The organism is Arthrobacter sp. BI5 (genome assembly GCF_056680065.1).
The window spans coordinates 2332833-2440833 of the sequence record NZ_CM155264.1 but is presented as its reverse complement, the minus strand read 5'-3'; the positions used below and the strand labels follow the sequence as shown (position 1 = coordinate 2440833).

Below are 108001 nucleotides of genomic sequence, written 5' to 3'. Positions count from 1 at the left end.
CATAGCAACGCCAAATGACAGATGGCGGCAATGTTCTTCAGGAACATTGCCGCCATCTGTCATTTCGGCGTGCAGGGCCCGGGAAGGCCCCCGGAACTAGACGCTGCGGATCGCGATGACGGCGTTGTGGCCGCCGAAGCCGAACGAGTTGCTCAGTGCCACGATGCTGCCGCCGGGCAGTGCACGCTCGGAGGTGACGACGTCGAGCGGGATCTCCGGATCCTGGTTCTCGAGGTTGATCGTCACCGGAGCCTTGCGGTCGTGCACCGCCAGCACGGTGAGTACGGCTTCCACCGCACCTGAGGCGCCCAGCAGGTGGCCCATCTGCGACTTGGTGGCGGAGACGGCCACGTCGTCCACGTGCTTGCCGAGGGCGGACTTGAGGGCGGCGTACTCGGGCTTGTCGCCCACCGGGGTGGAGGTGGCGTGCGCGTTGACGTGCACCACGTCCTCGGCCTGGATCCGGCCGTCGAACATGGCCGCCTTCAGCGCACGGGTGGCGCCGAGGCCCTCCGGGTCCGGGGCGGTGATGTGGTAGGCGTCGGCGGTCACCGAGGTGCCGGCGAGTTCGGCGTAGATCCGGGCGCCGCGGGCGAGGGCGTGCTCCTCGGCCTCAAGGACCAGGGCGCCGGCGCCTTCACCCATGACGAAGCCGTCACGGTCGCGGTCGTACGGGCGCGAGGCGTGCTCGGGATCGTCGTTGCGGCGGGACAGCGCCTGCATCGACGCGAACGCGGCGATCGGCATCGGGTGGATGGCGGCTTCCGCGCCGCCGCAGACGACGACGTCGGCCTTGCCGGAGCGGATCAGGTCCAGGCCCATGTGCACGGCTTCGGTGCCGGACGCGCAGGCGGAGACCGGGGTGTGGGCGCCGGCGCGGGCGCCGAGGTCCAGGCTGACCGCCGCGGCCGGGCCGTTGGGCATCAGCATCGGCACGGTCATGGGCAGGACGCGGCGGGGGCCCTTTTCGCGCAGGGTGTCCCAGGCGTCCAGGAGGGTCCAGACGCCGCCGATGCCGGTGGCGAAGGCCACGGCGAGGCGGTCGTGGTCGATCTCGGTGATGCCGGCGTCGGCCCAGGCCTCACGGGAGGCGACCACGGCGAACTGCGTGGAGGGGTCCATGCGCTTAGCCTCGACCCGGCTCAGGACCTCGGTGGCGGGGGTGGAGGCGCGGGCCGCGAAGTGCACCGGCAGCTCGTACTTGGCCACCCAGTCGTCCTCGAGCGTGTGCGCGCCGGAGACGCCCTTCAGCGCGTTCTTCCACATCGTGGGGACATCGCCGCCGATGGGTGTGGTGGCACCCAGACCGGTAATGACTACTTTGCGTGCCATGGGATCACTCTCTGTCGGTGCGCCTGCCGTATCCGGAACCTGGTGAAGGCGGCCGGGGCCTGCGTAGGGAAAACTCGGTGGTCATGAAAACTTAGGGGTCAAGCGGTGGTGTTCCGGTCCGGGACGCCGATGAAGCGTCCCGGACCGGACACCGGGGCGGCCGTTGCCGGCCGGGCCAGGTGCAGGCGGAAGATTAGGCCTGCGCGTTGGCGATGAAGCTGACGGCGTCGCCGACGGTCTTGAGGTTCTTGACCTCTTCGTCCGGGATGCGCACGCCGAACTTTTCCTCGGCGTTGACCACGATGGTCATCATGGAGATGGAGTCGATGTCCAGGTCCTCGGTGAAGGACTTGTCCAGCTCGACAGCCTCGGGGGCCAGGCCGGTCTCTTCGTTGACGATTTCAGCCAGGCCGGCCAGGATCTCTTCGTTGCTAGCCATTGATGGCTCCTTTTCTTGTTGTTGCCGTCGGCGTCCGGGGGTTGTTCCGGGCTCCTCTGGCGAAATGATTCAAACCGAGGGTTCGGCTTGGTGTGGGATTCAGTGCCGTCGGGGGTACCGACGACTCAGGAAGTGCGGTGGCCGCCTACGGAAGCACAATCACCTGGGCGCCGAAGACAAGTCCGGCCCCGAACCCGATCTGCAGGGCCAGTCCGCCGCTCAGCTCAGGATTTTCCTGCAGCAAGCGGTGGGTGGCGAGGGGGATGGAGGCTGCCGAGGTGTTGCCTGCTTCGGCGATATCCCGGGCGACCTTGACGGTCTCCGGAAGTTTGAGCTTCTTGGCCATCTCGTCGATGATCCGCATGTTGGCCTGGTGCGGGATGAACGCCGCAAGGTCCTCGGCGCGGATGCCCGCGGCATCGAGGGCCTGCTGGGCCACCTTGGCCATTTCCCAGACCGCCCAGCGGAAGACCGTCTGGCCGTCCTGGCGCAGCGTGGGCCACAAGGCCGCTTCCGTCACCGCGGCCTCGCCCTCGCTGAGGGCGGTGCCGTGCTTGCCGGCGGCTTCGAAGTCGCGGACGTCCAGCATCGAGTGGGTCATGCCGATGGCGTCCCATTTGCTGCCGTCCGATCCCCACACCGACGGGCCGATGCCCGGAGTGTCGGAAGGTCCGACTACGACGGCGCCCGCACCGTCGCCGAGCAGGAAGGAGATGGTGCGCTCGGTGTTGTCGATGACGTCGGAGAGCTTCTCCGCGCCGACCACGAGCACGTACTTGGCCGCGCCGGAGCGGACCAAGGCGTCGGCCTGGGCGATGCCGTAGCAGTAGCCGGCGCAGGCGGCGGAGATGTCGAACGCCGGCGCCGGGGTGGCGCCGAGGCGGTCGGCCAGGCTTGCCGCGGCGGAGGGCGTCGCGTAGGGGTGGGTCACGGTGGACACGATCACGGCGCCCAGCTCGGACGCGTCAATGCCGGCCTTCTGCAGGGCCTCGCGGGACGCACCCTCGGCCATGTCGATGACGCTGACGTCGGCCGGGGCCCGGTGCCGGGTGATGATGCCGGTGCGCTGCCGGATCCACTCGTCCGAGGAATCGATCCACTGGCAGACGTCCTCATTGGTGACGATGACGCTGGGCCGGTAGGCGCCGACGCCCATCACGCGGGTGTTTTCCTGCAGGGGAGCCTGCTTCAGAGTAGGAGCGCTCATTCCCCTCCCTCCAGTTCTGCGAATAGGGCCAAGGCGGCGGAAAGGTCATCCGGGGTCTTGACGGTGACGGTCTTCACTCCGGGCATGCCGCGTTTGGCCAGGCCGGCCAGCGTCCCGGCCGGGGCCAGTTCGATCACGCCGGTCACACCGCGCTTCACCATGGTCTCCATGCACAGATCCCAGCGGACCGGGCGGGAGACCTGGGCGATCAGGCTGTCGACGGCGGCCGCGCCGTCGGTGACCTCGGCGCCGTCGAAGTTGGAAAGCAGCGGAACCTGCGGGTTGCGCGGGTGCAGCGAGGGCCTGAGGGCCTGCAGCGCGGCGACGGCGGGGGACATGTGCGAGGTGTGGAACGCGCCGGCGACCTTCAGCGGGATCACGCGGGCCTTGGCCGGCGGATTGTCGGCGAGGGCCTTGAGCTGTTCCAGGGTGCCCGCGGCCACGGTCTGGCCGGCGCCGTTGACGTTAGCCGGGGTGAGCCCGCAGGCCTCGATCGCGGCCAGGACCTCGGCGGGATCCCCGCCGACGACGGCGCTCATGCCGGTGGGGGTGGCCGCGGCGGCGGCGGCCATGCCGTTGGCGCGTTCGCGCACGAAGGTCATGGCTTCGGTCTCGGTCAGGACGCCGGCCAGGGCCGAGGCGGTGATTTCGCCGACCGAGTGTCCGGCGAGGATCACCGGGAGGGTGCCCAGTTCGACGTCGAACAGGGACTTCGCGGCCACCAGTCCGGCGGCGACAATCAAGGGCTGCGCGACGGCGGTGTCCTTGATGGTCTCCTCATCGGAGGTGGTTCCGTGGGCGGTGAGGTCGATACCTGCTATTTCGCTAAGGGAGGCCAGGTGGCCTGCGACGGGTGGCAGTTCCAGCCAGGGGGCCAGAAAACCAGGGGTCTGGGAGCCCTGTCCAGGGCAAACGATTGCAAGCACGTATCCAGCTTTCCAAATTGCCGCGTGATTCATCGGTACTTTCATGCACCAAGCTCACTGGGTCAGATTGTAGGAAGTCTACAACGGGTCAGGAGTTGTTACGGGACGGCTGGCGTTCCGGAGCGGGCCTGGGCGGGGCTGAAAGCCGGCCCACCACAAGCGCTGCCTGGAGCACAAACGCCTCGCGGGGGATCAGCGGATCCCAACCCGTGACGTCGCAAACGCGCTTGAGCCGGTACCGGACGGTGTTGGCGTGGACGAAGAGTTCGCGGGCCGTCGCCTCGAGCGAATGGCCAAGTTCAAGGTAGGTCCCGAGCGTCTCGACCAGGCCGTTGGACGCCGCGACCAGGGGCCGGTAGATGTTCTTCACCAGCGAGCGGCGGGCCGCGTCGTCACCGGAGATCACCCGTTCGGGCAGCAGGTCGTCGGCCGCCACGGGACGCGGCGCGGAGGGCCAGGCCCGGGCGGCGGTCAGGCCGGCGAACGCGGACTGCGCGGAGCTGCTGGCCTCGAGCAGCGAGCCGGCCTCGGCGCCGTAGACCACCGGGCCGGGGGCGAAAAGTTCACTGAGCTTCTGGCAGGCCGTTTCGCGGTCCTGCACGCCGCCCAGGATCAGGATCAGCCGGTCGCCCTGGATGCCCACGAGGGCGTCTTCGGCGAACCGCCCGGCGGTGCGGCGCAGTTCGCTGACGTAGCTGGCGCTGGGTTCGGACGGGGAGTTTCCCACCATCACGGTGAAGCGTTCCTGGGCTTTCCAGCCCAGCGCGGCGATCCGGGATCGCAGCGCGTCGGTGTTTTCGCCGCGCAGGATCGCGTCGACAATCAGCGCCTCCAGCCGGGTGTCCCAGGACCCGCGGGTCTCCGCAGCACGGGCGTAGACGTCGGCCGCGGCGAAGGCCACCTCGCGGGAGTAGCGCAGCACGGCCTCGCGCAGGGCGGCCTGGTCCGCTTCGGGCGCGATGATCGGCACCTGGTCTTCGACCACTTCAACGACGATCCGGATCAGCTGCAGCGCTTTTTGCAGGCTGATCGAGCGGGTGAGTTCGGTCGGGGCGGTGCCGAAGACATCGGAGAGGATCCACGAGGGCGAGCTGGGCCGCTCGAACCAGGTGACGAAGGCGGCGATGCCGTTCTGCGCCACCATGCCCAGGGCGGAGCGCTCGTCGGAGTTCAGCCGGCTGTACCAGGGCAGCGACTTTTCCAGCTGGCGCAGCGTGGTGGTGGACAGCTGGCCCACGCTGGCGCGGAGCTTTTTCAGCGTCTCGGCCTTCTCCGGGTTGAGCGCCCGCACGGACGGTTTGCGTTTTGCGGGAGTGGTGGTGGGCTCTGCCATGCATCGAGCATACGGTGCGGGCCGTCCAAGCTCCATTTGTGCAAAGGCTACAAGTCGCTTTGGGCTGCATCACAGCCGCGGCGGGCGCGCCGGGCCCCCGCCTGGAGCCGGGCTGCCTGGTTAAACGCCCGACGGCGGCCCCCACCTAGGTGGGAACCGCCGTCGGGCGCTGCTGTGCGCTGCTGCTACCGGCGCTCGGTCAGGACTCGCCGCCTGCGTTGCCGGTGGTGCCGGCGTTGACGTTGAGCAGGCGGTACTTCTCGATCGCCTGGGCCGGGGCCTGGGCGTCGACCTCGCCGCGGCGGGCCAGCATCTGCAGCGAACGGACCACGATCGAGTGGATGTCGTTCTTGAAGAAGCGGCGCGCGGCGGCGCGGGTGTCCGAGAAGCCGAAACCGTCAGCACCGAGCGAGGCGAACTCGTTCGGGACGAACTGCCGGATCTGGTCAGGAACGGCCTTCATGTAGTCCGAGACCGCCACGATCGGTCCGGTGGCGCCTGCGAGCTGTTCGGTAACGAACGGGACGCGGGCGGGCTGGCCCGGGTTGAGGAAGGCGTCTTCCTCGGCGGCCATGGCATCGCGGCGCAGCTCGGTCCAGGAGGTCACGGACCAGACATCGGCGGAAACGCCCCAGTCCTCGGCGAGGATCCGCTGGGCCTCAAGGGCCCAGGGGACGGACACGCCGGAGGCCAGGATCTGCGTCCGCGGGCCGTCGATCTTGGCCGGTGCCAGCAGGTAGATGCCCTTGATGATGCCCTCGGTGTCGAGCTCGGCCGGTGCCGGGGGCTGGACGATCGGCTCGTTGTAAACCGTGATGTAGTACATCAGGTTCCGGGCCGGGTCGTTGTCTGCGGGGCCGGGACCGTACATCCGGTTCAGGCCGTCGCGCATGATGACACCGATCTCGTAACCGTAGGCCGGGTCGTAGGTGACGACGGCCGGGTTGGTCGAGGCGAGGATCGGGGAGTGGCCGTCAGCGTGCTGCAGGCCCTCGCCGGTCAGCGTGGTCCGTCCGGCGGTGGCGCCGATGATGAACCCGCGGGTCATCTGGTCCGCGGCGGCCCAGAAGGAGTCGCCGGTGCGCTGGAATCCGAACATCGAGTAGAAGACGTAGATCGGGATCAGCGGTTCGCCGTGCGTGGCGTAGGAGGTGCCCGCCGCGGTGAAGGCCGCGACCGAACCGGCCTCGTTGATGCCCGCGTGCACGATCTGGCCGGCAATGGATTCCTTGTAGGCCAGGACGAGGTCGCGGTCCACGGACAGGTAGTTCTGGCCGTTCGGGTTGTAGATCTTCGCCGTCGGGAAGAACGCGTCCATACCGAAGGTGCGTGCCTCATCGGGGATGATCGGCACGATCCGGGAGCCGAAGTCCTTGTCCCGCATCAGGTCCTTGAGCAGCCGGACGAACGCCATGGTGGTGGCGGCCTGCTGCTTGCCGGAGCCGCGGTTGGCGACCTCGTACGCCTTGTCGCCCGGGAGGGTGACGTCGGTGTGCTTGGAGCGGCGTTCGGGGACGAACCCGCCGAGGGCGCGGCGGCGCTCCATCAGGTACTGGATCTCCGGGGCGTCAGCGCCGGGGTGGTAGTACGGCGGCTGGTACGGGTCCGCTTCGAGCTGCTCGTCCGTGATCGGGATGCGCAGGTGGTCGCGGAAGGCCTTCAGGTCCGCCAGCGTGAGCTTCTTCATCTGGTGGGTCGCGTTGCGGCCCTCGAAGTGGGTGCCCAGGCCGTAGCCCTTGACCGTGTGGGCCAGGATGACCGTGGGTTTGCCCTTGAACTCGGTGGCGGCCTTGTATGCGGCGTAGACCTTGTTGTAGTCGTGGCCGCCGCGCTTGAGGTTCCAGATCTCCTGGTCCGTCATGTCCGCGACCATGTCCTTGGTCTGCGGGGTCTTGCCGAAGAAGTGCTCGCGGACGAATCCGCCGGATTCGGCCTTGTAGGTCTGGTAGTCGCCGTCGACGGTCTCGTTCATGATCTTCACGAGCGAGCCGTCTTCGTCCTTGGCGAGCAGGTTGTCCCACTCGCGGCCCCAGACCACCTTGATGACGTTCCAGCCGGCGCCGCGGAAGAACGCTTCGAGCTCCTGCATGATCTTGCCGTTGCCGCGGACCGGGCCGTCGAGGCGCTGCAGGTTGCAGTTGATGACGAAGTTGAGGTTGTCCAGCTTGTCGTTCGCGGCGAGCTGGAGCAGGCCGCGGGATTCCGGCTCGTCCATTTCGCCGTCACCCAGGAATGCCCAGACCTGCTGGTCGGAGGTGTCCTTGATGCCGCGGTTGTGCAGGTAGCGGTTCGACTGCGCCTGGTAGATGGCGTTCATCGGGCCGATGCCCATCGAGACGGTGGGGAACTCCCAGAACTCCGGCATCAGCCGCGGGTGCGGGTAGCTGGAGAGGGCGTGGCCCTCCTTGGACTTCTCCTGGCGGAAGCCGTCCAGGTCCTCCTCGGTCAGCCGGCCTTCCATGAAGGCGCGGGCGTACATGCCGGGGGAGGCGTGGCCCTGGAAGAAGACCTGGTCGCCGCCGCCGGGGTGGTCCTTGCCGCGGAAGAAGTGGTTGAAGCCGACCTCGTAGAGGGTCGCCGCGCCGGCGTAGGTGGAGATGTGTCCGCCGACGCCGATTTCGGGCCGCTGGGAGCGGTGCACCATTACGGCGGCGTTCCAGCGCAGCCATGCGCGGTACTTGCGTTCGATCTCTTCATCGCCCGGGAACGGCGCTTCCTGGTCCACCGGGATGGTGTTGACGTAGTCCGTGGTGGTCACCATCGGTACGCCCACGCTCTGTGCACCGGCCCGCTGGAGCAGGCTGCGCATGATGTACTGGGCACGCTCGGTGCCCTGTTCCTGAATCAGTGTGTCCAGGGACTCCAGCCATTCGGCGGTCTCTTCCGGATCACGATCAGGCAGCTGGTTAGTCAACCCGCTGAGGATATGGGAGGTATCTTCTCCTGCAGCCACGTCCAACCTCTCTTTGAGCGCATTCATCGGCACCCTCAGCTCCGGCAGGGTAACTGCCTGGCGTGAACGCGACGTGTGCGACATATCGGTAACAGCAGCCCGGTCCTGTACGCCGGGCTAGGTCCAATCACAACCATGCCCGCCTGTATCAGCGGGCGGATGTCCGCGCAGGCATAGTCGTCATCAGCCACTCTAGCCGTGTGAGTCCGCGGATGCGTAGCCGCCGCATGGGGCCGCCGCCGTATTTCACGGGCATACTGGTTCTGTGACGTGGAGCCCCTCCGGGGTCCCCGGAACGGCCGGTGTGACGCAGAATATGGCGGATCGCGGGGTCCGCAGCTTGAAGCAAAGGCTCAAAGGGTGTTGGCTTGTAGTAATGGAAATCACTAGCACCACCAGGCAGTACACCGGCGGATGCAAACAGCAGACGCATGAACAGCATAGGAGTAACACGTGAGCGAGGCCGACGCCGCCACTTCGGTAAATGTGGCGGAAAAATTGGGTTTCAAAAATGGAGATCTGATTCAGGAATTCGGTTACGACGACGACGTCGACTTCGACTTGCGTGACGACATCGAGGACCTCACCGGCTCGGAACTTTTCGATGAGGACGACCACGAGGTAGTAGACGCCGCCATTCTCTGGTGGCGCGACGGCGACGGCGACCTCGTGGACACCCTCGTCGACTCGCTCACCTCCCTGACTGAGGGCGGGGTGGTCTGGGTGCTGACCCCGAAGAACGGCCGGGACGGCTACGTGTCCCCGTCGGATATCCAGGACGCCGCCCCCACCGCCGGACTGCACTGCACGACATCCGCGGGTGTGTCCCGCGACTGGAGCGCCACCCGGCTGGTCACGCGGAAGAACAAGTGACCCAAGCGGGCGTGGAAACGCTGTCGTTGCCGGCCGCCGTGCCCGCCGTCGGCCAGGCCGCCCCCGACTTTGAGCTCGCCAACCAGTTTGGCGAGCCGGTCCGGCTTTCTGAACTGCGCGGCCGCAATGTGGTCCTCGTGTTCTTCCCGTTTGCGTTCTCCGGTATCTGCACTGGTGAGCTCTGCGAAATCCGCGACAACCTTGCGCTCTTCGAGGACGCCGACGCCGCCGTGCTGGGCATCTCGGTGGACAGCAAGTTCGCGCAGCGCGCCTACGCGAAGAAGGAAGGCTACTCCTTCGACCTCCTGGCGGACTTCTGGCCGCACGGCGCGGTGGCCCAGCGGTACGGCGTTTTCGATCCGGACAGCGGCATGGCCAAACGCGGCACCTTTATCATCGACGCGCACGGAACGGTCCGCTACGTCGTGGTGAACCCCCGCGGACAGGCCCGGGATTTCACCGAGTACCGCGCCGCGCTGGCGGGTCTCGCAGGGAACTGACGGGGGAGACGGCGTGAGGCAGCGGCGGCCCGGGGTAGGCATGACTGGTTTTGCCAGCCTGCCGCCGGTCCCTGCCGCCGAACCGGCGCGCAGCGACCTCGAGGTCCTGCGGGACATCCACAGCGTGCTCGCGGGGGAGCCGTTTGCGCTGCTCACCGGCGCAGGTCTCAGCACGGACTCGGGCATCCCGGACTACCGTGGCCCCGGCTCGGCCCCGAGGGCGCCGATGACCTACCAGGAATTCATCGGCGAACCCGAAAACCGGCGGCGCTACTGGGCCCGGAACCACATCGGCTGGTCGCATCTGCGCCGGGCCGACCCCAATGACGGCCACGCGGCCGCGGCCCGGCTGGAACACCGCGGGCTCCTCACCGGCCTGATCACGCAGAACGTCGACCGCCTGCACGAGGACGCCGGAAGCGTGAACGTGGTGGATCTGCACGGCCGGTTCGACCAGGTGGTCTGCCTGGCCTGCCAGCGCCGCTACAGCCGTTCGCTGCTGGCCGGTGTGCTGGAGGAACTCAACCCCGGCTTCCTGACGGAAGCACTCGCGGCCGGCGTGGTGGAAATGGCGCCCGACGCCGACGCGACCGTGGAGGACTCGGACCTGATCGCAGGCTTCGTCGTCGCGAATTGTCCCGCCTGCGGCGGCACCCTGAAACCGGACTTCGTCTATTTTGGCGAAAACGTCCCCAAGGACCGGGTGGAACGCTCCTACGCGATGGTCGATGCCGCCGCGGCCCTGCTGGTGGCGGGGTCCTCCCTGACCGTGATGAGCGGACTGCGCTTTGTCCGGCACGCAGCCAAGCAAGGCAAGCCCGTGGTCATCATCAACCGGGGACAGACCCGCGGCGACGACCTGGCCACGATCAAGCTGGAGGCCGGCGTCAGTGAATCGCTGACCTGGCTCGCCGCGGAACTCCCGGGCCTCTGACGCCCGCAGGCGGGGCTGCCGCCGATTGGCGTTTCCGCCGCCGTTTCCGGTAGAGTCATTGTTCGTTGGTTGACGCACTGAAGTGCGGAAACAACCCCTTGGGTCTTTAGCTCAGCTGGTAGAGCGCCACGTTTACACCGTGGATGTCATCGGTTCGATCCCGGTAGGACCCACCCATCAAAACCCCGTCGCGGCAGGCCTCAACGCCGGCTGTGACGGGGTTTTTTGCTGCGCCTTGCTAAGGCCTCACGGCCGCCCAGAATGTCGGTGCCCGTCCGTACAGTTCCGGGCATGGAACATGTGATGGTGAAGACCGGCCCGGACGGGCACCCCCTGGCGGTGGTCCGCGGTGGCCGCGAATGGGTGGTCGGCGCGGAGCCGGTGCGCTGGTTTGAACGGGTGAGCTGGTGGGAGGCCGAGCGCCGGATGCCCAAGGGCCTGAGCCGGGTCGACGTCGAGGTGTGGCAGGTCCAAGCCCGGCTGGGCCGGAACCCCGGATCGGCCCTGACCACCATGGAAATCATCCGGGACGGCCTGGGCGGGGGCTGGCGGCTCCGGGAAGCAGTGGCGGACGCCGCGTGAAGACCACATGGAAAAGCCTGCTGGCAATGGAAAAGCCTTCCACCGCGACTATTGGGGGATGCCGCGGTGGAAGGCTTGTAAGAAATATACCGTGAATGCGTCCAAATGTGAAACGCCTAGCGGTTGAATTTGGCCATCGTCGGGACTAAATCGGGGGATGGCCGCCGGCGCGGCAGCCCTAGTGGCGCTGGACCGGAACGAAGACGCGTGGCTGGTCTTTCCAGCTGGGTTCCATGTCGGCGATCGTCTCGCGCATGATCTTGTTGGAGGCCTCGCGGGCGGCCGCGCCGTTGCCGGCCGCAATTGCCTCCGCCACGTCCACGTGCCACTGCAGCGCGGAGGCGCGCGGATGGTCCGGCATCAGGCCGTGCACCGTGCGTCCGGTCAGGGTCTCGGCCACTTGGCCCACCATGTTGGCGAACATCTCGTTGCCCGAGCCGGCCAGCAGCAGGGAATGGAAGCGGATGTCCAGGTCCAGGAACCGCGGCACGTCGCCGGCCACGCCGGCCTCCCGCATGGCGTGCGAGATTTCCACGAGTTCGCCGCGGAGCTCGTCCGGGGCGTTGCCGGCGGCCAGTTCGGCCGCCACCGGTTCCACCGCCGTGCGCAGCTCGGCCAGGGATCGCAGCTGGGCGCCGCGGCCTTCGCCGGCCAGGCGCCAGCGGATCACGAGCGGGTCGAAGGGGTTCCAGCGGCTGGCAGGCAGCACCCGGATGCCGACGCGTTTGATAGTCTCCACCAGCCCCAGGGACTGCAGGACGCGGACCGCCTCGCGGACCACCGAGCGGGAGACTTTCAGCTCGTCCTCGAGGTGCTCGGCCAGCATGACGTGGCCTGCGGGGAGGTCGCCGGCGACGATGCGGGCTCCCAGATGCTCGATGGCGCGGTGATGGAGGCTGGTCGACATAGTCGTAAGCATAGTGGCGCCAACCGGGATCCCCGCGGCTGCCAGCACAGTGGCCGGCGAAAATCATAGACTGTTTGTGACGCGCCGTATTCCTTCACGTGGGCGCTGCTTTCCGGCAGGCCGCGGAAATACATATGGTTTATTGACAGCCACTGATCCCAAGAAGCGTGTTCCGCAGCAAGTGCGGAACGAATTGCACTCGATGCACAGAATGAATTGGAGTTTTGATGTCAGCACACATCGGTGTCACCGGCCTCGCGGTGATGGGGGCCAACCTGGCCCGGAACCTGGCCCGTAACGGCTTCACCGTTGCCCTGCACAACCGGTCCGTGGAGAAAACCGACGCGCTCCTCGAAAAGCACGGCCAGGACGGCGACTTCGTCCGCACGGAGACGCTGCAGGAACTCGTTGACTCGCTGGAGAAGCCGCGCCGCGTGCTGATCATGGTCAAGGCCGGCAAGCCGGTGGACTCCGTGATTGAGCAGCTCGAACCGCTGCTGGAGCCCGGCGACATCATCATCGACGCCGGCAACTCGCACTACGAGGACACCCGCCGCCGCGAAGCCGCCCTCGCCAAAAAGGACCTGCACTTCGTCGGCATCGGCGTCTCCGGCGGCGAGGAAGGGGCCCTCAACGGCCCCTCGATCATGCCCGGCGGTTCCAAGGAGTCCTACAAGGCACTCGGCCCGCTGCTGGAAAAGATCGCCGCGCACGTCGACGGCCAGCCCTGCTGTGCCTGGATCGGCACCGACGGCGCCGGCCACTTCGTCAAGATGGTGCACAACGGCATCGAATACGCCGACATGCAGGTCATCGGCGAGGCCTTCGACCTGCTGCGCTCCGGCGCCGGCATCGAGCCGGCCGAGCAGTCCAAAATCTTCGCCGAATGGAACAAGGGCGAGCTGGCCTCCTTCCTGATCGAGATCTCCGCCGAGGTCCTCGGCCACGTTGACGCCAAAACCGGCAAGCCGTTTGTCGACGTCGTCGTGGATGCCGCCGGCCAGAAGGGCACCGGCCGCTGGACGGTCATCTCCGCCCTCGAACTGGGTTCCCCGACCTCGGGCATCGCCGAATCAGTGTTCGCGCGGGCGCTGTCCTCCCAGGCGGAGCAGCGCAAGCTGGCCCAGGAGCTGCTCACCGGTGGCGAGGCCGCCGTCGAGGTCCCCGAAACCTTTGTCGAGGACGTCCGGCAGGCGCTGTACGCGTCCAAGCTGGTCTCCTACGCGCAGGGCCTGGACATGCTCACCTCCGCCGCCAAGGAATACGGCTGGGACCTCAAGCTGGACGAGATCGCTTCCCTGTGGCGTGGCGGCTGCATCATCCGCGCCGAACTGCTCAAGGAAATCACCAAGGCCTACGCCGCGGAGGAGAAGCCGGCCAACCTGCTGTTCGCCCCGGCCTTCACCAAGGCGATCGCCGAAGTCCTCCCGGCCTGGCGCCGCGTGGTGGCCACCGCCGTGCAGCTCGGCATCCCGGTGCCCGTGTTCTCCTCCTCGCTGGCCTACTACGACGGACTGCGCCGCAAGCGCCTGCCGGCCGCCGTGATCCAGGGCCAGCGTGACCTCTTCGGTGCGCACACCTACGGCCGCGTCGACACTGAGGGCACCTTCCACACCCTCTGGGGCGAGGACAAGTCCGAAATCGCCGCGGTGGACACGCACTAGTCCCGCCCGGTTAAGCGACAGCGGCCGGCGCCCCCGCTTTGGGGGCGCCGGCCGCTGTCTTATAACTGCGTGCCTTAGATCCGGTATTCGATCAGGTACTCGGCCGGGTCGACGGCGGGCTTGGTCTCGCGCTGGGCGTCGCGGTGCCGCCAGGTGGCCGGCACGCCGGTCAGGATCGACTCGGCCGGGGCGTCCTTGACCACGACGGCGTTGGCGCCGATGGCGCTGTCCCGGCCGATGGTAATGGGGCCCAGGACCTTGGCGCCGGCGCCGATGACCACACGGTCCTCGATGGTGGGGTGCCGCTTGATCTTGGCGAGCGAACGGCCGCCCAGCGTGACGCCGTGGTAGATCATGACGTCCTCGCCGATCTCGGCGGTCTCGCCGATCACCACGCCCATGCCGTGGTCAATGAAGAAGCGGCGGCCGATCGTGGCGCCGGGGTGGATCTCGATGCCGGTCAGGAAACGGGCCAGCTGGGAGATCAGCCGCGCCGGAAAGCGCAGCGAGGGGTTCTGCCACAGCCGGTGCGTCAGGCGGTGCGCCCAGATCGCGTGCAGGCCGGAGTAGGCAAAGAAGTTTTCGAAAGAACCCCGCGCCGCCGGGTCGTGGGACCGGGCGGCGTCGAGGTCTTCCTTCAGCCTTGCGAAGAAGCTCACAAAGACCTTTCTACGAAATTGTGGCGGGCCGGAATCAGCCGCGGATGTCGTCGTACAGCACGGTGGAGATGTAGCGCTCCCCGAAGTCGCAGACGATGGCAACAATCAGCTTACCGGCGTTCTCCGGCCGCTTGGCGAGCTCCAGGGCCGCCCAGACGATCGCGCCGGAGGAGATGCCGCCGAGAATGCCTTCCTTCACGCCGAGATCGCGTGCCACGCGGACCGAGTCCTCCAGAGTAGCGTCGAGGACCTCGTCGTAGACGTTGGTGTCCAGGATCTCCGGCACGAAGTTGGCGCCGAGGCCCTGGATCTTGTGCGGGCCGGCGTTGCCGCCGTTGAGGATGGCGGAGTCCTTGGGCTCGACGGCGACGATCTGCACGTCGGGCTTGCGCTCCTTGAGGACCTGGCCGACGCCGGTGACGGTTCCGCCGGTGCCGACGCCGGCGACGAAGATGTCCACCTTCCCGTCGGTGTCGGTCCAGATTTCCTCGGCCGTGGTCCGGCGGTGCACCTCGGGGTTGGCCTCGTTGGCGAACTGCTGGGCCCAGATGGAATTCTCCGTGTTGGCGACGATCTCCTGGGCCTTCTCCACGGCGCCGCGCATGCCCTCGGATCCGGGGGTCAGCACGATTTCTGCACCGTAGGCGCGGAGCATTACGCGGCGTTCCGTGGACATGGTCTCCGGCATGGTGAGGATGACCTTGTAACCGCGGGCGGCGCCGACCATGGCCAGTGCGATGCCGGTGTTGCCCGAGGTTCCCTCGACGATGGTACCGCCGGGCTTGAGCGCACCGGACTTCTCCGCGGCATCGATGATGGCCACGCCGATCCGGTCCTTGACGCTGTTGGCCGGATTGTAGAACTCCAGCTTGACCGCCACCGTGGCGTCCAGGCCTTCGCTCAGCCGGTTGAGGCGGACCAGCGGCGTGCCGCCGACCAGCTGGGTAACATCGTCATAGATCCGTGCCATGGGTATATGTGCCTATCTGTGAAGAGGGAATTCTAAGGTCAGCCTAACGATGGCGCTCAGGGCCTAGCTAAGCATTAAGCCATGCAGAGTAATATTTCCTGGCCTTCGCCAGCTTCGGGTTGATGATCACCTGGCAGTAGCCCTGTTCGGGGTATTTCGCGTAGTAGTCCTGGTGGAAATCCTCGGCCACGTGGAAGACCGGCAGCCGGCTCACCTCCGTGACGATCGGCTGCGCCCACAACTCCTGGTTCCGGTCGATCGCTTCCTCGAAGAGCATCTTTTCTTCGGTGGTCTCGTAGAACATCGAAGAGCGGTACTGGGTGCCGACGTCGTAGCCCTGGCGGTTCAGCGTGGTGGGATCGTGCAGGGCGAAGAACATGTCCAGGATGACTTCGGCCGGGATTACCTCCTCGTCGAACGTCACCGCCACCACCTCGGCGTGCCCGGTGGTCCCGGAGCACACGGAGTAGTAGTCGGGGTTGCGGTCATGGCCGCCGGTGTAGCCCGAAACGACCGAGCTGACACCTTTGGTCTTCTGGTAGACGGCGTCGAGGCACCAAAAGCAGCCCCCGCCGAGGACGAAAGTTCTCATGTCCTGTTCAATGGACGAACGCCCCGGATCATTCCCGAACCCGGGATTCAACGCGCATCCGGGACTCCCGGCACGGTGGCCGGGCTCGCGGATAGGGTAAAAATAAGGGTATGGAAGCTGAGAACACCGACGTTTCAGGACAGCCCGCCGAAGCTGCAGGCCCCGGCAAAGCCGCCACGCTCGGCATGATCCTGCTGGCCGTCGAGGAACTCTGGCCCGAATCGCTGGCGGAGGAGTGGGACGAGGTGGGCCTCGTGGCGGGGCACCCGTCCGCCGAGGTGAACAGGATCCTCTTCGCCGTAGACCCCACCCTCGAAGTCATCGAGGAAGCCGTCGACTGGGGCGCCCAACTGCTCATCACCCACCACCCCCTGCTGCTGAAGGGCGTCACCTCCGTCGCGGCCAACACCCCCAAGGGCAAGGCCGTGCACCGGCTGATCGAGTCCGGGACCGCCCTACTGACGGTCCACACCAACGGTGATTCCGCCGTCGGCGGCGTTTCCGATGTGCTGGCCGACGCGCTGGGCCTGCAGGACGTGGTGCCGCTGACGCCGGCCGCGAACGGCCTTCCGGAGGAGGGCATCGGCCGGGTCGGCGACCTCGCCGACGTTCAGACGCTGGGTGACTTCGCCGCGCGCGTATTCGGCATCCTGCCCTCCGTTGCCGGCGGTGTCCGGGTGTCCGGCGACCGGGACGGCTTGGTGCGCCGGGTGGCGCTGTGCGGCGGCGCCGGAGATTCCCTCTTCAACGAGGTCCGCGCGAGCAACGCCGACGTCTACCTCACCGCGGACCTGCGCCACCATCCGGCGTCGGAGGCGCGCGAGGCCGCCGTCAATGACCGGCCCTACCTGATCGACGTCTCGCACTTCGCCAGCGAGTGGTTGTGGCTGCCGGCGGCCGCCGAGGCCCTGGGGAATGTGCTGACCGACCAGGGGCACGACATCGAGATCCGGGTCAGCAGCACCAACAGCGACCCCTGGGACTTCATTCTGACTCCGGGCTAAGCCTCGCGTGCGAGGGGCCCCGGGTGAGCGTAGCGAGGCCGGGGAGCACGCTAGGCGCTAGAGTCTAGGGAGCGCCGGTAGGGCGCCCGGCCTCGGCCGGTAAGTGAACAAGCGGAGGAAATAGTGGCCAAGGCAGCACCGGCGGAACAGTTGAAGTTGCTCGAATTGCAGGGACTCGATGCCAGGCTCAAGTCCCTGTCCAACCGCCGCCGCAGCCTTGAAAGCGATTCCCGGATCACCGACCTGGAGGCTGCCCTCAGCGTCGCCAACGGCGAACTGGGTGCCGCGAAGGTGGCGGTGCACGACGCCGAGCTCGAACTCAAACGCGCCGAGGCCGACGTCGAGCAGGTCGCCTCCAGGATCGAACGCGACGAGGCAAAGCTCAACAGCGGCACCGGTCTGTCCAAGGACCTCGTGGCCCTGCAGCGTGACATCGCGTCCCTGAACAAGCGCCGTTCGGACCTGGAGGACGTGGAGCTCGAGGTGCTGGAACGGCTGGACTCGCTGCGCCTGCGCCAGGCCACGCAGCAGCAGATCGTTGATGACATCCAGGGCTCCTTCGGCACCATCCGCGCCGAACTGGACGAGCAGCTGGCCGAAGTGGCCGCCGAGATGACCGTGGTGCGCGGCCAGCGTGCCGAGTTCGCCGAGGGACTGGACGCGGGCATGCTCGCCGTTTACGAGAAGACGCTTGCCAAGCGCGGCGTCGGCGCGGCCCGGCTCTTCCACGGCACCTCCGAGGGTTCCGGGATGCAGCTGAGCCCCGGCGACCTCGCCGAGATCAAGGCCGCCGCCGAGGACGACATCGTCTTTTGCCCCGACTCCGGCTGCATCCTGGTCCGCTCCGCCGAGTGGGCCTAGCCAGCCGGACTGCCAGCTAGCTGGGCAGGAGGAGGTTGAGGGTGTGCGGCTTCCGCGCCGTGCCCTCGACCAGCTCCGCGGCCCACTTCTCCGCGGCGGCCTGCCGTAGCTGCGCCGGGGTCTGCGGGGCCTTGCCGCGCCGGGTCAGCAGGTGCCGGGCCAGCTCGCCGCGGGTGTGCTTGGCGAAGTGGCTCACCACCTTGCGGACCCCGTTGACCTCGGTGAAGACGTTCACGGCCACGGTCTGTTCCGGCGGCGGGGCCCACGCCGCGGCGTAGGTGCTGGAGCGGCAATCAACCAGCAGTTCGCCTGCCGTTTCGGCAGCCAGGGCCTCTGTTAATTGCGGTTTCCAGAAGGAGGCCAGCCGTCCGACGTCGGGCAGGGCCGTACCCATCGACAACCGGTACGCCGGCACCCGGTCCGCGAACCGGATTGCACCCCAGAGCGCGGAGATCACCAGCACGGACGCGTCGGCCTTCTTTCGCTGGGCCGGAGTCAGTGAACGGTAGTCCAGGGCGTCGTACAGCACGCCGGAATACACCTGATGGGCGGGCGCGGCGGGCTCGGCGTGCAGGCGGGTGTTCCGGTCGACGTCGGACTTCAGCGAGGCTCCGACGCCGAGCAGCGCCAGGGCATCCTCGTGGGCGCTGACGGTGCCGAGCGCCTCGAGGACCTTCGCGCGGTAGGCGTTGAGGCCGGGAAAGCTCAGCGACGCCGGGTCGACGGCGTCGCCGCGGGTCGCGGGGGTTTTGCCTTCGGAGGGCGGCAGCAGAATCAGCACCGTACGATCCTACCGGCGGGCCGCGGGCGTTCCGGCCGGCCGGAGTGCCGTGGTGCCGGTCTACGCGGCCTGGATGGGTGCCGGTGGTGCCACCGGGGCCGGGTTTGCCGCCGGACGCGCGGACTCGACCGCAGCGGCCTTGGTTTCACGGGCCAGGAAGGCGGACAGCTCGCCGATGGTACTCATCAGCGGCGCCGGGAAGACGACGGTCGAGTTCTTGTCCACCGCAATCTCCACCAGGGACTGCAGGTTCCGCAGCTGCAGGGCCAGCGGGTGGGCCATCATCGTGTCCGACGCCTCGCCGAGCGCCGCGGCGGCGATCGCCTCACCCTCGGCGGCGATGATCTTGGCCCGCTTTTCCCGCTCCGCCTCGGCCTGCCGAGCCATGGCCCGCTTCATGCTCTCCGGCAACTGGATGTCTTTGAGCTCCACGAGGGTGACCTCGACGCCCCACTCCAGTGTGAGGGCGTCGAGGATTTCGCGGATATCGCTGTTGATGTGTTCCGTCTCGGATAGCGTCTGGTCCAGGCTGTGCCGGCCGACAACTTTCCGGAGAGTGGTCTGCGCGATCTGGTTGATCGCGGCGGCCACGTTCTCGATCGCCACGACCGACTTCACGGCGTCGATCACCCGGTAGTAGGCCACGGCGGAGATGTCCACACTGACGTTGTCCTGGGTGATGATGCCCTGCGACTGGATCGGCATGGTCACGATCCGCAGGCTGACCAGCTGCAGTCTGTCGATCACCGGGATGATGAAGCGCAGGCCGGGCATCCGGACGCCGATCACCCGGCCCAGGCGGAACAACACACCCTGCTCGTACTGGCGGACAATCCGGATCGACATGCGGGCCACGATCAGGAGCGCGGCCGCGACGATCAGCCAAATAACGACGGCGGTAAAATCCATCCGAATCGCTTCCTTGCATGGCGGGGTTACTGTTTTCATTCTCCCACCGACGCGGTAAAAAGGCGCCCGTGCCCCGGCTGCCGGGGGAGACCGTAGAATGAACAGCGGATGGGTTGACCAGGCGGCCGCGCGTCACGCAAGTGGCTCGAGGAACGTCCGGGCTCCGCAGGGCAGGGTGGTGGGTAACGCCCACTCGGGGTAACCCGCAGGCCAGTGCCACAGAGAATAGACCGCCTGGCCCAGGGCCGTGTCCGCACGGCTCGGGGAGCAGGTAAGGGTGAAACGGCGGTGTAAGAGACCACCAGCTTCCCGGGTGACCGGGAAGGCTAGGTAAACCCCACCCGGAGCAAGGCCAGACAGGACACGTTTGAGGGCTGCCCGCCCGAGTGTCCGGGTAGGCCGCTGGAGGGCGTCGGCAACGGCGTCCGTAGATGGATGGCCGCTACTCCCGCGCCGGTAACAGCGCGGGAACACAGAACCCGGCGTATCGGTCAACCCATCCACTTACCTGGCCGATATTCGCCGGTTTTCCGGGGCAAAACTGGCGATTTTGCGGATAATTCAGCTTGCCTCTCGGGCCTATTAGATGGCACTTAATCGCGTTGTGGCGGACCCTTTTGCCCATCGATTGCCCATGATAATCGCTATGCCGGGAGGACCCCGGGCAGCCGGTCACCCCACCGGACATGGCGCAGGTTTTCGGGGCAACGGTGGTACTCCCAGATGTCCCATTCGGAGTCGTTGACGCGGCGGACGTTGCCGGCGGGGACCCAAGCCCAGTGCGGCCGCCGGTCGTCGTCCTCCCAGGACGCGAGGATGTGGGACGGGTTCCACCGCTCGGCGCGGGCGTGGACGTCGATCGTCCCGCCGCCGGCCAGCGCGACCGTGGCGAGGATCTTCGGGTACTTGCCGTACTCCCACGATTTGGTCTCCTCGAGGTGACCTGGGTCCGGGAGAAGGTACTCGTAACTGGTCCCGTCGAGGGTGAACGATGCCATGCCGACATCGTAGCCGGACGAAGAAAAGCGCCCCACCCGGTGAAGGGTGGGGCGCTTCTGCTATGTCTTGTCGGGTGCCAGCCAGGGCAGGTAGGCCCGGGTCCACTCGATCACTCCGGGTATGGCCATGATGCGGGCCAGGACGCCGGCCAGCGCGGTGATGCCAGCCGCAGCGGCCAGCAACCAGAGTCGCAGCCCATCCGGGAGTACCTGGCCGAAGCCGTTGACAATCTCCTGGATGATGAGCGGCACGATGATGAGCAAGCCGGGGAACGCTGCCAGCGCGGTCTGCAGCGCGGTGCGCATCGCCGCCCGGTTCGGGTTCGCCGCCTGTGTGGTGGTTGCGAGGTGATCGGCCATGTTATTTGCCTCCGATGGTGATGGTGCCGGAGAGGTCGAGGTTGGCGAGGGCCTTCGTCGCGCCTGCTTCCGCCGCCGCGGTTACGGCGTCCAGGTCGATGCCCGGGCCGCCGGCCTTGATGACGGCGCTGAGTGCCGCCTGCAGCCCGGCGATCTGCGCGGCCGTGCTCTGCGCGGCACGGGTGCCCTTGGCAATGAAGTCCCGGATGCCTTCCTGCCCGCCCGTGACATTGATCGGGGCGGTCTGTTCCGCGGCTTTCTGCGCGGCACGGGTCCCCTTCGCGATGAAATCCCGGATGCTGGCCGGGCCCGCGTCCGTGGTGATGTCCTTGGTGCGGTCCAGCAGGATCGCCAGCTTCTTGTTGATGTCGTCAATTTCGGCCACGGTAAGTTCTCCTTCGGTAATGGTGCCCTGCGCTGCGATAGCGCCCCCGGTTCGCGGCCGGATGATTGCGATGAGCCCCTGCCTTGGCAGGTGTTGGATGGTGGTCGGCCCGGTGGTCCACTGCGGGTAAGGGTTTCCGTCCTGGGCCGCGGTACTGTTCTGCGACACGCAAAGCACTTGGGCGCCGAAGTCCTGCACGCCGATGGCGACATGGGTCTTCGGGTAGTACCAGTAGCTATCGCCCCAAACCAACGTGTCACCGCCCTGCACGGTCGCGGATGGTGGCAGCTTCTCGTAGGCCGTGGCGATCGCCGGCGTCTGCGGGAAGGCATCGGCCATGTTGCCGGCCCAGCCGGGCCAGCGCCCCTCGCCGCCGGTGTTGATGACTGGCAGGCCGAGGTACTTGGCCCAGTTGGCGTGCAGGTCCCAGCACTGAGCGCCGTAGCCCTGTTCCCGGGGCTCCCAGTCCTCGTTGATATATTTGCCCTGAACCTGCGGGATCCAGTCGCTCAGGCGGGCCTCTAACGTCGGCATGTTGCGCTCCTAGAGTTCAAGTTCGTGGTCGGCGTCGGCCGGTTCCCCGCCGAGCTTGTAGATCTGGCCGCGGAGCCGCTGCGCGTACCGCCGCCACAGGGGTACCTGCTTGGCGTCTTTCTTCCATGAGTCACGCTCTTCCTGGACCTGGTCGAGGAGGCCCATGAGCAGGGTGATCTGCGCCGATTCCTTTTGACTCCGGCGCGCCAGGAAACTGGTGGACAGGCCGGCGGCGATGCCGCCGGCGACGGTCACGACGGTCTTGAGTAGCTCGGCGCTTTCAGGCGTCATCCCCAGGCTCTCCTTCGTGGGTCAGCACCTTCTTCCGAAGAGCCTCAATGTTCACGGGCGGCGCGTTGATCAGCCGGGCCACACCCAGGCAGGCCACGAGCAGCGCGACGTAGATGACCGCTTGCAGGATGAAGATGGTCAGCAGGCGCGGGTTGCTGGTGGTGGCCGCGGCACTGCCGTAGGAGATGGTCCACACGGCGAGCAGCCCGGCGAATAGGGTCATGGACTTCGATTGGTCCTGACGGAAGGCGCCGAGCAGCAGCAGCACCGCGGAGGCATACCAGGCCAGGCCCCACCATTGCAGCGGTATGAACCCGTCCAGACCGGCGAGCCCGGCCGGCGGCGGAGGGATCACAGCCACCGGACTGTTGAACGCCACCCCGAACACCAGCGACACGAGGCTGAACCCGAGCAGCGTCACGCCACGGGCGCCGTTGACTCTCGGGCGGCTCATGCGGAGGGCTCCTGGTTATTAAGCCAAAGCTTGTGCAGCCTTTTGCGGATATCGAGTTGCCAGCGACGGAGCAGGGCTTCGAGCAAGGTCGTGCCTCCTAGGGCGAGTGTTGGATATGCATGTGGACCCCGGACGTGCAGTTCGGGCCACGGGTTTTTTGGGCAACAAAAAAGCACCCGGTGAGGGGTGCTGAGATGTTTGGGCGCGTGTCTAGACGCTGGCTGGGACTTCGGGTGCCCGCACCAGGAATCGCTCAATGGTTTGCGACACCACGAGGTCGGGCCGCACCTGGGCTACGTAATCGATGTCGACCGTGTTGGCCCACACAAAGTGGTACTCACTGAATAGACGAGCGAACCACCAGCCGATCTTCGCCGGCTGATCCACGCCACTTCCGAAGAACGAGTTTCCGAAGACTACGACCGTCTTGTGAATGGGCGCTGTTTTGTTCGTCCACGTAAAGCGCGACCCGACGAAGTTCGCTGGAACGTGTTTGTAAGTCAGCTCAATGCTGGGTTCGCCGAGCGTCCCTGGCGCCGGTGTGCGGTGCCTGTCCCATATAGGGATGTCGAAGAACTTGTTGGCTAGATCGCCATCGTGGTAAGCCTCGCCGGTCAGCTTCACCCCATCAAGGAGCGAAGCGTCACATCCTGGCAGCAGCTTCAGCGTGGCCCTAGCAATGGACAACGCCCCGGCCGGCGAGCAATGCGTGTCGTTCCGTTGCCAGCCGCTGATTCGACTGGACCACCCGTCGAACAACTCCAAGCCGTTCAGGTAGTACTCCGCCCCACTCATGAGTTGGTTGATGCGTGCAAAAAGCGGGGTGGGCCCCTGGACGGGGAAAGGCGCTAGGTGACGAAGCGCGGTTAGTTTCTCGGGGATGATTACCTGAACGAAGGGCATGCCCATGTCTTTCAACCTGGAATGGGTGCTTTGAAAACCGGAAACCCATTGCCGTGCAGTTGCTTCCAGCGCAGCCACCCCGGAGGCGTCTTTGGGCCGCTTGTACTGGTCGCGCAGGGCGTTGTTGCCTCCGGTGAGGAAGAGGTGCCCGTCACGCCCAATTTCGGCAACATCGTCACTGGACCTCAGCCCCACAGGGAATGCGATATAAGAAAGGTCGCCCTCTTGCGCCGTTTTTCTGACCTGATCAATGTTATGGGACAGACTTCGTTCTTTGACTTGGAGTGCATTCAGTATGGCTTCCCGAGCCTGAGGGATTCTGGTCACCGAGTCTTTTGCGAACTCTGCGATGAGATGGATCTGCGCCCCAGGAGTCAAGGTAATTGTGGACACGGCGCCGTCCACGGTGGCCGTGACCCACTGGGTCTCCATGATGGTGGCTTTGCCATCCAATGGTTCGTCCAATGTGAGCGTGAACGCCTTATTGGCGATCCGGCGTCCGGATCGAACGTCCGGACGTTCCGGGCCGAACACCGCGGTCCCAGTTTCTTCCCCATGTCGGTTCAGCTGGAGCCGTGGCTCTTTGTCGTGTTCCCCCAGCTGGACCCAGCCCTTAATCGTGAGCTTGTCCGGAGAGATGGACTCGACGTAACCCTGCAGCATTTTCTCCTCTTCACTGTTTAGGCCTGATTCTTCCACAGGGGAATCGCCGGGTTGTTCCCTGCTAAAATGCAGGGCATGTCTGTTGTGAATTTCATCCGGCTTGAAGAAGTCGAACCGCTCATCAGGGCGAAATGGGCGGCAAAGCAGCCGTTCTCCCTAGTCCGCATCGGTGACGGTGAGCTGTCTGTCCTCGGCTATCCGAAGACTTCGCCGGAGCGCATGAAACATGTTCTGTGCCGGGCGATGGCTGACAGGGTCTATGCGGATAACGAGATGCGTTCGATCAGAGCCGGCATGGTCCAGGCCATAAACTCCGCCGACTTGGTTGGTATGCACGATTCGTATGAGTCGAATGACCTCTGCCTGGTTTATGAGGACACCATCGAGCACGCCGGGCTGGAGTGGATGACGGCATGCCATCAGGCCGTGCACATTTACTTGCAGAGCGCCGGCGTTCTTGACCGCCTCCTGCGGGTGGCGCAACGGGTGACGCTTATCTCCGGGCGTGACACCCTCGCCCAGTTCAAGGATGCTTACCCCCATATCAAAGCGAACCAGCGCCTAATACCGGTCGAACGGCAGTACCGGGTTGAGGGCGACGACATGAGCGAACAGCACTACCCGGACGCTTACGAGCGGATCATGGAATCGATCGCTCCGGAGGGCCCGTGCCACCTTTACCTTGTCGGCGCCGGGCTGCTCGGCAAGGAATACTGCTCAGTCATCAAGGCCCGCGGCGGGTTCGCCCTCGACATCGGCAGCATCTTCGACTACTGGGCGAACGTCCCCACCAGGGAGGGGAAGCGCGCCATTGTTGACGGTAAAGCCGCCCTCGCCGGGGAGTCCCGTTGGCCGGCCATTTTCCTTGGCGCCGAACCGGACCCGGCTGGGCTCGCCAAGACCCCGCACCGGGGCATGTTGCGTCCCCTGGAAATCACGGCACGGCCATGAAAGGACAACCCATGATCGACACAACGGTCCTCCGCGAAATCGCCGAGGAGGCAACACAGGGCGCTTGGGTGTGGCGCGAACCGTCACCATCCCCACAGTGGGGTGACCGCGGCCCGGACCTTACCGGCGAGGGCGACCGGCTCATCCTCAGCGCGGTTGGCGGCGATGACGGGGCGAACCTTTACGTTGACGCAAAGGACGCCGAATACATCACCGCCGCCAACCCGCAAACCATCCTCGCGCTTCTGGACGAAATCGACAGGCTCCGGGGCTAGGAGTTCTGCCGCACGTCCCACGTTGACGTGTCGGCATTGCGGTACACCTTGATCGCCACATCATCGAACTCGTTGCCGGTCAGCGTCACGCCCGTTGATGCCGCGTCAGTGAGTGTGGCGCGCATACCCTGGATGCCGGCGTAGAAGCCGCGTATCGCGTTGCCTGCGACGGCGATGGTGTTTGCGCTGGCAAGGCGGATGCCAACGGTGCCGCCTCGCCCGCCCGCAGAGCCGGTCCCGATGACCGTGTTACCGGACACCGCGCCAGTCTTGGCGCGCAGAAGGTATATCCCGTATTGGTCCGTCGCCCCGGTTTCGACGTAGTTGCCGGTCACGGCGAACTTCTCCGTCGATTCGACCCTGATGCCGGACCCCGGGGTGACGCCCTGGATGATGTTGCCGGTGATCGTCCCGCCGTACATGGTGGTGACGTCGTGTTTGCGGAAGAAGATCCCGTGCCCGTTGGTGACGCCCTCGATGTCGTTGCCCGTCACTCCGGTTGAGTCGCCGGAGATGTGGATGCCGTGGTTACGGGGGGCTTTCACATGGTTGCCGACTGCGGTTACGTGCCGGTTCGCGTCACTGTACCCGGCGATCCCGTCCCCTCCCGTGTCTTTCGTCTGGTTGTTCGTGAAAGACGCATGAGTAGCTGAGCCCATGATGCCCAGCCCGGCCTCTCCAGTGTCGTGCACATAGTTTTTGTCGTGGATGATGTGTGCTGCGGTGGTCCCGTTGATGGTCGCGCCAACCCGGCCAGTGTCGTGGATGTGGCACTTCTCGACCGTGACCCGCAGCGCGCCGTCCAGACCTGTGATGCCGTCCTGCGCTACGTGGTGGACGTACATCCTGGAGATGAGCAGGTCGGCGGCGGAGTATTCGATGCCCATGTTCGCAGTCGTCTGCGCGGCTTTGTTGCCGTCCAGCTCGAAGTCCAGAGCCGAAGCCCCGGCATTGTTGAGCTTGAGTATGGCGGCGAACACGCCGCCGAGCTGGACGAGCTTCCCCGGCCCGGTGACGGTGACGCCGGCTGGCACGGAGACGCTGGAGACGATGAAGGTTCCGCCGGCCAGCGAGCAGCGGCGGAACGGGGACGACGCAGCCGCATTCAAGGCGTTCTGCACTGCGGTCGTATCGTTCGCCCCGCCCCCAGCCGCGCCGTAGTCAAACGGTGTTGGGATGTCGAAGATCAATGGATCAAACCCCGATCAGAGTGTCAGGCCAGGAGCGGTCGGTGATCGTGGTAACAGAGCCGTACACCGTGTCCGTGTCAACGACGCCGTAGATGGAGACGCCGCCGTTGCGGTTCATCGCAATGCGCCCCACGTTCGGGCCATTCGACTTCGCCAAAACAGCGGACACGTCGTTGTAGAACCCGGTCCGGTAGTAGGAGAACAACGGGTCGGAAGCCTGCCCGGAGCCCGCGATGATCGTGATGCCGCCCGGTCCGAGCCCGGTGGCGACCTTCACCGCGTTCAACGAAATCTGCACAGTCTGACCCGAACGGATCAGCTCAACTGTGCCAGACACTATGTTGTTGCACAGCGATGTGATGTTGCGGACCAGGGTGTTGCCGAGTTCCGTGGACACCGCCGTCGTGCCGTAGGTGCCGTCGGCGTTCTTCTCGTAAGCGGAGACGGTCAGTTTCTTCGTGGAAACCTTGGCGGACGGGTTAGACCCCAAGTTCTTGAGGGACGCTTCGGTGACGAGGCGCTGCGATGCTGATGCGGCCATGCTGGGCTCCTTAGTAGGTCAGGTAGGGGACGCCGTCGGTGTCGGTGTTCACAGCCGGCCAGGGGTCTTCGGCGTAGTAGGGGTTGCCGTCCGTGTCCGGGAAGACCCGGAGCGTCGCCCCTGTCGTGGTGTAGTACGGTGTTCCGTCCGTGTCCAAGGCGACGACTTTCGGGCCGATTGATTGGCGGATCGCTTCGGCCTGCGCCGCAGCGTCAGCAGCGGCCCACGCGGAACGGTTGCTCGTGTCCTTAGTATCGGCGTAGGACTTTGCCGCCGATTCCGCCCGGCTGCCTTCGCTCGTGAGAGCGTTGTTCGTCGCAACCGCCAAAGCGTTGAGCTGTTTCCGCAGGTTGTCGCCGGAGGGGGACCGGACAAGGTCGCCAGTGCCGAGGATTGGCAGGGACAGGGTGGTGTAACTCTCTGCCATGTTTATGCAGCCTCCGCTGGTTGGTTGTTGAACGCCTCATGCGTGAGCGTCGTGGGTGACAGCAGGTTCCACTGGTCGTAGGTGAGTTGCCCGCCGGCGGCGTTGAACTGCTCATACGTCGTGAACGTGGATGCCGCGGAGATGACGCGGACGTTAAGCGTCTGTGTGAACGAGTCCCCGGCACTGTTCCGCACGCCCGTGATGAGCGCGTTGATCGTCACGCCCATCAGGTCCGGGGACGAGATCGTGATGACGTCGCCGAGCTGCCGGCGCGGATCGAAACCTACCCGCATCGACTCGATTGTGGGGGACGGTGTCGTGACCATGCCGGCGATGTAGTCCGCCTGGTTAGTCTGCGCGACAGTGTCCACCGAGCGGGCACTCCAGAACCCGGCGTCGTGCTCCAGCTCAGGGAACCCATACGGGCCAGTTATGGAGGAGGTCACGAAAGCGTCCGTGAAAGTCACCTTTCCCCGGCCCCGAAGGATCGGGTAGCTCATCCCACGGAACCGCTGCGGGTAATTCGCCGCATCATCCGGCACGGCGAGGACATAAGACTTCCCCGCCGGCAGGGTCGACGTGTTGACCTGGAACTTGCGGGTGCGGTAGTCAACCGTTGACAGCGACCACGTACCGTACCCGCCGGTGTCGCCCGTCCACGTCCCGTTGGTCGCTTCGAGGTAGCCGCTCGCCCATGACCCGCGGCCCTGGTTGAACGCGGTGATCCCCTCGGCGGTACCGACGCCGAAGTGGTCGATCTCGGCCCATGCCTCATCCGTCACCGCCTCGGCGAAGAGGACTTTTTCCTGGTTCGATTCCATCGTTTCGCCGGACCCCTGCCACAGCGTGACGTTGGAGTAGCGGGACTTGTTCGAGGCGGGCAGCTTGTATTTGACCCGTACCTTGGACCGCACACCGAGGCGATTGTCCTTCCACGACAGCGCGTAGATGTCGTCCAGTGTCGTGACCGTTTGAACCGGCGTCTGACCGCGGAGAACATCGGAGCCGATGAACCGGAGCTGCCCGGCCTCGTTGAACCACATCGCCGACAGGGACGCCTTGGAAATCTCCGTTAGCACGTCGATAGCTGGCTTGTTCACATATGCCGGGAGTGCGTCCATCACGCCGACGAACAACCCAGTGTTCTGGAAGTACGACGCGACCGGTAAGAGTGCCTGGAACTCCTGCCCGGCAGGCGGGGTGGAGACCTGCATCCCGCCAACACGGGCGTTGGGGTCGGCGGTCGCGGTGATGCTGGAGAGGTTGGACCCTCCCGGTACTGCGAGGCTGCCTGACGCTGTTGCGCCGCTCGAGGTCTTCAGCGTCCACACGCCGGCCTTGACCAGCAGGGTGACGACCGTTGAAGCGGCACCGATGTTCAGCGACACCGCGTCTACGCCGTTGAGCCGCCCGATGGCTGTCCCGTTGCCGGGGATGGAGAGCTGCACTTTTACCGTGCCGTAGAAGGCGTTCAGGGTGAAACTTCCGGCGTGCGCGGCATCCACCTTTGCCGTGAGCTGGATCGAGGAACTGTTCGACGGGAACGTGTAGTAGGGCGTGTAGGTCGTGTCGAAATCAGACTGGCACTTACCCCACGACGAATCCCAGTTCGACGGGCCCAGCTTCGGCAAGCCACTGTAGGCAACCGAAGACGTGACCGTGCCGACCTCCGGCCAGAGCGACTGCTGCCCCGGGACAGACATCACACAGCCGGGCTCGGCCGGCGGGGTGGCGTAGAAGCCGCACGCCCGGCACGCCCGGTCCACCGCGTAACCCGCGGACATGCCGACACCCATCATCGCCCCGCCCTCAGACTTGGGCGGGTGCAGCCAGAACACCGTCTCGTGGGACACAGCCCGGTTGAGATAATCGGTGTAGTCCACGATCGTGGTCGCCGGCAGCCCACCCAATTCGCCGTCGTTGCCGTCAACGACCCCGACGAACTGCGGCCACTCAGTGACACCGTCCGAGACGTAAATGATGACCCGGTCGCCCTGCCCCGGCAGCCACCCGGTGGACGGGTTCCACGGGTTGATGGCGTGTTCGGTGATGTCGTCGCCTTCGGCCCACACAATGGAGCCGGTGGCCTGCTGCAACCCGGACGACGCCACGACCTGCGTGGGCATGTCTCCGGTCAGTTCCCGTGTGATTTCCCACGACTTATGTGCCCGCTCAGCGCCGGCGACAGTTATGCGGGAAGTGAGCTGCTGCACATCACCGGTAACCAAAGAACCGCCCTGCATGGCTACCCCACTTCTGTAATAGTGAAACTCGCATCCGAATAGCGCCCGTAAGAAGGTTCGCGGAGTGCGAGAACTAGCTTCCGGTCAAGCCCAGAGATGACTGCTTTGGGGCAGCCCTGACCGTCTGACCACTCGAACAGGGCGTCGGTCCATGTCAGTGCCGGGCGTGCGCCCTGGGAGGTGCTCAGTGCGTTGACGTAGGCGACAGCAGCGTTAGACGGTGCGGTCGCCGTGACCGAGATCCGCTTAGCCACACCAGCGACACCCAACGCGGAAGACTCAGACGTTGAGATGAGCCCACCGGCCGCGTCCTCCCAACGGATCTGCACCTTCGCCCCAGCACCCACCAGGTACGCCGACCCGGTGACCTTCTGCAACGGGAGAACAGGGGCGCCCTGACCACCGAACCGGAACGTCGTCGAAGGCGTCGGGTTCAGGAAGGAACGCCCCGCCCAACCATCAGCCCCAAGACTCAACGGCCCACCAGCAATCACACCAGCCGTGTACAACGTGGACGGGTCACACAACGACTGCTCCGGTGTCAGCATGTTCGTCACCGGGGCGTCAGCAGAAACCCACACAAACGGCCCACGCCCCCACTCGCCAGACGCGAACGCCGCCAATGCTCCGATGTCGGCTGGTGTCGCGGTGGAGACTTGCACGCTCCACTGACGCCGGGACAGCACCTTCGCCTGAGCTTTGACCCGGCCCTCGAGTGTCCGCTCGAACGTGAAGGTGCTGTCCCGGGACAGCACTTGCCCGGCAGGGCATTTGAGTGCGACCATCCGGCCCGGGATCCCGAGATATGCGCTCATTATTTCCTCTCGGTGAACTGCTTTGCACTGCTCACGGCTGCCGCGAATTCCCTTTGGCCAATGCGGAGGGATGTGTGGATTGGGGCTGCCGCGGCCGCCGCAACGACAGCGGAGGCTAGCGCCTCGTAATCGAGAGTCGGCTGGGTGGCCGCCCGTGCCGCCGCTTGTGCTGGCCCGCTCATGTAAGCGTCGCCACCCCGCCCCACAGAACCGCCACCGGCGAGGCCCTGAAAGTTACCTGCCCGGACCTTGGCCCGGAACTGGTAGACGGCCTGCTGCCCGCCCATCAGATCGACTTCCGGAGCGGTGAGGACGTGCTCACCTTTAGCCCCGAAGAACAGCTGGCTGTCCACACCCTTCGGCCCCGGTGCCATGTCCAGGTCGCCACCCCCGGCCCTACCAGGGATGAAGCCCGGGGCGTAAACCCCGGCCCCCTGCCCGGCTGAGCCGTTGGAAATTCCCGTCGGAGGCAACCCAACAAGGCGCTCAAACGTTGTCCGGTAGGTATCGATCGTGACTACAACCTGCTTCGGGATGCCGTTGATCGCGCCCGTGGTCTGCTCCGCCATGGCCTTGGCCTGCGAAGACATCCACGATGTGATGCTGACGCCCTTGGGCACGTGGAGGATGTCGCGGGCGAGGTTCTTGGCCGCGTCCCCGGTGATGTTGAGCTGCCCAGCACCGGCGATCAGCTTGTTATAGGTGTCGGTAAGGTTTCCCTGCAGCTTCTCCTGGCTGTCCCCATTGGCGGCGTTTGCCTTTACAACGTTGAACCCGGCGCTGGCGATACCGTCCAGAACCGCCTGGTTTGCTCGGCCCTGCTCGGTGTTGATGTCCATCGTGGTGCCGTTCTTGGCGATGGACTCACCGACTGCATCGATCGCGGCCTGGTAGTTGCGTGCCGCGTCCCTGGCGGACAGGTTGATCAGCCCGGCGTTGAGCAGGGCGTCGGTGAACTTGGCAAGGTCGGTTACGGTGCCGTCGGCGCTCACCCCGATCTCGTCGAGGGCGTCGGCGACGTCCTTTGCCAGCGCCGCAGCGGGGCCGCTCGCGTCGCCCGCGGCTTTGATCCCGGCCGCAGCTTTATCGCCGCCAGCCCCTGCTGCGTTGGCGTCGGCTTCGGCCTGTTTCAGGGCGTCCGCGTAGGAGGGGAACTTCTCCAGCAGCTGGTCGATGGTGATGTCCTGGTCGGCAGCTGCTTTCTGGATTTTGGCGAAGCCCTCTGCCGCACCGTCGGCGTTTCCGCTGCTGACCATTTCGGCTAGGCCGTCGTCCAGCCGCTTCCACTGGTCGTTCAATATCTGGGAAGACCCCTTGACCCCGGTCATGCCGTGGACAAGGCCCTCGGCCCAGTCATTGAAGGCCTGCCCGCCGTCCTTCTGGAACGTGCGTTTCAGTGCACTGTCCAAGTCGTCCACTGAGCTGATCAGGTCGCCGCCGCTTTTGTCCTGGAACAGTCCGTCGAGGGCCTTCGACGCCGCCGGGCCGGTCTTTGCCGTTTCCTGCAGGGCGAGGTTGACTTTGCCCATGCCGGTGTCGATTTTGGACATGTAGTCCGCTTCGGCCCACTTGGCGAGCACCGACGTGACCGCTACGAGTCCGCCCGCCACAGCGCCGGCTTTGGCGATCTTGTTGAAGGTTCCGGGGATCCGGCTGCCGGCCCGGTCGAGGTCGCGGAAAGCAGTGCGGGCGTCGTTGATTTTGGGCAGGAGCGTCAGCATCCCGCCGCCGACGAGGGCAGCCACGCCGATGACGCCACCGAGGGTGGTGATGACGCCCTGCACCGGCTGAGGTAGGCTCCCGAAGGTCTGGGCGAGCCCGGACACCGACTCGGCCACCCCCTGGATAACGGGTAGGAGGACCGCCCCGGCGTCGATGGCCGCATCCTTGATGTTGTTCCACGCGATCTTGACCTTGGAGTCGGTCGTCTCGTACCGCTTGGTCGCCTCTGCGAGCAGGGCGGTGTTCTCGTTCCACGACTTGGAGCCGAGGGCGAGCGAGTCGGAGAGCAGGTCGCCGGAGGCGGCGAGGGCCAGCATGACCTGGGTTTCCTCGGTGCCCTTGATGCCCATGTCCTTCATGAGAGCGACGACGTTACCGCCCTCGTTCTTCACCCGGTTCAGGCCCTTGTCAACCATGTCGAGAGCCTGCACCGGAGACTCACCGTAAGCCTTGGCGAACTCCTGCGCGGAAAGCCCCGCGGTCTTGGCGAAGGCTTCCAGCTTCGGCCCGCCGTCCTTAACGGCCGCGTACATTTTCAGCAGGACACGCGTGGTAACGCCGCCGCCGAGCTCGGCTTTGACGCCCATCGATGCGAGCGTGTTGGACAGGGCCAGCACGTCGGTCTCGCTGGCCCCCACCGTGGCCGCGGCACCGGCGATGCGCTGCGCCATGGAAAGGATGTCCTTCTCAGTGGAGGCGCCGTTGTTGCCCAGGGCCACGAGGGTGGCACCAAACCGGCTGATACCCTCGGAGCCGTCCCGCGCCATGGTGCCCATGACGTTGCTGATCTGGGCGATGTTAGTGGCGGCCTCGTCGGCGGTCAGGTTGGTGCTCACGCCGAGGTCGATCATGGTTTTCGTGAATCCGAGAATGTCTTCCCGGGCGACACCGAGCTGCCCGGCGGCCTCGGCCACGCCGGCGATTTCCTCATGGGTCAGGGGCAGGGTCTTGGCCAGCCCGCGGAGGCCGTGCTCCAGTTCGTTGAGCTGCTCCGGGGTGCCGTTGACGGTTTTGGTCACGCCCGCCCACGCGGACTCCCAGTCCATGGCGGCTTTGGCGCTGGCGCCCAGCCCGGCGACGGTCAACGTGCCGAAGGTCAGCATCGTCTTTCCGGCGGTTTCCATGGCCTTCTGGTTGGCTTCCGTCGAGCGGCGTGCCTGCACAACCTGCCGGGCTACGTCGTCCGTTGCCCGGCCAGCCCGGCCCATACCGGCCACGTAGCTGGCGACTTCGGCCTCGAGGCGGACGATCACTGAGCGCGTGGACATGGAGCCTCCTGGGGGCCTAGCGGGGGTGGGTGGGAGGCAGGGGCTTCGAGCCTGGCCGCGTGTACTTGGAGTACACCTTCTCGCCGGGAGCCGGCACGTACTGGTCCGTGCCGGTGCCCTGGACGGCACGATCCCGGGCGGCGCAGGAGTGGCACTGGGTTTTGTGGGCGTCGTACCAGCCGTCGTTGTCCGGGTGGTGCGCCAGAGCCATCGGTTGCCCGCAGCCGCAAAGCCCGTCCTCGTACACGGTCAAAGCGAGTGACAGGACGTAGTCGCGCTCCGTCCAGTCGCCCCGGTTACGGGTAAACCAGTGCGACGGGGGTTTCCCCGCCGCCCTGGCGGTGCGGAGGACCTGGACTACTCCGGGCCAGTCTCCGTGCCAGAGCGCCCGCGCAAAAAATCCGCGTCCACACTCGGCATCGCGTTCTGTGCGATCTGCCGGGCCGCGAGGATCTGACTGACCTGGGTGTCGCCGATGGCGTTCCGGATGGCCTTGACCTTGTCCGAGGAGAGCTTCACCGGGCTGCGTTCCCCGCCGGCAGGCTTCACAGCGACGACGGCCGCGGCCAGGAGGTCGAAACCGAACTCGGCGTTCGCGTCATTCGGGGGCAGGTCTTTCGTGCGCTCCTCAGTCGCGGCCCGCTGAGCCTTCAACTCGTCAGCGGTGAGCGCCCGGACGTACACGGTGAGCGCGGACTGCGAGAACGTCTCCAGCAGCCCCATGTACTCCTGCTCCAGCGGGGTGAGGGCGGCGTCGGATGCGCTCCGTTCCGCGCCAGCGGCGCGGGCTTCCAGCTCGATGCGGCGCTTCAGGTCGCTGAGCTCCGCGATGACGTCCGGGCGCTTGTAGACGGTGACGGATTCCTCCGGCAGGGAAGCGTCCTGCAACCAGCCTTCGACGTCGAAGGCGGCCGGATCCTGAGTGATGGTTTCAGTCATGGGAGGCTCCTATAGTCCGTGGTTTTCGGGGGCGGAGATCATGGGGAGGGTGACAAGGTGCCTTTGCCAGCCGATGAGTTCACCGGTTTCGTCATGGACGGGAATCTTGAAGCCGTCCGCGCTCCGGACGTACTCGACGAAGGTGATCCGGCCATCCTCGACGAGAGCCTCCTGCGCCGCAGGTATGCCGTTCGGGTCGATGTCATTTGCTTCGAGCCACCCCACGATCTGCGGATCGGGGAGTTGCGGGGTGTCGAGGTTGATGCGACGAGACATAGGGGTTCAGGCTCCTAAGTTGGGGTTGGTTCAGTCTCGGGGGTGGTGAGGGTGGCGGGGCGGAGCCTGAGAACGCCCCGCCACCCGGTTCACTACGCGGCCGCTGGCACCGGCACGTTGGAGATCATGTTCTGCGGCAGGAACTCGATCCGGCGTTTGATGTTGCCGTCGTTGTTCACCCGCATCGGGGCGTCCGAAACCACCTCGCCGCCGAGGTCGATGACATCGGTCGCGGCCCAGTCCTCCGTGGAGTCCTTGTCGGACTCCCGCATGTAGATCCAGACCGTGGTGCCCTTGGTCTGCACTGCCTGGTAGCCGACGTCCGCGCCGGTCAGGTCCGCGCCGCCGCCGTCCGGCAGGAACTCACGCAGGAACGTGAGCGCCGTGTCGTAGTTGGAAGCACCCAGCGCCATGGAGTTGCCCTTGGTGCAGGCGGGCTTCTCGTTAAACCGGTCGCTGGCAGTGTTGGTCCAGTTCGCGTCCGAGTCGAGCACGGCGCACGAAATGTCGTGTCCTGCGTTGAGCTCGGTAGCGGTGGGGATGTTGTCGGCCGCGGCCGGAGCCTCGGTCAGTAGGGTGAACTTCTTCTTGCCGTCCGCTGCGACTTTCATCCGCGGGCCTCCTTCTTGGTCTCCGGCTTGGCCGGTTCAGTAACGGTGGTGGTGGCCGGAGTGGCCGGTTCCCGGACCTTCTTGGAGGGCGGGAGCGTGTACCCGAATACGGGATTCTCGAGGTAGTGCTTGGGGACCCGGCGTTTCTTCTTGTCCGGACCGACCGCGGTGACGAAGCCGTCATCTGCCATGGGTGTCTCCTAGTTGGTGATCAGCCGCCACTGCCGGGGCAGCATGAAGCGGGACGGGGTGGTCTGGGTGTCGAGGACCGGGGCTTGCTGGTTGAAGCCGTCCGGGTTGCGGCGCACCCGGCCTGTGCCGACGGGTAGGTTTACGAGGGCGGCGGCCACGGCCTTGTCGACTGCCCGGCAAATGCCCGGGGTCGCCCCGACTGCGGTGGTCTGGAAGTCCCAGATGAGGGAGTCACCGGCTTGGCGCCCGTCGGCGGGCAGTTCGCTGGGTTCGTCGCCGGTCCCGGCCCACAGCACGACGTACGGGTCGATGAACCCGCCAGTTTCAGGGACCTTCACCGGGACGAAGCCGTCGTACTCGGTGATCCCCGGCACCGCCTTGAGGGCTGCGATGACGGCGGCCGCGAACTGTTCGACGTCAGCCATTCAGGCCCTCCAAACCGATCTGCTGCATTGCCTGCTCAAAAGCTGGGGCGTGAAGGTCCGCGGCCGGGCCCATATACGGCTGCGGGGCCATGCGGGAGGTCCCGAGCTCGACGTAGGCGCCATAGTTTGCTGTCGGACCGATCTCGATGGCCAGCGTCCCGGAGCGGCCCACGGAGCGGGCGTCACTGTGCCCGATGGAGCCCTTCAAGTTGCCGGTGTCCACCGGGACCTTGTTCTTAGCGGTGCGCTCAATGTCGTAGGCCGTCTTCCGGACCACGATCTGCGCCCTTGCGCCTGTGGTCCTCGCTGCCCGTGCGATGTCCGCGGACAGGCGCCTCAGCTGTTCCTCGCCGCTCATGACGGGTTCTGCTGGGTCATGTTGTCCGTGCAGACCAGGTCGACCTCCCACAGCAGGGAACCGAACAGCACCTGCTGCAGGCGGAATTCGCGGCCGGCTACCCGGATAAGATCGCCGCGCTCCCCGGTTTGGAGGACGGGGACGCCAATCTTGGTGGTGAGCATGTATTGGCGCTCCCGGGTAGGTTGCTCCCCGGGGGTGCCGCCGCCTTCACGGTTGAGCTGCTGCACCCGGAACAGGGCCTCGTGGATGAGGGTTTCGCCGGTCCAGCCGTCCGGTTTCGGGTACGGGGGCGGGCCAGCCGTGATGCGGTGGATGGTGCCTGGCGCGGTCATGGTCGCCTCAGCTGTGGGCTGGTGGTGCCCGGCCCAGCCGTCAGGGATGACCTTGGTGTTGGGGAGGCCTACCACCGGTACTCAGCGCCTTCCGGTTTGAACGGATCCGTGAACGGCACGACCTCGAAGAAAGACCCGGCCGCGGCGTCCTCGTCATCGGCCTCCACCTTGTACGTGGCCGCGAGGTTGCGGAGCTCGGCGGCGACCGCGGGGCCGTCGGTGGACAGATCCTGGGTTCGGATCTTCTTGCCCAGCAGCACCTCTGAGGTGGCGATGGTGATCAGTGCCCGGTACGTGGCCCGGTTCACAGACCCGCCGTACTGTGCCAGCCACGCTCCCAGCTGCTCGTCAGTGAACAGGGGCGGGTCGCTCAGGTCGGTGATGTTGAGGCGGACGATTTCGACGTCGGTGAGTTCGGCCATGGTCCGCCTCCTGTGTGAAGTTATGGGGTGGTGCCGGGGTGGGGTTGATTTGCCCTATTTGTCACCCCGGCACCACTGAGTGCGGTGGTTAGCCGCCGTTGGACGCGTACACGCCCGTGGTGAAGCCCTTGTCGATGCCGAAGAAGTTCCGGCCACGGAACCAGATGGTGTCGTCGTTGAACGACCCCTCTTCGATGGAGACAGGGCCGCCGCCGACGTTGTCGCCCTGGTCGCGCTTCACGCGGATGTCGACGTTGCCGTCGTGACCCTCGAGGCCGGTGTCGATGATCGAGGGCAGGGTGGAGTCCTTGCCCTGGATCAGCGCCCATGCCTTGCCCTGATTCGCACCCAGCTCCTTGCCAACGCGGCGGGACACGAGCAGGGTAACGATGCCGCGGAACGGGTTGGCAATCTCGGTCTTGGTGACCTTGGAGCCGTTGGTCACTTCCATGACGATCTTGTCCGCGTTCAGGATGCGGTTCGCTTCCGACTGCAGCCCGGGGCCGACCATGAGGACGAGGTTGGACGTGTCCACCAGGTCGCCTCGGTGGTCTTCGCGGGTGGCGAGGTCCTTGAGGGCGGCGTCCAGCGACTCCGGGGTCAGTGCCACGTTCGCGACCGTGCCGAAGAACGCGGGGTCCCAGGCGCCGGCCTCGACCAGCAGCTGGGCGACGGCGCTGTTCTTCGCCTTGACCGCACCCGAACCCAGCAGAGTGGGGAAGTTCGCCAAGTCGGAGAACACCCGCCGCATGCGCAGCTCGAAGGTCAGGCCGTAGGACTTGCCGTACTTCGCGGTGCCGTGATCGAGATCGGTCTCGTTCAGGGTGCCGCCCTTGTACTCCTCGCCCTGCCGGACCCGCTCGAACTCGTCACCGGACCACAGGTCGATGAGCTTGTGGCGTTCGAAGTCTGGCGCCGTGGTGTGCGTGAGCACGGGGGAGAACTCATCGACGGCCGCCTTCTGCGCGGCGACAGCCTTCTTAGTGAAGGCCGCACCCAGCAGAACGGGGAAGTCGGACGTGGAGAACGCTTCCGCGACCTCGGCCTGGGCGAGGGGGCCGCCGGAGCGGCCCTGCCCGAAGAACTTGGCGGCCTCAAAGACCCGCTCATCGCGGGTCGGGGCTTTCCGCCACCCCTTGTTTTCGAAAAGGTCCATTGTCATTCTCCTTACGCCAGGGCGGCGGTGTTGGTGATCTTGCCGAACGGTGCGACCTCGACGACACCGGATCCGGTTGCCTTGGAGGCGTTGGCGACACCGAACGGGTAATTGCCCGTGGCGGTGGCGGTGAGGGTGTTGTCACCCTTGATGTAGACGATCCCGGCCTCGGCGACGGCACCGGAGACGGTGACGTCGTAGGAGCCGTCCAGCCAGACGGTCACCTTCTCGCCGGCTGCGGCCTTGGTCTGGGCGACGCCGACGTACTGGCCGATCTTCACCGGGGAGCCGGATTCGATCGCCTTGTCAGCGGTCAGAGCGATGTGGCGGTTGTGCGTGTAGCGCTGGTTCTTTGCCATGCTGGTCGGCCCCCTTAGAGCGCGTTGACGACGTCGTCGTCAGAGATGGTCTTGGACTCGGCCGCGGGTTCGCCGAGGCCGCGGACGGAGCCGGCGCCGTTGGCGACCTGCAGTTCCGCGATGGACTCGGCTACGTCGGTGGCGAGAGCTTCGGCGTTGAGGACACCGTTCTCCTTCACCGGGTAGCCGTTGGAGAGACGCGCAGCGGTCTTGGGCGCGCTGATGCCGGCAGCGGTGAACGCGGCTTCGACGACGGCGGCGGCGGCCGCGTCGTTGGCTTCGGTGAGGCCAGCTTCGGCGCGGGTGGCGCGGTCGTTGGCGGTGGATACTTCTGCTTCCAGCGCGGTGGTCCGGCTGGACTTTTCGACGAGGTCAGCGTGAACGCGTTCCTCGATCTGAATGGTGGCCACGATTGGCTCCTTTTCATTCTCGGTAACCCCAGCCGGAGCGGATGGGGAATCTTGGGCGGCTTCGGCCGCGGGGGGAGTTACGGGCTCGTAGCTGGTGACGCGCCGGACCTCGATCAGGTCTCCGGTGAGCTCCGCGACAGCGCCTGTGATGGTGTAGGCCTGCTGCCAGGTCCTGGACGTGTCCGCGGATTCCTGCTCGAACCAGACGTTCGTGTCGTCGTAGTCGAGGACCCACACCCACACGCCGTCGTCCTGGTAGGCGTCCCGGACTGCGGTGTTGATCGCTGCCCGGGTTTCGTTGGCGGTCGCTTCCTCGACCCTGCCCGCGATGGATTCGAGGACCTTCTCGACTTTCCCGCCCCGGCCGGCGACGGTGACGAAGTCGACCCGGTTCAGTGCGTCGGGGTAGAGCTTCTCGATGATGGTGCCTTTGCGGCCCTCGGCCTCGCCGATGGTGACGTCGGCGCCGGCGGCGATGGAGGTGCCGATGTAGTCGGCGAACTCGGTGATCACGTCCCGGTACTGGGAGCCGAGCATCGCCTCAGCGACCAGGCGCTCCCCGTCCCACACGGCGTCCTCGGTGAGGACCGCGGCGAGGGTTTTCACGGAACCGGCAGGCTGTTCCCGCCGTTCGGTGCTGGACATGTGGTCGATGTGCATCTGGGTGCCCTTGGCGAACACCTTGTCCGCAGCGGCCTGCTCCAGCAGGGCGGGGGAGTAGTAGCCGGACGACCCCCAGCCTGGGGTGATGAGCTGGATGAGCAGCCGACCGGGGCCGGGTGCGGTGCTGAGCGTCCCTGCTTCGTGAATGAGCTTGGCCATTGACAGCCTCCTAGAATGGGTGTGTGGGCCTTGATGACCGGAACGAGAGTGCGGGCGTGCCTGGGGAGTGCCCCGGGCACGAGTGGAAGGCCATCGTCATCCACCTGAGGGCGACCGGGGGGAGCCTTGAGGCGTCGTGTAAGTGGTGCGGGGCAGTGGACTACACCCCGTCTATGAGCGACGGAACTTAGGCGGCTTTCGCGAGGAGGTCCTTCACGGGGGTGACCACGTGCGAGTCTCGCCACCCGTCGTTCTTTTTCACCGTCGTCAGGTCAGCCCACGTGACTTGCCCGGATTGCAGCAGTTCGAGGCGCCGGGCGCCCATGATGTCCCGCTGCGTTTCCGGAGTGAGCTCGTTGAAGACGGCCTGCGCGTCCTTCGTCGCCGACGCTGGTTCCTCGATGTCGAACCCGAGGTCCTTCCACGATTTCGTGACCGTGACGCGGGCGCAGCGGCCGTTCTGGTGGTCGTTGGGGCCGTCCTCGTCGAGCGGGTGCCGGGTGCCGTGTTTCGCCCAACACGACGGGCAGGTCCGTGCGCCCAGGTCGGCGTGCCATTCCCACTCCAGCAGGATGTCCTTGTTCGCCTGCTCCGAAGCTTTGGTGGCGGCCCGGTGCGCGTCAAGGGTCTCGGTGCGGGAGATTGTGAGCGCACGGGTGAGGCCGCCGTTGAACCTACCCTCGGCCTGTTTGAGGATCCGGGCGGCGGTGCGGTTGGGGTTGTCGCCGACGGCGATGCCGCGGATCAGTTCCCGCTTCATTACACGTTCCACGTCGGCCGGTAGTGGCCGGGTTGAGGAGTGGATCTGCTTCGTGGCCCGGTCGACGATCGCGGCCAACGCGTCCGGGGACATCCGGGTGAACGAGACGCCCGTCCCGGTATTCGGCGGCAGCTGCGAGCTGATCAGTGCAGCATGCCCGTCGAGCGCGTCGAGGACAGCCTGCCCGACGTCGTTGCTGATGGTCGAGTCCGTGGTTTTCGCCAGTTCGTCGAGCATCACCCGGGCCTGCTGCAGAGCGTCCCGGAGCCGGATATTCTTCGCCACCGTAGCCCGGGAGACCTTCCCGTCGACGGCGCCCGCGAGGAGCTCGACCAGGGCGACACGGAAGTCCGCCTCGAGGACGTCCCATGCCTCCACCCACGCCTTGGTGAGGGCGAAGGTCTGGGCGTCCGTCATGCGGGCCAGATCGGCGCGGAGGCGGTCAACAATGCGGAGAGTCTCAGCAGTGACCGCCATCCGTGCCTCCTAGCTACTTCTCACAGATCGGACAGACCTCGGAGAGGGTGTCGAACGAGCTCCGAAACAAGCGGCAGCCGCCACTCTTTGGGTTGTGCGGGGGAAGCCCTAGCAACCAGCGGATCATTTCAGTGCCGCCGCGGGGTCTTGGCCGTTGCGGAACGCCTGTGACGCAACATCTCCGGCCGTGGTGTCGGTGATGATGAGGTTCCCGTCGGCGTCGGTGATCTTGTCGATCAGCTCGTCCACGTCCCGGATCCGCAACGCCTGCAGGGCGAGCTTGATCAGGGGCAGCTTCGGCATGTCGGGGATGCCCTCGGCGGCGACGATCGCGTCGATGAGGACCTTCACGTCGACCTCGTCCAGGGACGGCCAGGCGACCTCGATGGTCGCGGCGGCCGGGTCCTTGAATTCGACCGTGAGCCGGTCATCGTCCCGCACCGCGGTGCCGAGCCGGCGGAGCGGGCCCTGCGGGGCGATGACGGCCTGTTCGATGGCATACCCGATGGAATCCCGCAACACCTCGGTGTGGAGTTCCTGCCGGGCCTGCATGATCAGCCGGGTAGGGAGGTCCAGGGTTTCGGCCGTGGCACGGGCCCCGGTCTGCCCGGGGTCGGCGAGGATGATCGTCACGGGCACGCCCATCGCCGACGCTGCCATGGTGGCCAGCGGCCGGGACGACTCAGAATCTATGGTGGCCCCCGACTTCGGGACCGCCTCCAGCTTCTGATCATCCGACATGCTCACCGTGGACCCTGCCGGCATCCCGCCAAGGGACTGGATCTGCGCCCGCTTGGCCTGCGCGGCGCCGGTAGACTTCGACGACGTCGTGAACGCGATCTTCGCGAGGGCTTTCATCAGAAGCGCCCAGTCTTCGAGGAAGCCTTTGTGGGAGAGCGCCCAGGGGATTGCAGCGTAGGAGTCGCCGATGCCGAACTTCCACCCGTTCCCGGCGTTGACCCTCACGTGCCGGACCGGGGCGTCCCAAATAACTGGGACGCCGTCGATGCGGATGGTCTTCATGCGCGGCTGGTACTTCAGCGCCGGGTAGTAGGCGCGCATCTGGACGTCTTTGCCGTCCGTGCCGACCTCCACCCATTGGCGCAGGTAAAACCACGGGGTGGCCTTGTCGCCCGGGGCGGTAACGACGTCTTGTACCTCGTCGAACGGGATGGACCGCACCTTCACCCGTCCCGTGAGGGGGTTGGTGAAGTGGGCGAGGAAGAAATTGCCCTCATCGAACAGGCAACCCTCGTACTGCTGCCGCGCCTGCGCCCCGTAGAACGCCTCCCGGTTGCCCTCATCATCGGTGAAGGCTTGCAGGACGTCGTTCACGTCCTGGTCGCGGGCGCTGATCGTGACGCCCTGCCCCCACACGTACGCGTGGCGGATTTCCCGGCCCCGCTTGATGATCGGGTTCGCGATGCCGAAGATCCGCCCCATCTCGGCGGCCTTATTCAGGCCTTCACGGGTGAACTCCTGCGCGTACTGCTCGGAGAGCCGCATCCAGCCCGCGTTTTCGCGGGACAGTTCCAGCTGCGCGAGGGATTCCTCAAGCCGGTACTGCAGGGTCGCGACCTGGCCTTCGTAGACCTTCATCTCGGATGTGGTGGCGGCTTCTTGCAGGCCGAGCAGCTGGCGGAACATGCCCACGGCGGCCTCCTAGACCGGGCTGATGGACCAGCCCTGTTCGTTGTATTCGTCGTACACATCGGGTTCGACGTGGTTTCCCTCGTTCAGGATGGGCAGCAGCAGGATCCGGTTGATGCCCTGCGACATGGCGTCCACCGTGTCGTCGTGGGCGCCGTTCGGGAACGCCTTCGCCTCTTCGACGAGCTCTTCCACGTTCGGGAGCAGCTCCGGGGTCGGCAGGATGATGTTGCCGGCGTGCGCGAGCGGGGACACGGCGGAGGCGCGGGCGTACTTGCTGCCCTCCGGTTCGATCGGGATCAGACCTACCAGCTGGGACTGCAGCGAGTTGATCGCCGCCGGCCCGTTGGCCTTGTCCTCCAAGAACTTCGCGATCGCCTGCGGCCACTTCGCAGAGAGCGCCTTGATCGCGGCGAGGGAGGCGTTGAAGTTCATCCGCGCCCGCACCTGGTCGAGCAGGTACGCGGTGGCCCCGACCCGGAGCCACACCTGCCCGACAACGAAGTCGGAGGTGGGCTTGTCCTTGAACGTAAGGTCCCACGACTGCACCAGCTCGTGATCCTCCCGGCCGATACCGGGGACGTGCATGACGCCGTTGCCCTGATCAACCCAGAGAGGCTCCGTGTAGCGCCGCCACTCTTTGGGGAACACGTTGCCCGTTTCCGGGTTGGGTGAGCCTTGGTAGAGGGCCGAGAAGTCGCGTGGCCCGGCTTGGACCCGGATCTGCTCCCATTCCTCGTCGGTGCGCCCGATGTGGCCTGTGAGTTCGTTCTTCCGGGCGGACTTCATCCACTCGCCGGGTTCACGGCCGAGCGGGTCCGTTTCGCCCTGCTCCGGGTCGTGGTTCGCCTGGGCGGGAATGTTGATGACCCGCCACCGGGCCTTGTCCGGCTGGGACAGGAGGTAGCCGGCGAGGTCGTCGACGTGCCAGCGGGTGAGGATCAGGATTACGGGGGCGCCGGGGGCGAGGCGGGTGGAGCCGACGGAGCGCCAGAAGTTCTTGGCCTGCTCACGGAACGTGGGGGACTCGGCCTGGTCACGGTTGGAGACCGGGTCGTCGATGAAGAGGATGTCGGCGGGTTTACCGGTCAGGCCGCCGCGGAGACCAACAGCTTTGACGCCGCCCTTGTGCCCGTCGAGACGCCAACCCGATACGGCACCGTTGTCGGGTGCGATGCGCAGGCCGAGGTCGAGGGTGCCGTCCTGACCGGAGTTGTCCGTGATGAACTTGCGGATGTCCCGCCCGAACTCCTGCGCCAGCGACGCCGCGTAGGACACGACGGCGATGCGGCGCTCCGGGTTGCGTGTCAGGAACCACAGCGGCCCGACCTTCGTGACCCGGGTGCTTTTCCCCTCCTGCGGGGGCATAGAGATGATTAGGCGGTTGATCCGGCCGGCCTCAACGTCCACGAGTGCCTGGTCGATCAGGTCAAGGGCCGGGGTTTGGACCGTGGCAGGGTCGATCGCTTTCGCCAGCGCCCCGGGGGTCGGGTAGGTTTCCGCAGGCTCGAACATGCGGGCAGCAGCTTCCCACATGTCCACAGTCACGGCATCCTCCAAGCGGCATATCTGGGCCCTAGCGGCTAGACCGCTAGGCTCGGGGTAAGACGTCACAGGCAGTGTGGCGCAAACGAGAGAGGACTGGACCTTATGGAAGAACCAACGAAGATCTACGAGGGTTTCATCACGAAGGATTCGACGCCGCTGGCATTCGGCATCGCCAAAGAAATCGACGAATCGACTCAGCGTCTCAACGACAGCCAGGAACAGCTGACGCCGGAGGCGCTCATCCGTCACTTGGAGGCGAACAACAAGCTCGTCCTTCATGGCCTGGCTCGCCTTGAGCTCGCTGTGAACATGCACGCGGGAGAGGCGTTCACTGGGCGCGATGCTCTTGGGTCCATGACCGTCGACAATTAGTCGTCCGCCGGTGGCTCGAGCGTAGATCTCGAGCCACCGGCGTGGAACCGAGAGCTGTAGTCCAATGAAAGTAGTTGATCTGCCAGTGCTTGCCGCTGGTGTGATCAGTTCCCGGTTTGGTGCCGGCCTTGAGGCTTCGTGCTGCTGCCACACGTCGTGGCTCGAAGCAGGCCGAGACAGGTTGAAAGAATGGCGGCCCGCCGCGGCCGGGTCTCACGCAGCAGCGGCGGGCACTATTCAGTTGTTGTCTGCGGCTTTGGGCAGGACCGTCCATTGCAGGCGCCAGAAAGGTTACGCCCGGCCGGCCTTCACCGTGTGTACGCGTTCAGTGTTGACCCGTACCGCATGACAAAGCCCGCCACAGCTGGGGGAGTGGCGGGCTCTGCACTGCTCGCATCTCAAGGACACGTATCGCAGTATGAGTTCAACCTACGTGACAAGTCCACGCATTGCAAGCGCCTACGCGGCGAGTTCAACTTGTTTTTTGTTCGAAGGGTTGCCGTAGGCTGAGACCTGCATCCTGGCCCACAGGTTCCGGACCTTCCGCACCTGGTAGGTGGGGCGCCCCTTCGTGTTGGTCCCGATCGGGGTGAGCTTCCCGCGGCGCACCCATTGCCGGATCCGCGCTTGGGGGAGCGCTTCACCGGTGGCCGGGTCTGAGATCATGCGGGACAGCTCGGAGGGGGTGCCGTGGTGGATGCCTGCGGCACTGATCGCCCGGCACCGCCATTCGGTCACATCCCACTCCGACCTGCACTTCTGGCAGCGGGCCAAGGGCCGGCCGGGGGCGGTGAACACGGCAACCCCGCACTCGGCCCCATCAGTTTCGGTGGGGCACATTCCGGCGAACACGCGTTCCGCGCCCCTGTCGGTGGCCCGCCGGGCCGAGTTCATGGCGTCCCTGAGCTCGTGCAAGAGGTCACCGGCCCAGTCCCGCCGCCGGATCTGCTTGACCTGGTTCAGTAGGCGCTCCGCGACCCGGGGCGGGGTGAAATGTGGGCTGACAACGGCGAGCTGCTCCGCCCAGCCGCGCAGGACGGCGGCGAGCTGGTCCCCGTCTTCGATGGCGTCGAAGTTACAGGGCGCTGCCGGGGCGGAGTGGCCGCTGGACCCGATCGATGCGGCCCCTTTGTCTAGGCGGGCCGCCGTGACCATGAGGTTCGCCCACACGTCCCGCACGTCTCGGAGGAGGGTTTCGAGCCGGGTGGTGCAGTTGTGGCAGAGGGTTACCCCTTGCGCGCTGGTTGGGTGTTCCCCGCCCGTGCACTTCACCTGTTCGATCACTTAGTTCCCCCTCCGAGACCCGTGCTTTCCACTCGCTATTCTAGCAAGTTCTACGCGTTTCCGGTGGCAAGGGCACGCAGTTCACGGGGGACGATTACGGGCACCAGCTGCTGCTGCTCGGGGGACAGCCCGAGGGCGCCGAGGATCCTCCGGATCACGTCCGCCACGAGCAGGCCCTGGGATTCGGCGAGCTTGACCTTCCGTTCCTCAATACCTGCCCTAAGCGCGAGGGCGCACACCTTGGCGAGGTGGTCACGTTCCTTGAGGTACAGCTCGTACCAGACGGAGGGTCCGGCTTTCTCGGTGACGGTGTCCACAGGCCCTTGCGGTCCGATCCCGCTGTCCGTCTGGGTGCGGCCCCACACGAGGTCTTCGGCCTCAAGCTCCTGTACCTTGTCGCGGAGCCAGGCAACGTGCCCGGCGGTCCAGTGGATCTCATCGAGCAGGGCCTTGCCCGGGTCGACGTCGATGGGCAGGCCAAGGGTGCGGACAGCTTTGGCCATGGTCTCCCGGGCGGCAGCCTCAGCGACCCGCCTCTCGGCCGCTGCCTTCACCTGCGGTGCTTTGCCGCCGTGCCGCCAGCACCTCCTCGCAGCCTCCGCCGGGGCGTTGGAGCATGTCTTGCCCGCCTGCTTACCTCGGAGCTTCGCCCCGCACTTTTCAGGCATAAACGCGGTCCTCTCCGGGGAATGGGAGCTTGTCATAGATTCTTTTGCCCACCCAGCAATGGATAGCGCGGCTCCACGGTGGTTTCACAGGGTCCAGTGCATTCATCGTATGCCGCAGCAAGCGGAGAACGGGCTCAAACTTATCCGTGCCCGGCCGCTCTGGATCATTAATAACCATGGCGAGCAGCTCGGCCGCGAATTGCGCTTTCAGGGCCAGTTCAATGTACTTCGGCTTCAGGCCGGAGTTGTTCAGGGCGACAGCAGCATCGAAGTTGTCAGCGAGGTCCATGAACTTCGATTCATGGCGTTGGAACCCGAACATGTCTTTCAACCGGAACCGCTTCATGGCAGTCGTATCTAGCTCGAAGTACATGGCTCGGAGGCTGTTGACAGCGTCCGACGCTACACGCGACCGCTCTAGGAGCGTCTGTTTCCTGGCTTCCAGCGCAGGGGCGAAGAAGTACTGCGAGACGACTGACGTGAATCCTGCGGCCAGCAGGGTTCCCGCGACAGTGAACATTGTCGGTGTGTAGTCGACGGCGGGGGCTGGTGGTTGCTCGGCTACCGCCATCAGGACTTCTAGTAACATGCCCCTATCCTGTCAGATCCAGGATTAGCTGATAGTCGACTCTCAGCCGTTTCCGGTTTGGGGTGGCCGGTGCAGCAGCATTTGCGGGCGCCGCCGGTTTCGGTGTGCGTGATGGCCTGGCACTTCTGTTCGCCGTGCCAGTGCCCACAGTGGTGGCAGTGCCACGTCACCGAACCTCCATCCACCTGTTTCGGAGTTCCGCTGCTTGCCTACCGTGCGCCCTGAGTGCGGCACGGGTTCTTTCCTCCGCCATCCGGTGGCGGATGTTGAGGGCTTCCCGGTCGAAGGCTTTGAGCGAGTCCCACGCCCGCCACCCGGCCTGCTCGCCCCCTTCGAGGTAGTCGACCTGGTCCGGTGTCATCCGGTCCCGTGCGAGTAGGTGCCGGGCGGCGAGGATACCGAACCGGATACGCTGCGCCCGGTACGCGTTCACCCTTCACCCCGCACAGCAGCGGAACGGGCACGGAGCCAGGTTTCGGTGTGGCGTTCGGCTTCGTTGTAACCCGAGTCCTGTTCGGATGAGTAGTAGCCAGTGGCGGTGCATCCCGGCAGTTCCAGCTCGTCGGCGGCTTCCCTGAGTGCTTTCGCCGCGGCTTCCTTGACCGGCCCGAACCCCGCAGCTTCCAGCTCGTCCGCCAAGTCATTCGCGTCGCCGGTGAATGCCAGTACATCGCCGTACTCATTGGTGCTGATGGTGTCCATGATTGCTGCGAGCACTTCCGCCATCCCGCTCATGCCGCCCCCTCCGTTGCGGTGAGCGCGGCAATGGTCGGGCACGGCCACTTGACAGAGTGCATCGAGTACGGCGCCACGGTACATTCAGCGCACTTTCCGGAGTCCTCGTGCAGCACATGCAACTCCCGTACCCGTTCGATCTGGGCCTGCTGGGACCGGACCACGGCGAGAAGGGCAGGGACATCCGTACGGGCTGCGGCAATGAATTCACCATCCCGCTTGTCCACGTCGAAAGACACCGCCCGCTTCTGATCTCCGGGTGCATCAACCCAATGTGGCGCGGCCTGCTGGTTCATCAGGAATTTGCCGTTTGGACCCCACACGACACAGTCGCCGCGCACCTCCGAGTCGGCTGTCCACGGGCCAGGGCTGGCGGCGTCTGCCCGTGCCTGGATGGCGTCGAGGTCTGGTTCCCCGTCCCCGCCGGCCAGGCTGATCAGGTGCTCGTCGTAGCTGCTCATGCGCGGGCCTCCGAGTCTGCGGCCGCCGCGTAGCACTCGCGGCACATGGTCACGCCGCCGGAGCAGATGGCCTCGTCGTGCTCTTCGAGGATGGTGCCGTGGTCGGACTCATCAAGGATTCCTTGAAGCGCTGCGATTAGGCTGGGCAGGTATTCGAACCGGACAGCTACCGCCCCTTCGAATCCGGCAGCCTCGCTCTTGACCGATACCACGGCGCCGAGGTTTCCGGCATCCACGCTCAGCGTGTCCCCGTCGTTGTCAGTGTGGGTGAATCGGGTCTCGCTCATTGTGTTCCTTCCTGGTGGGCGGTCAGCCCGGGGGTTGCCCGGTACGCGGCCCGGCCTTCTTCGAGGTGGCAGACGGCCGGGAGCGGTTCCCTCATGCAGCAGTGCCCGGCGTGAAGGGTTGCCGGTCCGGTCCAGCACTGGCAAAGCCCCTGGTCTGCCTCTCGTTTGCGGTCGTGGATGGCGGCGACGAGTGCCCGGCCTTCCGGGTCCTCCAACTGCGCGGCGGTCACGAGGCGGCCGTTTCCGGTGCTGGAGGGAGAGCGCCGAGGACGTCGTTCATGTTGATGAGTGCCTGGGCTGGGCACTCGGTGTTGTTGCACCGGACCAGGCGCCAGTCCGCGAACGTCATCCGCGGGTTCGGGCGGCCGCGCTTGTCGGCCTTCACCTTCGTGTCCGTCCAGATCCACTCGTGGAAGTCCCATTCGTCCTCAGTGTTGACGGCATGGTCGAAGCTGACGACGACCCGGACCTCGGGGCGAGTGACCTGCAGCCCGCTCATGCCCTGACCCGCCATGCGTGGTGCCGGCCGGGGACGAGTTGCTCGCCGAAGAGGCAGGCGATGCGGCGGCGGAACGTCCAACGCGCCGCCCTCACGGGTGCACCGGTGAGGCTATGAGGGTGACGGCGATGATGAAGACGGGTGTGAACGCGGCGAGGAAGTCCCACCGGGTGTACCGGTCCCGGGCGCTCACGCCGCACCTCCCTCGTGCAGGACCGCGGCGGGCAACTCGACATGGCAGGCGTTCCCATGCCGGTCTACCCATTCGAGGCACTGGATCGATGTTTCCTCCAGCGTCAGCCGCTCGGCTTGATCCACGATGCATGTCCCCTCGGGCAGCGCGTCGAGTTCTTCGGCGGTGGTGATCGTGCGGGGCTTCGAGTAGCCGGCGGCGATGATCGCGTCGGCGGCGCGGGGCGCGGTCTTGCCTAGGATCAACGTCGTCAGTTCGTCGCGGGCGCTCATGCGACACCGCCGAGCTTCACTGCCGCGTACTCGGCCTCCAGAGCGGCGAGCCGTTCCCGGGCTTCCTGCGCCTCGGACGCGGCCTGTGCGGCGTCAGCGTCGGCGCGTTCGGACGCGACCCTCGCGAGGCGGACCTGCCGGTACAGTTTCGCCGCCTCCAGTTCGGGGACTGGCGGCCGGGTGGTTTCTGGTGTGGTGGTCATGGGTTTCCTTTTCGTGGACCGGGGGAGTTGCAGCTCCGCATTGCCGGGATGGTTTGTACTTGCAAGCCTAACAAGTTCAACTTGTTTCCGCAACGACTAGGAGTCGATGTGGTCGCGGTTTCCGTTCAGGATCGCAACGAACTCGCCCAGGGTCATCGTCACCCACTGGTCCTCCGGCCGGCCCTTCCCGTGACGCTTGTGCACCACCACCCCGGCCAGGGCGTCGTCGTTCCCGCGCTCCGTCTCGGTCTCGGCCGCCCACGTGCCCAGCAGCGTCTTCGCCGTGTTCTTGCACTCGATCACCACGCGGCGGCCAAGATGCCGGAGCCCGGCGATGTCGCCGCGGTCCTTCGACCCGTTCTTCGTCCTCCGTTCGATCCGGTCATCAACATGCTTGTTCAGGTAGCCGGCCGTCAACGTCTCGAACGTCGCGCCCTTCTGGCGGTGGTACTTGGTCATCGTTCCTGCTTTCGTAGTTCGGTACTTGTGAGCGTAACGCGCTGTACGCGTTCCTGGGGGCCTAGCAACGGTTCCCGCGTCCAACCACCCCAGACCGGCCATGCGGACGTGTCCAGCCCGGCGCCGCAGCCCGTTGGCGGGCAACCGAACGAAACGCCTCCAAATCCTGTTTCGTCCGCTCCACCCACGCCCACGCATCAGCCCGCTGCAACGCAGCCGCCACACGATCCTGGCCACCCGAAGATCGCACCCGATCCGACCACGCCTCGTACACGTCGAGCGCCTCCTGGTAGCGGTTCTTGAGGGTCTGCTCTGTGTGGTGTGTGGCTGCCCCTACGGGGAGGGTCTGCGTGTTCATCGTTTCTGGCTTTCTTCGTCGAGGATCTTGGTGAGGACGTTCTTGGCTGTGGGGGTCATTTCGTCGGGGTAGAGGAGTTTGATTGCTGCTTCGATGCGTTTGGCGAAGTCGGTCATGATGCTTGCTCCGTTTCGGTGTGGTGTTTGCCGAGAAGTGTCTCGGGCCGGAGTCCCGCTTTGATGTCTGCCCAGCAGCAGCGGCAGTTGTGGGCTTGGAACGTTGGGTGGTCTTCGCAGGGTGGCCCGGGTGGCTGGTGTGCGGGCGTTTCGCCTACTGGGTGGTCCCAGTGCCGGCCTGGCTGGTAGATGACCGCGGGGGTGTCTGCTACGGGGGTGCCGTCGGGCTTGGTGCGGGTTGCTGCGTGGACGGCTGCGATGGTGAGGCGTTCGAACGTTGCGGGGTGGTCTTTGTTCCGGCCCATGAGGGTGACCATGGACGGGATTCCCCATTCGGGCCGGAGTTGGTGGAGGATCCCTGCGAGGGCCTCGGCCTGGGGTTTGGTGATGGGTTCGGAGTCAGTCAAGTGTTCACGTCCTTCCCGCGTCACTTAGGTGACGATTGACTGATTTCTTTCTTCAACTGGTGATTAGAAACAGTGGTGAGTGTTGTCTCTTAGGTGAGTAAGAGTGGTTAGTGGTTAATGGTGCTAATCCGGTGCTAAAGGTTTGCTATGGCAGGTGCTTTAGCAGGTGCTAACCGGTTCGGGAGGCTCGGCAGTACTCGCAACTGATGTCGAAGATGCCCTTTTTCTCGTGGTGCCTGGTGTGCGCCCCGATGGCCCCGGCCGTGGATTTCTTCGCCTTGTGCAGCTCGATCTCGACCTTTGACTTCTGGTGCACGAGGTAGTCGTGCATGTAGTAGACGCCGCCGGTTTTGGTGGGCTCTACCCAGCCGTTGAGGAGCTCATCGGCAACCTTCTTCCCTTGGGCGTGGAGGACGGCGTGTTCGATGAGCCCGTCCGTTTGGAACTCGTTGCACGTGCCCCACAGCTCGAGCAGGTAGAGCTTGGCTTTGTCCGAGAGGCGCCGGAATTTTGGGTGCCGGAACAGCTCGTTCGTGACCGTGATGTACGGCCGTTTGTCCTTGTCAGCCTTCTCCACAATGGTCCTTTCTGGTGGTGCCGGAACCAGCCACGCCTGTTCTGCAACAAGCACGACTGGTTCCTAAGGGCATGGCTAAACGGCGGCCTTGAGTGTCGTTTCTTCCATGGTGGCCAGGTCGAACAGGGTTGGCATGTCCTGTTTGCGTTCTTCGGCTTCGAGGTATTTGACGGAGTCGAGGAAGTACCCGGGGTTGAGTTCGCTGGAGCGGCCCTTGCGTCCGAGTTTCAGGGCCCGGAGCGGGACGGTTCCGAGGCCACCGAAGGGGTCGAACACCTCGTCTTCGGGGTTGGTGTACCGCTCGATGAGCCGGTCGACGATGTCGAACTGGAGAGGGCAGACGTGCATCTGGACGTTGCGGCGTTTCTGCTCCCCGTTGAGGGTGAGCATCCGGTTCACGTCGTGCCAGACGTCGGGCGCCCAGGATCCGGGCATGAGGGACATGAACGTGGCGGGGAGCGCGCCCTTGCCCTGCAGTGTCTCGCCGATCTTCACGTGGGTTTCGTAGTCGTAGACCTCGGTGAGTGTCTGCTCGGTGAACAGCCTGGACCGCTGTTCGACGGGCAGGCCTGCGAGCTCGTCCGGGGTGAGGTGACGGTTGCCGCTGGAGCGCCAGTTCGCGTGGGCGTCGACCTGCCAGCGGGCCAGCGAGTAGTCGTCCTTGTCCTTGGTGACACGGTCGTCGGCGTAGCCCTTGGACCGGTCGGTCTGGGGTTTGTGGAAGAGCAGGATGTATTCGGGGGAGCCGACGCCCATCTTGGTCCCGTCCTTCCGCATCTCGGTGTAGCCGAGGCGGTAGGTCTGGTTGTTTTCGCGGACGACGTCGGTGACGACGGTGATCATGCCCATGTAGTCGAAGCCGTGCTTGACGCCGTGGAAGAGCGCCTCGGCGTGGAACGGGGAGACGGTGGGGATGCCGGCGCCGGTGACGTTGCCGAAGTTGATGCGGTCTTTGACGTGGCAGGCGTAGATCCGGCCAGGCTTGAGGACCTTCAGCAGCTGCGGGGTGAGGAAGTCCATCTGCGCCCAGAAGTGGTCGTTGTCGTCGGTGTGTCCGAAGTCGCTGTAGTCCGGCGTGTACTCGTAGTGGTTTGAGAAGGGGATGGACGTGACGATCATGTCGACACTGTTCTCGGTCATGTGGTGCGTGGTTTCGTCCACGCAGTCGTTGTTGGCCAGGGTCCAGCCCTCCCCGGAGGCTTCGATGCGTTCGACGCCCATGGTCCGGGTGAGTGCTTCGGTGATGGAGTTCCGGGAGAGTCCGTACTGCTTGATGATGTCGGTCATGGTGGAGGTCAGCTCTCTGTGTTGCGCCCATTTGTCTTTGAGGGCGGTGACGACTTCGCCTTCGGATTCGGCGTGGATGAGGTGTACGGTGCAGGGGCGGGTCTGGCCGAAGCGTTGGATGCGGTGGCATGCCTGGATGGTGTCGTTGAATTTGTAGGTGACGCCGGCGAAGACGGCGACGTTGGCCTGCTGCAGGTTCAGGCCTTGGCCGAGCATCACGGGCTTCCCGATGAGCGCGTAGGTTTCCTTGTCCCGCCACTGGTCGAGGCGCCGTTCGGCTTCGTCGGTGTCGAGGGAGCCGTGGACGCTGGAGTAGCTGATGTTGGCCGCTTTGAGGGCTGCCTCGATGGCGTCCTGTTCGGCGTTCAGGTCGCACCAGAGGATGATCTGGCCGTCGTCCATCGCATGGTGTGCGACGACCATTTCCATGAGCTTCCCGATCCGGGCCGGGAGGCTGTCACGCTTCTCCTTCGCCACGCCCTGCAGGTCCTTGGCGCCGCCACGGAACAGCCGGGCCTGCCCGTCCCGATCGACCCCGGCCGTGGAGTGGTCCACGGGGACCTCGACCCAGTCGATGGCCAGGGGCGGCAGGTCGTAGCCATCGTCGGAGTAGCCGAGGTCGGAAGGCTTCTGGAGGAAGATCGACCAGCTGTTCAGCCACATGAAGAACTCGTCCCGCTTGTGGGGATACAGGGTGAGGTTGTTTGCCTGGGTGGAGTCCCGCTGGAACCACCGGGTGAGCGCCTGGCCGGTGTCCATGACGCCGAGGAACCCTGCGTAGTGGATGAGCTCCTTGTACCGGTTGGGGGACGGGGTTGCCGTGGCGACGAACCGGTAGGCAACGTCGGCGAAGAGGCTGAGGAACGACTGGTAGGTCTTGGAGCCAAAGCTGCGGAGGACCCCGGCTTCGTCGAGGCTGACCGCGATGAACTCGTTGACGTCGAGTTTGCCGTCGCGGACGGTCTCGTAGTTGGTGATGTAGATGCCGTCGCCGTCGAGGTCTTCTGCCCGGCGGATGAATCGCACGTCAATGTCGAGCTTGCGGCCGTCGCGGATGAACTCGCCGCGGACCCCGAGGGGCGCGACGATCAGCGCCCGGCCGCCGGCGTGCGCCAGGGTGAGCCGCAGCGTCTCCAACTGCATGATGGACTTGCCCATGCCGAACGCGGCGAAGATCGCCCGCCGCCCGCCCTCGACCGCCCAGCGGACGATGTCGCGCTGGTGGTCCTTCAGGATGGGGTTAACGGCCGTCGCCTCCACAGGCTGGCCGTAGTCACGCTCGAAGTCGGCCTTCGCCTTCAGGAACTCGGTGTACTCGCTCACGAGGCCACCAGCGTTTCCGCCATGCAGGCCACCAGGTCGCGGGCGGCCGGGGGTGTGACGGCGTTGCCCGCCATCTTCACTTGCTCGCGCTTGTTGCCCAGCATGATGTACTCCTTCGGGAAGGCCATGCCCGCCTTGATCTCATGGGGTTCGAGCATCCGGAACTCGCAGTCGTCGATGTCGGGGACTTTCCATTCCGCCAGGCCGTGGTGCAGGCCGTTCGCGGCGAACGTGTCGAGCGGCTGCCCGACGTCCTTGGGCGCGTTGGTCCCGCGCAGGGTGGTGATCATCGCGAACCGGTCAACGGTCGTTATGGAACGCATCGGATCATTGGTCGTAGCCGAGTTGTGAGTCCCGTAGTAGGGGACCAGGATGCCCGTTTCGTTTCGGGTGGTCTGGGTGCGCATCGCTGTATCCACGGTCTGCGCTTCCTTACCAACGCGGCCCTCGACCGGCACCAGAAGTCCCTTGCTGGCTGAACCATGCAGGGTCCGGACCGGTTCGGTCGTCGGCCAGATCCGGAAGTAGTCCCCGCCCTTTCCCGATGCCGAGTCGTAGGTGTTGCCTGCCGCTTCGAGGTGCATGGGGTGGCGTCCGTACTTCTTCAGCCCGGCCTCGATCCTGGCCATGGTCTTGGGCGCCAGCGGCCTCTTGCGGTCCCCGATGCGTTCGCCGCGAAGTGACCAGTCGATCGCGTGTGAGGCCGGCAGCCAGCCCGGCTCGACTATGGCGTTGCGGCATGACGCTTTCGGGCATTTGTAGACGTACTGGGCCCGGTAGCGGCCCCACTGCTCGGCCTTCTTGAAGACCTGCAGGGCGTCCACGATCTCGTCGCAGCTCGAGCAGTACGCCTTGGGCCGGAAGTACTTCTCGACCTCGGGCGCCTTGTTGCCTTTGAGCCAGAAGAGCACGTACATGCGGTCCCGGGACTGGGGTGCGGGGAGGCCGCCGTGCTGGGCGTGCATGCTGTTGAGGTACTGGACCTTGTGCTCGTAGCCGAGGGATTTCATGGCCATCAGCCAGGCGTCGAACATGACCCATTTGGCGGCGTCCACGACGTTCTCGGTGATGATGGCCCGGTATTTGTGGACCTCGGCGAAGCGGGGGACGTCCCACATGGTGGCGCGGGACCGGTCGGCGGCCTCGTCGGGGAGGGAGTCGCCGAACAGGTCCGGCTGGTTGGTGATCCGCTTCCGGCCCTTGGCCACGGAGTGGTTGGTGCATTCGGGGGAGGCCCAGAGGATGTCGGAGTGCCCGATGTAGCGTGGGTCGGTCTCTTTGATGTCAGCCTGGACGTGGATGGTGTCCGGGTGGTTGGCGTTGTGGGACTCGAGGGCCTTGTCCCAGTGGTTGAGGGCGGTCTTCACGGTGATCCCGGGGAGCGACGTCGCTCCGGTTGAGGATCCGCCGGCGCCGCAGAACATGTCGGTCATGGTGAGGCTCAAGGCGTACTCCTGAATTCGTCGGTGAGCAGGTTGCAGGGTTCGTAAACGCAGCTGGCCCAGAGACTTAGGCCGTGCGCGTGGTCGTGCCAGTCGGAGAGTCGGCGGAGGTTTTCCGCTGTGTCGTCGTAGTCCGGATCGGCGCCCGCCTGCGGAGCTGCGGGGCAGTCGTCCTCGTGGTGGTAGCCGTTCTCCTCGAGGACGCTGGAATCGATGTCGACGTCGACGGTGAGAGTTTGGTAGAACGGGCGCCGCGTCTTGGGTACCTCCGCCTCGGCGCTCATACGGGGAGCCTGACGGGCATGAGGAGGTGGCGGAGGCCGTCGTGACCGGTTACGAGGGCGGGTTTGGCCAGGTTCACTTGGAAGCCGAGCACGACCTCGGCGGCCGGGGTGACGGCGAGGGACCATGCCAGGTAGGCAGGGTTGAAGGCGACTTTGACGTCGTCGCCGGAAATGATGCACTGGACGGTCTCTTCGCCTTGCGCGTCCTCGCCGGTTCCGGCGTCAAGTACAAGCGCCCCTTCCTTGGTGGTGAGCCGCACCGGGGTGTTGCGTTCGGCGACGAGGGAGACCCGGCCGAGGACGTCGGCGAGGGCGTCCCGGCCTATTGTGATCTCGGTGGCCGTCCGGTCGGGGAAAAGAGTCTTGATCTTGGGGTAGTCACCGTCGAGCATGATCGCGGTTGTGGCCCGATTGCCGGTGCGGATGCCGACGAGGTTGCCGTCGGCGAGGAGAGACGCTTCACCGGCGAGGGTTTTGATGACGTCGGCGAGCCAGGAACCGCGCACCAAGAGTTCGATGTCGTCGCCGGCAGGCTGCCAGGGGACGGTGACTTCGGCGAGACGGTACCGGTCGGTGGTGCGCATGGTGAGCTGATCGCCTTCGGAGACGATCTGCACGCCCATGAGCACGGGAACCGAGTCGTCACCGGAGGCGGCGCCGATGACCTGGCCGACGGCCGCGGCGAACACGTCACCGTCGATCTTGCCCGCAACAGGCGGGAGATCCGGCATAGGCGGGAACTCTGAGACCGGCATGGCGGCCATCGTGAACACCGCAGATCCAGCGGTGAGGGTGGCGCGGCGTTCGTCCACGGTGACGGTGACGGTTTTGCGGCCGAACTTGCGGATGATGTCCGTGAACATGCGGCCCTGCAGCAGGACGGTGCCTGGTTCGGTGACGTCGGCGGCGACTTGGGTGCGGGCCGACTTCTCGTAGTCGAAGCCGCTGATGCGGAGGCCGCCCTGCTGCGCCTCAATTAGGAGGCCGGAGAGGACGGGGACGGGTGGGCGGGCGCTGATGCCCTTGGATGCGTACGCTGCGGCGTCTGCGAGGGCATCCGCGGTGAGGGTGAACTTCATGGTGTGGTGGCTTTCTCTAGTCGGAGCAGCGGCACTCGGCCGTCTGCGGGTTGATGACTCCGTTGCAGGACGGGCAACGTTCCTGGCGGCTCATGCGGCGTCTGCCCGGTGGGTGATGTGGTCGCGGATCATGTCCGGCTGCAGCCCGGACCAGACGACGTCACCGTCGATGGTTGAGGCGACGACGGTGGGCATTTCACGGCGGTTCAGTTTCTCGGTCACGTAGCGGTAGGCCGCCGGGTCCTCTTCGACGTTGACCGCGGTGTAGACGATGCCTTCCCGGTCGAGGATCAGCTTTGTTCGGTCGCATTGCCGGCAGTCGTTCTTCGTGTAGACGACAACGGCTACACCGTCGCGTGCCTGGATCCTTGCGGTGAGGTCGGGGGTAGTCACTGGTTCTCCTAGTTGGACTGGTAGCGGACGCCTGCGACTGGTTTCCCAGGGCAGGCGTCCGCACACGGTTTGTTGGTGGTTAGAAGGGTGGTTCGGTGTCGGGGCCGTTGCCCCAGCCGCCGGCGCTGGCACCTGGCGTTGCCCACGGGTCGTCCTGCGCCGCTGGCTGGCCACCGCCCCAGTTGCCGCCCGAAGCCTGGCCCCCGCCGTTGCCGCCGGAGCGCTGGGTGCGGTTCACCTTGGCGTTCGCGTACCGGAGGCTGGGCCCGATTTCGTCGACCTCGAGTTCGATGACGGTCCGCTTCTCGCCCTCCTTGGTTTCGTAGGACCGGGACTTCAGCCGGCCGGAGACTATGACGCGCATGCCCTTCGTGAGGGACTCGGCCACGTTCTCCGCGGCTTCCTTCCAGACGGAGGCCCGGAGGAAGAGGGTTTCTCCGTCCTTCCACTCGTTGGACTGCCGGTCGAAGGTCCGCGGGGTCGATGCGATCGTGAAGTTCGCCACCGGGGATCCGGACGGAGTGAAACGCAGTTCGGGGTCGTTGGTCAGGTTGCCGATCACAGTGATCGTTGTTTCGCCCGCCATAGTTATCGCTGTCCTTTGTGCTTGGTGAATACCGCCCGGTCCGGGAGCTTCCCGTGGGTCGCCTCGATGGCATCCCGGCATGCTTCGGAGGCAGCGAAGGCTGCCTTCTCGGCCTCGGCGCCTTCGAACGCCGGGTTTCCGCCGAACCAGTCACGCCGGTATTCGGCGACCGTTCCGTCCTCGAGCTTCACCCGAACTGTGACCATGCCCGCCATCTACTTGGCGTCCGATCCGGCGAACCAGGCCGCGTCAGCTTCGGTCTGCTCACCTTCATCTACCAGCTCACCGGTCAGCGTGTCGGCTGCGGGCTCCGTTGCTGCTTCCGGGTGGTGCTGGCGCGGAGAGGTAACGGGCGCCGGCTTCGGGGCCTGCTTAGCAGGCTCGTTGGCCACGTCACGGACGGCGCGGACCTGCTCGCGGATGTACTCAGCCGACGTCGGCACCCACTTGGCCAAGTCATGGGCGGCGGTCTTCAAGATCATCGCCGCCTCATCGGAGGTCCACGGGGAGAACGATTTTCCAGCCGTCGCGGACGCCTTCTTTGCCCGGTCAATGCGTTCCTGGTTGACGATGACGACCTTCGAAACGGCGCCGTCCTTCATGATGGCGTAGGCGTAGGAGCCGATGATCTTGCCGCGGTCGCCGCCGAACCAGTCGACGTCGTGGACGGGCTTGGTCATCGTGCCGGGGTTCCACTCGAAGCGGTCCTTCTCGTAGACGTTCTCAACGATCACGGAGGACACGGCGCCGGCCCGGTACATAAGCTCCACTTCGCCCTGGTAGCCGACAACGCCGAGGATCTTCCCGCCCTTCGGAGTGATGTAGTACTCATCCGTTCCCGGCATGAGGCCGAGCTGGGCGGCCTGTGAGAGGGCGACGATGAGAGAGCCCGGGTCGTTGTTCGCGCACTTGAGGACTTCATCGTTCTTCCGGAGAGCGGACAAGGCGGAGGTCAGCCAGCCGACGCCCTTGTCCTGCAGGTGGGAGGGGAGGGCCGCGAGGAGCTCACCCTTGTAGGCGCCGATGTTCTGGCGTGCGACTTCGATGGCGTTCATTTGCTGGTTCATTCTGCTGCGCTTTCTTCCGGGACTGATGGGAGGTTTTTGGATGCGACGAGGTACGGGGTGCCTCCGCCGCGGGACTGACGGGTGAAGAGCTTTTTGCCGTTCCAGGTGACGGATCGCGCCTCGCCGGCGATGTCGGCGATGTAGGACTTGGCGCCCTGCTCGACCAGTTCGGCCGATTTGCGGTCGGCGTTCGCCTGTAGGAAACGGATAGCGTCGACGTCTTCGAGCTCGAACTCTTCGTCTTCGATTCCGGGGTTGAGCTGCTTCACGGCCTCGTAGGTTGCGGCGTGGCCATCGAGGGGATCGAGGCTGGGGCGCCGGCCTTCTTCGAGGGAGGCCATGAACTCGGTGACTTCGCCAAGCATGACTTTCACGTAGTTGGCGTCGTACTCGACCACGTATTCGGCGAATTCGAGGTACGACTTGATGACCGCGAGCCTGACCAGGCGTAGCCCGGTGGTGAACATCTGCCACTGAGCTTGGTCGTAGTAGCCGGGTGGCACCTGGTCGGTGCCGGGTTCGCCCCAGTCGCCGTCCAGCGTCGAGGACTTGGCCTCGAATAGCTCGATGCCGTCCGGGGTGTGCACGATGCCGTCAGGGGTGGAAGCGGCCCATGGGATGTCCGGGTGCACCCACATGCCGGTCTGAGTGACCTGCCATTCCGGGTGCTGGTCTCGGAACCATGCCCGTACGGCGGGCTCAAGGTAGTGGCCGCGCCGGGTGACATCCGTGTCCTGCTCACGCGGGATCTGGCCGGCCATCTTGAGCCACAGGGATAGGTAGGAGTCGTAGGTGGAGTGCTTCATGATGGCGCTGACCTTGCTGGCCGTCATGTAGGTCATCCACTCAGCGGATCCCGGCGCGACTGCGGGGAGGGATGGGTCTGTGAATGCGATCGTCATCGTTCGTCCTTCCAGTGGTCGGTGTCGGTGCAGTTGCAGTCGGTGCAGGTGTGTTCACCGCAGGTCGGGCAGATCGCCTGGCCCCGGCAGTAGCAGTCCGTCATGACAGGTCCTCTCCGCAGACCGCGCAAGTCGTGGCGCCCTTGTCGTAGACGTCTGCGGGGTGCTCGCAGCCGGTCACAGTCCGGCCAGCTTCCCGGCTACGAGGACGGTTCCCGGGAGAACCAGGAACGCGATCAGGCCGGCGGCGATGTCGCGGACCCATTCGCCGCGGGCGGTGAGGTGGATGCGTTTGCAGATCATGACTGGGCCTTCTTTGCTTCCGCGTGGTCGGTGGCGTTCTGGCCGGAGATGATGCAGATCTGCGCGAGCGTCTGCGCCTGGGTGAGCTCGCCGCGGAAGTGCCGGTCGAGGACAGCGTTGATCGCCGTCATGGCGTCGTGGTCGTTCATGCTGCGAGCTCGAACCGGGTGCGGAAGCTGGAGACGACGTCGTTGATGGCGGCGGCCAGCTCTGATTCGAAGTACTCGGTCAGGGAGGCGGTGTTGTCGACGGTGCCGGCGGCGTTGACTTCGAGCAGGTCGTGCGTGCCGTTTTCAACTCGGGCTAGGTCATCCAGCCAGTTGAAAGCGTTTTCAACGTCAGACGGAAGGACAAAGATTTCCAGTGCCCCGGTGAGGCGGCAGGCGAGGCGTTCGGCGTCCTGGTCGGCGTTGGCGTGGGTTTCCCAGTAGCCGGCGATCATGTTGCGGGCGACGGCGGTGGCCTGTTCTTTGGTAAACTGGTACTCGTTCATCGAATGATCCTTTTCGTGGTTCGGTGGGCGTGAGGTCCGTGGGTTGCAGCCTGCGGACCTCTTTTTGTTGATGGGATGACTCTATCTGCTACTTGCGACGAAAACAAGTGTCACTTGTTTTCATGCCGCGTTCAGCGGCGGCTTATCCCTCAGCTGGTACGCCCACTGCGCGGACGAGCCCAGAACCGCGGCCACCTCCGGTGCTGTGCAGCCGGAATCAAAGGCGGCACGGACTGCTTCACGCTTCCGGTCCTGCGCCGCAGCGGCGGCGGACTCAGCCTCAACAGCCGCCCCATGAGCGGCGGCAACGACACTCAACGCTTCATCCTTTTTCACTGGTTACTCCTCGTTGCCTGGTAGTAGTCGATGGCTTTGGGCGGGATCCGCCACGGGCTTGTCTTGCCCCCGGTCTTGTACGCCCCGCGGAGCGCCTGCGTCTGGCAGTGACGCTTGATCGTCTGCACTGGCTCGGCGAGCATCTCCGAGACCTCCTGCAGCGTGAAGGCTCGGCGGGGGAGTGTGCTGGTGCTAGGCGCCGGCATCCGGGACTCCTCTCCATGCGTGGAGGAAGCCGCCGTGCCGGGACTTCCGCTGACTCGACGAGTAGTCGGCCTTCGCGATCAGGCCCCGCTTCTTCGCGGCCTGAAACAAGCCGCCCCACTGATTGTGGTGTGCAGGTTCCTTCACGCCGCGCTCCCGGAGGGTATCGGCGTTGAACGTTACCCCGGACTTTGCCAGGGCGGTGAGTTCCTGCAGCGCGATTGCCCGCCAGTTCTCTTCCAGAACGGCTGCTTGCGTCATGAGAGTTCCATTTCTGTGGGTTTGGTCAGGGGCCAGCCCATGGTCGTTTCCAGCTCGAGTAGTGCGTTGTGGAGCTCGTCGGCCGTGACCATTGCGCAGGCGTTGCCTTCGATGAGGTCGCGGAGGTTCTGCGTTGGCGAGGTGACGGCGGTGAGTGTGGAGGTGTTGGCCATGGGCTTCCTGTTCTGTGGGTTAGGCGTGGACGAGTTGGCGTTTGGAGCCTGCCGCGTTTGTCATTCGGGGCACGCGTGTTTCCTCATGCCTGGTGAAGAGCTCGTCGACGTCGCGGCGGAGCCATTTGGAGATTTGTGTGGCCAGGTCCTCGGAGCAGCGGGTCATGGTCCCGGTTTCGAGTGCGGAGATTGCCGCCTGGGTGCATTTGCACAGGGACGCGAGCTGGCGCTGTGAGTAGCCTTCTCGTTCGCGTCGCTTCTTGAGCGTGGCCGTGCTGATTGGCTTCATGTTGACCTCCCCCCGGAGTCGTGTTCTGGGGCGCCGTAGCGGGCAGCGCCTTGTGGGTGTTCCTTGATACGTGTACATCTTTCATCCTTTCCGAAGTGTTGACAAGTGAAGCGTGCCGCATTCACCACTTACTTGTCAACAACACGCGCTTGTTTCCCTGCAATTACGGCGATGTACGGGCTTTACTTGTATTTGGAAAAGTTTTGATCGTTGGCACAAGTAGTACAACTGGTATGAGGATGAAGCCCATGGACAGCACACCCAAGACGTTGACGGAAATCGCCCAGGCGGCATCCGACAACAACGGAGGCGCTAGGGGGCGTCAGCTGGGCCGTATAGCAGAACGAAAAGGTCTCACACTGTCCTACACGACAGTCGACAAGATCATTGCCGGCACGTACACATCACGTCCGAGCCGCAAGACCTTGGAGGCACTCGCTCAACTATCAGGAGTACCAGTGGCACAGGTTTACGAGGCAGCCCAGCAAGTCCCGCCACAAGCACGACTTGCCGACCAGTTGCCGCCCGACGTCGATTCCCTCACGCCCGACCAGCGCAAAGTGATCATCGACATAGCCCGAGTCTTCCTCAAAGAGAACCGAACCATCCACCGGCTCGAAACCGAGCTCGCTGGCGCCCAGGCAACCCAGGACGACTACCGTCTGGCCGCCCGCGAAGCAGACACCGAGATCGGCCACGATCAACTTCCAGAAGAAAGCTGAACACCATGCAAGAAGGCAAGGCTCTGCAAAGCCTCATCAAGAACCTCCGAGGCGACCGGAACAACGTCGAACTCTCACGTGACTGCGGTGGTATCCCCACCCAGTCGCGACTGCAGCAGATCTCCACATCCCCGATCAAGCTCTTCCCGGATCCGGACACGATCCTGGGGCTGGCCCGCGGCCTCAACGTCACCGTCGGCGAGGTCGTCGGCGCCTGCGCCAAAGACCTCGGCCTGAACATGGGCGGCCCCGACGAATCCGCTCTCGTCCTGGCCGGCGCCCGGGACCTGCCTGATTCCTCGCAGAACCTTCTGGTGGCCATGTCCCGTGAACTGCAGTCCGCGTACCGGGCGAAGGCCTCGCACTAAAAACTGTCGGACACCTCTTGTAGGTTCTTGCCCTATGGGGTTCGAACTGAAGGCGGAGGAGATGGGCGTCCGCATCGTGTACGGATACCCGCCCCACGGGTGGTGGGGGAGCTACAACCCTGACCGGCACCGCATCACACTCAGGCCGGACCTCGGCCACATCCAGCTGCGTTCCACCGCATGGCACGAGCTCGGCCACGCCCACTTCCGGCACGTCGGGTGCACGCCACGCCAAGAACGTCAGGCCCGCATGTGGGCCGCCCGGCACCTGATCCGGCCGCGCCCATTCGTCGAGGCCGCACGCATCACGGACGACCTGATCTCGATCGCCCACCGCCTCAACGTGATGCCCGACGACGTCCGGCACTTCGAGCAATCGCTCACCCTAGAGGAGCTCCTGCATCTGCGAAAGGAAATAAATGGACACGCTGACTGGTCGGGATAAGGCCATCCTCGAGTTGGCCGCGGCGCCGTTCAAATACCCGGCCGCCCGGGAACGCCGGGCCCGTGAAGAGTTCGCCCTCTCCGGGGTCCGGTTCTGGCAGGAAGTGAACCGCCTCATCGAATTGCCGGCGGCCCACGCCTGGGCGCCGCACGCCGTGGGCCGGCTGAATGATCAGCGCACCCGTGCCGGGCAACGGCCGCCTGTGCGGAGGCTGATCTGATGGCACGCGTCGAAGATCTCTGGGTCCGGAAAGACAGGACCCGCACACCCGTCTACGGCAAGGGCATGCGCTACCGGGCCGAGTGGACGCCGCCTGGGGAGAACAAGCACCGCAAGAGTTTCGCGACCAAGGCGGCCGCCATGGACTTCCTGGCCGAGCAGGTCACCGGCATCAACCGCGGCACCTACGTGGCGAAGCGCCGCAAAGTCCTGCTCTCCGACTACGCCGACACATGGCAGAAGAACCAGCTGCACCAGCGCCAATCCTCGCGGGGGCAGATCGCCCCAAAGTTCAAGCACTACATTCTGCCCAGTTTCGGGCACCGGGTACTGGACGCCATCCAGCGTGCGGACGTGCAGGAGGCTGTGGGGGAGTGGTCGGCGACGCTGGCCCCGTCCACCGTGAAAGTCACGTACGGGTATTTGGCGTCCATGTACAAGGCCGCCGTGCTCGATGGGGTGGTGGCCGTGAGCCCGTGCGTGGGGATCCGGCTGCCAACGGTCGAGGACGTCGCTGTCGTGCCGTTGCGCACGGAAAAGGTCCAGGAGTTGGCCGACAGGATTTGGCGGCCGTACCGGCCCATGGTGGTGTTCTGCGCCGCTACGGGCCTGCGGTCCTCTGAATTGCGCGGTTTGACCTGGGACCGGGTCGATTTCGAAGCGTCGATGATCAGCGTGGACCGGCAGCTGGTCGGGAACAACTCGTCGGCCCCGGAGTGGGGGCCGCTGAAGACGAAATCCAGCCGGCGCCGGATCCATGTGGGCGCCCAGACCATGCAGCTGCTCAAGGACCTGAGGGGAGGCCCGAGGGGCGCTGGGGACGTGGTGTTCCACTCGTCCGGTCGGGCGATCATGCGCGGGACGGCGGGGGAGGCGTGGAGGGACGTTCGGAAAAAGATGGCGGGCCTGGGTGACGGGTGGCATGAGCTGCGCCACTACCACGCCAGCCAGCTGATCTCCGGGGGCATGTCGGTGGTGGCCGTTGCCCATCGACTGGGGCACAAGGACGCGACGGAGACGTTGAAGACGTACGCGCATTTGTGGCCGTCTGATGACACCCGGGCGGCGGCCCTGACGGACGGGCTGATAAGCCTGGTTGCCCATGATTTGCCCATGACCAAGTCGGAATCCCAGCAGTAGCAGCGAATTAGTCAGAACCCGGCGTATCGGTCAACCCATCCACTCACACAAAAGGGGCCGGCACCGTATGGTGCCAGCCCCCTCGTTTACTTCGTAGGTTTCGGATCAGGCCTTGGCCTTCCGCTTCACCCAGCCCCATGCCGCCGTGGCGACAAACAGGACGAGGCCGATGACGGCCAGCCACAGCAGGCCCTTCACGACGAAGCCGAGGATCGAGAGAATGAGCCAGATGACAAGTAGTGCAACGATGAGTCCCATTCGGACATCCTACGACACGGGGTGCTCTGGCCGCGTGTGAGTGATTTCACGCCGTCCCCGGCCCCCGGCGACCGGGCCGCCGCTTTAGACTGGATAGCGAACGTAGATGTTCTGCCACCGGGTCTGCGTTCGCAGCCGGTGGCTTTTTCTTTGCGCTCCAAGCAGGCGCACGGGGTGGACCGAATCCCCGCCGCGTCCAGGTTCCGGAAACCCGCCGGGAACCGACTTCCGCATACGAGGACGTATGTGGTGGATTTTAGGAAGGTAGTTCTGTGAGCCAGACGTCAGATTCTTGTCTTGATACGTGGATGGGCCGGGAGGCGCTCGCCGAGGCCATGATCCCGGTGATCGGCCGGCTGTACCGCGAAAACAACGTGGTGACGTCAATCCACGGCCGGAGCCTGATCAACAAGTCCACCATGAACATCCTGAAGGCGCACCGCTTCGCCCGCCGGATGAGCAAGGAAGAGCTGCGCCTCGAAGAGACCGCGCCCCTGCTGGACGCCCTCACCAAGCTGGACCTCGGCGCGGCAGCCATCGACATTGCCCGCCTGACGGAGAAGTACCGCGCAGAAGGCAACGGCGTCAGCCTGGACGACTTCCTGCGCGAAGAGCTGGCCGAAGTTGTCGGCAAGCGCGGCGGCGACGACCGCACCAGCACCGACGTCGTCCTCTACGGCTTTGGCCGCATCGGCCGCCTTCTGGCCCGCCTCCTGATCGAGAAGGCCGGCGGCGGCCACGGCCTGCGGCTGCGCGCGATTGTGGTGCGCCGCGGCTCGGACAACGACCTCACCAAGCGCGCCAGCCTGCTGCGCCGCGACTCGGTGCACGGCTCCTTCGAAGGCACCATCAAGGTGGACCTCGACAACGACACCATCACCGCCAACGGCGTCCAGATCCAGGTCATCTACTCGGACAACCCGGCCACCGTGGACTACACCGCCTACGGCATCCACGACGCCCTGGTCGTGGACAACACCGGCCGCTGGCGCGACGCCGAAGGCCTCTCCCAGCACCTGCAGAGCAAGGGCGTCTCCCGCGTTCTCCTGACCGCCCCGGGCAAGGGCGAGCTGAAGAACATCGTGCACGGCATCAACCACGCCAGCATCACGGACTCGGACAAGATCGTCTCCGCGGCATCCTGCACCACCAACGCCATCACGCCGGTCCTGAAGGCCATCAACGACCGCTACGGCGTCGTGCACGGCCACGTTGAGACGGTTCACTCCTTCACCAACGACCAGAACCTGATCGACAACTTCCACAAGGGTGACCGCCGCGGCCGCTCCGCCGCGTTGAACATGGTCATCACCGAAACCGGTGCCGCCAAGGCAGTCGCCAAGGCGCTGCCCGAGCTCCTCGGCAAACTGACCGGCAGCTCCATCCGCGTCCCCACCCCGGACGTGTCCCTGGCCATCCTGAACCTGAGCCTGGAAAACGGCACCACCAAGGACGAGGTCAACGATTACCTGCGGGAGATGTCGCTGCACTCGGAACTGCGCAAGCAGGTGGACTACATCGATTCGCCCGAGGTTGTCTCCACCGACTTCGTGGGTTCGCGCCGCGCTGGCATTGTCGACGGACTGGCCACCATCAGCAACGACAAGAACCTGGTCCTCTACGTCTGGTACGACAATGAATTCGGTTACAGCTGCCAGGTGGTCCGAGTGATGGAGGAAATGGCCGGCGTGAACCCGCCGTCGTTCCCGGCCAAGGACGCTGCCGCCACCCTCGAGGCTGCCGGCCTGCCGGTCGAGGTGGGATAGCTCCGGACTGGCGACCTTTCCCGGCCGGGTCTCTGGAATCGGCCGGGAAAGGGCACCACAATGGAGCCATGGAACAGAACTCGGCTGTGGAGCACGAAACCACCCTGGAACATGCCCTCGACGTCGCCCGGCGTAACGCCAAGGAAGCCAAGCGCCTCCTCGACGACGCCCGCGCCAAACGCGAGGCCGGCGAGATCGACGACGCGCGCGTCAGCCAGCTGGAAGCGCTGCTGAATCTCGCCGAGGAGGACCTCCGCCGGGTCACCAGGGAGCAGTAGCGGCACGGCGCGGACTGCACCTGGCTCCAGCTGAACGCACGGCCCTGAACCGCCGGCAGCCATGCACCAGGTGCGGGACTTGTCCTGCACACTGTGGACAACCGACCCGACGTCGGTGCGGCCGCCTAGGCTGGCGGGGTGCAGCAACCCCACCGAACCCTGGCGCTTCCGTGAGCGTCACCTGGAACGACTTTCGGCGGGCCCGACGACGGTCCCGGCAGGCGTGGGCCCTGCTGGCCGCTGCGTTGCTTGCCGTCGCGGGCGGTCTGGGCTGGTTTTTCACCGTGGGCCAGTTCGCCTTGGCCGAACCGCAGATCAACGGACCCCGCGAGGCTCCCGTGTTCGCGGCGGGCTGGATGAAACCCGTCAACCCGGTGCGCGCCGTGCCGCCGGGAAGCGCCGCGGACGCTTTGGAGTCGCTGCCGGTCAAAGGCCGGGCAGCCGGCAGCAACTACAACCGCACCGCCTTTGGCCAAGCCTGGCTCGACGTCGACCGCAACGGCTGCGACACCCGCAACGACATCCTCCGCCGCGACCTCGCCGGCGCCCGGTTCACCGAAGGTTCCCGCTGCCGGATCGGCGCCGGAACCTTCCAGGAGCCCTACACCGGGCAGACCATCGCCTTCCAGCGTGGCGCCGGGTCCAGCAAGGCGGTGCAGATCGACCACGTGGTGGCGCTGGGCGACGCCTGGCAGAAGGGGGCGCAGCAGCTGACCGCCGTGCAGCGCCAGCACCTCGCCAACGATCCGCTGAACCTGATCGCCGTCGACGGCCAGGCCAACCAGGACAAGAGCGCCTCAGACGCCGCCACCTGGCTGCCGCCGAACAAGGCGTTCCGCTGCCACTACGTGGCCCGGCAAATTTCGGTCAAAGCCGCCTACGGGCTCTGGGTGACGCCGCCCGAAAAGGATGCGATGAAGCGGGTCCTCGGTGGCTGTCCGGGGCAGCAGACCATCGTGCCGCGCTGACGGGGTCCGCGGAGCCGGGGGCACGCTGACGCGGGCCGGAGCCAAGTCCTGTCAGAAGAGCACCGAGACCAGGCACCAGCCGGCGAGGAGCACCACGAGAAGCAGCAGCGGGATGTTCCACTCGGAGACGAGCACGCCGTCGGCCGAACTCTGGCCTGCGTCCCCCTTGGCCGGCCGGGCATCCTGCCAGGCCCTGACAATCGCATCCCGTCCGCCCGGCGTCGACGACTGGGCCATGCGCTCATTGGACGGAAGCATCCCGAAGGGGCGTTGCTTCCAGTCGCGGGCGTGCTCGAACCCGGCGCCAAAGGCGCTCGGCGGCGTCGGAGCGCCCCAGCTGACATACCGCTTCCCGCCGGCCTTCACCGTCACGGTGTGCCGGACCTCGACGTCGTCCACCGCGGTGAATGGGATCCGGTGCCGGCGGAGGCCGTTCACGACCTCAAACCCGTCGGCTCCGATGATCAGCCGCGGCTGCCACTGCGTCAGGTAGACCAGCAGCGACGCTGCAGCCAGCCAGGGCGCGGCCGCTGTGGCGGCACCGCCCCTGCCCGAGAGCAACAGCCAGCCGACGGCGGTGGCGCTGCCGGCCCAGACCAGCAGCGACACCACCCTGCCGGATGGCTCCTTGAAACTGCGCGGCTTCGGATTTGAGCGTGTTCTGGTTTCCCCCATGCGGACATCATGCCAGCGGTGCGCAGGTTTCCTGGCTAAGCCCCGAGCGACTGTTGGGCGAGTTCAGCTTCCAGCCGCTCGACGTCGACCCGGTGGCACAGTTCAGTGGCGTGCGTCGTGACCGTGGCGCTTCCGGCAGCGACGGCCGAGCGGAACGCGTCGGCCAGCGTGCGCCCCTGCGCCAGCCGGAGCACGAAGGCTGCCAGGAAACTGTCACCGGCACCCACGGTGCTTTGCACCTGCACCTGCGGCACGGCCAGCCGGAGCGTGCCGTCCTTCGAGGCGAGGACAGCTCCCTGCCCGCCCAGGGTCAGGGCCACATGTTCGGCGGATCCGTCGGATACCAGCGCCATGGCGGCGTCGAGCTCGCTTTGTTCGCTGTCCAGCGTGGTGCCGAAGTGCAGCCCGAGTTCCCTCCGGCTGGGTTTGACCAGGAACACGCCCTCGGACAGGGCAGCGGCCAGGGCTGGCCCGGAGGCATCCACCACGCAGCGCGCATTCTGCTCCCGGGCCAGCCGGGCCACCTCCGCGTAAAAGTTGTCCGGTACCCCCGGCGGTAGGCTGCCGCTGGCCACCACGTAGCCGCCCGGCTGGATGGAGTCAGCCACGAGGGCCAGGCACAGCCGCCATTCGGTCTCACTCAATTCCGGACCCTGCAGGACAAAGCGGAACTGCTTCCCGGTGGACGTCTCATCGACCGTAAAGTCCTGCCGCGTGCTGCCCTGGATGGGGACCACCAGGGTGGGGAGCCGCTCGGCCTCGATCAGCCGCCGGTAAGCCTCGCCCGTGGGGCCGCCCGCGGTGTAGACGGCCAGCGGGCGCCCGCCGAGCCGCTGGATGACCCGTGCCACGTTCACGCCGCCGCCGCCCGGATCCAGCCGGCTGGGGCCGCAGCGCAGTTTGTGGCCGCTGGTCACCAGCTCGGTTGTGGTGCTGACATCCAGGGCGGGGTTCACGGTGACGGTGAGGATGGGCTGCGCCGGCGCCGGCGGGGTGGCTTCCATGAGCCCAAGCATAGGAGCGCCGGGATGCCGGTGTCCCCGGGCCGACGTCCCCTTGTGGGCCCTCAAGCGCTCGGCAAGAATGGGCGCGGCAGGACAGGGCGCCCGCACGGGCGGCAGGATACGGCGTCGGCCGGCGTCGGCCCATCCGCCGCGACGACTGGAGCGGGGACCATGGCACATGGCAAGAGCGGGGCCGGCAAGGGCGGCACCGGGAAGACTGGCACCGGCAAGACTGGCACCGGCAAGACTGGCTCTGGAAAGGCCCTGGCGCGCCGGAAGGCGTCAGGGGTGCAGGCAGCGGGGCGGTTGCCGCTCGGCGTCTATGAAGCCGAACTCGCCCGGCTGCAGGCGGAGCTGGTCGCGTTGCAGGAATGGGTCCGCAGCACCGGTGCGCGCGTGCTGGTGATCTTCGAGGGACGCGACGCCGCCGGCAAGGGCAGCGCCATCAAACGCGTCACCGAGTACCTGAACCCGCGCGTCGCCCGCATCGTCGCGTTGCCGGCCCCGACCGAACGGGAACGCGGCGAATGGTATTTCCAGCGCTACGTGGAACACCTCCCGGCGGCCGGGGAGATCGTCCTGATGGACCGGTCCTGGTACAACCGTGCCGGCGTCGAACGGGTCATGGGGTTCTGCACGCCCGCGGAACACAAGCGCTTTATGGCCCAGTGCCCGGTCTTTGAGCGACTGCTGATCCAAGATGGCATCCTGCTGTTCAAGTACTGGTTCTCGATCAGCCACGCGGAACAAGAACGGCGTTTCAAGTCGCGGCTGGAGGACCCGCTCCGGCAGTGGAAACTCTCACCGATGGACCGGGAGGCGATCCTGCGCTGGGAGGACTACTCGCGGGCCAAAGACGACATGTTCATGCAGACCGATACCGCCGAGTCGCCCTGGTTTGTCGTCGAGGCGGAAGACAAGCGCCGGGCCCGGATCAACATGATTGCCCACCTGCTCTCCAGCATCGACTACACCGAAGTCAGGACGGAGCCGGTGACCCTGCCGGAACGGCCGCGCGCCGTCAACTACACGCGGCCGCCGCGGGACCTGTTCCGCTACGTGCCGGACCACGCCGCGCTGCTGCAGAAGCCAGCGGAGGATTAGGGCAGGTGGTGGAGCCGGTACTCGAACTGTAGGGTACCGGCATGGACATCATCCTTGTACCCGGGTTCTGGTTGGACGCCTCGTCATGGGAGGGCGTCACCCCGCCGCTCACCGCGGCCGGACATAGGGTGCACCCGTTGACGCTGCCGGGCCTCGAATCGGCAGTGGCGCCGCGCGCCGGCATCGGCCTGCGCACCCACATCGACGCCGTCGTCGCAAAGATCGATTCCTTCGATGCGCCGGTGGTACTGGTGGGCCACTCCGGCGGGGGAGCCATCATCCATGGCGCCGTCGATGCCCGGCCGGACCGGGTGGCCCGGGCCATCTACGTGGACAGCGGACCTCTCGCCGACGGTGGTGTCATCAACGATGAGCTCCCGGCGGACGGCGACGACGTGCCCTTGCCGCCATGGGAGCTCTTCGAAGACGCGGACCTCACCGACATGACCGACGAGCTGCGCGCCATGTTCCGCGCCCGTGCCATCCCGCAGCCCCGCGGCGTGGCCCAGGACCCACAGCAGCTCAAGGATGAACGCCGTTTCGAGGTCCCGGCCACTGTGATCGCTTGCGAATTCCCGTCCTCGATGCTGCGGGAAATGATCGCCGGGGGCCACCCGTACGTGGCGGAGCTGGCACGGATCCGGGACGTGGACTACGTGGACCTGCCCACCGGCCACTGGCCCCAGTTCACCAAACCGGCCGAGCTGGGTGCCGCCATCCTGGCCGCCGTCGACCGGGCTTAAGTTCGCGGCGGGTCCTCAGTGGCCGAACGGATCCGGGTCCACGCCCGGCATCCACGTCAGTCCGGGGACGCCCCAGCCGTTCTTCTTGGCCTGTTTCATCGCCTTGCGGGCGTAGCGGTCGATCAGCCGGTTGACGTACAGCTTGCCGTCCAAGTGATCGTATTCGTGCTGGATCACCCGGGCGAACCAGCCCGTCGCCTCGAATTCAACCGGCTTGCCGTCCCCGTCGAAGCCCTGCACGCGGGCCCACTCGGCGCGCTTGAGCGGATACTGGCCGCCCGGGAAAGACAGGCAGCCTTCCTCTTCCTCGTCCGGGTCCGGCAGCGCCCCGGAGACCTTCGAGAGGGTCAGCACCGGGTTGACGACGACGCCGGCCGGCGGGGCGCCGTCGTCGTTAACGTATTTGTAGACAAAGAGCCGCTTGCCCACACCGACCTGGGGCGCGGCGAGTCCGACGCCGTTGGCGGCGTCGTTGGTCTCGAACATGTCCGCGATCAGGGTGCGGAGTTCGTCGTCGAAGACTTCGACCTCGGCGGCCCGGCGGTGCAGCACGGGTTCGCCCCAGATCGTGATGGGCAGGACTGTCATGTCGGCGGGTTCCTTTGGTACTGGGGGTTGCTGCGGCGAGGCTCAGCCGGCGATGGTGCGGCCGACGACGTCGCGCATGATTTCGTTCGTGCCGCCGAAGATGGTCAGCAGCCGGGCGGCGAGGTACGCCTGCGCCACCGGGTACTCCAGGATGTAGCCGTAGCCGCCGTGCAGCTGCAGGCACCGGTCGGTAACGGACTTGGCGCGCTCCGAGGCCCACAGCTTGGCCCGGGCCGCCGCGGCGGCGTCCAGCTCGCCCGAGTTGAACGCCTGGATGGCCCGGTCTACGTAGGTTTCGGTGACCTCGACCTCGGTGAGGATGTCGGCCAGTTCGAAGCGGCTGTGCTGGAAATCGATGATCCGCTCGCCGAACGCGTTGCGGTCCTTTGTGTACGCCACGGTCGCCTCATAAACGGCGCGGACGACGGCGGAGCTCGCCACGGCGATCGCGAGCCGGCCCTGGGGGAGCTGCTCGGCGGCGTACTGCAGGCCCTTGCCTTCCTCGCCGACAAGGTCAGCGTGCGGCACCCGGACACTGTCGAAGAACAGCTCGGCGGTGTCCGAGGCTTTCAGCCCCATCTTGTCCAGCTGGTTGCCGGTGTTGTAACCCTCGGACTTGCGCACCATAAAGAGGGAGAAGGAGTCGCGGCCGCCGCGGCCGGCGCTGCCGTCGGTGCGGGCCAGGACCAGGGATGCGTCGCCGGAGATGCCGTTGCCGATAAAGGTCTTCTGGCCGGTGATCAGCCAGTCATCGCCGTCGCGGACGGCCTTGGTGCGGATGCCGCGCAGGTCCGAACCGGCGCCCGGTTCGGTCCAGGCGACCGAGGTGACCGTCTCGCCGGAGACCATGCCGGGAAGCCAGCGCGCTTTGAGGTCGTCCGAGCCGTAAGCCAGCAGGTGGGGGAGGACCATGTCATCGTGCAGGTGGAAGGCCAGGCCCACTGCCAAGTGGTTGCTCTTGGCGAATTCCTCGTCCAGCACGGCCCGGAAGCGGTAGTCGGCCATGCCCATGCCGCCGAACTCTTCGGGAACCGCGAGCCCCAGCAGGCCCTGCTCGCCAGCCGCGGTCCAGAGCGAACGGGGCATCATGTGGTCCTGGTCCCACTGGCCGTAGTGCGGGGCCACCGCCCGCGCGTTGAACTCCGCAGCCATCTCACGGAACATCTCGTGGTCTTCTTCAAAGAGCTGGCGCTTCATCGCGGTTCCTTCCACGCACGGACAAGACTGGACGGACAACAACTGGACAGGCAGAACTGGACAGACAACAAAGGCCGCACCGGATATCCGGTGCGGCCTTTGGAAAAGGTCGGACAATTCTGCCGTCCTTTGTGAGGGTGAGCGACGGGGGTTGAACCCGCGACCTCCTGGACCACAACCAGGCGCTCTGCCAACTGAGCTACGCCCACCATGTGCCCCGCCATGCCTTCCGGCGAACCGGCTGGCTGAAAAGGCAACGACAAATAGCTTACCTGCTATTCGGGGGTGGTTTTGCCACTTTCGTCGAATTCGGCGAAATTTTCCCCAAACGTGGTGGAGATTACTCCGCGGGTGCTGCTGCCGGAGCGTCGGCGGGGGCCATGATCGACTTCGCGATCCGCTGCGCCGTGGCGCTGTCCGGACCCGGTGCGGGCACAAAGACCGCCTCCCGGTAGTAGCGGAGCTCGTCGATCGAATCCTTGATGTCGCCCAGGGCGCGGTGGCCGCCGAGCTTGGCGGGCGACTGGAAGTACGCCCGGGCGTACCAGCGCCGAGAGAGTTCCTTGATGGTGCTGACATCGATCACGCGGTAGTGCAGGTGTTCCACCAGCTCCGGCATGTCGCGGACCAGGAACACGCGGTCGGTGCCGACCGAGTTGCCGCCCAGCGGCGCCTTCTTCGGATCCGGCACCCACTTCTTGATGTACTCAAGCACGACGTCCTGGGCTTCGGCCATGGTCTTGCCGTGGGGGAGTTCGGCCAGCAGCCCGGACCGGGTGTGCATGTCGCGGACGAAGTCGTTCATTTGGGCCAGCGCGGCGTCGTCCGGTTTGATGACGACGTCGACGCCGTCGCCGAGGATGTTCAGTTCCGAGTCCGTCACCAGGGCCGCCACTTCGATGAGTGCGTCGTTCTTGGAGTCCAGGCCGGTCATTTCGCAGTCGATCCACACGATGCGTTCATTAGATATAGGCACCCGCCCAGCCTACCGTTTCGCCGCCGCTGAGCGGTCCGGTGCTAGGATTTTGGTACGCGGCCGTCGAAGATTTTCGTCATCGCGGCGTGCCCTCATGGCCGGCTGCCCGGCCTGTTGCGGGCCGAACCAGCCCCACAACAGATTGGACGATCCTGAGATGACGGCGCCTGTACCTGCGGCGGGGGAAACGGCTGCCGGTACGTCCCGCCAGGCCCCCAAAGCGGTGGTTGCGGATGTGGACAACGCGAAGTCGCCGATCCTTGCCGGGTTCGTCGGGTCCATGTTCATGGCGGTCGGTTCGCTCGGCGTCGGCTGGCTGGCCCCGGTCTCCGAACTGCGGCGCCTGCCCTTGTTCATCTGGATGCGGACCGAAGCCGTAGGTGTGGGGCTGAGTATTGTGCTCCTGGCCGTTGGCGGCATGCTGCTGGTCCGCGCCTGGCTCCGGCTGGGGCAGCGGGTGCGCACCTGGGGCGCCGGCGCCCGCAGGGCCACCCTGCTGGCGGTGGCGGCGTGGGGGCTGCCGATGATGTTCTCTGTGCCCCTGTTCAGCCGCGACGTCTACGCCTATATCGGCCAGGGCCGCCTGATGGTGGAGGGTTTCAACCCGTACGAGAACGGCATCTCGGCGCTGTCGAATTACTTCCAGCTGGGCGCGGACAAGATGTGGACCGAGGCCCCGGTGCCGTACGGGCAGCTGTTCCTCTGGATCGAGCAGTTCGTTGTCTGGTCAACGAACGTGCACCCGGAAGCCAGCATCATGCTCTTCCGGCTCGCCGCCCTGGTCGGCATTGTGCTCTGCGTAATCTACGTGCCCAAACTGGCCGAGCTCCACGGCGTCAACCCGCACCGGGCCCTCTGGCTCACCGCGGCGAACCCGTTGTTCCTGACCAACTTCATCGCCAGCGTGCACAACGACGCGCTGATGCTCGGCCTGGCCCTCGCAGGACTCTACTACTGCGCCACCAGGCGGGTGCTGCTTGGCCTGGTGCTGGTCACACTGTCCATTTCGGTCAAACCCATCACGATCGTGTTCCTGCCGTTCATCGGCCTGCTGTGGGCGGGCAAGAACGCCGGCTGGCCACGCAAATTCGTCTTCTGGGCGCTCACCGCCGGCATCAGCCTGGCCTTGCTCTACGCCATGAGCCTGGTCAACGGATTCGGTTTCGGCTGGATCAACGGGCTCTCCGCCCCGGGCAGCATCTGGATCTGGTACGCGCCGGTAGGCCTGCTGGGGCTGATTGTCGCCTCGATCTTCAACGCCTTCGGCCTGGACGGCTGGGGGTTGGCCAAATGGGTGTACGACGCCGGGAAATTGCTGGCGCTCGGGATCGTCGGCTGGCAGATCTTCCGCGGGGACTACGACCGCCTGATGCGCCGGCTCACGCTGGCCTTCGCCGCCGTCGTCTTCCTGGCGCCGATGATCCAGTCCTGGTACGTCGTCTGGCTGATCCCGCTGTTTGCGGTCACCGGCATCCGGGACGACTGGCAGGTCAAGGCCGTGTACTTCATGGTGTCCTTCTTTATGGTCTACGCCATTTCGGACCAGCTCGAGGTCTTCCCCTACCTGCAGACCGAGGACCTTGGCCTCGCCCTCGCGCTGGCCCGCAACGCCGCCGCCATCATCGCGTTGCTGTTCGCCCTGTACCTGATCTTCCTCGATCCGAAGACCAAGCAGTTGTTCAGCAAACCGTCGGAACCGGTCACCACCCGGCCCGTCATCTAAGCGTCGGCAGCCACCTGCCCCCGCGTCGGAAGGAAGCCCCGTGTCCATGATCAAGACTCCCGAAGAGATCGCCCTGATGGGCGAGGCCGGGCGCGTGGTCGCGAACGCGCTGGCGCGGGTGCGCGAGGTTGCCGCCGTCGGCGTCTCCCTCAAGGAACTCGACGCCGAGGCAGCTACGGTGATTGCCGAAGCGGGCGCCACCCCCGCGTTCCTGGACTACCATCCCCGGTGGGCCTCGGTGCCCTTCCCCGGCGTGATCTGCACGTCCGTCAACGACGCGGTGGTGCACGGCATCCCGAACGACTACCGCCTGGCCGACGGCGACCTGCTGAGCGTGGACTGCGGCGCCTTCCTGGCGGGCTGGTGCGGCGACGCCGCGGTCAGCTTCATCGTGGGGACCGCGGACCCGGTGGACCAGGCGCTGATCGATGCCACCGACGACGCCCTGGCCCGCGGCATCGAGGCGGCACGGATCGGCAACAAGATGGGCGACGTCGCGGACGCGATCGGCGGGCCCGCCCGCCGGGCAGGTTACGGGCTGCTCGCCGACCACGGCGGCCACGGCATCGGCAAAACCATGCACGCAGAGCCGCACGTCCCGAACGCCGGCAGGCCGGGCCGCGGCATCAAACTGACCGAGGGGCTCGTCATCGCGATCGAGCCCATGCTGATTCTTGGCGGCAAGGACGACTACTACCACGACGCTGACGAGTGGACCCTCCGCTCGGCCAACGGACGCCGGGCGGCGCACAGCGAGCACACCGTGGCGATCACCGCGGACGGGCCGGTCATCCTGACACTGCCCTAGGGCCGCCGGGCGTCGCCGGGCCGCCCTGGCAACCTGGCGGCCCGGCGTCGTTCGGCGTCGTTCGAATTAACGGGTGCGTGGCGCCTGGCCGGCGAGCCGGGCGCGCTGGCGGTGTGCGGCGAGACGCAACTGGATGATGCGTGCCGCTCCGGCGATGGCCACCAGGATGCCGCCGCCGACCGCGGCGATGAAAAGCGCGACGCCGAGCGGGACCGCCCCTTCGAGGCCGAAGTACTTCACCTGGACGTAGACCTGGTTCTGCAGGATAAAGACAATGAGCAGGACCAGCACCACCAGGGCGCTGGCGACGGCCGCCCACACCATACCCGCGCGGGTCACCTGGCGGGGTTCCGCGGCGGGCGCGGGTGTGGGGGCTGCGGTGCCGGAGGTTTCCCTGACCGGGGCTGCGACGGCGTCCGCCGGAGCCCCGGTAGCCAGGCCGGTGCCGCTCGCCGGGCCGGCGTCGGGGTAGCCCTCCTCGACGGGCCCGGAAGGGACGCCCGCCGAGGGGTACTGCGCGGGCAGGGCGTCGTTGGGATCCTGGGGATCGAATCCGCGTGGTGTCTGGGTCATGGCTGCCGTGCCTTTCGGTTGCGGGCGGGCCGTGCAGGCTTTCCCTGGCGGCCCGTCTGTCACCTTAATAGTAAGGGTGCTTATGGCGGACGGAGGCACCTGGTGATGGCGGGTTGTGGCCTAATCCTCAGTTGCGGACACCGCACCGGGCGGCCCGTTGGCAGCGGGCGGGGGACGGTATAGCGTCACAGTCAAAGGGCGCCTGGAGTGGGCGGTTCAGCCGAGGAGGCACAGCCGTGACGATCGTCGACAACGCAGTGTATGTGGACGGGTACCGGACTGCGGACCCTGAGGACCTGGACGAGACGTACTTCGTGCTGCGGCAGCGACAGGGCATGGCGTGGATCGGGCTCTACCGTCCGGACGCGGCGGAACTGCGCTCGGTGGCCGAGGAGTTCGACCTGAACCATCTGGCGGTGGAGGACGCCCTCGCAGGCCATCAGCGCGCCAAGCTCGAACACTACGGCGACACCCATTTTTTAGTGCTGCGTCCGGCCCGTTACCTGGACGAAGTGGAGAAGGTCCAGTTCGGCGAGATCCACATCTTCACAGGCCCCGACTTCGTGGTCACCGTCCGGCATGCCGGATCCCCCGACCTGGCGCGGGTGCGGCGGCGGATGGAGTCCCAGCCCGGGTTCCTCGCCCTTGGGCCGGACGCCGTGCTGTACGCCATCCTGGACCAGGTGGTAGACGAGTACGAGCCCGTGGCCGCCGGTCTGGAGAACGACGTGGACGAGATCGAGGATGAGCTTTTCGCTGCCGACCCGGGCGTTTCCCGCCGGATCTACGAGCTCTCCCGCCAGGTGATCATGTTCCAGCGGGCGACGGCGCCGCTTACGGGCATCCTCCAGGCGCTCCGGGCCGGCCGGCCCAACCATGTGCCCGGTCCCGAACTGCAGGATCATTTCCGCGACGTGCTGGACCATGTGCTGCGCCTGAGTGAACGGATCGCCGCCTTCCGTGCACTGCTGCAGAACGCGCTCGCGGTCAACGCCGCCCTCGTGGCCCAGCGGCAGAACGACGAGATGCGGCTCCTGACGGAATCAAGCATCGCCCAGAACGAACAGACCAAACGGATTTCGTCCTGGGCCGCCATCCTCTTCGCGCCGACCCTGATCGCCTCGATCTACGGCATGAACTTCCGCCTGATACCGGAACTGGACTGGATCTTCGGCTATCCCATGGCACTGGGGCTGATGCTGGTGATGGGAGTGGCCCTCTACCTGACCTTCAGGCACAACAAGTGGATTTGAAGGCACGGGGCAGGGGGTGCGGCCCTGGCGGCGGATGACCCGCGACCAGGGCCGCCTGTTGTGCCCCAGGAGGGAATCGAACCCCCGACCGGCGGATTAGAAGGCCGCTGCTCTATCCCCTGAGCTACTGGGGCACGTTCGGCGTGCCCGGCTGCTGCCGGCGACGCCTCAAGAAGTTTACAGTGCCCGGCGCACCTTGCCGCTCAGGAGCAGCCCGGCAGGGCGCGGCTTTCTCGGTCCCGCCCGGCTGATTGCCCTGGTTTTCCACATAGCGGATTCCCGCACTGCCGGCCGGGCCGGGCTGGCCTGAAGCTGGAACTGCCTGCTAGGGCACGACCAATCGAGACAGGACAGACTAATGAACGACAGCATCACGGTCCGCGGCTTCGTCGCCACGGAGATCAGGAGCTCGACGACGCCGGGCGGCGTCGCCACCGCGTCCTTCCGGATGGGCTCCAACCAGCGGCGCTTTGACCGCTCCGCGAACGCCTGGGTGGATGGAAACACCAACTGGTTCACGGTGCAGGGCTACCGCCAGCTGGCCGGAAACATGGGCTGCAGCATCAAGAAAGGCCAGCGGGTCATCGTGGTCGGCCGGCTCAAGATGCGCAGCTGGGAAAAGGACGGCCGTATCTATCACTCTGCGGAGATCGATGCGGAATCCGTCGGCCACGACTTGATGTGGGGCTCCGCGAATTTCACCCGCACGTCCGGGGGCGGCCCGGTGCCCGGCCACGACACCGCTCCTGAACGTATGGACGGCGGCCACGACGGTCCCGACGACGGCGGCCATCACCCGGACACGGACGACGCGGGCGACGCGGGCGCCGACGACGGGCTGGACTTCGACGAAGAGACCGGCGAACTGAAGGAGGCGGCCGCCTGAGACCGGGGACGGACGTCCGCGTGGAACAATTGCCGGGTGAGGCGGACCCGGACTGGCACGGAACATCGGGCGCCCCTGCGCGTCCTTGGCGGGCTGGCGCTGCTGCTGGCAGTAACGTCTGCGTGTTCGCCCGCCGGCGGCAGCGGGGGAACGGCTACGGATAACACTGCTCCCGCCCCGGCCGGGACGCCCGGCGTTGGCACGTCCAGGACCGCGGAGCGCCTGCAGGCGGCCCTGGCGCAAGCGGCCGCCCGGGAGGCCAAACCGGGCACCGGCAACATTCGGCAGGCCCTAGCCGAAGTAGGTTTCCCGCCGGGAGCCGTCGAAGTCACGGCGAGCCGGACAACCACGGGGCTGGAGGCCGACGCCGTGGAAGCCGCGGTCCGGCAGGGCCGGGACTGCGTCGTTGGCCAGGTGCGGGGTGGCTCCGTGGCGGTGGTGGTGCTGCCGGTCCTGGCGGACGGGCGCTGTTTGGCGGGCTCGCCCGCCTAGCGGCCATCATGGGCAGGCCGAGTACGCCGGCCCTCGCGGCAGTCCGGCCCGCAGGCTGCCGGTCGGGCTCCTTGGAGTCCGTCGCCTGGACCGCCGGCTGGCCAGGCCCTGAATGTGAGTTATCCGCGCCAAGCCACTAGATTTGTAGGCATGGCGGAATTTATCTACACAATGACCAAGGCCCGTAAGGCCGTTGGCGAAAAACTTATCCTCGACGACGTGAGCATGTCCTTCTTCCCGGGGGCCAAGATTGGTGTTGTTGGCCCGAATGGTGCCGGTAAGTCCACCATTCTCAAGATCATGGCCGGCCTGGACACTCCCTCCAACGGCGAAGCCCGGCTGAGCCCCGGCTACACCGTCGGCATCCTGCTGCAGGAACCGCCGTTGAACGAGGACAAGACCGTACTGGGCAACGTCCAGGAAGGCGTCGGCGAGATCTACGGCAAGATCCAGCGCTTCAACGAGATCTCCGAAGAAATGGCCAACCCCGACGCCGATTACGACGCCCTCCTCGAGGAGATGGGCCAGTTGCAGGAAGCCATCGACGCCGCCGACGCCTGGGATCTCGATTCCCAGCTCGAGCAGGCCATGGACGCCCTGCGCTGCCCGCCCGCCGATGCCGACGTGACACTGCTCTCCGGTGGTGAGCGCCGCCGCGTGGCCCTCTGCAAGCTCCTGCTGCAGAAGCCGGACCTGCTGCTCCTCGACGAGCCCACCAACCACCTCGACGCCGAGAGCGTGCTGTGGCTCGAACAGCACCTCTCCTCCTACCCGGGCGCCGTCCTCGCCGTCACCCACGACCGGTACTTCCTGGACCACGTGGCCGAATGGATCGCCGAAGTGGACCGCGGCCACCTGTACCCCTACGAGGGCAACTACTCCACCTACCTCGAGAAGAAGCGCGCCCGCCTGGAGATCCAGGGCAAGAAGGACGCCAAGCAAGCCAAGCGCCTCGCCGAGGAACTCGACTGGGTCCGCTCCAACGCCAAGGGCCGCCAGACCAAGTCCAAGGCCCGTCTGGCACGCTATGAGGAAATGGCCGCCGAGGCGGACCGCACCCGCAAACTCGACTTCGAAGAGATCCAGATCCCGCCGGGACCGCGCCTGGGCGGGCTCGTTCTGGAGGCCAAGAACCTGCAGAAGGGCTTCGAAGACCGCACCCTCATCGACGGGCTGTCCTTCACGCTGCCGCGCAACGGCATCGTCGGCGTCATAGGCCCGAACGGTGTCGGCAAGACCACCCTGTTCAAGACCATCGTGGGGCTGGAGCCCCTCGACGGCGGCGAGCTGAAGATCGGCGATTCCGTCAAGATCTCCTACGCGGACCAGAGCCGCGGCGGCATCGACCCGAACAAGACCCTGTGGGAGGTCGTTTCCGACGGCCTCGATTTCATCCAGGTCGGCCAGGTCGAGATGCCGTCCCGCGCCTATGTCGCCGCCTTCGGCTTCAAGGGCCCGGACCAGCAGAAGAAGGCCGGGGTGCTCTCCGGTGGTGAGCGCAACCGCCTTAACCTGGCGCTGACCCTCAAGCAGGGCGGCAACTTGCTGCTCCTTGACGAACCGACCAACGACCTGGATGTCGAGACACTCAGCAGCCTCGAAAACGCCCTGCTCGAATTCCCGGGCTGCGCCGTCGTCGTCTCGCACGACCGCTGGTTCCTGGACCGGGTGGCCACCCACATCCTGGCCTACGAAGGCGACGAGGAGAACCCCTCAAAGTGGTACTGGTTCGAGGGCAACTTCGAATCCTACGAGGAGAACAAGATCGAGCGCCTCGGCCCCGACGCGGCCAAGCCGCACCGCGTGACGCACCGCCGCCTGACCCGCGACTAGGTTCCGCGCGGCAGGCCGCCACTTGCCCACGGAGAAGGCCGGTTCCCCTCGGGGAATCGGCCTTCTCCATATCCTGGTCAGCGTCGGACCGGCTTGGTCAGCCGCGGTCCGCCTTGCGCATCTGGTGCTGCAGGACCTTGGTCTGGACGGCGCCCTTGACCTTGTTTTTCAGGTCGGTCGGCACCCGGATCATGCCCTCCTGGGCCACCGTGGCCACATGCCGGCCGTCCCGGCTGAAGATCTTGCCCGTCGCCAGTCCCCGGGCGCCCTGAGCGCTGGGGGATTCCTGGACGTAAAGCAGCCACTCATCCACCCGGACGGGCCGGTGCCACCACATGGCGTGGTCCAGGCTCGCGACGGACATTCCCGGGGTGATCCAGCTCATCCCGTGCCGGCGCAGGACGGACTCCAGCAGCGTGTAGTCGCTCGCATAGGCCAGCGCCGCGCGGTGCATCTGCGGGTCGTCCGGCATTGGCCCGAACGTGCGCATCCAGACGGCGTTCCGGGCCTCCTTCGGACCCTTGGCGGAGACATACAGGGCCGGATCCACGTGGCGGATGTCGAACGGCCGCTCGTAGGCCCAGTGCCGGGCCACCGGGTGGTCGTACTTGCCCAGCAGGTCGGCCGTGCTCGGCAGCGACTCCGGGTCCGGTATGCCCGCCGGCATTTCGGTCTGATGCTCGATTCCTTCGTCCTCATCCTGGAAGGACGCGATCATCGACAGGATGGGCATGCCCTCCTGATACGCGTGGACCCTGCGCGCGGAGAAGGACCGGCCGTCGCGGAGCCGCTGCACGCCGAAGGTGATGGGCTTGTTGGCGTCACCCGGGCGGAGGAAATAACCATGCATGGAGTGGACGCCGCGGCCCTCCGGGACGGTGCGGCTGCCGGCCACCAACGATTGCGCCAGCACCTGACCGCCAAAGACACGCTGCCGCGGCTGCTTCTGCGAAGGACCCATAAAGATGTCCTCATCCGTCCGGGCACCCTCCAGCTCGCCGAGGTTCAGGAGTTGGATGAGCGAGGAGGTGGGATCCTCGGTGGGCATCGCCTGCAATCCGGCTTCGGCTTCAGTCATGGTTTGACTCTAGACGTCACCCCGGCACGGCTCAAAAGAGGCACAGCCGGTAGAGTCAGGATTGTGTCAGACGTCCTAACCCAGCCCCTGCAGTTCACCGATCCCCGCGACCTCGCCGACCTGCGCACCTTCGCCACCCGGGCCCGCACCATAGACGACGGCGCCATCCGGCTGAGCGCCGCCGGGCCGGTCCTGGCCGCCTACGTCTGCGTACTCCGTCCCCGGCTGCTCGGGGAATCGACCCCGACGATCCTCGGCCTCCGGACCATGGCGCTGGCCGCGCCCGCGGAACTCGACGTGACCGTCCCGCTGTCTGCGGTGCTGGACCGGCTGGCGCGCGCCGGCGCAGACGACGTCGAGCTTCCGGTACCGCCGATGACCGTCACCGAGTCGTGGGCCGGCGTCGGCGCCCCCCGCAGCGGCTGGGAGCCGCTCGGCGCCCTGCCGGACGAGGTCCTGCGACAGAGCGCCGAGGCCGGCATCACGGAGATCGCCGCCATCATTCCGGACAAGCCCGGCGCGCTGATCGTCAACAATGCCCGGGCCACGGTCTGGGGGCGTCCGCTGCCCGACGCCGGCGGGCTGCCCGCGGGGGCGGCCTTCGCCGCGCTGACGCTGGGCTTCCTGGCCGACGGCGAACAAAGCCTCTTCCGTGCGGGCCGGTGGTTCCGGCTCAGCGGCCCCCGTGGTCACGTCCTGGTCCGGGCCGGCTCGGGACTCTAGGCGCCGGCACCGTCCCGCGCGCGGACTTGCTTATCCGGACGCCATTTACGGCCCGGCCGGCCGGGCCGCATCCTGCGCCGGGTTCAGAACCGGAGAACGTTTAGTTCGACGGCGGGCTCAAAACCCAGCCGGGCATAGAAGCTACGCGACGTGGGGGAGGGCGATAGCACCATCCGAGCCGCCTTGATGCCCCGCGAGAACGCGATCGCCTCCTGCACCAACTGCGCTCCGATGCCGGCATTGCGGAACTCCGGCAGCACATAGACGTTGCCCAGATAGACCCAGTGGGAGGGTTCCTTGCCGGGTTTGGGCATCCGCTCAAAGACCAGGAGGTTGAGCATCCCGACCAGTTCGCCGTCCCGCTCGGCGACAATGAATTTTCGAGGGTTGGCGTCCCGCCAGTTGCTGTAGACGGCTTCGAAGTCCGGATCGACGCCGGCCCCAGGCTCCTGTTCCGCGGCCCACGCCGCCCTCAGCGCTGCCACGGCAGACCGGTCCTCAGTGATTTCGTCACGGATTATCAGCATGGGCTCACCCTACCGACCGTGACGAGGGTCTCGTCTTAAAACACTTGTCGCCCGGATACCCGGCTAGGTATTATTGAGGCAGAAAGACCCCGGAGGCATTCCCCCAAGTGCCTCCGGGGTCTTTCCATATCGTTTTAGGCCCCGGAGGGGCTGTTGACCAACGAGAGGGCGGCCCGTTCCATGTAGTCCCAGAGGGTCCCCTCGTAGAGCGGCGGCAGCTCGAGGGCGTCGACGGCGGTGCGCATGTGGTGCAGCCAGGCGTCCTTCGCCTCCGGGGTGACACGGAACGGCTGGTGCCGCATCCTCAGCCGAGGGTGGCCGCGCTCCTCGCCGTAAGTGGTGGGCCCGCCCCAGTACTGCTCCAGGAACATCAGGAAGCGCCGCTTGGCCGGACCGAGGTCTTCCTCCGGGTACATCGGGCGCAGCAGCGGGTCCGTCGCGACGCCGTCGTAAAACACATCGATCAGCTTCACGAACGTTTCGTGGCCGCCTACGGCGTCATAGAAGTTGTCCGTATAGCCGGGCCGGCTGAAGGGATCGTTCTGCATCAGCAGCTTGGGCTGGCGGGGCTCGCCGGCGCTGGGGAGGGTCATCTTATTCTCCGGCCTGTTGCTGGGTTGCGGGGGTCTCGTCCGCCGTCGAACCGTCCGGCGCCACATAGCTGCCCTGCGAGCGGTTGCCCACCCGCAGGATCTCGCCGTTGCGCAGGTACCAGACGGTGCCGTCCTCGGCCCGGACCCGGGTGATACGCAGGCCCATGGACTCGACCGTGCCCACAACTTCTGACGTTTCGATGACGTCGCCGATCCCGTACTGGTCCTCGATGGTGATGAAGATGCCGGCCAGGAAGTCGCGGATCAGCTGCTGGGCGCCGAAACCGATGGCGACGCCGAGGATGCCGACGCTGGTCAGCAGCGGGGCGATGTTGACGTTGAGGTTCTGCAGGACGTACATCACCGTGATCACCACGACCAGCACGCTCACCACACTGTTGAGCAGGGACCCGATCGTGTTGGCCCGCTGCTCGCGCCGCTGGTGGTCCAGCGCCCGCAGCGCCGGGGCCACCCAGCGGAAATGCGGCTTCTTGAAGAACGTGGTGCCGGCGGCGACGCGCTTGGTGATACCTGCGATCACAAACGACGCCACCAGCCACGTGGCGACGCCAACGCCGATGCTGATCAGGACCCCCGGCAGGTTGACGGCCGAGATGTCCGGCGGCGTGATGGGCTCAGCGGTGATAAGGCGGTACATCGGCGGGGTTTGCTCCTTCGGGGCGCCCGCGTTCGCCGGGCGCATAACACTCTGTTCAGTTTCAACATTAGCGCCGTAGCGTTGCGCCATGCGCATCCTGGTCCTTGGCGGCACCGCCTTCCTGTCAGCAGAAATCACCCGGCAGGCGCTCGCCGCCGGGCACGAGGTCACGTGCCTGGCCCGCGGGACCCGTTCGGCCCCGCCCGAGGGTGCCACCTGGCTGCAGGCGGACCGGGCGCAAGGCCGCGTTGCCTACGCCGCCGCGGCCAGCGCGGGGGAGTGGGACGCCGTCGTCGACGTCGCCCGGCACCCGGGGCAGGCGCGGGAGGCGCTGGAAGCGCTGGCCGGAACTGCCCGGCACTGGACCTTCGTCTCAAGCTGTTGGGTCTACGCGGACCATTCTGTCCCCGGCGCGGCCGAGGACGCCGCGGTGCTGGCCCCGCTGGCGGTGGACCTGGAGCCGACCCCGGAACGCTACGGCGAGGCGAAGTCGGCCATTGAACGCTCGACGGCGGAACTCGCCGGGGACAAGGCGCACCTGTGCCGCGCCGGGCTGATCGGCGGGCCGGGCGACGAATCGGACCGCTACGGCTACTGGCCGGCCCGCTTCGCCCGGGACCCGGGTCCGGCACTGGCCCCGGACATCCCGGCGGACAGCACCCAGGTCATCGATGTGCGGGACCTTGCAGCGTGGGTGCTGCGGGCGGCGGAAGCCGGGGTCACCGGGGCGCTGAACGCCGTGGGCGACCCGGTGCCGTTCGCCGAGTACCTCGACGCCGCGCGGCAGGCCGCCCGGGGAAGCGCCGAGGTGGTGGCGGCCCCGGCCGACTGGCTCGCCGCCCGCGGGGTGAACTACTGGGCAGGCCCGGACTCGCTGCCGCTCTGGCTGCCGCCCGGCCATGACGGCTTCGCGGCCCGCAGCAACGCGGCGGCGCTGGCCGCCGGGATGACGCTGCGGCCGTGGACCGAGACGATGCAAGACACCCTGGCCGACGAACACCGCCGCGGACTCGGCCGGGACCGGAAGGCGGGCCTCAGCCCGGACACCGAACGCCGGCTGCTGCGTGAGTTCCGGGCCGGCGTTCAGCCCGCCTGAGTGTCCGCGTCTGGAATGCCGGCAGCGGGGTCCACGGCCGCCGAGGGCTCGTGCCGCACCGGAAAGTTGACGCTCCGGGCAATGAAGCAAACCGCGTTGGCCCCGCGGTGCAGCTCCTCCAACAACTCTTCGGCCGCCGGCGCCGCCGTCGTGACCCGGGGCCTGAGCGTGACCGATTCGAACTGGCCGCTGCCGTCCCGGTTGGTCCGCATCACACCCTCGGCGCGGTCCTCATACCCGGTCACCACCACGCCGTGCTTCACGGCGACGTGCAAAAAGGACAGCATGTGGCACTGCGAGAGCGCGGCCAGCAGCAGCTGCTCCGGGTTGTACCGCTCCCGGTCGCCGTGGAACGTGGGGTCAGCGGAGCCCTTCAGGACCGGCAGCCCGGGGATCTCGACGTCGTGGTCGCGGGAGTAGCCGCGGTAGGAGGAGGTCCCCTCGCCCAGGTTCCCGGTCCAGCGGACGGTCAGCGCGTAGTGGTGCTCGTCGAGGCTCATGCCGCCAGTCTAGCGGCGCGGAAACGCCAGGACCCCGGCGCCGCCAAGCGGTACCGGGGTCCTGAACTGCGGGGCTGACCTCTGCCCGGCCTAGATGTCCGCGGCGCGGGCGCGCAGGGCGCGGGCGACGCCGTCGCGGTTTTCCAGCATCATCCGGTGCAGCGCCGCGCTGTCCTCCGGCAGCGACGCCAGGAACGCGTCCGTGCGGTCCACCGTGGCCTGCGTGGTCAGCTGCGCGGGGTAGAGCCCGACGACGATCTGCTGGGCCAGCGCGTGGGTGCGGTCCTTGACGATGCCCGGGACGGCCGCGAAGTACTTTTCGGCGTAGGGCTCCAGCAAGGACGTGTCCAGCACCCGGGTGAAGCCGGCAACCGCCGAACCCTGCAGGGCATTGGACAGTTCGCCCTTGACCACGATCGACTCCCAGGCCGCGGCCTTGGCCTCGGCGGTGGGGATGGCTGCCTTGGCCAGGGCCGCCGCGTTCTGGCCGGTGGCGGTGTTGTCGTGCTCCAGCTCGGCGTCGATCTGCTCCTGCCCGGCCCGGCCGCCGACTACGAGGGACGCGATCAGCTCCCAGCGAAGGTCCTGGTCCACAGTGAGGCCGGGCAGCTCCAGGGAGCCGTCCAACAGGGCGGCGACGGTGTCCAGCTGCCCGGCGCTGCGGGCCAGCAGGGCGTAGGACTTCACGAACTGCAGCTGTGCGTCGGAGCCGGCCGGGACGCGGGCGGCGAGCTCCCAGAGCCGGTCGGCGGCGGCGGTCGCGGTGGCGTCCTTGTGCTCCGCGGCGACGTAGAAGTTCAGCGTGGTGGCGAGCTGGCGGAGCTGGACCAGGATCACGGAGGAGTCGGATTCCTCGGCGATGTTGGCCAGGATGAGTTCCACGTAGCCGCGGGCCGGGGTTTCGCCGTCGCGCGCCGCGTCCCAGGCCGAGCCCCAGACCAGGGTGCGGGGGAGGCTCTGGCCGAAGTCCTTCAGGTGCGCGGTGGCGGTGGCGAGGGATTTCGGGTCAAGCCGGACCTTGGCGTAGGCGAGGTCGTCGTCGTTGAGCAGGATCAGGTCCGGCTGCGCCAGGCCCGCCAGGGCCGGAACTTCGGTGCGCTCGCCGTCGACGTCGAGCTCCTCGCGGTGCACCCGCTTCAGCTTCCCGGCGCCGTCCAGGTTGTAGAAGCCGACGGCGAGCCGGTGCGGGCGGATGGTCGGCTGGGCCTCCGTGGCGGACTGCAGGATGGCGAACGAGGAAATGTTCCCGTCCTCACCGACGGACAGCTCGGGCTTGAGCGTGTTCACACCGGCGGTCTCCAGCCAGAGCCGTCCCCAGTGGTCCAGGTCGCGGCCGCTGGCCTTTTCCAGCTCGACCATCAGGTCGCTGAGCTCGGTGTTCTGCCAGGAGTGCTTGCGGAAGTACTCGCGGACGCCGGCCATGAACTCCTCCGGACCCACCCAGGCCACCAGCTGCCGCAGCACCGAGGCGCCCTTGGCGTAGGTGATGCCGTCGAAGTTCACCTCGACGTCCTGCAGGTCGTTGATCTCGGCGAAGATCGGGTGCGTGGTGGGCAGCTGGTCCTGCCGGTAGGCCCAGGACTTCTCCACCGAGGCGAAGGTGGTCCAGGCGTGGTCGAATTTCGTGTTCTCGACGGCCGCGAGGTGGGACATGTACTCGGCGAAGGACTCGTTGAGCCACAGGTCGTTCCACCAGCGCATGGTCACGAGGTCGCCGAACCACATGTGGGCCAGCTCGTGCAGCACGGTGATGGCGCGGCGTTCCACCTGGGCGTCCGTGACCTTGCTGCGGAAGACGTAGCCCTCCAGGATGGTCACCGCGCCGGCGTTCTCCATGGCGCCGGCGTTGAACTCCGGCACGAAGAGCTGGTCGTACTTCTCGAACGGGTAGGGGCAGCCGAACTGTGCCTCGAAGAACTCGAAGCCCTGGCGGGTGAGGTCGAAGATGTTGTCCGCGTCGAGGTACTGCATCAGCGACTTGCGGGCAAAGACGCCCAGCGGGGTGACTTTACCGTCGGCGGACTTCACCTCGCTGCGGACCGACTGGTACGGTCCGGCGATCAGCGCGGTGACGTAGGAGGAGAGCCGCGGGGTGGGGGCGAATTCCCAGACCGAGCGGGCGCCGCCGTCCTCGCCGGGAATGGTTTCCACAGGCACCGGGGTGGGGGAGTTGGAGACGACGTCCCAGTGCGAGGGCGCGGTCACGGTGAAGCTGAAGCTGGCCTTGAGGTCGGGCTGCTCGAAGACGGCGAACATGCGCCGGGAATCGGGAACCTCGAACTGGGTGTACAGGTAGACCTCGTTGTCCACCGGGTCCACGAAGCGGTGCAGGCCCTCGCCGGTGTTCATGTAGGGCGCGTCCGCGACCACCAGCAGTTCGTTATCCTCGGCCAGGTCCGGCAGCTGGATCCGGATGCCGTCGGAAACGTCCGCCGGATCCAGCTCGCGGCCGTTGAGCGTGACGCTGTGCACCGTGTGGGTCACGGCGTCGATGAAGGTCGAGGACCCGGGCTTGGCCGTGAACTTCACGGCGGTGGTGGACCCGAAGACCTTCTCGCCCCGGGTCAGGTCGAGGCTGACTTCGTAGGAGTCGACGGCGATCAGTTCGGCGCGCTCGCGGGCTTCGGCGCGGGTGAGGTTCATACCGGGCAAGAGGTGCCTCCAGGAGTGGTGGGAACGGTGGAAACGATACTGTGAAATTATTCTTTCACGTTGCGGTGGCTTGGCAAGTTGTGCACGTCACAGCGGGCCCGCTCCAGGCGCCTCCGGCAGGGGTAGCGTTGGAGCTATGGGAAAGATCCGGGATTCCGTTGACGTCAGGGCCCTGCGCTTCGCCGTAGGCTTCCCGCTGATGCTGGCCGCCGCCTTCGTGGCCTGCGCGCTGCTGATCCGCGCGGACCTGCCCGAGCCGCTGGCCGTGCGCTGGACCGACGCCGGCGCCGCTGACTTTGCGCCCTTCGGGGCCGTGGTGGGGGTTGGCGCGGTCCTGATTGTGTTGGTCGGCTGGGCGGTCCTGCTCCAGGCGGCGCCGCTGTCGCGGCCGGCCATGATGCGCCGGTTCATGATGGGCGCCGGGCTGGCCGTGAGCCTTTTCGTCACCACCGTCCTCGCCGCTGTGCTGGTGGGCCAGCTCGGCCTGGCCGACGCCCGGGAATCCCGCGTGGACGTGGCCGTCCTGGCCATGGGCAGCGGAGCGGCGCTGGGGCTCGGGGTAGTGATGGGATTCGTGTTCAAGGCGGACGAGCGGTGGTCCTCCGACGACGAACGGGCCGTGCAGGCGGCGCTCGAACGGGAACTGGACCCCGATCTGGCCGGCGATTCGGTCAGCCTCTGGGTCCACGCCCGCAGCTCGGTCTTTGTCATGTTGGGGATTGCAACGCTGTTTCCCGCGGCCCTGCTCACCGTCGCCGTGCCGTGGCTGGCCGCGCTCCTGGTGGCGGTCGCGCTGCTGGCCGCCGTGTTCCTGTTTGCCCGTATCCGGGTGGACCGCAGCGGCCTGCGGGTATTTGCCGCCGGGTTCGTCCGGGTCATGGATGTCCCCGCCGCCGCGATTGACTCGGCGACGCCGAAAGAGGTCAAGGCCGCCGACTACGGTGGTTGGGGCTACCGCAGCCACGGCAGCACAACGGCGATGCTGGTCAGCAGCGGCCCGGCCGTCGTCGTCGACCGTTCCGACGGCCGCCGGCTGGCGGTAAGCGGCGGCAGCGCCACGACGGCGGACAATGTGGCGCAGGTGCTGTCCCGCGTGGCGGCCCGGGCGCGCCGCAACGGCGGGGCGCCGGCGGCCTAGCCCTAGTAGGCTGGGCAGAGCCCTGATCAGCAGCGCCGAGAGTCCGCCGGCGCCCCAAAGAACGGATACGCCGTGACCACTGCCCCGGATTTCCCGCGCGTTCACATCGCCACCGACCACGCCGGCATGGAACTCAGTGCCCACCTGGTGGGCCACCTCAGCGCGAAGGGCTACGACGTGGTGGACCATGGCCCCAAGGTCTACGACGCGCTGGACGACTACCCCTCCTTCTGCATCAACGCGGCGCGCGCCGTGGTGGCGGACCAGGAGGCCGGCACCCCCGCGCTGGGCATCGTCCTGGGCGGCTCCGGCAACGGCGAGCAGATCGCGGCCAACAAGGTCAAGGGGGTGCGCGCCGCCCTGGCCTGGAACCTGTCCACCGCCAAACTGGCCCGGGAGCACAACGACGCCAACGTGGTGGCGGTCGGCGGGCGCCAGCACAGCGTCGATGAGGCCACCGCGATCATTGAGGCCTTCCTTACCGAGCCCTTCAGCAATGACGAGCGGCACATCCGTCGGATCGGCAAGATCGCCACCTACGAGGCCACCGGCGAGGTCGTCGAGTAGTGCCGGAAGGGCATTCGGTCCACCGGCTGGCCCGCCAGTTCGCCGACGTCTTCGCGGGGGAGCGGCTCGCCGTGTCCAGCCCGCAGGGACGTTTCGCACCGGGCGCGGCGCTGCTGGACGGCCACGTCCTCACCGGGTCCGTGGCGCACGGGAAGCACCTGTTCCTCGGCTTCGAGCACGGACTGGTCCTGCATGTGCACCTGGGGCTGTACGGTGCGTGGGACTTCGGCGGGGACGCGGCTTTCCGCGGGGCCTCCAGCATCGGCGCGCCCCGGAAGATCGGGGAGCGGGAAGTCCACAGCGACGGCCCGGACCCCGTGTACGCGGGTCCGCCCGCCCCGGTGGGTGCCGTCCGGGTGCGGCTGGCCAGTGGCCACGGCTGGGCCGACCTGCGCGGGGCCACCACCTGCGAGACACTGACCGGCGTCGAGGTCGATGCGGTGATGGCGCGGTTGGGGCCGGACCCGTTGCGCAACCTCCCCGGTGACCGGGACACCTTCATTGCCGCGCTGGCGAAAAAGCGCACCCCGCTGGCCACGCTGCTGATGGACCAGAAGGTGATTGCCGGCGTCGGGAACGTCTACCGGGCCGAACTGCTGTTCCGGCAGCGGCTGGACCCCTGGCTGCCGGGAACGTCACTGCCGGTGGAGGCCGCCGGCCAGCTCTGGGACGACACCGTTGCGATGATGTCCGACGGCGTCCGCGACGGCCGGATCATCACCACGCCCCCGCGCTACTGGACCGGGCCCGACGGCGGGGATGGGCACGGTGACGGGGAGGGGCACGGCGGCAAGCTGCCGGCCCCGGAGGAGGCGCACTTCGTCTACCGGCGCCAGGGCCTGGACTGCCGCGACTGCGGCACGGCCGTGGCACTGACGGAACACGCCGCCCGCAAGCTTTACTGGTGCCCGGCTTGCCAGGGCTCCTGATGGATGGGCACGAAAAAAGCCCCTCCGGAGAGGGGCCCTGGCTTCGTCATATTCTGGAGGGGACGACGGGAATCGAACCCGCGTAATCAGTTTGGAAGACTGAGGCTTTACCATTAAGCTACGTCCCCGGGAATTTGCTGGAACTTCAGCAAAACTTCCGGGCGGCTGTTGAAGCCGGATACAACTAAACCCAATTCAGGCCCCCAGTGTCAAATGTGCAAATCAGCACAGTATGACCGTAGACTGTTCTGTGCACTTACGGGGTGTAGCTCAGCTTGGCTAGAGCGCCTGCTTTGGGAGCAGGAAGTCGCAGGTTCAAATCCTGTCACCCCGACTCTGCAGCAACTGCCAGATAAGTGGCGTTGCAGAACCCCATCCCCCAAAACCAGGAGTACTTAGACTGTGAAGAGCGCTGTCGAGAACCTCACCCCCACGCGGGTAAAGCTCAATGTTGAGGTCCCCTTTGAGGAATTGAAGCCCAGCATCGCAGAGGCATACAAGACTGTTGCTTCGCAGATCCAGGTTCCCGGGTTCCGCAAGGGCAAAGTCCCCTCCAAGCTCATTGACCAGCGCGTCGGCCGCGGCTACGTCCTGGAAACGGCCATTAACGAAGGCCTCAACGGCTGGTACCAGGCCGCCGTGCAGGAAACCGGCATCCGCCCGCTGAGCCGTCCCGAGGTTGAAATCACCGAGGTCCCGGACCCGTCCGCCACCGACGGCGAACTGAAGTTCCACGCCGAGGTCGACATCCGCCCCGAGATCGAGCTCCCGGACTACTCCGGCATCAAGGTTGAGGTTGCCGCTGCCGAGTCCTCCGACGCCGACGTCGACAAGGCCCTCGACGAGCTCCGCGGCCGCTTCGGCACGCTCAAGTCCGTGGACCGCCCCGCCGCCGACGGTGACTTCCTCACCATCGACATCACCGCCACGATCGACGGCGCCGAGGTTGACTCCGCGTCCGGCCTGTCCTACCAGGTAGGCGCCGGCACCATGCTCGAAGGCCTGGACGAAGCCGTCACCGGCCTCAGCGCCGACGAGGACGCCATCTTCGACACCACCCTCGTGGGCGGCGACCACGCCGGCGAATCCGCGCAGGTCAAGGTTGTTGTCAAGGCCGTCAAGGAGCGCGAGCTCCCCGAGGCCAACGACGACTTCGCCCAGCTGGCCTCCGAGTTCGACACCCTGGCCGAGCTCCGCGAGGACCTCGCCAAGCAGGCCGCCGACTCCAAGACCGTCGAGCAGGGCGTCGAGGCCCGCGACAAGGTTCTGGACAAGCTCGTCGAGCTCGTTGAGGTTCCGGTTCCGGAATCCGTCGTCGAAGAGCAGCTTGAGCAGCACTTCAGCGCCGAGAACTCCCACGGTGAAGGCGAGCACGACACCGAGGAGCACCGCGCCGAGGTCAAGGCCAACACCGAACGGGCCTTCCAGAACGAGGTCATCCTTGACGCCATCGCCGAAAAGGAAGAAGTCAACGTCACTCAGAACGAGCTGATCGACTACATCGTGACCACCGCCAGCCAGTACGGCATGGATCCGAACCAGTTCGCGCAGATCATCGATCAGAGCGGCCAGGTCCCCATGATGGTTTCCGAGGTCCGCCGCCGCAAGGCACTCGCCGTGGTCCTTGGCCAGGCCGAGGTCACCGACACTGAGGGCAACAAGATTGACCTCAGCGACTTCGTCCGCCCCGGCGGTGAAGAGGCTTCTTTCGAAGCCGAGTCCGCCGAGGCATCCGAGGAAGCAGCCGAGCCGTCCGACGACGCGGCAGCCACCGAAGCGCCGAAGAACGACGACCCCGCGGCCGTGAAGTTCTAGCACCCGCGGTCCCCGCAGTTCCTGCCCGCACCCCCGGATCACCGATCCGGGGGTGCGGCTTTTTAAGCCCGCGATGAACGCCCCGGGGCAAACGTGCGCCGTCAGCGAACAGCCCTGTGCCTGAGCACAAAGGAGCCGGGAAAACCGTTAGTGTCCATGTAGGAAAGTTCAGTGATGCCGTCCAGTGGCGTCACCGTCGCCAGCGAGAGGTAAGTACACATGTCACAGCAAGCAGGGGCACCCCGGATGGCTACCGTCGATCCGGCAGCCCAGGATAACTACATTTACAACCGCCTGCTGAAAGAGCGCATCATCTGGCTCGGCTCCGAGGTCCGTGACGAGAACGCCAACGCGATCTGCTCGCAGCTGCTGCTGCTCTCGGCCGAGAACCCCGAGAAGGACATCTACCTCTACATCAACTCGCCCGGCGGCTCCGTCACCGCCGGCATGGCCATCTACGACACGATGCAGTTCATCCCGAACGACGTCGTCACCGTGGCCACCGGGCTGGCCGCCTCGATGGGCCAGTTCTTGCTCTCCTCCGGCACCAAGGGCAAGCGCTACGCCACCCCGAACGCCCGCATCCTGATGCACCAGCCCTCCGGCGGCATCGGCGGCACCGCCTCGGACATCAAGATCCAGGCCGAGCTGATCCTGCACATGAAGAAGGTCATGGCCGAACTGACGGCCGAACAGACCGGACAGACCGTGGAGACCATCCTCAAGGACAACGACCGCGACAAGTGGTTCACGGCGCCCGAAGCCCTGGAATACGGCTTCTTCGACAAGATCGCGGCGCACGCCGGGTCCGTGGCAGGTGGCGGCGGGACCAACGCCGACGCCGGCACCGAAAACTAACCGGCACGCAGACAGAACCGACTTCAGGAGCAAAGAACATGAACTACAACTTCGGATCGACTGCCGGTAACCTGCCGAGCAGCCGCTACGTGCTGCCGCAGTTTGAAGAGCGCACCCCCTACGGCTTCAAGCGCCAGGACCCTTACACCAAGCTGTTCGAGGACCGCATCATCTTCCTGGGCGTCCAGGTCGACGACGCCTCCGCCGACGACGTGATGGCCCAGCTGCTGGTGCTCGAGTCCACCGACCCGGACCGGGACATCACGCTCTACATCAACTCCCCGGGCGGTTCCTTCACTGCCATGACGGCGATCTACGACACGATGCAGTACATCCGCCCGGAGATCCAGACGGTCTGCCTCGGCCAGGCCGCCAGCGCGGCCGCCGTACTGCTCGCCGCCGGTACCCCGGGCAAGCGCCTGGCCCTGCCGAACGCACGCGTCCTGATCCACCAGCCCGCCCTTTCCGGCGGCCAGGGCGGGCAGGCCTCCGACCTGGAGATCCAGGCCGCTGAGGTCATGCGGATGCGCTCCTGGCTCGAGGACACGCTGGCCAAGCACTCCGGCCGCACTTCGGAGCAGGTCAACAACGACATCGAACGCGACAAGATCCTCACGGCCGCCGAGGCCATGAGCTACGGCCTGATCGACCAGGTGCTTGATTCCCGCAAGATCAAGCCGCAGGCGATCACGAAGTAACGACCGGGCAGCGTGATCCACGGTTAAAACACGACGCCGGTGCGGCTCAGCAGAAATGGGCCGCACCGGCGTCTTCTTTCCACCCATCAGGCCTAAAGTGACCTAGAGTGGAAGTTGTCACGGCTTGCCTCCCGCGAGGAACGTCCGTGATTCCAGTAACGGGTGCAGCGCTGCACAGGAGCACGACCCAGCCGGCAGCAAGATAATAAGGGGTTCACATATGGCTCGGATTGGCGAGAGCACCGATCTGCTGAAGTGTTCTTTCTGCGGAAAGAGCCAGAAGCAGGTCCGCAAGCTCATTGCCGGGCCCGGCGTCTACATCTGCGACGAGTGCATTGAACTCTGCAACGAGATCATTGAAGAAGAACTCGCCGAAGTAGCTGACCTGGGTAGCTTCGAGCTGCCCAAGCCCCGCGAAATCTTCGACTTCCTGCAGGAATACGTCATCGGCCAGGAGCCCGCCAAGCGCTCTCTCGCCGTCGCCGTCTACAACCACTACAAGCGGATCCAGGCCGGCCACGCCCCCAAGAGCGGCACGCTGGCCGAAGGCGGCCACCACGATGACGTAGAGATCGCCAAGTCCAACATCCTGCTGATCGGCCCCACCGGCTGCGGCAAGACCTACCTGGCACAGACCCTCGCCCGGCGCCTCAACGTCCCGTTCGCCGTCGCGGACGCCACCGCCCTGACCGAAGCCGGCTACGTCGGCGAGGACGTCGAGAACATCCTGCTCAAGCTGATCCAGGCCGCGGACTACGACGTCAAGAAGGCCGAACAGGGCATCATCTACATCGACGAGATCGACAAGATTTCGCGCAAGAGCGAAAACCCCTCCATCACCCGGGATGTCTCGGGCGAAGGCGTGCAGCAGGCACTGCTGAAAATTCTCGAAGGCACGGTCGCCTCGGTCCCGCCGCAGGGCGGACGCAAGCACCCGCACCAGGAATTCATCCAGATCGACACCACCAATGTCCTCTTCATTGTCGCCGGCGCCTTCGCCGGACTGGAGGAGATCATCGGTTCACGCTCCGGCCGCAAGGGCATCGGGTTCGGCGCCCCGCTGAACGAGGTCAAGAACAACGCGGATTCCTACGGCGAGGTTATGCCCGAAGACCTGTTGAAGTTCGGCCTCATCCCCGAATTCATCGGCCGGCTCCCGGTCATCACCACCGTGTCCAACCTGGACCGGCCGGCGCTGATCCAGATCCTCTCCACGCCCAAGAACGCGCTGGTCAAGCAGTACCAGAAGATGTTCCAGCTCGACGGCGTTGAGCTGGTCTTCGAGGACGAAGCCCTGGACCTGATCGCTGACCAGGCCCTCGAACGCGGCACCGGCGCCCGCGGCCTCCGCGCCATCATGGAGGAAGTCCTGCTGCCGGTGATGTTCGACCTGCCGAGCCGCGACGACGTTGCCAGCGTGGTCATCACCGAGGACGTCGTCGCCAAGAAGGCGGCGCCCACCATGATCGCCCACGACGTGAAACGGCGTAAGTCTGCCTGATCCGGGCAGCGCACGTGCGGAGCAGCCGGAATAAATCCGCCGGGCACGCCGCTGTGCGTAAGTGATGCCCCGTGCCTGCCGTGGCAATAGCCGCCCGAAAGCCGCGTGGCAGCTCCCCGAACACGCCTAAAGGAGAACCCTGTGCCCGAAACGACGACGAATAAAGCAGACTTCTGGTTCGACCCCATGTGCCCCTTCGCCTGGGTGACCTCGCGCTGGATCTCCGAGGTGGAAAACGTCCGGGACATCAAGACTGAATGGCACGTGATGAGCCTGGCGGTCCTGAACGAGGGACGCGACGAACTTCCGGCCGACTACAAGGATTTCCTGGTCAAGGCTTGGGCGCCTGTCCGGGTGATCGTGGCCGCCGCCGAGAAGCACGGCGCCGAGTACATCAAGCCCCTCTACGACGCCATGGGCACCAAGATCCACAATGAAGACAACAAGGACATCGACGAGGTCATTGCCAAGTCGCTGGCCGAGGTAGGCCTGCCGGCAGAGCTCGCGGCCGCCGGCCAGGGCGATGAGTTCGACGCCCAGCTGCGCTCCAGCCACGACGCCGGCATCTCGCTGGTCGGCCAGGACGTCGGAACCCCGGTGGTCGCCTTCAACGGCACCGCCTTCTTCGGCCCCGTCCTCACCCGCATCCCCCGCGGCGAAGACGCCGGCAAGCTCTGGGATGCCAGCGTCGCCCTGGCCTCCTTCCCGTACTTCTTCGAACTCAAGCGCAGCCGCACCGAGAGCCCTGTTTTCACCTAGGCGCCGGTCCCGGCCGGACGCGCCAAGGGCCCTGGATAAACTACTGCTGTGTAGTTCATCCGGGGCCCTTGTGCATCCGGAACAGCGGGAGAACAATGGATCTTACCCACTTCGAAAGAAGCGGGACGCAGGAACCAAAGATTCAGTGACACTCATCCGACGCAGCCTTCGGCAAAGTCAGATGATGGCTACCAGTGACGAGGTAGGAAGACCTGAAATTCCAAGGATCCCGCCAGATTACCTAAGACGTCACGCGGTAATCGAAAAGTCGAAGCCCCACCAACCGCAAAAAGCTGATGGGGCTTCCCCTTTGCCCAAAAACTATGCGGCCCAAAAAGCTGCGTGCCCCCAACGCTGCAGGCCACAATTGCTCCAGGGTGGTGAGCCGTGAGCACCGAACCCATCGCAAACTACGCGTTGCTGTCCGACTGCTGGTCGGCCGCGCTGGTCAGCGCCGCAGGCTCCGTGGACTGGCTCTGCTTCCCGCGCTTCGACAGTCCCTCGGTTTTCGGCCGGCTCCTGGGCGAGGACGCCTGGTTCTGGTCCATCCGGCCGGTCGGCCCGCACTCGACCACCCGGCGGTACGTGGGCCCCTCCATGGTCCTGGAGTCGCTGCACACCACCGCCCACGGCCAGCTCGCCGTCAGCGACGCCCTGGCCCTCGGCTCCGGCCGGCGCGGCCACGACCTCGGCCAGGCGTCACCCGGCACGTTGCTGCGCCAGCTCGCCTGCACCGCGGGCACCGTGGAGGTCGAGGTCAGTTTTGCGCCGCGGCCTAGCTACGGCCTCATCTGCCCGGCGCTGCACAACGTCGACGGAGGCGTCCTGGTGCACGCAGGAGCGGAGGACCTCGCCTTGTCCACCCCGGTGCCCTTCGAGCTCGACGGCGGCACGGCCCGCGCCGTCGTGCGCCTGGCCGCCGGGGACGTTGTTGGCTTCGCCCTGCACCGCCAGCGCGGCGACGGTGAGGAGCCGGTGCTGTGGAGCCAGCAGGAGACGGCGCACCGGCTTGCCGACACCATCGAGGGCTGGACCAGCTGGTCCGGCATCCACCAGAACTACCGCGGCCGCTGGCAGGAGCTGGTGCACGGCAGCGGCCGGGTCCTGCAGGCCCTGAGCTACTATCCTTCCGGCGCCATCGTGGCGGCTCCTACCACCTCGTTGCCCGAGGTGGCCGGCGGCACCCGCAACTGGGACTACCGCTATACCTGGGTGCGGGACGCCAGCATGACGTTGCAGGCGCTCTGGGTGGCGGCCTGTCCGGACGAGGCGGGGAAGTTCTTCCAGTTCCTCGCATCCGCCGCCGCCCGCCAGTTCGCCGGCGGAGAGGAACTGCAGATCATGTACGGGATCGGCGGCGAGCGGGATCTGCCCGAACGGGTGCTGGACCACCTGCCCGGCTGGCGGTCAAGTGCACCGGTGCGGGTCGGCAACGGCGCTTGGAATCAGCGGCAGCTCGACGTTTACGGCGAGTTGCTGGACGCGGCCGCGACCATGCCGGAATTCCTGGCGGAGCTGGCGCCGGAAACCCTGAGGTTCCTCGCCGACGCGGCCGACGCCGCCGTGGCCCGCTGGCGTAGCCCCGACCAGGGGATCTGGGAGGTCCGCGGCGAACCACGGCACTACCTGTATTCCAAGCTGATGTGTTGGGTGGCGGTGGACCGCGCCATTACCCTCGCCGGGGTGCTGGGCACCGCGGACCGGGTGCCGGGCTGGACGGACGCCCGGGAGCAGATCGCAGACTCCATCCGCGCCCACGGCTGGAATGAGGCCGCCGGCGCCTACACCCAGGCGTACGGAGCCGAACAACTCGACGCCTCAGCCCTGATGCTGGGGATTGTGGGGTTCCTGCCGGCGGGCGATCCGCGGTTCCTGGCCACGGTCGAGGCGATAGAGCAGCGGCTCACCGACGGCCGCGGCCTGGTCTACCGCTACCACGGCGACGACGGCCTGCCGGGGGAGGAAGGCGCGTTCCTGCTCTGTACCTTCTGGCTCGCGCACGCCCTCGCCCTGGCCGGACTGACGGAGCGAGCCACGGCCGTCTTCGAGCGTGCCGCCGGATTCGCGACCGGCCTGGGACTGATGGCAGAGGAAGTAGCGCCGGATAGCCGGGAACTGCTGGGCAACTTCCCGCAGGCCTTCAGCCACATCGGCTTGGTCAACGCGGCCTGGGCCATCAGCGAAGCTGAACGGCGGTCCCGCGGATCCGCTACGTAATAACGGCAAAGGACCGGAGCGGCTTCGAGGGAACAAGTCCGGAAGCGCCGCTGTTGCTTCCAGTGAGCAACCCGACCACCCGCGAACATTGGAGCGCCATGCCCGTCACAGCCCACCTTGACCTGACCCTCAAAACCGACGCCCTGCCCACGGCACCGGCCGTGCTCCGCGACATTCTCTCCGATACGCGGGCGTTCGATGGCTGCCTCGGTGTCGACGTCCTGGTCGACAAGAACGATCCGGCCCACCTCGTGGTGGTGGAACAATGGGCGTCGCTGGAGCACGACTCGGCCTACCGCGCCTGGCGGGCAGGCGACGGAGCGAGCGGGCTGGGGGAGCTCCTGGCCGCACCGCCGATCCTGACTCATTTTGAGACGTCCTTCGGTATCTAAGCCGGAGGACACAAAACGGAAGAGGGCCCTCCGCCCGGACTGAGCCGGGCGGGGGGCCCCCTTGGTGGTTCCGCGGTGGGGGGCGCCTTACGCCTGGGCGGGCTCCTCGGCAGGGGCGAGGACGACGTCGCGTACGGTCAGCTCGCCTTCCCCGGCCACCAGCGCCAGCTCACGCGCGTTGGCCGCGGCCTTGAGGTCGCCCAGCCCCGCCTTCAGCTGCGTGGTCAGCGACTCCGACGCCGTGATGGTCGCGGAGAGCACCTCGGTGCGCTGCTTGACCTTGGCCTCCGACTTGGCCTTGCGGATGCCGCCCAGCGCCGCCCCCACCGTGGCGAGCAGGGTGGTGTCGCCGTCGATCTCCACGGCGGCGGGCCACTGCGCGCGGTGCACCGAGCCGGTCCGCCACCAGCCCCAGACTTCCTCCGTCGCGAACGGCAGGAACGGGGCGAAGAGCCGCAGCAAGGTGTCCAGGCTGGTCGCCAGTGCGGCCAGCACAGACGCCTGCTGGGCTTCGCCGGCGGCACCGTAGGCGCGGTCCTTGATCAGTTCCACGTAATCGTCGGTGAAGTGCCAGAAGAAGCTCTCGGTGATCTGCAGCGCGCGGGCGTAGTCGTAGTTTTCAAACGCCTTGGTGGCCTGCTCGACTACGTCGGAAAGCTGCGCAAGCACGGCGCGGTCCAAGGGATTGGTCAGCACCGACAGATCGGAGGAGACCACAGAGTCCTCCGTGGCGCCCAGGTTCAGCACGAACTTGGAGGCGTTCAGCAGCTTGATCGCCAGGCGACGGCCGATCTTCATCTGCGCAATCTCGTAGGCGGTGTCCGCGCCGAGCTTGGCCGAGGCCGCCCAGTAACGGACCGCGTCCGAGCCGTATTCGTTGAGCACGTCGGTCGGGACAATCACGTTGCCCTTGGATTTGGACATCTTCTTGCGGTCCGGGTCCAGGATCCAGCCGGAGATGGCAGCATGCTTCCAGGGCGCGACGTCCTGCAGGGCATCGGCACGGACGGCGGTGGAGAACAACCAGGTCCGGATGATGTCGTGGGCCTGGGGGCGCACGTCGAACGGGAAGACCTTGGCAAAGAGCGCCTCGTCGGTGCTCCAGCCGCCCACGATCTGCGGGGTCAGTGACGAGGTGGCCCAGGTGTCCAGGACGTCGGCGTCGCCGGTGAAGCCGCCAGGCATGTCACGCTGGGCTTCCTCGTAGCCGGGTGCCGCGTCCGCGGCAGGGTCCACGGGAAGCTGTTCGTCGCCGGGCAGGATGGGCGCGTCGTAGTCCGGGTTGCCGTCGGCGTCGAGCGGATACCAGACCGGCACCGGCACGCCGAAGAACCGCTGCCGGGAGACCAGCCAGTCGCCGTTCAGGCCGGTAATCCAGTTCTCGTAGCGGGACCGCATGAAGGACGGGTGGAACTCGATCTCGTTGCCGCGGCCCACCAGGCGTTCGCGGCGTTCCTCATCGCGGCCGCCGTTGCGGATGTACCACTGGCGGGACGTGACGACCTCAAGGGGCTTGTCGCCCTTTTCGAAGAAGTTGACCGGGTGCATGATCTTTTTCGGTTCGCCGTCGAGCAACTCTGCGGCGGTGAGAAGTTCCACCACGCCTTCCTTGGCGCTGAACACGGTCTTGCCGGCGATTGCCTCGAACGCCGCGCGGCCTTCCGCAGATGTGATCCAATCCGGGGTTTCGCCGATGATCCGGCCGTCGCGGCCCACGATCGCGCGGGTGGGCAGCTGCAGTTCGCGCCACCAGGTCACGTCCGTCAGGTCACCGAAGGTGCAGACCATCGCAATGCCGGAGCCCTTGTCCGCCTTCGCGAGCGGATGGGCCTTGACCTCCACCTCGACGCCGAACAGGGGAGAGGTCACCTTCTTGCCGAAGAGCGGCTGGTACCGCTCGTCGTCGGGGTTCGCCACCAGGGCCGCGCACGCGGCGAGCAGCTCGGGACGGGTGGTTTCAATGTAGATCTTCTCGCCGTCCTCGGTGAAGAACGGGTAGCGGTAGTAGGCGCCGGCGACCTCGCGGTCCTCCAGCTCCGCCTGGGCCACCGCGGTGCGGAAGGTGACGTCCCACAGCGTGGGGGCCTCCGCCATGTACGCGTCGCCCGCGGCCAGGTTGGCCAGGAAGGCCCGCTGTGAGATGGCCCGCGACTTGTCGTCGATGGTGCGGTAGGTCAGGTCCCAGTCGACGGACAGGCCGAGGGTCTGGAAGAGGTTCTCGAAGACCTTTTCGTCCTCGACGGCGAGTTCCTCGCAGAGTTCGATGAAGTTGCGGCGCGAGACGACGTCGAAATCGCGCTGGTTCTTGGCGGGTTCCGCCGGCGGTCGATACCCGGCGTCGTAGGGGATGGCCGGATCGCAGCGCACGCCGTAGTAGTTCTGCACCCGCCGCTCGGTGGGCAGGCCGTTGTCGTCCCAGCCCATCGGGTAGAAGACGTTCTTGCCGGTCATCCGCTGGTAGCGGGCCAGGACGTCGGTCTGGGTGTAGGAGAACATGTGCCCCACATGCAGCGACCCCGACGCCGTGGGCGGGGGAGTGTCGATCGAGTAGACCTGCTCCCGGGTGGTCTCCCGGTTGAACTTGTAGGTCCCTTCGTCAAGCCAGCGCCGGGTGAGGTCGGCTTCCAGCCCCTCGAGGGCGGGCTTGTCCGGAACGTTGATGGGGGCGGTGGTGGGCGTGTCTGTACCCTGCGTGTGTTCAGCCATGGGCTAATTCTTCCACTCTTTTTCAGCGCGTTTCGCAACCAGGCCCTGCAGTAGCATGCAGCAGATGCAGCAAAGTACCGAAAAGTTCGCAATCAAGCGCATTTACGACGAGGCCGCCGACGACGACGGCTGTCGGGTCTTGGTGGACCGGCTCTGGCCGCGCGGGGTCAGCAAGGAACGCGCGCAGCTGGACTTGTGGCTCAAGGAAGTGGCGCCCTCGCCGCCGTTGCGCACCGAATTCGCCCACATGCAGGAGCGGTTCGCGGACTTCCGCGCCGCCTATGAAGCGGAGCTGGAGTCCAACCCGGCCGTTGGCACCCTGCGGGACCTGGCGGCCCAGCACGGCAAGGTCACCCTGCTATTCGGCGCCAAAGACCCGGAGACCAACCACGCCCGGGTCCTGCTGGACTTCCTCGCGCACGGCAGGAAATGAACCGCTGATTCCCATAGGGTGGTGCCATGACTGAGGGAATCGATAACGCAGGAACTGCAAACACAGCAAAAGCGGCGGTCGTCACCGGCGCCAGCACCGGAATCGGCGAGGCCACCGTGCGCGCGCTCCGGCAGGAAGGCTGGACCGTCTTCGCCGTCGCCCGCCGCGCTGAACGGCTCGAGGCGCTCGCCGCCGCAACGGGCGCCGTGGCGGTTCCCGCCGACGTGACGGTCGACGCCGACGTGGCCCGGCTGGTGGAGGAGGTGACCCGCGCCGGCGGCATCGACACCCTGATCAACATCGCCGGCGGCGCCCGCGGCGCAGACAAGGTGGCCGAGGCCAAAACGGAGGACTGGCAGTGGATGTACGAGGTCAACGTCCTCGGCACCATGAAGCTCACCCGGGCGTTCCTGCCGATGCTGCGCGCCTGCGGTGAAGGGACCGTCCTGAACCTGACCTCGACGGCGGGCCTGTCCGCCTATGAGGGCGGCGGCGGGTATAACGCCGCGAAATTCGCGCAGCACGCCCTCACCGGGGCCCTGCGCCTGGAAGAGGCAGAGCACAACCTGCGCGTGATCGAGGTGGCCCCCGGCATGGTGCAGACCGAGGAGTTCTCGCTGAACCGGCTCGGCGACGCGGGCGCGGCGGACAAGGTCTACGCCGGCGTCGAGAAGCCCCTCACGGCCGCCGACGTCGCCGACGTCGTCCGTTTTGCGGTCGCCGCGCCGCACCACGTCAACCTGGACCAGATCGTGATCCGCCCGGTGGCGCAGGCATCCAACTTCAAGGTGATCCGGAAGGGCTAGGAGGCCCGGCTGCAGCAACGCCGGGGCGGGCCTTCCGCTCCGGCGGGCGTCCGGAGCCGGGCGGGGCGACTTTGGACGTTCACCCGGGCGTCGCCCGGCTGTCCCGAAGGGGTGGCCCGCCGTTCGCCGGCGCGGGGCAGCGTGGCAGGTGCAAACTGCACACCACCAGAGTGGAGATCTTTTCCCATGCGCACCCCCATGAAGCTTGGCGTCGCCGCACTCGGCGCAGCCCTGCTCCTCGCCTCCGCCGTCCCGGCCCAGGCAGCCGGCACGAACGCCGGCGGCACCTCCGCGGCCGGCCGCGACAACCATTTTGACCTTGAAGCCCACCGCGGCGGCATCGGCCTCACCGTGGAGTCAACCCTGGCGTCCTTCGCCAAGGGCCTTGAGACCGGAGTCTCAACCCTTGAACTCGACCTGCAGATCACCAAGGACGGCCGCGAGGTCATCACCCACGACCGCAAGATCAACGCGCAGAAGTGCGCCGACACGGCGCCGGTCAGCCCGAACGACCCCCAGTTCCCCTACGCGGGCAAGTACATCAAAGACCTCACCTTCGACCAGGTCCGCAGCCTGGACTGCGGCTCGCTCACCCAGCCGCAGTTCCCCGGCCAGCAGGCCTCACCGGGCGCGAAGATGCCCACCCTCGCCGAGGTGTTCGCGCTGGCGGACGCCCACCGCGCCAGCCAGGTCCGGTTCAATATCGAGACCAAGGTCGAGGCAGGGGCCCCGCAGGAGACGGCGCCGCGGGAACAGTTCGTAGACGTCGCACTGCGCGAAATCACCAAAGCGCACATGGAACAGCGCGTCTCTATCCAGAGCTTCGACTGGGGATCCCTGCGCCTGGTGCAGCAGCGCGCGCCGCAGATCCCTACGGTGGCCCTGACCAACAAGGACTTCCTGCAGGCCGGCCAGCCGGGCGCCTCGCCTTGGCTGGGCGGAATCGACTCCGACGACTTCGGCGGCGATCTGGTTGCCTCCGCCGCGTCGCTCGGCTTCGATGCGATCTCGCCGGTGCACGGGACACCTCAGAACGGCGCCGTCACGGACCCGGACTACGTCCCCTACGTCACCGCGGACATGGTGCAGCGTGCCCACGCTGCGGGCATGAAAGTCATCCCGTGGACCGTCGATGACAAGCCCACCATGCGCGCCCTGATCGGGACCGGCGTCGACGGGCTCATCACCGACTACCCGGACCGGCTCCGCGATGTGATGGCCGAGTCCGGCATGAAGCTGCCCAAGGCGTTTGCGCTGCAGCCCGGGAGCTAACCCCCCCCTGCGCCACCCCCGCGCCACTCCTGCGCAACCCCTCTCGACCGGTCTCGACCGGCCGCAGCCACGGCGGACGGCCCCCAACTACCCCGGGCTACCAGTAGCCCGGGGTAGTTTCCGGTAACATCGACGTATCAGCTTTGACCCGGCCATCACCGGTGAGCTTCCGGAAGAACGCCCCGGCGCGGCAAGTCGTAAGAAAGCCGCCGCACCAGGGTCGGTAGAACCGGACGGGTAAGCCCGTCACAGCAGTCAACGAGCGGCCGACGCCGGTGCAGCCCCTTTTCTTGGAAAAGGGCGGGACCGGTGCCGGTAAGTGAGGTGGTACCGCGGTGCCGGTGTTGTTCCGACAACACAGGAGCCGTCCTCGCATCCTGAATGAATCCCGTTGTTCACCAGCTCAACCCAGGATGTCGAGATGACCCATTACCCCAAGGCCTCAGCCGCACCGTCAGGCGCCAACACCTCTGCCTCCAACGCCAATGCTTCCAACGCCACTGGCGTGTCCGCCTCCGTGAAGTTCCCGGAGATCGAAGAGCGCATCCTCAAGTACTGGGACCATGACGGCACCTTCCAGGCCAGCATCGACCAGCGGGACTCTGACCTTCCCGGGGGACAGCGCGGCAGCAATGAATTCGTCTTCTACGACGGACCGCCCTTCGCCAACGGCCTGCCGCACTACGGGCACCTGCTGACCGGCTACGCCAAGGACCTCGTGGGCCGCTACCAGACCCAGCGCGGCCGCCGCGTCGAGCGCCGCTTCGGCTGGGACACGCACGGCCTGCCCGCCGAACTGGAAGCCATGAAGCAGCTGGGCATGACGGACAAGACCCAGATCGAAGCCATGGGCATCGACAAGTTCAACGACGCCTGCCGCGCCTCGGTGATGAAGTACGCCGACGAGTGGAAGAGCTACGTCACCCGCCAGGCGCGCTGGGTGGACTTCGAAAACGACTACAAGACGCTCAACGTCGAGTACATGGAGTCCGTGCTCTGGGCTTTCAAGCAGCTGCACGAGAAGGGCCTCACCTACAACGGCTACCGCGTGCTGCCGTACTGCTGGAAGGACGAGACGCCGCTGTCCAACCACGAGCTGCGGATGGACGACGACGTTTACAAGAACCGCCAGGACCAGACGGTCACGGTCACCTTCCCCATCACCGCGGGGGAGTCGGAGCTGTCCAAGCAGCTCGCCGGGGTGCAGGCCCTCGCCTGGACCACCACGCCCTGGACGCTGCCCACCAACCTGGCGCTCGCCGTCGGTCCCGCCATCACGTACGTTGTGCTGCCGGCCGGCCCGCACGGCATCAAAGCCGCCGCGGCTGAAGCCCCTGTCACCGGCAGCTTCCTGCTCGCCGCGGACCTGCTGGGCGCCTACGCCAAGGACCTCGGCTACGGCGACGGCGCCGAGGGCGCCGCCGCGGCCGAAGCCGCCGTCACCTCCCGCCACACCGGCGCCGAGCTCGAGGACCTGACGTACGAACCGCTCTGGGACTACTTCCACGACGCCGAGAAGTGGGGCACCGAGAACGCCTGGCGCTTCCTCGTCGCCGACTACGTCACCACCACCGACGGCACCGGCATCGTCCACCAGGCCCCCGCCTACGGTGAAGACGACCAGAAGGTCTGCGAAGAGGCCGGCATCCCCGTGGTCCTCTCGGTCGACGAGGGCGCGAAGTTCCTGCCGCTGTTCGGCCACGGCGACCTCGCCGAGATCGCCGGGCTCCAGGTCTTCGAGGCCAACAAGCCCATCACCCAGGTGCTCCGCGCCCAGGGCCGCCTGGTCCGCCAGGCCAGCTACGAGCACTCCTACCCGCACTGCTGGCGCTGCCGCAACCCGCTGATCTACCGCGCGGTGTCCTCCTGGTACGTCGAGGTCACCAAGTTCAAGGACCGCATGTCCGAGCTGAACCAGGAGATCAACTGGATCCCGGGCAACGTCAAGGACGGCCAGTTCGGCAAGTGGCTCGCCA

General features: G+C 66.3%; 124 protein-coding genes, 5 tRNA genes and 1 other RNA gene (1 of these 130 running past the window's edge). 45 read left to right on the top strand and 85 right to left on the bottom strand.

The window, feature by feature from the left end; genetic code table 11:
• Positions 1-96 precede the first annotated feature (96 nt).
• The 6 genes from fabF to aceE form a co-directional block, all read right to left on the bottom strand.
• Positions 97-1332, bottom strand: coding sequence for a beta-ketoacyl-ACP synthase II (gene fabF / locus AC1MED_RS11220; protein WP_479783356.1), 1236 nt, complete (start codon positions 1330-1332; stop codon positions 97-99).
• A gap of 193 nt (positions 1333-1525) precedes the next feature.
• The gene (locus AC1MED_RS11215) at positions 1526-1771 is read right to left on the bottom strand and encodes an acyl carrier protein (RefSeq protein WP_175320862.1); all 246 of its coding nucleotides are present in this window, start codon (positions 1769-1771) and stop codon (positions 1526-1528) included.
• Positions 1772-1916: 145 nt separating this feature from the next.
• The gene (locus AC1MED_RS11210; protein ID WP_346960746.1) at positions 1917-2978 is read right to left on the bottom strand and encodes a beta-ketoacyl-ACP synthase III; all 1062 of its coding nucleotides are present in this window, start codon (positions 2976-2978) and stop codon (positions 1917-1919) included.
• Positions 2975-3904 (bottom strand): ACP S-malonyltransferase, encoded by a 930-nt coding sequence (locus AC1MED_RS11205; protein WP_479783355.1) that lies wholly within the window; start codon positions 3902-3904, stop codon positions 2975-2977. Before AC1MED_RS11205 ends, AC1MED_RS11210 begins: the two co-directional genes overlap by 4 nt.
• Positions 3905-3992: 88 nt before the next feature.
• Positions 3993-5237 carry a PucR family transcriptional regulator gene (locus AC1MED_RS11200; RefSeq protein WP_479783354.1) on the bottom strand — a complete coding sequence of 415 codons (1245 nt, stop codon included), beginning with the start codon at positions 5235-5237 and terminating at the stop codon, positions 3993-3995.
• Positions 5238-5436: 199 nt separating this feature from the next.
• The gene (aceE, locus tag AC1MED_RS11195) at positions 5437-8217 is read right to left on the bottom strand and encodes a pyruvate dehydrogenase (acetyl-transferring), homodimeric type (protein WP_479783353.1); all 2781 of its coding nucleotides are present in this window, start codon (positions 8215-8217) and stop codon (positions 5437-5439) included.
• 426 nt (positions 8218-8643) lie between these two features.
• Between aceE and AC1MED_RS11190 the strand changes: the two genes are divergently transcribed.
• The 5 genes from AC1MED_RS11190 (at position 8644) to AC1MED_RS11170 (ending at position 11079) form a co-directional block, all read left to right on the top strand.
• Positions 8644-9063: a DUF3052 domain-containing protein gene (locus AC1MED_RS11190; RefSeq protein ID WP_346960829.1), complete on the top strand. Its 420-nt coding sequence runs from the start codon at positions 8644-8646 to the stop codon at positions 9061-9063.
• Positions 9060-9563, top strand: a complete 504-nt coding sequence (locus tag AC1MED_RS11185; protein ID WP_479783352.1) for a peroxiredoxin — start codon at positions 9060-9062, stop codon at positions 9561-9563. Before AC1MED_RS11190 ends, AC1MED_RS11185 begins: the two co-directional genes overlap by 4 nt.
• 40 nt (positions 9564-9603) lie before the next feature.
• A complete protein-coding gene (locus tag AC1MED_RS11180) occupies positions 9604-10497 on the top strand; it encodes an NAD-dependent protein deacetylase (RefSeq protein ID WP_479783351.1) in 894 nt (297 codons plus the stop codon).
• A 100-nt stretch (positions 10498-10597) separates the two neighbouring features.
• Positions 10598-10670 (top strand) — tRNA-Val (locus AC1MED_RS11175).
• 118 nt (positions 10671-10788) lie between these two features.
• Positions 10789-11079 carry a hypothetical protein gene (locus tag AC1MED_RS11170; RefSeq protein ID WP_479783350.1) on the top strand — a complete coding sequence of 97 codons (291 nt, stop codon included), beginning with the start codon at positions 10789-10791 and terminating at the stop codon, positions 11077-11079.
• 178 nt (positions 11080-11257) lie between these two features.
• On the opposite strand, the gene AC1MED_RS11165 is transcribed toward AC1MED_RS11170, so the two are convergent.
• Positions 11258-11986, bottom strand: a complete 729-nt coding sequence (locus tag AC1MED_RS11165; protein ID WP_479783349.1) for a FadR/GntR family transcriptional regulator — start codon at positions 11984-11986, stop codon at positions 11258-11260.
• Positions 11987-12213: 227 nt separating this feature from the next.
• Here AC1MED_RS11165 and gndA point away from each other — a divergent pair, with 227 nt between their 5' ends.
• A complete protein-coding gene (gene gndA, locus AC1MED_RS11160) occupies positions 12214-13650 on the top strand; it encodes an NADP-dependent phosphogluconate dehydrogenase (protein WP_479783348.1) in 1437 nt (478 codons plus the stop codon).
• A 74-nt stretch (positions 13651-13724) separates the two neighbouring features.
• Here gndA and epsC read toward each other — a convergent pair whose 3' ends face one another.
• The 3 genes from epsC to msrA form a co-directional block, all read right to left on the bottom strand.
• The gene (gene epsC, locus AC1MED_RS11155) at positions 13725-14309 is read right to left on the bottom strand and encodes a serine O-acetyltransferase EpsC (RefSeq protein ID WP_138769044.1); all 585 of its coding nucleotides are present in this window, start codon (positions 14307-14309) and stop codon (positions 13725-13727) included.
• A 34-nt stretch (positions 14310-14343) separates the two neighbouring features.
• Entirely contained in the window at positions 14344-15279 is a 936-nt protein-coding gene (cysK, locus tag AC1MED_RS11150) for a cysteine synthase A (protein ID WP_479783347.1), read from the bottom strand.
• Between the two features lie 67 nt (positions 15280-15346).
• Positions 15347-15871, bottom strand: coding sequence for a peptide-methionine (S)-S-oxide reductase MsrA (gene msrA, locus AC1MED_RS11145; RefSeq protein ID WP_479783346.1), 525 nt, complete (start codon positions 15869-15871; stop codon positions 15347-15349).
• 110 nt (positions 15872-15981) lie between these two features.
• Between msrA and AC1MED_RS11140 the strand changes: the two genes are divergently transcribed.
• Both AC1MED_RS11140 and AC1MED_RS11135 read left to right on the top strand, forming a co-directional pair.
• Positions 15982-16875 (top strand): Nif3-like dinuclear metal center hexameric protein, encoded by an 894-nt coding sequence (locus AC1MED_RS11140; protein ID WP_479783345.1) that lies wholly within the window; start codon positions 15982-15984, stop codon positions 16873-16875.
• A 123-nt stretch (positions 16876-16998) separates the two neighbouring features.
• On the top strand, positions 16999-17736 hold the full coding sequence (locus tag AC1MED_RS11135) for a zinc ribbon domain-containing protein (protein WP_479783344.1): 738 nt from the start codon (positions 16999-17001) through the stop codon (positions 17734-17736).
• Positions 17737-17752: 16 nt separating this feature from the next.
• On the opposite strand, the gene AC1MED_RS11130 is transcribed toward AC1MED_RS11135, so the two are convergent.
• Together AC1MED_RS11130 and AC1MED_RS11125 are read right to left on the bottom strand one after the other, a co-directional pair.
• Positions 17753-18517 carry a YaaA family protein gene (locus AC1MED_RS11130; RefSeq protein ID WP_479783343.1) on the bottom strand — a complete coding sequence of 255 codons (765 nt, stop codon included), beginning with the start codon at positions 18515-18517 and terminating at the stop codon, positions 17753-17755.
• Positions 18518-18577: 60 nt separating this feature from the next.
• On the bottom strand, positions 18578-19426 hold the full coding sequence (locus AC1MED_RS11125) for an SPFH domain-containing protein (protein ID WP_346960818.1): 849 nt from the start codon (positions 19424-19426) through the stop codon (positions 18578-18580).
• Positions 19427-19535: 109 nt separating this feature from the next.
• Here AC1MED_RS11125 and rnpB point away from each other — a divergent pair.
• Positions 19536-19929: RNase P RNA component class A (gene rnpB, locus AC1MED_RS11120), an RNA gene on the top strand.
• Positions 19930-20070: 141 nt separating this feature from the next.
• Here the strand turns inward: rnpB and AC1MED_RS11115 are convergent.
• The 6 genes from AC1MED_RS11115 to AC1MED_RS11090 all read right to left on the bottom strand — a co-directional run bounded on the left by AC1MED_RS11115 (position 20071) and on the right by AC1MED_RS11090 (position 24050).
• The gene (locus AC1MED_RS11115; RefSeq protein WP_479783342.1) at positions 20071-20424 is read right to left on the bottom strand and encodes a hypothetical protein; all 354 of its coding nucleotides are present in this window, start codon (positions 20422-20424) and stop codon (positions 20071-20073) included.
• A gap of 60 nt (positions 20425-20484) precedes the next feature.
• Positions 20485-20784 carry a hypothetical protein gene (locus tag AC1MED_RS11110; RefSeq protein ID WP_479783341.1) on the bottom strand — a complete coding sequence of 100 codons (300 nt, stop codon included), beginning with the start codon at positions 20782-20784 and terminating at the stop codon, positions 20485-20487.
• 1 nt (position 20785) lies between these two features.
• Positions 20786-21703, bottom strand: a complete 918-nt coding sequence (locus AC1MED_RS11105; protein WP_479783340.1) for a hypothetical protein — start codon at positions 21701-21703, stop codon at positions 20786-20788.
• 9 nt (positions 21704-21712) lie between these two features.
• Entirely contained in the window at positions 21713-21994 is a 282-nt protein-coding gene (locus AC1MED_RS11100) for a hypothetical protein (RefSeq protein ID WP_479783339.1), read from the bottom strand.
• Positions 21984-22448 carry a hypothetical protein gene (locus AC1MED_RS11095; protein ID WP_479783338.1) on the bottom strand — a complete coding sequence of 155 codons (465 nt, stop codon included), beginning with the start codon at positions 22446-22448 and terminating at the stop codon, positions 21984-21986. Before AC1MED_RS11095 ends, AC1MED_RS11100 begins: the two co-directional genes overlap by 11 nt.
• A 210-nt stretch (positions 22449-22658) precedes the next feature.
• Positions 22659-24050 carry an alginate O-acetyltransferase AlgX-related protein gene (locus AC1MED_RS11090; RefSeq protein WP_479783337.1) on the bottom strand — a complete coding sequence of 464 codons (1392 nt, stop codon included), beginning with the start codon at positions 24048-24050 and terminating at the stop codon, positions 22659-22661.
• Between the two features lie 39 nt (positions 24051-24089).
• Between AC1MED_RS11090 and AC1MED_RS11085 the strand changes: the two genes are divergently transcribed.
• A complete protein-coding gene (locus AC1MED_RS11085) occupies positions 24090-24965 on the top strand; it encodes a GT-D fold domain-containing protein (protein WP_479783336.1) in 876 nt (291 codons plus the stop codon).
• An 11-nt stretch (positions 24966-24976) separates the two neighbouring features.
• Positions 24977-25240, top strand: a complete 264-nt coding sequence (locus AC1MED_RS11080) for an ead/Ea22-like family protein (RefSeq protein ID WP_479783335.1) — start codon at positions 24977-24979, stop codon at positions 25238-25240.
• On the opposite strand, the gene AC1MED_RS11075 is transcribed toward AC1MED_RS11080, so the two are convergent.
• From AC1MED_RS11075 to terL, 21 genes are all read right to left on the bottom strand, one after another.
• Positions 25237-26361, bottom strand: a complete 1125-nt coding sequence (locus AC1MED_RS11075) for a right-handed parallel beta-helix repeat-containing protein (protein WP_479783334.1) — start codon at positions 26359-26361, stop codon at positions 25237-25239. The two genes, AC1MED_RS11080 and AC1MED_RS11075, sit on opposite strands and share 4 nt — an antisense overlap.
• A 73-nt stretch (positions 26362-26434) precedes the next feature.
• A complete protein-coding gene (locus AC1MED_RS11070) occupies positions 26435-26971 on the bottom strand; it encodes a hypothetical protein (protein WP_479783333.1) in 537 nt (178 codons plus the stop codon).
• A gap of 10 nt (positions 26972-26981) precedes the next feature.
• Complete coding sequence (locus AC1MED_RS11065; RefSeq protein WP_479783332.1) at positions 26982-27398, bottom strand: hypothetical protein; 417 nt, start codon at positions 27396-27398, stop codon at positions 26982-26984.
• A 2-nt stretch (positions 27399-27400) separates the two neighbouring features.
• Positions 27401-29524, bottom strand: a complete 2124-nt coding sequence (locus AC1MED_RS11060) for a hypothetical protein (RefSeq protein ID WP_479783331.1) — start codon at positions 29522-29524, stop codon at positions 27401-27403.
• Positions 29525-29643: 119 nt separating this feature from the next.
• Complete coding sequence (locus AC1MED_RS11055) at positions 29644-30456, bottom strand: hypothetical protein (RefSeq protein ID WP_479783330.1); 813 nt, start codon at positions 30454-30456, stop codon at positions 29644-29646.
• Positions 30456-33446 carry a phage tail tape measure protein gene (locus AC1MED_RS11050; RefSeq protein WP_479783329.1) on the bottom strand — a complete coding sequence of 997 codons (2991 nt, stop codon included), beginning with the start codon at positions 33444-33446 and terminating at the stop codon, positions 30456-30458. Before AC1MED_RS11050 ends, AC1MED_RS11055 begins: the two co-directional genes overlap by 1 nt.
• Before the next feature lie 16 nt (positions 33447-33462).
• The gene (locus AC1MED_RS11045; protein WP_479783328.1) at positions 33463-33693 is read right to left on the bottom strand and encodes a hypothetical protein; all 231 of its coding nucleotides are present in this window, start codon (positions 33691-33693) and stop codon (positions 33463-33465) included.
• Positions 33694-33803: 110 nt separating this feature from the next.
• Complete coding sequence (locus AC1MED_RS11040) at positions 33804-34385, bottom strand: hypothetical protein (protein ID WP_479783327.1); 582 nt, start codon at positions 34383-34385, stop codon at positions 33804-33806.
• A gap of 9 nt (positions 34386-34394) precedes the next feature.
• Positions 34395-34661: a hypothetical protein gene (locus tag AC1MED_RS11035; RefSeq protein ID WP_479783326.1), complete on the bottom strand. Its 267-nt coding sequence runs from the start codon at positions 34659-34661 to the stop codon at positions 34395-34397.
• 92 nt (positions 34662-34753) lie between these two features.
• Positions 34754-35272 carry a phage tail tube protein gene (locus AC1MED_RS11030; protein ID WP_479783325.1) on the bottom strand — a complete coding sequence of 173 codons (519 nt, stop codon included), beginning with the start codon at positions 35270-35272 and terminating at the stop codon, positions 34754-34756.
• A complete protein-coding gene (locus tag AC1MED_RS11025) occupies positions 35269-35463 on the bottom strand; it encodes a hypothetical protein (RefSeq protein ID WP_479783324.1) in 195 nt (64 codons plus the stop codon). The genes AC1MED_RS11030 and AC1MED_RS11025 overlap by 4 nt, the downstream gene beginning before the upstream one ends.
• Before the next feature lie 9 nt (positions 35464-35472).
• A complete protein-coding gene (locus tag AC1MED_RS11020) occupies positions 35473-35889 on the bottom strand; it encodes a hypothetical protein (protein WP_479783323.1) in 417 nt (138 codons plus the stop codon).
• Positions 35882-36247, bottom strand: a complete 366-nt coding sequence (locus tag AC1MED_RS11015; protein WP_479783322.1) for an HK97-gp10 family putative phage morphogenesis protein — start codon at positions 36245-36247, stop codon at positions 35882-35884. The genes AC1MED_RS11020 and AC1MED_RS11015 overlap by 8 nt, the downstream gene beginning before the upstream one ends.
• Positions 36244-36657: a DUF6093 family protein gene (locus AC1MED_RS11010; protein WP_479783321.1), complete on the bottom strand. Its 414-nt coding sequence runs from the start codon at positions 36655-36657 to the stop codon at positions 36244-36246. Before AC1MED_RS11010 ends, AC1MED_RS11015 begins: the two co-directional genes overlap by 4 nt.
• Positions 36651-37004, bottom strand: a complete 354-nt coding sequence (locus AC1MED_RS11005; RefSeq protein WP_479783320.1) for a hypothetical protein — start codon at positions 37002-37004, stop codon at positions 36651-36653. The genes AC1MED_RS11010 and AC1MED_RS11005 overlap by 7 nt, the downstream gene beginning before the upstream one ends.
• A gap of 88 nt (positions 37005-37092) precedes the next feature.
• On the bottom strand, positions 37093-38160 hold the full coding sequence (locus tag AC1MED_RS11000; RefSeq protein ID WP_479783319.1) for a phage major capsid protein: 1068 nt from the start codon (positions 38158-38160) through the stop codon (positions 37093-37095).
• Between the two features lie 11 nt (positions 38161-38171).
• On the bottom strand, positions 38172-38519 hold the full coding sequence (locus AC1MED_RS10995) for a DUF2190 family protein (RefSeq protein WP_479783318.1): 348 nt from the start codon (positions 38517-38519) through the stop codon (positions 38172-38174).
• Between the two features lie 14 nt (positions 38520-38533).
• Positions 38534-39751 (bottom strand): hypothetical protein, encoded by a 1218-nt coding sequence (locus AC1MED_RS10990; protein WP_479783317.1) that lies wholly within the window; start codon positions 39749-39751, stop codon positions 38534-38536.
• A gap of 187 nt (positions 39752-39938) precedes the next feature.
• On the bottom strand, positions 39939-40988 hold the full coding sequence (locus AC1MED_RS10985; protein WP_479783316.1) for a phage minor head protein: 1050 nt from the start codon (positions 40986-40988) through the stop codon (positions 39939-39941).
• A gap of 123 nt (positions 40989-41111) precedes the next feature.
• A complete protein-coding gene (locus AC1MED_RS10980; RefSeq protein ID WP_479783315.1) occupies positions 41112-42641 on the bottom strand; it encodes a hypothetical protein in 1530 nt (509 codons plus the stop codon).
• A gap of 9 nt (positions 42642-42650) precedes the next feature.
• Positions 42651-44186, bottom strand: a complete 1536-nt coding sequence (gene terL / locus AC1MED_RS10975) for a phage terminase large subunit (RefSeq protein WP_479783314.1) — start codon at positions 44184-44186, stop codon at positions 42651-42653.
• A gap of 102 nt (positions 44187-44288) precedes the next feature.
• Between terL and AC1MED_RS10970 the strand changes: the two genes are divergently transcribed.
• Positions 44289-44558 (top strand): hypothetical protein, encoded by a 270-nt coding sequence (locus tag AC1MED_RS10970; protein WP_479783313.1) that lies wholly within the window; start codon positions 44289-44291, stop codon positions 44556-44558.
• A 459-nt stretch (positions 44559-45017) separates the two neighbouring features.
• Here the strand turns inward: AC1MED_RS10970 and AC1MED_RS10965 are convergent, their stop codons facing one another.
• The 29 genes from AC1MED_RS10965 to AC1MED_RS10825 all read right to left on the bottom strand — a co-directional run bounded on the left by AC1MED_RS10965 (position 45018) and on the right by AC1MED_RS10825 (position 62088).
• Positions 45018-45842, bottom strand: a complete 825-nt coding sequence (locus tag AC1MED_RS10965) for a hypothetical protein (RefSeq protein ID WP_479783312.1) — start codon at positions 45840-45842, stop codon at positions 45018-45020.
• Positions 45843-45892: 50 nt separating this feature from the next.
• Positions 45893-46396, bottom strand: coding sequence for a hypothetical protein (locus AC1MED_RS10960; RefSeq protein ID WP_479783311.1), 504 nt, complete (start codon positions 46394-46396; stop codon positions 45893-45895).
• Between the two features lie 106 nt (positions 46397-46502).
• Positions 46503-47099 carry a hypothetical protein gene (locus tag AC1MED_RS10955; protein ID WP_479783310.1) on the bottom strand — a complete coding sequence of 199 codons (597 nt, stop codon included), beginning with the start codon at positions 47097-47099 and terminating at the stop codon, positions 46503-46505.
• A gap of 429 nt (positions 47100-47528) precedes the next feature.
• Positions 47529-47834, bottom strand: a complete 306-nt coding sequence (locus AC1MED_RS10950; RefSeq protein WP_479783308.1) for a hypothetical protein — start codon at positions 47832-47834, stop codon at positions 47529-47531.
• A complete protein-coding gene (locus AC1MED_RS10945; RefSeq protein ID WP_479783307.1) occupies positions 47831-48295 on the bottom strand; it encodes a hypothetical protein in 465 nt (154 codons plus the stop codon). The genes AC1MED_RS10950 and AC1MED_RS10945 overlap by 4 nt, the downstream gene beginning before the upstream one ends.
• Positions 48292-48582 (bottom strand): hypothetical protein, encoded by a 291-nt coding sequence (locus AC1MED_RS10940; protein WP_479783305.1) that lies wholly within the window; start codon positions 48580-48582, stop codon positions 48292-48294. Before AC1MED_RS10940 ends, AC1MED_RS10945 begins: the two co-directional genes overlap by 4 nt.
• Before the next feature lie 226 nt (positions 48583-48808).
• Entirely contained in the window at positions 48809-49081 is a 273-nt protein-coding gene (locus AC1MED_RS10935) for a hypothetical protein (RefSeq protein ID WP_479783304.1), read from the bottom strand.
• A 189-nt stretch (positions 49082-49270) separates the two neighbouring features.
• Entirely contained in the window at positions 49271-49546 is a 276-nt protein-coding gene (locus AC1MED_RS10930) for a hypothetical protein (protein WP_479783303.1), read from the bottom strand.
• Entirely contained in the window at positions 49543-49749 is a 207-nt protein-coding gene (locus tag AC1MED_RS10925) for a hypothetical protein (RefSeq protein WP_479783302.1), read from the bottom strand. Before AC1MED_RS10925 ends, AC1MED_RS10930 begins: the two co-directional genes overlap by 4 nt.
• Positions 49750-49845: 96 nt before the next feature.
• Positions 49846-50208, bottom strand: a complete 363-nt coding sequence (locus tag AC1MED_RS10920; RefSeq protein WP_479783301.1) for a hypothetical protein — start codon at positions 50206-50208, stop codon at positions 49846-49848.
• Between the two features lie 470 nt (positions 50209-50678).
• On the bottom strand, positions 50679-51089 hold the full coding sequence (locus AC1MED_RS10915; protein ID WP_479783300.1) for a hypothetical protein: 411 nt from the start codon (positions 51087-51089) through the stop codon (positions 50679-50681).
• 169 nt (positions 51090-51258) lie between these two features.
• A complete protein-coding gene (locus tag AC1MED_RS10910; RefSeq protein ID WP_479783299.1) occupies positions 51259-51720 on the bottom strand; it encodes a hypothetical protein in 462 nt (153 codons plus the stop codon).
• A gap of 21 nt (positions 51721-51741) precedes the next feature.
• Positions 51742-54276, bottom strand: coding sequence for a DNA methyltransferase (locus tag AC1MED_RS10905; RefSeq protein WP_479783298.1), 2535 nt, complete (start codon positions 54274-54276; stop codon positions 51742-51744).
• Entirely contained in the window at positions 54273-55721 is a 1449-nt protein-coding gene (locus AC1MED_RS10900; protein WP_479783297.1) for a DNA cytosine methyltransferase, read from the bottom strand. Before AC1MED_RS10900 ends, AC1MED_RS10905 begins: the two co-directional genes overlap by 4 nt.
• A complete protein-coding gene (locus tag AC1MED_RS10895) occupies positions 55718-56002 on the bottom strand; it encodes a hypothetical protein (RefSeq protein WP_479783296.1) in 285 nt (94 codons plus the stop codon). Before AC1MED_RS10895 ends, AC1MED_RS10900 begins: the two co-directional genes overlap by 4 nt.
• Positions 55999-57081, bottom strand: coding sequence for a DNA polymerase III subunit beta (dnaN, locus tag AC1MED_RS10890; RefSeq protein WP_479783295.1), 1083 nt, complete (start codon positions 57079-57081; stop codon positions 55999-56001). Before dnaN ends, AC1MED_RS10895 begins: the two co-directional genes overlap by 4 nt.
• A 90-nt stretch (positions 57082-57171) precedes the next feature.
• Complete coding sequence (locus tag AC1MED_RS10885) at positions 57172-57474, bottom strand: glutaredoxin family protein (protein ID WP_479783294.1); 303 nt, start codon at positions 57472-57474, stop codon at positions 57172-57174.
• A gap of 79 nt (positions 57475-57553) precedes the next feature.
• Positions 57554-58060: a single-stranded DNA-binding protein gene (locus AC1MED_RS10880; protein WP_479783293.1), complete on the bottom strand. Its 507-nt coding sequence runs from the start codon at positions 58058-58060 to the stop codon at positions 57554-57556.
• Positions 58061-58062: 2 nt separating this feature from the next.
• Entirely contained in the window at positions 58063-58266 is a 204-nt protein-coding gene (locus AC1MED_RS10875) for a hypothetical protein (RefSeq protein ID WP_479783292.1), read from the bottom strand.
• A gap of 9 nt (positions 58267-58275) precedes the next feature.
• Positions 58276-59115, bottom strand: a complete 840-nt coding sequence (locus tag AC1MED_RS10870) for a recombinase RecT (protein WP_479783291.1) — start codon at positions 59113-59115, stop codon at positions 58276-58278.
• A gap of 8 nt (positions 59116-59123) precedes the next feature.
• Positions 59124-60029: a YqaJ viral recombinase family protein gene (locus tag AC1MED_RS10865; RefSeq protein ID WP_479783290.1), complete on the bottom strand. Its 906-nt coding sequence runs from the start codon at positions 60027-60029 to the stop codon at positions 59124-59126.
• Positions 60030-60206: 177 nt separating this feature from the next.
• Positions 60207-60332, bottom strand: coding sequence for a hypothetical protein (locus AC1MED_RS10860; protein ID WP_479783289.1), 126 nt, complete (start codon positions 60330-60332; stop codon positions 60207-60209).
• The gene (locus tag AC1MED_RS10855; RefSeq protein WP_479783288.1) at positions 60329-60481 is read right to left on the bottom strand and encodes a hypothetical protein; all 153 of its coding nucleotides are present in this window, start codon (positions 60479-60481) and stop codon (positions 60329-60331) included. The genes AC1MED_RS10860 and AC1MED_RS10855 overlap by 4 nt, the downstream gene beginning before the upstream one ends.
• Positions 60478-60825: a hypothetical protein gene (locus tag AC1MED_RS10850; RefSeq protein ID WP_479783287.1), complete on the bottom strand. Its 348-nt coding sequence runs from the start codon at positions 60823-60825 to the stop codon at positions 60478-60480. The genes AC1MED_RS10855 and AC1MED_RS10850 overlap by 4 nt, the downstream gene beginning before the upstream one ends.
• A 120-nt stretch (positions 60826-60945) precedes the next feature.
• Positions 60946-61161: a hypothetical protein gene (locus AC1MED_RS10845; protein WP_479783286.1), complete on the bottom strand. Its 216-nt coding sequence runs from the start codon at positions 61159-61161 to the stop codon at positions 60946-60948.
• Positions 61158-61367 (bottom strand): helix-turn-helix domain-containing protein, encoded by a 210-nt coding sequence (locus AC1MED_RS10840; protein ID WP_479783285.1) that lies wholly within the window; start codon positions 61365-61367, stop codon positions 61158-61160. Before AC1MED_RS10840 ends, AC1MED_RS10845 begins: the two co-directional genes overlap by 4 nt.
• Positions 61354-61626, bottom strand: a complete 273-nt coding sequence (locus AC1MED_RS10835) for a hypothetical protein (RefSeq protein ID WP_479783284.1) — start codon at positions 61624-61626, stop codon at positions 61354-61356. Before AC1MED_RS10835 ends, AC1MED_RS10840 begins: the two co-directional genes overlap by 14 nt.
• Positions 61623-61799, bottom strand: a complete 177-nt coding sequence (locus AC1MED_RS10830) for a hypothetical protein (RefSeq protein WP_479783283.1) — start codon at positions 61797-61799, stop codon at positions 61623-61625. The genes AC1MED_RS10835 and AC1MED_RS10830 overlap by 4 nt, the downstream gene beginning before the upstream one ends.
• Positions 61800-61818: 19 nt before the next feature.
• Positions 61819-62088 carry a helix-turn-helix transcriptional regulator gene (locus AC1MED_RS10825; protein WP_479783282.1) on the bottom strand — a complete coding sequence of 90 codons (270 nt, stop codon included), beginning with the start codon at positions 62086-62088 and terminating at the stop codon, positions 61819-61821.
• A 248-nt stretch (positions 62089-62336) separates the two neighbouring features.
• On the opposite strand from AC1MED_RS10825, the gene AC1MED_RS10820 reads away from it, so the two are divergent.
• The 5 genes from AC1MED_RS10820 to AC1MED_RS10800 are packed head-to-tail and all read left to right on the top strand — an operon-like array spanning position 62337 to position 64982.
• A complete protein-coding gene (locus AC1MED_RS10820) occupies positions 62337-62810 on the top strand; it encodes a hypothetical protein (RefSeq protein ID WP_479783281.1) in 474 nt (157 codons plus the stop codon).
• 5 nt (positions 62811-62815) lie between these two features.
• The gene (locus tag AC1MED_RS10815; RefSeq protein ID WP_479783280.1) at positions 62816-63178 is read left to right on the top strand and encodes a hypothetical protein; all 363 of its coding nucleotides are present in this window, start codon (positions 62816-62818) and stop codon (positions 63176-63178) included.
• 34 nt (positions 63179-63212) lie between these two features.
• A complete protein-coding gene (locus tag AC1MED_RS10810) occupies positions 63213-63623 on the top strand; it encodes an ImmA/IrrE family metallo-endopeptidase (protein ID WP_479783279.1) in 411 nt (136 codons plus the stop codon).
• Complete coding sequence (locus AC1MED_RS10805; RefSeq protein WP_479783278.1) at positions 63598-63843, top strand: DUF3263 domain-containing protein; 246 nt, start codon at positions 63598-63600, stop codon at positions 63841-63843. The genes AC1MED_RS10810 and AC1MED_RS10805 overlap by 26 nt, the downstream gene beginning before the upstream one ends.
• Positions 63843-64982: a site-specific integrase gene (locus tag AC1MED_RS10800; RefSeq protein ID WP_479783277.1), complete on the top strand. Its 1140-nt coding sequence runs from the start codon at positions 63843-63845 to the stop codon at positions 64980-64982. The genes AC1MED_RS10805 and AC1MED_RS10800 overlap by 1 nt, the downstream gene beginning before the upstream one ends.
• A 105-nt stretch (positions 64983-65087) precedes the next feature.
• Here AC1MED_RS10800 and AC1MED_RS10795 read toward each other — a convergent pair whose 3' ends face one another.
• A complete protein-coding gene (locus AC1MED_RS10795; protein ID WP_175320881.1) occupies positions 65088-65240 on the bottom strand; it encodes a hypothetical protein in 153 nt (50 codons plus the stop codon).
• Between the two features lie 308 nt (positions 65241-65548).
• On the opposite strand from AC1MED_RS10795, the gene AC1MED_RS10790 reads away from it, so the two are divergent.
• The 3 genes from AC1MED_RS10790 (at position 65549) to AC1MED_RS10780 (ending at position 68252) form a co-directional block, all read left to right on the top strand.
• Positions 65549-67006, top strand: coding sequence for a glyceraldehyde-3-phosphate dehydrogenase (locus tag AC1MED_RS10790; RefSeq protein ID WP_479783276.1), 1458 nt, complete (start codon positions 65549-65551; stop codon positions 67004-67006).
• Between the two features lie 68 nt (positions 67007-67074).
• Positions 67075-67284, top strand: coding sequence for a hypothetical protein (locus tag AC1MED_RS10785; protein WP_479783275.1), 210 nt, complete (start codon positions 67075-67077; stop codon positions 67282-67284).
• A gap of 170 nt (positions 67285-67454) precedes the next feature.
• Positions 67455-68252 (top strand): HNH endonuclease family protein, encoded by a 798-nt coding sequence (locus AC1MED_RS10780; RefSeq protein WP_479783274.1) that lies wholly within the window; start codon positions 67455-67457, stop codon positions 68250-68252.
• Between the two features lie 51 nt (positions 68253-68303).
• On the opposite strand, the gene AC1MED_RS10775 is transcribed toward AC1MED_RS10780, so the two are convergent.
• Together AC1MED_RS10775 and AC1MED_RS10770 are read right to left on the bottom strand one after the other, a co-directional pair.
• The gene (locus AC1MED_RS10775; protein WP_479783273.1) at positions 68304-68927 is read right to left on the bottom strand and encodes a hypothetical protein; all 624 of its coding nucleotides are present in this window, start codon (positions 68925-68927) and stop codon (positions 68304-68306) included.
• Between the two features lie 35 nt (positions 68928-68962).
• The gene (locus AC1MED_RS10770; protein WP_479783272.1) at positions 68963-69931 is read right to left on the bottom strand and encodes a 1-phosphofructokinase family hexose kinase; all 969 of its coding nucleotides are present in this window, start codon (positions 69929-69931) and stop codon (positions 68963-68965) included.
• Between the two features lie 171 nt (positions 69932-70102).
• Between AC1MED_RS10770 and ppk2 the strand changes: the two genes are divergently transcribed.
• Positions 70103-71035, top strand: coding sequence for a polyphosphate kinase 2 (gene ppk2 / locus AC1MED_RS10765; protein WP_479783271.1), 933 nt, complete (start codon positions 70103-70105; stop codon positions 71033-71035).
• A 41-nt stretch (positions 71036-71076) separates the two neighbouring features.
• Positions 71077-71778, top strand: a complete 702-nt coding sequence (locus tag AC1MED_RS10760; RefSeq protein WP_479783270.1) for an alpha/beta fold hydrolase — start codon at positions 71077-71079, stop codon at positions 71776-71778.
• A gap of 15 nt (positions 71779-71793) precedes the next feature.
• On the opposite strand, the gene def is transcribed toward AC1MED_RS10760, so the two are convergent.
• The 4 genes from def to orn all read right to left on the bottom strand — a co-directional run bounded on the left by def (position 71794) and on the right by orn (position 74497).
• A complete protein-coding gene (def, locus tag AC1MED_RS10755) occupies positions 71794-72366 on the bottom strand; it encodes a peptide deformylase (RefSeq protein WP_346960811.1) in 573 nt (190 codons plus the stop codon).
• Between the two features lie 42 nt (positions 72367-72408).
• Complete coding sequence (locus tag AC1MED_RS10750; RefSeq protein WP_479783269.1) at positions 72409-73563, bottom strand: acyl-CoA dehydrogenase family protein; 1155 nt, start codon at positions 73561-73563, stop codon at positions 72409-72411.
• 136 nt (positions 73564-73699) lie between these two features.
• Positions 73700-73772 (bottom strand) — tRNA-His (locus tag AC1MED_RS10745).
• 131 nt (positions 73773-73903) lie between these two features.
• Positions 73904-74497: an oligoribonuclease gene (orn, locus tag AC1MED_RS10740; protein ID WP_479786656.1), complete on the bottom strand. Its 594-nt coding sequence runs from the start codon at positions 74495-74497 to the stop codon at positions 73904-73906.
• Between the two features lie 199 nt (positions 74498-74696).
• Here orn and mptB point away from each other — a divergent pair, with 199 nt between their 5' ends.
• Together mptB and map are read left to right on the top strand one after the other, a co-directional pair.
• The gene (gene mptB, locus AC1MED_RS10735; protein ID WP_346960808.1) at positions 74697-76262 is read left to right on the top strand and encodes a polyprenol phosphomannose-dependent alpha 1,6 mannosyltransferase MptB; all 1566 of its coding nucleotides are present in this window, start codon (positions 74697-74699) and stop codon (positions 76260-76262) included.
• A 40-nt stretch (positions 76263-76302) separates the two neighbouring features.
• Positions 76303-77070 (top strand): type I methionyl aminopeptidase, encoded by a 768-nt coding sequence (gene map / locus AC1MED_RS10730; protein WP_479783268.1) that lies wholly within the window; start codon positions 76303-76305, stop codon positions 77068-77070.
• A 66-nt stretch (positions 77071-77136) separates the two neighbouring features.
• Here the strand turns inward: map and AC1MED_RS10725 are convergent, their stop codons facing one another.
• Entirely contained in the window at positions 77137-77643 is a 507-nt protein-coding gene (locus tag AC1MED_RS10725) for a LapA family protein (protein WP_346960806.1), read from the bottom strand.
• Positions 77644-77879: 236 nt separating this feature from the next.
• Here AC1MED_RS10725 and AC1MED_RS10720 point away from each other — a divergent pair, with 236 nt between their 5' ends.
• Positions 77880-78896 carry a magnesium and cobalt transport protein CorA gene (locus AC1MED_RS10720; protein WP_479783267.1) on the top strand — a complete coding sequence of 339 codons (1017 nt, stop codon included), beginning with the start codon at positions 77880-77882 and terminating at the stop codon, positions 78894-78896.
• Between the two features lie 61 nt (positions 78897-78957).
• Here the strand turns inward: AC1MED_RS10720 and AC1MED_RS10715 are convergent.
• Positions 78958-79030: transfer RNA gene (locus tag AC1MED_RS10715), tRNA-Arg, on the bottom strand.
• Positions 79031-79254: 224 nt separating this feature from the next.
• Between AC1MED_RS10715 and AC1MED_RS10710 the strand changes: the two genes are divergently transcribed.
• From AC1MED_RS10710 to ettA, 3 genes are all read left to right on the top strand, one after another.
• The gene (locus AC1MED_RS10710) at positions 79255-79782 is read left to right on the top strand and encodes a single-stranded DNA-binding protein (RefSeq protein WP_479783266.1); all 528 of its coding nucleotides are present in this window, start codon (positions 79255-79257) and stop codon (positions 79780-79782) included.
• Positions 79783-79818: 36 nt separating this feature from the next.
• The gene (locus AC1MED_RS10705; RefSeq protein ID WP_479783265.1) at positions 79819-80274 is read left to right on the top strand and encodes a DUF6993 domain-containing protein; all 456 of its coding nucleotides are present in this window, start codon (positions 79819-79821) and stop codon (positions 80272-80274) included.
• A 150-nt stretch (positions 80275-80424) separates the two neighbouring features.
• Entirely contained in the window at positions 80425-82107 is a 1683-nt protein-coding gene (gene ettA / locus AC1MED_RS10700) for an energy-dependent translational throttle protein EttA (protein WP_479783264.1), read from the top strand.
• 97 nt (positions 82108-82204) lie between these two features.
• Here the strand turns inward: ettA and tesB are convergent, their stop codons facing one another.
• Positions 82205-83185, bottom strand: coding sequence for an acyl-CoA thioesterase II (gene tesB, locus AC1MED_RS10695; protein ID WP_479780632.1), 981 nt, complete (start codon positions 83183-83185; stop codon positions 82205-82207).
• Positions 83186-83248: 63 nt separating this feature from the next.
• Here tesB and AC1MED_RS10690 point away from each other — a divergent pair, with 63 nt between their 5' ends.
• Positions 83249-83908, top strand: a complete 660-nt coding sequence (locus AC1MED_RS10690; RefSeq protein WP_479783263.1) for a DUF8185 domain-containing protein — start codon at positions 83249-83251, stop codon at positions 83906-83908.
• Positions 83909-83991: 83 nt separating this feature from the next.
• Here AC1MED_RS10690 and AC1MED_RS10685 read toward each other — a convergent pair whose 3' ends face one another.
• From AC1MED_RS10685 to AC1MED_RS10675, 3 genes are all read right to left on the bottom strand, one after another.
• Positions 83992-84435, bottom strand: a complete 444-nt coding sequence (locus tag AC1MED_RS10685; RefSeq protein ID WP_479783262.1) for a GNAT family N-acetyltransferase — start codon at positions 84433-84435, stop codon at positions 83992-83994.
• Positions 84436-84569: 134 nt separating this feature from the next.
• Positions 84570-85028 carry a globin gene (locus AC1MED_RS10680; protein WP_479783261.1) on the bottom strand — a complete coding sequence of 153 codons (459 nt, stop codon included), beginning with the start codon at positions 85026-85028 and terminating at the stop codon, positions 84570-84572.
• A 1-nt stretch (position 85029) separates the two neighbouring features.
• Entirely contained in the window at positions 85030-85686 is a 657-nt protein-coding gene (locus AC1MED_RS10675) for a mechanosensitive ion channel family protein (RefSeq protein WP_346960908.1), read from the bottom strand.
• 88 nt (positions 85687-85774) lie between these two features.
• Between AC1MED_RS10675 and AC1MED_RS10670 the strand changes: the two genes are divergently transcribed.
• Positions 85775-86782: an NAD-dependent epimerase/dehydratase family protein gene (locus AC1MED_RS10670; protein ID WP_479783260.1), complete on the top strand. Its 1008-nt coding sequence runs from the start codon at positions 85775-85777 to the stop codon at positions 86780-86782.
• Here AC1MED_RS10670 and AC1MED_RS10665 read toward each other — a convergent pair.
• Positions 86770-87282, bottom strand: a complete 513-nt coding sequence (locus AC1MED_RS10665) for an OsmC family protein (RefSeq protein WP_346960906.1) — start codon at positions 87280-87282, stop codon at positions 86770-86772. The genes AC1MED_RS10670 and AC1MED_RS10665 overlap by 13 nt on opposite strands.
• A gap of 90 nt (positions 87283-87372) precedes the next feature.
• Positions 87373-89925, bottom strand: coding sequence for an aminopeptidase N (gene pepN, locus AC1MED_RS10660; protein WP_479783259.1), 2553 nt, complete (start codon positions 89923-89925; stop codon positions 87373-87375).
• 145 nt (positions 89926-90070) lie between these two features.
• On the opposite strand from pepN, the gene AC1MED_RS10655 reads away from it, so the two are divergent.
• The 3 genes from AC1MED_RS10655 to AC1MED_RS10645 all read left to right on the top strand — a co-directional run bounded on the left by AC1MED_RS10655 (position 90071) and on the right by AC1MED_RS10645 (position 92568).
• Positions 90071-91072 carry a hypothetical protein gene (locus tag AC1MED_RS10655; RefSeq protein WP_479783258.1) on the top strand — a complete coding sequence of 334 codons (1002 nt, stop codon included), beginning with the start codon at positions 90071-90073 and terminating at the stop codon, positions 91070-91072.
• 72 nt (positions 91073-91144) lie between these two features.
• Entirely contained in the window at positions 91145-91639 is a 495-nt protein-coding gene (locus AC1MED_RS10650; protein ID WP_479780617.1) for a ribose-5-phosphate isomerase, read from the top strand.
• Complete coding sequence (locus AC1MED_RS10645) at positions 91639-92568, top strand: Fpg/Nei family DNA glycosylase (RefSeq protein WP_479783257.1); 930 nt, start codon at positions 91639-91641, stop codon at positions 92566-92568. Before AC1MED_RS10650 ends, AC1MED_RS10645 begins: the two co-directional genes overlap by 1 nt.
• A gap of 54 nt (positions 92569-92622) precedes the next feature.
• Here AC1MED_RS10645 and AC1MED_RS10640 read toward each other — a convergent pair.
• Positions 92623-92696 (bottom strand) — tRNA-Gly (locus AC1MED_RS10640).
• A 131-nt stretch (positions 92697-92827) separates the two neighbouring features.
• Here AC1MED_RS10640 and AC1MED_RS10635 point away from each other — a divergent pair.
• The 8 genes from AC1MED_RS10635 to AC1MED_RS10600 all read left to right on the top strand — a co-directional run bounded on the left by AC1MED_RS10635 (position 92828) and on the right by AC1MED_RS10600 (position 100808).
• A tRNA-Pro gene (locus AC1MED_RS10635) sits at positions 92828-92902 on the top strand.
• Between the two features lie 68 nt (positions 92903-92970).
• A complete protein-coding gene (gene tig, locus AC1MED_RS10630; protein WP_479783256.1) occupies positions 92971-94383 on the top strand; it encodes a trigger factor in 1413 nt (470 codons plus the stop codon).
• A 246-nt stretch (positions 94384-94629) separates the two neighbouring features.
• Entirely contained in the window at positions 94630-95241 is a 612-nt protein-coding gene (locus AC1MED_RS10625; RefSeq protein WP_175321079.1) for an ATP-dependent Clp protease proteolytic subunit, read from the top strand.
• 38 nt (positions 95242-95279) lie between these two features.
• Positions 95280-95939 (top strand): ATP-dependent Clp protease proteolytic subunit, encoded by a 660-nt coding sequence (locus AC1MED_RS10620; protein ID WP_146338590.1) that lies wholly within the window; start codon positions 95280-95282, stop codon positions 95937-95939.
• 220 nt (positions 95940-96159) lie between these two features.
• Positions 96160-97440 carry an ATP-dependent Clp protease ATP-binding subunit ClpX gene (gene clpX, locus AC1MED_RS10615; RefSeq protein WP_346960900.1) on the top strand — a complete coding sequence of 427 codons (1281 nt, stop codon included), beginning with the start codon at positions 96160-96162 and terminating at the stop codon, positions 97438-97440.
• 141 nt (positions 97441-97581) lie between these two features.
• The gene (locus tag AC1MED_RS10610) at positions 97582-98199 is read left to right on the top strand and encodes a mycothiol-dependent nitroreductase Rv2466c family protein (RefSeq protein ID WP_479783255.1); all 618 of its coding nucleotides are present in this window, start codon (positions 97582-97584) and stop codon (positions 98197-98199) included.
• A gap of 387 nt (positions 98200-98586) precedes the next feature.
• Complete coding sequence (locus AC1MED_RS10605) at positions 98587-100416, top strand: glycoside hydrolase family 15 protein (RefSeq protein ID WP_479783254.1); 1830 nt, start codon at positions 98587-98589, stop codon at positions 100414-100416.
• Positions 100417-100478: 62 nt separating this feature from the next.
• Positions 100479-100808 (top strand): putative quinol monooxygenase, encoded by a 330-nt coding sequence (locus tag AC1MED_RS10600; RefSeq protein ID WP_479783253.1) that lies wholly within the window; start codon positions 100479-100481, stop codon positions 100806-100808.
• A gap of 87 nt (positions 100809-100895) precedes the next feature.
• Here the strand turns inward: AC1MED_RS10600 and valS are convergent, their stop codons facing one another.
• Complete coding sequence (gene valS / locus AC1MED_RS10595; RefSeq protein WP_479783252.1) at positions 100896-103514, bottom strand: valine--tRNA ligase; 2619 nt, start codon at positions 103512-103514, stop codon at positions 100896-100898.
• Between the two features lie 64 nt (positions 103515-103578).
• Here valS and AC1MED_RS10590 point away from each other — a divergent pair, with 64 nt between their 5' ends.
• The 4 genes from AC1MED_RS10590 to ileS form a co-directional block, all read left to right on the top strand.
• Positions 103579-103947, top strand: a complete 369-nt coding sequence (locus AC1MED_RS10590; protein WP_479783251.1) for a DUF488 domain-containing protein — start codon at positions 103579-103581, stop codon at positions 103945-103947.
• Positions 103948-103973: 26 nt separating this feature from the next.
• Entirely contained in the window at positions 103974-104753 is a 780-nt protein-coding gene (locus AC1MED_RS10585) for an SDR family oxidoreductase (protein WP_479783250.1), read from the top strand.
• A 186-nt stretch (positions 104754-104939) separates the two neighbouring features.
• Positions 104940-106025 carry a glycerophosphodiester phosphodiesterase gene (locus tag AC1MED_RS10580; protein WP_479783249.1) on the top strand — a complete coding sequence of 362 codons (1086 nt, stop codon included), beginning with the start codon at positions 104940-104942 and terminating at the stop codon, positions 106023-106025.
• 421 nt (positions 106026-106446) lie between these two features.
• Positions 106447-108001: the beginning of an isoleucine--tRNA ligase gene (ileS, locus tag AC1MED_RS10575; protein ID WP_479783248.1), read on the top strand. It continues 1820 nt past the right edge of the window; only the first 1555 of its 3375 coding nucleotides appear in the window; it begins with the start codon at positions 106447-106449; the stop codon falls past the right edge of the window.

Coding starts and splice junctions, on each gene's coding strand:
- AC1MED_RS11100 (WP_479783339.1), bottom strand. CDS start 21,994: ATGACGCCTGAAAGCGCCGAGCTACTCAAGACCGTCGTGACCGTCGCC.
- ettA (WP_479783264.1), top strand. CDS start 80,425: ATGGCGGAATTTATCTACACAATGACCAAGGCCCGTAAGGCCGTTGGC.
- AC1MED_RS10940 (WP_479783305.1), bottom strand. CDS start 48,582: ATGAGCGAGACCCGATTCACCCACACTGACAACGACGGGGACACGCTG.
- gndA (WP_479783348.1), top strand. CDS start 12,214: ATGTCAGCACACATCGGTGTCACCGGCCTCGCGGTGATGGGGGCCAAC.
- AC1MED_RS10670 (WP_479783260.1), top strand. CDS start 85,775: ATGCGCATCCTGGTCCTTGGCGGCACCGCCTTCCTGTCAGCAGAAATC.
- AC1MED_RS11215 (WP_175320862.1), bottom strand. CDS start 1,771: ATGGCTAGCAACGAAGAGATCCTGGCCGGCCTGGCTGAAATCGTCAAC.
- AC1MED_RS10810 (WP_479783279.1), top strand. CDS start 63,213: ATGGGGTTCGAACTGAAGGCGGAGGAGATGGGCGTCCGCATCGTGTAC.
- AC1MED_RS11170 (WP_479783350.1), top strand. CDS start 10,789: ATGGAACATGTGATGGTGAAGACCGGCCCGGACGGGCACCCCCTGGCG.
- AC1MED_RS10840 (WP_479783285.1), bottom strand. CDS start 61,367: ATGCCGGCGCCTAGCACCAGCACACTCCCCCGCCGAGCCTTCACGCTG.
- AC1MED_RS11140 (WP_479783345.1), top strand. CDS start 15,982: ATGGAAGCTGAGAACACCGACGTTTCAGGACAGCCCGCCGAAGCTGCA.
- AC1MED_RS10820 (WP_479783281.1), top strand. CDS start 62,337: ATGGACAGCACACCCAAGACGTTGACGGAAATCGCCCAGGCGGCATCC.
- AC1MED_RS10995 (WP_479783318.1), bottom strand. CDS start 38,519: ATGGCAAAGAACCAGCGCTACACGCACAACCGCCACATCGCTCTGACC.
- AC1MED_RS11020 (WP_479783323.1), bottom strand. CDS start 35,889: ATGGCTGACGTCGAACAGTTCGCGGCCGCCGTCATCGCAGCCCTCAAG.
- AC1MED_RS10955 (WP_479783310.1), bottom strand. CDS start 47,099: ATGTTACTAGAAGTCCTGATGGCGGTAGCCGAGCAACCACCAGCCCCC.
- AC1MED_RS10920 (WP_479783301.1), bottom strand. CDS start 50,208: ATGACCAAGTACCACCGCCAGAAGGGCGCGACGTTCGAGACGTTGACG.
- AC1MED_RS11105 (WP_479783340.1), bottom strand. CDS start 21,703: ATGCCGACGTTAGAGGCCCGCCTGAGCGACTGGATCCCGCAGGTTCAG.
- AC1MED_RS10850 (WP_479783287.1), bottom strand. CDS start 60,825: ATGAACGAGTACCAGTTTACCAAAGAACAGGCCACCGCCGTCGCCCGC.
- AC1MED_RS10655 (WP_479783258.1), top strand. CDS start 90,071: ATGGGAAAGATCCGGGATTCCGTTGACGTCAGGGCCCTGCGCTTCGCC.
- AC1MED_RS11065 (WP_479783332.1), bottom strand. CDS start 27,398: ATGGCAGAGAGTTACACCACCCTGTCCCTGCCAATCCTCGGCACTGGC.
- AC1MED_RS11180 (WP_479783351.1), top strand. CDS start 9,604: ATGACTGGTTTTGCCAGCCTGCCGCCGGTCCCTGCCGCCGAACCGGCG.
- AC1MED_RS10625 (WP_175321079.1), top strand. CDS start 94,630: ATGGCTACCGTCGATCCGGCAGCCCAGGATAACTACATTTACAACCGC.
- AC1MED_RS10675 (WP_346960908.1), bottom strand. CDS start 85,686: ATGTACCGCCTTATCACCGCTGAGCCCATCACGCCGCCGGACATCTCG.
- tesB (WP_479780632.1), bottom strand. CDS start 83,185: ATGACTGAAGCCGAAGCCGGATTGCAGGCGATGCCCACCGAGGATCCC.
- AC1MED_RS10830 (WP_479783283.1), bottom strand. CDS start 61,799: ATGGCCAACACCTCCACACTCACCGCCGTCACCTCGCCAACGCAGAAC.
- AC1MED_RS11200 (WP_479783354.1), bottom strand. CDS start 5,237: ATGGCAGAGCCCACCACCACTCCCGCAAAACGCAAACCGTCCGTGCGG.
- AC1MED_RS10880 (WP_479783293.1), bottom strand. CDS start 58,060: ATGGCGGGCGAAACAACGATCACTGTGATCGGCAACCTGACCAACGAC.
- AC1MED_RS10795 (WP_175320881.1), bottom strand. CDS start 65,240: ATGGGACTCATCGTTGCACTACTTGTCATCTGGCTCATTCTCTCGATC.
- AC1MED_RS10805 (WP_479783278.1), top strand. CDS start 63,598: ATGGACACGCTGACTGGTCGGGATAAGGCCATCCTCGAGTTGGCCGCG.
- mptB (WP_346960808.1), top strand. CDS start 74,697: ATGACGGCGCCTGTACCTGCGGCGGGGGAAACGGCTGCCGGTACGTCC.
- valS (WP_479783252.1), bottom strand. CDS start 103,514: ATGGCTGAACACACGCAGGGTACAGACACGCCCACCACCGCCCCCATC.
- AC1MED_RS11095 (WP_479783338.1), bottom strand. CDS start 22,448: ATGAGCCGCCCGAGAGTCAACGGCGCCCGTGGCGTGACGCTGCTCGGG.
- AC1MED_RS11165 (WP_479783349.1), bottom strand. CDS start 11,986: ATGTCGACCAGCCTCCATCACCGCGCCATCGAGCATCTGGGAGCCCGC.
- ppk2 (WP_479783271.1), top strand. CDS start 70,103: ATGGCACATGGCAAGAGCGGGGCCGGCAAGGGCGGCACCGGGAAGACT.
- AC1MED_RS11040 (WP_479783327.1), bottom strand. CDS start 34,385: ATGACTGAAACCATCACTCAGGATCCGGCCGCCTTCGACGTCGAAGGC.
- AC1MED_RS11035 (WP_479783326.1), bottom strand. CDS start 34,661: ATGTCTCGTCGCATCAACCTCGACACCCCGCAACTCCCCGATCCGCAG.
- AC1MED_RS10800 (WP_479783277.1), top strand. CDS start 63,843: ATGGCACGCGTCGAAGATCTCTGGGTCCGGAAAGACAGGACCCGCACA.
- AC1MED_RS10990 (WP_479783317.1), bottom strand. CDS start 39,751: ATGGCCAAGCTCATTCACGAAGCAGGGACGCTCAGCACCGCACCCGGC.
- AC1MED_RS10760 (WP_479783270.1), top strand. CDS start 71,077: ATGGACATCATCCTTGTACCCGGGTTCTGGTTGGACGCCTCGTCATGG.
- AC1MED_RS10665 (WP_346960906.1), bottom strand. CDS start 87,282: ATGAGCCTCGACGAGCACCACTACGCGCTGACCGTCCGCTGGACCGGG.
- clpX (WP_346960900.1), top strand. CDS start 96,160: ATGGCTCGGATTGGCGAGAGCACCGATCTGCTGAAGTGTTCTTTCTGC.
- AC1MED_RS10835 (WP_479783284.1), bottom strand. CDS start 61,626: ATGACGCAAGCAGCCGTTCTGGAAGAGAACTGGCGGGCAATCGCGCTG.
- AC1MED_RS11115 (WP_479783342.1), bottom strand. CDS start 20,424: ATGGCATCGTTCACCCTCGACGGGACCAGTTACGAGTACCTTCTCCCG.
- AC1MED_RS11125 (WP_346960818.1), bottom strand. CDS start 19,426: ATGGATTTTACCGCCGTCGTTATTTGGCTGATCGTCGCGGCCGCGCTC.
- AC1MED_RS10875 (WP_479783292.1), bottom strand. CDS start 58,266: ATGGTCACAGTTCGGGTGAAGCTCGAGGACGGAACGGTCGCCGAATAC.
- AC1MED_RS10770 (WP_479783272.1), bottom strand. CDS start 69,931: ATGGAAGCCACCCCGCCGGCGCCGGCGCAGCCCATCCTCACCGTCACC.
- AC1MED_RS10620 (WP_146338590.1), top strand. CDS start 95,280: ATGAACTACAACTTCGGATCGACTGCCGGTAACCTGCCGAGCAGCCGC.
- AC1MED_RS10790 (WP_479783276.1), top strand. CDS start 65,549: ATGGGCCGGGAGGCGCTCGCCGAGGCCATGATCCCGGTGATCGGCCGG.
- AC1MED_RS10860 (WP_479783289.1), bottom strand. CDS start 60,332: ATGATCTGCAAACGCATCCACCTCACCGCCCGCGGCGAATGGGTCCGC.
- AC1MED_RS10750 (WP_479783269.1), bottom strand. CDS start 73,563: ATGAAGCGCCAGCTCTTTGAAGAAGACCACGAGATGTTCCGTGAGATG.
- AC1MED_RS10710 (WP_479783266.1), top strand. CDS start 79,255: ATGAACGACAGCATCACGGTCCGCGGCTTCGTCGCCACGGAGATCAGG.
- AC1MED_RS10785 (WP_479783275.1), top strand. CDS start 67,075: ATGGAACAGAACTCGGCTGTGGAGCACGAAACCACCCTGGAACATGCC.
- AC1MED_RS11060 (WP_479783331.1), bottom strand. CDS start 29,524: ATGCCCACGCAGGTCGTGGCGTCGTCCGGGTTGCAGCAGGCCACCGGC.
- AC1MED_RS10580 (WP_479783249.1), top strand. CDS start 104,940: ATGCGCACCCCCATGAAGCTTGGCGTCGCCGCACTCGGCGCAGCCCTG.
- AC1MED_RS11080 (WP_479783335.1), top strand. CDS start 24,977: ATGATCGACACAACGGTCCTCCGCGAAATCGCCGAGGAGGCAACACAG.
- AC1MED_RS11110 (WP_479783341.1), bottom strand. CDS start 20,784: ATGGCCGATCACCTCGCAACCACCACACAGGCGGCGAACCCGAACCGG.
- AC1MED_RS11000 (WP_479783319.1), bottom strand. CDS start 38,160: ATGGACCTTTTCGAAAACAAGGGGTGGCGGAAAGCCCCGACCCGCGAT.
- AC1MED_RS10930 (WP_479783303.1), bottom strand. CDS start 49,546: ATGAGCGCCCGCGACGAACTGACGACGTTGATCCTAGGCAAGACCGCG.
- cysK (WP_479783347.1), bottom strand. CDS start 15,279: ATGGCACGGATCTATGACGATGTTACCCAGCTGGTCGGCGGCACGCCG.
- AC1MED_RS10945 (WP_479783307.1), bottom strand. CDS start 48,295: ATGAGCAGCTACGACGAGCACCTGATCAGCCTGGCCGGCGGGGACGGG.
- dnaN (WP_479783295.1), bottom strand. CDS start 57,081: ATGAAGTTCACCCTCACCGCGGATGCCCTCGCAGACGCCGCAGCGTAC.
- AC1MED_RS11210 (WP_346960746.1), bottom strand. CDS start 2,978: ATGAGCGCTCCTACTCTGAAGCAGGCTCCCCTGCAGGAAAACACCCGC.
- fabF (WP_479783356.1), bottom strand. CDS start 1,332: ATGGCACGCAAAGTAGTCATTACCGGTCTGGGTGCCACCACACCCATC.
- AC1MED_RS10585 (WP_479783250.1), top strand. CDS start 103,974: ATGACTGAGGGAATCGATAACGCAGGAACTGCAAACACAGCAAAAGCG.
- AC1MED_RS10970 (WP_479783313.1), top strand. CDS start 44,289: ATGGAAGAACCAACGAAGATCTACGAGGGTTTCATCACGAAGGATTCG.
- AC1MED_RS11085 (WP_479783336.1), top strand. CDS start 24,090: ATGTCTGTTGTGAATTTCATCCGGCTTGAAGAAGTCGAACCGCTCATC.
- AC1MED_RS10870 (WP_479783291.1), bottom strand. CDS start 59,115: ATGAACGCCATCGAAGTCGCACGCCAGAACATCGGCGCCTACAAGGGT.
- AC1MED_RS10985 (WP_479783316.1), bottom strand. CDS start 40,988: ATGGCGGTCACTGCTGAGACTCTCCGCATTGTTGACCGCCTCCGCGCC.
- AC1MED_RS11070 (WP_479783333.1), bottom strand. CDS start 26,971: ATGGCCGCATCAGCATCGCAGCGCCTCGTCACCGAAGCGTCCCTCAAG.
- def (WP_346960811.1), bottom strand. CDS start 72,366: ATGACAGTCCTGCCCATCACGATCTGGGGCGAACCCGTGCTGCACCGC.
- AC1MED_RS10590 (WP_479783251.1), top strand. CDS start 103,579: ATGCAGCAAAGTACCGAAAAGTTCGCAATCAAGCGCATTTACGACGAG.
- AC1MED_RS10895 (WP_479783296.1), bottom strand. CDS start 56,002: ATGAGCGCCGAGGCGGAGGTACCCAAGACGCGGCGCCCGTTCTACCAA.
- AC1MED_RS10815 (WP_479783280.1), top strand. CDS start 62,816: ATGCAAGAAGGCAAGGCTCTGCAAAGCCTCATCAAGAACCTCCGAGGC.
- aceE (WP_479783353.1), bottom strand. CDS start 8,217: ATGAATGCGCTCAAAGAGAGGTTGGACGTGGCTGCAGGAGAAGATACC.
- AC1MED_RS11005 (WP_479783320.1), bottom strand. CDS start 37,004: ATGGCCGAACTCACCGACGTCGAAATCGTCCGCCTCAACATCACCGAC.
- AC1MED_RS10865 (WP_479783290.1), bottom strand. CDS start 60,029: ATGACGATCGCATTCACAGACCCATCCCTCCCCGCAGTCGCGCCGGGA.
- AC1MED_RS10685 (WP_479783262.1), bottom strand. CDS start 84,435: ATGCTGATAATCCGTGACGAAATCACTGAGGACCGGTCTGCCGTGGCA.
- pepN (WP_479783259.1), bottom strand. CDS start 89,925: ATGAACCTCACCCGCGCCGAAGCCCGCGAGCGCGCCGAACTGATCGCC.
- orn (WP_479786656.1), bottom strand. CDS start 74,497: ATGACCGGCCTGGACTCCAAGAACGACGCACTCATCGAAGTGGCGGCC.
- AC1MED_RS10935 (WP_479783304.1), bottom strand. CDS start 49,081: ATGAGCGGGCTGCAGGTCACTCGCCCCGAGGTCCGGGTCGTCGTCAGC.
- msrA (WP_479783346.1), bottom strand. CDS start 15,871: ATGAGAACTTTCGTCCTCGGCGGGGGCTGCTTTTGGTGCCTCGACGCC.
- AC1MED_RS10825 (WP_479783282.1), bottom strand. CDS start 62,088: ATGAAGCCAATCAGCACGGCCACGCTCAAGAAGCGACGCGAACGAGAA.
- AC1MED_RS11015 (WP_479783322.1), bottom strand. CDS start 36,247: ATGAGCGGCGAGGAACAGCTGAGGCGCCTGTCCGCGGACATCGCACGG.
- AC1MED_RS10925 (WP_479783302.1), bottom strand. CDS start 49,749: ATGACCACCACACCAGAAACCACCCGGCCGCCAGTCCCCGAACTGGAG.
- AC1MED_RS11030 (WP_479783325.1), bottom strand. CDS start 35,272: ATGAAAGTCGCAGCGGACGGCAAGAAGAAGTTCACCCTACTGACCGAG.
- AC1MED_RS11025 (WP_479783324.1), bottom strand. CDS start 35,463: ATGGCAGATGACGGCTTCGTCACCGCGGTCGGTCCGGACAAGAAGAAA.
- AC1MED_RS11050 (WP_479783329.1), bottom strand. CDS start 33,446: ATGTCCACGCGCTCAGTGATCGTCCGCCTCGAGGCCGAAGTCGCCAGC.
- AC1MED_RS10950 (WP_479783308.1), bottom strand. CDS start 47,834: ATGAGCGGGATGGCGGAAGTGCTCGCAGCAATCATGGACACCATCAGC.
- AC1MED_RS10680 (WP_479783261.1), bottom strand. CDS start 85,028: ATGACCCTCCCCAGCGCCGGCGAGCCCCGCCAGCCCAAGCTGCTGATG.
- AC1MED_RS10775 (WP_479783273.1), bottom strand. CDS start 68,927: ATGGGGGAAACCAGAACACGCTCAAATCCGAAGCCGCGCAGTTTCAAG.
- AC1MED_RS10725 (WP_346960806.1), bottom strand. CDS start 77,643: ATGACCCAGACACCACGCGGATTCGATCCCCAGGATCCCAACGACGCC.
- AC1MED_RS10855 (WP_479783288.1), bottom strand. CDS start 60,481: ATGAACGACCACGACGCCATGACGGCGATCAACGCTGTCCTCGACCGG.
- AC1MED_RS11055 (WP_479783330.1), bottom strand. CDS start 30,456: ATGAGCGCATATCTCGGGATCCCGGGCCGGATGGTCGCACTCAAATGC.